The organism is Holtiella tumoricola, from assembly GCF_027857615.1.
Taxonomy (GTDB): Bacteria; Bacillota; Clostridia; order Lachnospirales; family Cellulosilyticaceae; genus Holtiella; species Holtiella tumoricola.
Genome location: NZ_JAQIFT010000061.1, coordinates 57,672 through 173,014, shown reverse-complemented (window position 1 = coordinate 173,014; position 115,343 = coordinate 57,672). Strand labels below are relative to the sequence as shown.

The 115,343-nt window shown below is 33.9% G+C and carries 83 protein-coding genes (2 of these 83 cut by a window edge); 71 read left to right on the top strand and 12 right to left on the bottom strand.

The genetic code is table 11. From position 1 onward, the window contains the following. On the bottom strand, positions 1-856 hold the 5' portion of the coding sequence (locus PBV87_RS17465) for a helix-turn-helix transcriptional regulator (RefSeq protein WP_271013148.1). It extends 602 nt beyond the left edge of the window; only the first 856 of its 1,458 coding nucleotides appear in the window; the start codon lies at positions 854-856; its stop codon lies beyond the left edge, outside the window. 808 nt (positions 857-1,664) lie between these two features. Here PBV87_RS17465 and PBV87_RS17460 point away from each other — a divergent pair. Genes PBV87_RS17460 through PBV87_RS17445 form a run of 4 tightly spaced genes read left to right on the top strand, consistent with a single transcriptional unit; the run spans position 1,665 to position 7,023 of the window. Then, a complete protein-coding gene (locus PBV87_RS17460) occupies positions 1,665-2,627 on the top strand; it encodes an ABC transporter permease (protein ID WP_271013147.1) in 963 nt (320 codons plus the stop codon). Between the two features lie 14 nt (positions 2,628-2,641). Next, positions 2,642-3,505, top strand: coding sequence for a carbohydrate ABC transporter permease (locus tag PBV87_RS17455; protein WP_271013146.1), 864 nt, complete (start codon positions 2,642-2,644; stop codon positions 3,503-3,505). A 14-nt stretch (positions 3,506-3,519) separates the two neighbouring features. Further along, entirely contained in the window at positions 3,520-5,841 is a 2,322-nt protein-coding gene (locus PBV87_RS17450; protein WP_271013145.1) for a polysaccharide lyase 8 family protein, read from the top strand. Between the two features lie 12 nt (positions 5,842-5,853). Further along, complete coding sequence (locus tag PBV87_RS17445; RefSeq protein WP_271013144.1) at positions 5,854-7,023, top strand: glycoside hydrolase family 88 protein; 1,170 nt, start codon at positions 5,854-5,856, stop codon at positions 7,021-7,023. A gap of 145 nt (positions 7,024-7,168) precedes the next feature. Here the strand turns inward: PBV87_RS17445 and PBV87_RS17440 are convergent, their stop codons facing one another. After that, entirely contained in the window at positions 7,169-8,338 is a 1,170-nt protein-coding gene (locus PBV87_RS17440) for an iron-containing alcohol dehydrogenase (RefSeq protein WP_271013143.1), read from the bottom strand. A 240-nt stretch (positions 8,339-8,578) separates the two neighbouring features. Between PBV87_RS17440 and PBV87_RS17435 the strand changes: the two genes are divergently transcribed. The 8 genes from PBV87_RS17435 (at position 8,579) to PBV87_RS17400 (ending at position 19,762) form a co-directional block, all read left to right on the top strand. Further along, on the top strand, positions 8,579-9,448 hold the full coding sequence (locus PBV87_RS17435) for a DUF8171 family membrane protein (RefSeq protein WP_271013142.1): 870 nt from the start codon (positions 8,579-8,581) through the stop codon (positions 9,446-9,448). Further along, entirely contained in the window at positions 9,432-11,141 is a 1,710-nt protein-coding gene (locus PBV87_RS17430; RefSeq protein ID WP_271013141.1) for an ABC transporter ATP-binding protein, read from the top strand. Before PBV87_RS17435 ends, PBV87_RS17430 begins: the two co-directional genes overlap by 17 nt. Beyond that, positions 11,125-11,955: an energy-coupling factor transporter transmembrane component T family protein gene (locus tag PBV87_RS17425; protein WP_271013140.1), complete on the top strand. Its 831-nt coding sequence runs from the start codon at positions 11,125-11,127 to the stop codon at positions 11,953-11,955. Before PBV87_RS17430 ends, PBV87_RS17425 begins: the two co-directional genes overlap by 17 nt. A gap of 3 nt (positions 11,956-11,958) precedes the next feature. Continuing rightward, on the top strand, positions 11,959-12,744 hold the full coding sequence (locus PBV87_RS17420) for a PHP domain-containing protein (RefSeq protein ID WP_271013139.1): 786 nt from the start codon (positions 11,959-11,961) through the stop codon (positions 12,742-12,744). 313 nt (positions 12,745-13,057) lie between these two features. Then, complete coding sequence (locus tag PBV87_RS17415) at positions 13,058-14,770, top strand: methyl-accepting chemotaxis protein (RefSeq protein WP_271013138.1); 1,713 nt, start codon at positions 13,058-13,060, stop codon at positions 14,768-14,770. A 132-nt stretch (positions 14,771-14,902) separates the two neighbouring features. Then, positions 14,903-15,475, top strand: coding sequence for a TetR-like C-terminal domain-containing protein (locus tag PBV87_RS17410; RefSeq protein ID WP_053982926.1), 573 nt, complete (start codon positions 14,903-14,905; stop codon positions 15,473-15,475). A 183-nt stretch (positions 15,476-15,658) separates the two neighbouring features. Continuing rightward, positions 15,659-17,434 (top strand): oleate hydratase, encoded by a 1,776-nt coding sequence (locus tag PBV87_RS17405; protein ID WP_271013137.1) that lies wholly within the window; start codon positions 15,659-15,661, stop codon positions 17,432-17,434. Between the two features lie 447 nt (positions 17,435-17,881). After that, on the top strand, positions 17,882-19,762 hold the full coding sequence (locus PBV87_RS17400; RefSeq protein ID WP_271013136.1) for a DUF4914 family protein: 1,881 nt from the start codon (positions 17,882-17,884) through the stop codon (positions 19,760-19,762). An 84-nt stretch (positions 19,763-19,846) separates the two neighbouring features. Here PBV87_RS17400 and PBV87_RS17395 read toward each other — a convergent pair whose 3' ends face one another. Together PBV87_RS17395 and PBV87_RS17390 are read right to left on the bottom strand one after the other, a co-directional pair. Then, positions 19,847-21,625, bottom strand: a complete 1,779-nt coding sequence (locus tag PBV87_RS17395) for an ABC transporter ATP-binding protein (RefSeq protein ID WP_271013135.1) — start codon at positions 21,623-21,625, stop codon at positions 19,847-19,849. Beyond that, positions 21,626-23,386 (bottom strand): ABC transporter ATP-binding protein, encoded by a 1,761-nt coding sequence (locus PBV87_RS17390; RefSeq protein ID WP_271013134.1) that lies wholly within the window; start codon positions 23,384-23,386, stop codon positions 21,626-21,628. It abuts the gene before it with no gap. Between the two features lie 155 nt (positions 23,387-23,541). Between PBV87_RS17390 and PBV87_RS17385 the strand changes: the two genes are divergently transcribed. The 8 genes from PBV87_RS17385 (at position 23,542) to PBV87_RS17350 (ending at position 34,694) form a co-directional block, all read left to right on the top strand. Further along, complete coding sequence (locus PBV87_RS17385; protein ID WP_271013133.1) at positions 23,542-24,408, top strand: AraC family transcriptional regulator; 867 nt, start codon at positions 23,542-23,544, stop codon at positions 24,406-24,408. Between the two features lie 128 nt (positions 24,409-24,536). Continuing rightward, a complete protein-coding gene (locus tag PBV87_RS17380) occupies positions 24,537-26,087 on the top strand; it encodes an alpha-amylase family glycosyl hydrolase (protein ID WP_271013132.1) in 1,551 nt (516 codons plus the stop codon). Positions 26,088-26,160: 73 nt separating this feature from the next. Further along, on the top strand, positions 26,161-27,447 hold the full coding sequence (locus PBV87_RS17375) for a sugar ABC transporter substrate-binding protein (RefSeq protein WP_053982933.1): 1,287 nt from the start codon (positions 26,161-26,163) through the stop codon (positions 27,445-27,447). Positions 27,448-27,973: 526 nt separating this feature from the next. Beyond that, on the top strand, positions 27,974-28,909 hold the full coding sequence (locus PBV87_RS17370) for a carbohydrate ABC transporter permease (RefSeq protein ID WP_053982934.1): 936 nt from the start codon (positions 27,974-27,976) through the stop codon (positions 28,907-28,909). A 1-nt stretch (position 28,910) separates the two neighbouring features. Next, complete coding sequence (locus PBV87_RS17365; protein WP_271013131.1) at positions 28,911-29,804, top strand: sugar ABC transporter permease; 894 nt, start codon at positions 28,911-28,913, stop codon at positions 29,802-29,804. A gap of 5 nt (positions 29,805-29,809) precedes the next feature. Next, positions 29,810-30,832, top strand: a complete 1,023-nt coding sequence (locus PBV87_RS17360; protein WP_271013130.1) for a LacI family DNA-binding transcriptional regulator — start codon at positions 29,810-29,812, stop codon at positions 30,830-30,832. Between the two features lie 5 nt (positions 30,833-30,837). Further along, complete coding sequence (gene malQ / locus PBV87_RS17355; RefSeq protein WP_271013129.1) at positions 30,838-32,325, top strand: 4-alpha-glucanotransferase; 1,488 nt, start codon at positions 30,838-30,840, stop codon at positions 32,323-32,325. Next, positions 32,322-34,694, top strand: coding sequence for a glycogen/starch/alpha-glucan phosphorylase (locus tag PBV87_RS17350; RefSeq protein ID WP_301335120.1), 2,373 nt, complete (start codon positions 32,322-32,324; stop codon positions 34,692-34,694). Before malQ ends, PBV87_RS17350 begins: the two co-directional genes overlap by 4 nt. A 142-nt stretch (positions 34,695-34,836) precedes the next feature. Here the strand turns inward: PBV87_RS17350 and PBV87_RS17345 are convergent, their stop codons facing one another. After that, the gene (locus PBV87_RS17345; protein ID WP_271013128.1) at positions 34,837-35,913 is read right to left on the bottom strand and encodes a hypothetical protein; all 1,077 of its coding nucleotides are present in this window, start codon (positions 35,911-35,913) and stop codon (positions 34,837-34,839) included. Between the two features lie 138 nt (positions 35,914-36,051). Here PBV87_RS17345 and PBV87_RS17340 point away from each other — a divergent pair, with 138 nt between their 5' ends. Next, a complete protein-coding gene (locus PBV87_RS17340) occupies positions 36,052-37,062 on the top strand; it encodes a lactonase family protein (RefSeq protein WP_271013127.1) in 1,011 nt (336 codons plus the stop codon). A gap of 224 nt (positions 37,063-37,286) precedes the next feature. Then, positions 37,287-41,249, top strand: a complete 3,963-nt coding sequence (locus PBV87_RS17335; RefSeq protein WP_271013126.1) for a glycoside hydrolase family 2 TIM barrel-domain containing protein — start codon at positions 37,287-37,289, stop codon at positions 41,247-41,249. Between the two features lie 90 nt (positions 41,250-41,339). Here PBV87_RS17335 and PBV87_RS17330 read toward each other — a convergent pair whose 3' ends face one another. Then, positions 41,340-43,229 (bottom strand): beta-N-acetylhexosaminidase, encoded by a 1,890-nt coding sequence (locus PBV87_RS17330; RefSeq protein WP_271013125.1) that lies wholly within the window; start codon positions 43,227-43,229, stop codon positions 41,340-41,342. Between the two features lie 153 nt (positions 43,230-43,382). Between PBV87_RS17330 and PBV87_RS17325 the strand changes: the two genes are divergently transcribed. Genes PBV87_RS17325 through PBV87_RS17310 form a run of 4 tightly spaced genes read left to right on the top strand, consistent with a single transcriptional unit; the run spans position 43,383 to position 47,566 of the window. Next, entirely contained in the window at positions 43,383-43,580 is a 198-nt protein-coding gene (locus tag PBV87_RS17325) for a CLC_0170 family protein (RefSeq protein WP_053982944.1), read from the top strand. Positions 43,581-43,621: 41 nt separating this feature from the next. After that, positions 43,622-45,274, top strand: a complete 1,653-nt coding sequence (locus PBV87_RS17320) for a spore germination protein (protein WP_271013124.1) — start codon at positions 43,622-43,624, stop codon at positions 45,272-45,274. Positions 45,275-45,276: 2 nt separating this feature from the next. Then, the gene (locus tag PBV87_RS17315; RefSeq protein ID WP_271013123.1) at positions 45,277-46,380 is read left to right on the top strand and encodes a GerAB/ArcD/ProY family transporter; all 1,104 of its coding nucleotides are present in this window, start codon (positions 45,277-45,279) and stop codon (positions 46,378-46,380) included. Further along, positions 46,373-47,566 (top strand): Ger(x)C family spore germination protein, encoded by a 1,194-nt coding sequence (locus tag PBV87_RS17310; protein ID WP_271013122.1) that lies wholly within the window; start codon positions 46,373-46,375, stop codon positions 47,564-47,566. The genes PBV87_RS17315 and PBV87_RS17310 overlap by 8 nt, the downstream gene beginning before the upstream one ends. Positions 47,567-48,113: 547 nt before the next feature. Here the strand turns inward: PBV87_RS17310 and PBV87_RS17305 are convergent. Continuing rightward, positions 48,114-50,294: a methyl-accepting chemotaxis protein gene (locus tag PBV87_RS17305; RefSeq protein ID WP_271013121.1), complete on the bottom strand. Its 2,181-nt coding sequence runs from the start codon at positions 50,292-50,294 to the stop codon at positions 48,114-48,116. 176 nt (positions 50,295-50,470) lie between these two features. Between PBV87_RS17305 and PBV87_RS17300 the strand changes: the two genes are divergently transcribed. Further along, positions 50,471-51,739, top strand: a complete 1,269-nt coding sequence (locus PBV87_RS17300; RefSeq protein WP_271013120.1) for a glycosyltransferase — start codon at positions 50,471-50,473, stop codon at positions 51,737-51,739. Here PBV87_RS17300 and PBV87_RS17295 read toward each other — a convergent pair. Then, the gene (locus tag PBV87_RS17295; RefSeq protein WP_271013119.1) at positions 51,685-52,188 is read right to left on the bottom strand and encodes a putative ABC transporter permease; all 504 of its coding nucleotides are present in this window, start codon (positions 52,186-52,188) and stop codon (positions 51,685-51,687) included. The two genes, PBV87_RS17300 and PBV87_RS17295, sit on opposite strands and share 55 nt — an antisense overlap. 144 nt (positions 52,189-52,332) lie before the next feature. Here PBV87_RS17295 and spoIIR point away from each other — a divergent pair, with 144 nt between their 5' ends. The 13 genes from spoIIR (at position 52,333) to PBV87_RS17230 (ending at position 71,184) form a co-directional block, all read left to right on the top strand. After that, positions 52,333-52,971 carry a stage II sporulation protein R gene (spoIIR, locus tag PBV87_RS17290; protein ID WP_271013118.1) on the top strand — a complete coding sequence of 213 codons (639 nt, stop codon included), beginning with the start codon at positions 52,333-52,335 and terminating at the stop codon, positions 52,969-52,971. A 159-nt stretch (positions 52,972-53,130) separates the two neighbouring features. After that, a complete protein-coding gene (locus PBV87_RS17285; protein ID WP_271013117.1) occupies positions 53,131-54,180 on the top strand; it encodes a D-alanine--D-alanine ligase family protein in 1,050 nt (349 codons plus the stop codon). 10 nt (positions 54,181-54,190) lie between these two features. Further along, complete coding sequence (gene murI / locus PBV87_RS17280; RefSeq protein WP_271013116.1) at positions 54,191-54,997, top strand: glutamate racemase; 807 nt, start codon at positions 54,191-54,193, stop codon at positions 54,995-54,997. Positions 54,998-55,104: 107 nt separating this feature from the next. After that, on the top strand, positions 55,105-55,839 hold the full coding sequence (locus tag PBV87_RS17275) for a Fic family protein (protein ID WP_271013115.1): 735 nt from the start codon (positions 55,105-55,107) through the stop codon (positions 55,837-55,839). Between the two features lie 30 nt (positions 55,840-55,869). Further along, positions 55,870-56,280 (top strand): YwiB family protein, encoded by a 411-nt coding sequence (locus PBV87_RS17270; RefSeq protein ID WP_053982954.1) that lies wholly within the window; start codon positions 55,870-55,872, stop codon positions 56,278-56,280. Between the two features lie 34 nt (positions 56,281-56,314). Then, complete coding sequence (gene galU, locus PBV87_RS17265; protein WP_271013114.1) at positions 56,315-57,184, top strand: UTP--glucose-1-phosphate uridylyltransferase GalU; 870 nt, start codon at positions 56,315-56,317, stop codon at positions 57,182-57,184. Between the two features lie 21 nt (positions 57,185-57,205). Then, on the top strand, positions 57,206-58,987 hold the full coding sequence (locus tag PBV87_RS17260; protein WP_271013113.1) for a hypothetical protein: 1,782 nt from the start codon (positions 57,206-57,208) through the stop codon (positions 58,985-58,987). Between the two features lie 9 nt (positions 58,988-58,996). Then, positions 58,997-60,490: an S-layer homology domain-containing protein gene (locus PBV87_RS17255; protein ID WP_271013112.1), complete on the top strand. Its 1,494-nt coding sequence runs from the start codon at positions 58,997-58,999 to the stop codon at positions 60,488-60,490. A gap of 543 nt (positions 60,491-61,033) precedes the next feature. After that, positions 61,034-63,217: a copper amine oxidase N-terminal domain-containing protein gene (locus PBV87_RS17250; RefSeq protein ID WP_271013111.1), complete on the top strand. Its 2,184-nt coding sequence runs from the start codon at positions 61,034-61,036 to the stop codon at positions 63,215-63,217. 177 nt (positions 63,218-63,394) lie between these two features. Continuing rightward, positions 63,395-65,524: a copper amine oxidase N-terminal domain-containing protein gene (locus tag PBV87_RS17245; RefSeq protein ID WP_271013110.1), complete on the top strand. Its 2,130-nt coding sequence runs from the start codon at positions 63,395-63,397 to the stop codon at positions 65,522-65,524. A gap of 158 nt (positions 65,525-65,682) precedes the next feature. Continuing rightward, positions 65,683-66,819 carry a stalk domain-containing protein gene (locus PBV87_RS17240; RefSeq protein WP_271013109.1) on the top strand — a complete coding sequence of 379 codons (1,137 nt, stop codon included), beginning with the start codon at positions 65,683-65,685 and terminating at the stop codon, positions 66,817-66,819. 140 nt (positions 66,820-66,959) lie between these two features. Then, entirely contained in the window at positions 66,960-69,161 is a 2,202-nt protein-coding gene (locus PBV87_RS17235) for a stalk domain-containing protein (protein ID WP_271013108.1), read from the top strand. A gap of 127 nt (positions 69,162-69,288) precedes the next feature. Beyond that, positions 69,289-71,184: an O-antigen ligase family protein gene (locus PBV87_RS17230; RefSeq protein ID WP_271013107.1), complete on the top strand. Its 1,896-nt coding sequence runs from the start codon at positions 69,289-69,291 to the stop codon at positions 71,182-71,184. Between the two features lie 44 nt (positions 71,185-71,228). Here the strand turns inward: PBV87_RS17230 and PBV87_RS17225 are convergent, their stop codons facing one another. Then, positions 71,229-72,626: an undecaprenyl-phosphate glucose phosphotransferase gene (locus PBV87_RS17225; protein WP_271013106.1), complete on the bottom strand. Its 1,398-nt coding sequence runs from the start codon at positions 72,624-72,626 to the stop codon at positions 71,229-71,231. Between the two features lie 247 nt (positions 72,627-72,873). On the opposite strand from PBV87_RS17225, the gene rfbA reads away from it, so the two are divergent. The 17 genes from rfbA to PBV87_RS17140 all read left to right on the top strand — a co-directional run bounded on the left by rfbA (position 72,874) and on the right by PBV87_RS17140 (position 93,474). After that, the gene (gene rfbA / locus PBV87_RS17220; RefSeq protein ID WP_271013105.1) at positions 72,874-73,746 is read left to right on the top strand and encodes a glucose-1-phosphate thymidylyltransferase RfbA; all 873 of its coding nucleotides are present in this window, start codon (positions 72,874-72,876) and stop codon (positions 73,744-73,746) included. 34 nt (positions 73,747-73,780) lie between these two features. Continuing rightward, entirely contained in the window at positions 73,781-74,833 is a 1,053-nt protein-coding gene (gene rfbB / locus PBV87_RS17215) for a dTDP-glucose 4,6-dehydratase (RefSeq protein ID WP_271013104.1), read from the top strand. Between the two features lie 55 nt (positions 74,834-74,888). After that, entirely contained in the window at positions 74,889-76,226 is a 1,338-nt protein-coding gene (locus tag PBV87_RS17210; protein WP_271013103.1) for an ABC transporter permease, read from the top strand. Between the two features lie 14 nt (positions 76,227-76,240). Next, positions 76,241-77,512 carry an ABC transporter ATP-binding protein gene (locus tag PBV87_RS17205; protein ID WP_271013102.1) on the top strand — a complete coding sequence of 424 codons (1,272 nt, stop codon included), beginning with the start codon at positions 76,241-76,243 and terminating at the stop codon, positions 77,510-77,512. A 29-nt stretch (positions 77,513-77,541) separates the two neighbouring features. Continuing rightward, positions 77,542-81,453 (top strand): glycosyltransferase, encoded by a 3,912-nt coding sequence (locus tag PBV87_RS17200; RefSeq protein WP_271013101.1) that lies wholly within the window; start codon positions 77,542-77,544, stop codon positions 81,451-81,453. 21 nt (positions 81,454-81,474) lie between these two features. After that, a complete protein-coding gene (locus PBV87_RS17195) occupies positions 81,475-82,560 on the top strand; it encodes a glycosyltransferase (RefSeq protein ID WP_271013100.1) in 1,086 nt (361 codons plus the stop codon). A gap of 11 nt (positions 82,561-82,571) precedes the next feature. After that, on the top strand, positions 82,572-84,725 hold the full coding sequence (locus PBV87_RS17190) for a hypothetical protein (protein WP_271013099.1): 2,154 nt from the start codon (positions 82,572-82,574) through the stop codon (positions 84,723-84,725). 12 nt (positions 84,726-84,737) lie between these two features. Next, positions 84,738-85,682: a glycosyltransferase family 2 protein gene (locus tag PBV87_RS17185; protein ID WP_271013098.1), complete on the top strand. Its 945-nt coding sequence runs from the start codon at positions 84,738-84,740 to the stop codon at positions 85,680-85,682. Between the two features lie 17 nt (positions 85,683-85,699). Then, positions 85,700-86,698, top strand: a complete 999-nt coding sequence (locus PBV87_RS17180; protein WP_271013097.1) for an NAD-dependent epimerase/dehydratase family protein — start codon at positions 85,700-85,702, stop codon at positions 86,696-86,698. A gap of 10 nt (positions 86,699-86,708) precedes the next feature. After that, on the top strand, positions 86,709-87,857 hold the full coding sequence (locus tag PBV87_RS17175; RefSeq protein WP_271013096.1) for an ATP-grasp domain-containing protein: 1,149 nt from the start codon (positions 86,709-86,711) through the stop codon (positions 87,855-87,857). Next, positions 87,847-88,200 (top strand): EamA family transporter, encoded by a 354-nt coding sequence (locus PBV87_RS17170; protein ID WP_271013095.1) that lies wholly within the window; start codon positions 87,847-87,849, stop codon positions 88,198-88,200. Before PBV87_RS17175 ends, PBV87_RS17170 begins: the two co-directional genes overlap by 11 nt. Next, positions 88,193-88,528 carry an EamA family transporter gene (locus PBV87_RS17165; RefSeq protein WP_271013094.1) on the top strand — a complete coding sequence of 112 codons (336 nt, stop codon included), beginning with the start codon at positions 88,193-88,195 and terminating at the stop codon, positions 88,526-88,528. The genes PBV87_RS17170 and PBV87_RS17165 overlap by 8 nt, the downstream gene beginning before the upstream one ends. A gap of 27 nt (positions 88,529-88,555) precedes the next feature. Next, positions 88,556-89,683: a dTDP-4-amino-4,6-dideoxygalactose transaminase gene (gene rffA, locus PBV87_RS17160; RefSeq protein ID WP_271013093.1), complete on the top strand. Its 1,128-nt coding sequence runs from the start codon at positions 88,556-88,558 to the stop codon at positions 89,681-89,683. Between the two features lie 27 nt (positions 89,684-89,710). Continuing rightward, positions 89,711-90,664: a glycosyltransferase family 2 protein gene (locus PBV87_RS17155; protein ID WP_271013092.1), complete on the top strand. Its 954-nt coding sequence runs from the start codon at positions 89,711-89,713 to the stop codon at positions 90,662-90,664. Between the two features lie 11 nt (positions 90,665-90,675). Then, positions 90,676-91,593, top strand: coding sequence for a dTDP-4-dehydrorhamnose reductase (gene rfbD / locus PBV87_RS17150; RefSeq protein ID WP_271013091.1), 918 nt, complete (start codon positions 90,676-90,678; stop codon positions 91,591-91,593). Positions 91,594-91,605: 12 nt separating this feature from the next. Then, complete coding sequence (gene rfbC, locus PBV87_RS17145) at positions 91,606-92,178, top strand: dTDP-4-dehydrorhamnose 3,5-epimerase (RefSeq protein WP_271013090.1); 573 nt, start codon at positions 91,606-91,608, stop codon at positions 92,176-92,178. A gap of 216 nt (positions 92,179-92,394) precedes the next feature. Beyond that, positions 92,395-93,474 carry a glycosyltransferase gene (locus PBV87_RS17140; RefSeq protein WP_271013089.1) on the top strand — a complete coding sequence of 360 codons (1,080 nt, stop codon included), beginning with the start codon at positions 92,395-92,397 and terminating at the stop codon, positions 93,472-93,474. A 95-nt stretch (positions 93,475-93,569) separates the two neighbouring features. Here PBV87_RS17140 and PBV87_RS17135 read toward each other — a convergent pair whose 3' ends face one another. Continuing rightward, the gene (locus tag PBV87_RS17135) at positions 93,570-94,178 is read right to left on the bottom strand and encodes a recombinase family protein (protein ID WP_053982982.1); all 609 of its coding nucleotides are present in this window, start codon (positions 94,176-94,178) and stop codon (positions 93,570-93,572) included. Between the two features lie 325 nt (positions 94,179-94,503). Between PBV87_RS17135 and PBV87_RS17130 the strand changes: the two genes are divergently transcribed. From PBV87_RS17130 to PBV87_RS17100, 7 genes are all read left to right on the top strand, one after another. Next, positions 94,504-95,715 carry an EAL domain-containing protein gene (locus PBV87_RS17130; RefSeq protein WP_271013088.1) on the top strand — a complete coding sequence of 404 codons (1,212 nt, stop codon included), beginning with the start codon at positions 94,504-94,506 and terminating at the stop codon, positions 95,713-95,715. Positions 95,716-95,889: 174 nt separating this feature from the next. Further along, positions 95,890-96,453, top strand: coding sequence for an ECF-type riboflavin transporter substrate-binding protein (locus tag PBV87_RS17125; protein ID WP_053982984.1), 564 nt, complete (start codon positions 95,890-95,892; stop codon positions 96,451-96,453). A gap of 186 nt (positions 96,454-96,639) precedes the next feature. Next, positions 96,640-98,580: an S-layer homology domain-containing protein gene (locus tag PBV87_RS17120; RefSeq protein WP_271013087.1), complete on the top strand. Its 1,941-nt coding sequence runs from the start codon at positions 96,640-96,642 to the stop codon at positions 98,578-98,580. Between the two features lie 165 nt (positions 98,581-98,745). Then, on the top strand, positions 98,746-100,257 hold the full coding sequence (locus PBV87_RS17115) for an S-layer homology domain-containing protein (RefSeq protein ID WP_271013086.1): 1,512 nt from the start codon (positions 98,746-98,748) through the stop codon (positions 100,255-100,257). A gap of 13 nt (positions 100,258-100,270) precedes the next feature. After that, positions 100,271-100,936, top strand: coding sequence for a hypothetical protein (locus PBV87_RS17110; protein ID WP_271013085.1), 666 nt, complete (start codon positions 100,271-100,273; stop codon positions 100,934-100,936). Between the two features lie 40 nt (positions 100,937-100,976). Then, entirely contained in the window at positions 100,977-101,675 is a 699-nt protein-coding gene (locus PBV87_RS17105; protein WP_271013084.1) for a YveK family protein, read from the top strand. Positions 101,676-101,687: 12 nt separating this feature from the next. Then, positions 101,688-102,452 carry a CpsD/CapB family tyrosine-protein kinase gene (locus PBV87_RS17100; protein ID WP_271013083.1) on the top strand — a complete coding sequence of 255 codons (765 nt, stop codon included), beginning with the start codon at positions 101,688-101,690 and terminating at the stop codon, positions 102,450-102,452. A 200-nt stretch (positions 102,453-102,652) separates the two neighbouring features. Here PBV87_RS17100 and PBV87_RS17095 read toward each other — a convergent pair whose 3' ends face one another. After that, positions 102,653-104,554, bottom strand: coding sequence for a polysaccharide biosynthesis protein (locus PBV87_RS17095; RefSeq protein WP_271013082.1), 1,902 nt, complete (start codon positions 104,552-104,554; stop codon positions 102,653-102,655). A 174-nt stretch (positions 104,555-104,728) separates the two neighbouring features. Here PBV87_RS17095 and PBV87_RS17090 point away from each other — a divergent pair, with 174 nt between their 5' ends. From PBV87_RS17090 to PBV87_RS17060, 7 genes are all read left to right on the top strand, one after another. Further along, on the top strand, positions 104,729-105,478 hold the full coding sequence (locus PBV87_RS17090; RefSeq protein ID WP_271013081.1) for a tyrosine-protein phosphatase: 750 nt from the start codon (positions 104,729-104,731) through the stop codon (positions 105,476-105,478). A 51-nt stretch (positions 105,479-105,529) separates the two neighbouring features. Next, positions 105,530-105,796: a type III toxin-antitoxin system ToxN/AbiQ family toxin gene (locus PBV87_RS17085; protein ID WP_271013080.1), complete on the top strand. Its 267-nt coding sequence runs from the start codon at positions 105,530-105,532 to the stop codon at positions 105,794-105,796. 395 nt (positions 105,797-106,191) lie between these two features. Then, complete coding sequence (locus PBV87_RS17080) at positions 106,192-107,886, top strand: ABC transporter ATP-binding protein (protein WP_271013201.1); 1,695 nt, start codon at positions 106,192-106,194, stop codon at positions 107,884-107,886. After that, entirely contained in the window at positions 107,879-108,703 is an 825-nt protein-coding gene (locus tag PBV87_RS17075) for an energy-coupling factor transporter transmembrane component T family protein (protein ID WP_271013079.1), read from the top strand. Before PBV87_RS17080 ends, PBV87_RS17075 begins: the two co-directional genes overlap by 8 nt. A 149-nt stretch (positions 108,704-108,852) precedes the next feature. After that, positions 108,853-110,889 (top strand): methyl-accepting chemotaxis protein, encoded by a 2,037-nt coding sequence (locus tag PBV87_RS17070; protein WP_271013078.1) that lies wholly within the window; start codon positions 108,853-108,855, stop codon positions 110,887-110,889. 427 nt (positions 110,890-111,316) lie between these two features. Further along, on the top strand, positions 111,317-112,024 hold the full coding sequence (locus PBV87_RS17065; protein ID WP_271013077.1) for a LytR/AlgR family response regulator transcription factor: 708 nt from the start codon (positions 111,317-111,319) through the stop codon (positions 112,022-112,024). A 20-nt stretch (positions 112,025-112,044) separates the two neighbouring features. Next, on the top strand, positions 112,045-113,742 hold the full coding sequence (locus tag PBV87_RS17060; RefSeq protein WP_271013076.1) for a cache domain-containing protein: 1,698 nt from the start codon (positions 112,045-112,047) through the stop codon (positions 113,740-113,742). Between the two features lie 84 nt (positions 113,743-113,826). Here the strand turns inward: PBV87_RS17060 and PBV87_RS17055 are convergent, their stop codons facing one another. Next, positions 113,827-115,343 carry the 3' portion of a helix-turn-helix domain-containing protein gene (locus PBV87_RS17055; protein WP_271013075.1) on the bottom strand. It continues 667 nt past the right edge of the window, so only the last 1,517 of its 2,184 coding nucleotides appear in the window; its start codon lies beyond the right edge, outside the window; it ends in the stop codon at positions 113,827-113,829.

Sequence of the window (115,343 nt, the reverse complement as noted above, 5' to 3'; positions counted from 1 at the left end):
TTAAGTGGTAAAGTAGAAGCTTTTGATCTTGTTCAGTAAAAGTATAGGATACAGGCAATTTAATATTAATATTTTCCTCCAATAAAAGATTGGACTGATTTAAAATAGTATTATTTTTTGTTAATTGATTAAGATAATAAAACTTAGAGCTTACTTCATTGAGTTCTAAAACCTTAGTAATAATCAAAAAGTAAGATGCTAGATTTGTTCTAAGAGGTTTAAGTGAACTATAAAGGTCTTCTCGATGAATTGTATTTATAAAAATTACATAAGTAGTTTCAGAAACCATAAGTACTTTGAAAGTTGATGCAGGATAAATAGGACTTAGGAGTTCCTCTAAATACATTTTAGAAATAGGTGAATAATTGTTACAGTTTGGTTTTAGAGTAACTAAAATCATTAAAAAAGAATCATCGAGAATGTGTAAGTTATGCTTATGGAGCATTTCTTTTATATTGTTATTTTTTACACCATAAATAACCTCTTTTAACAATAAGGCTTGTGATTCTAATATTTTGTCCATACGATTTGCTTTAATACGCTGAACCTTTTTATAGAAGAAACGTATAGTTAGAAGTAATGTGATGATAATTGATATAAGTAGTATGAGATTAGTGATCTTGTAAATAGGTCTCTCAAATCTTTTTATATGTGGTGTAGCCTTATAAACAAGAGGTAAGACAGTAGATGTATAAAGTAAATCCTCTTTTTCATAATTAGATACGGATTCTAGATATATTTCAAAGTCAAAAGGTGCATTGTACGGAATAAAGCTATCAATTAAGCAGTTTTTATTAAATAGTACAAAAGATACAGGGTGCTTAAGTAAATTACTATTTTTAGTTAGATACAGCACATAATTCTGAGAAGTACTTTCGATTATGAGGCTTGAGTAACTTTTATCCGTTGAGACATTATGTATAAAGTCATAAATTTCTTGAGTATTAGTGAAATGATAATAATTCAAGAAGAAATCTAAATTTGATGTACCTAAATTAGAAAGCAGTAAATCAATATGGCTATTATAGGTACCAATATATGTATCATAATTTGTGATGACATTATAAGACTTAGAAAAGAGATTATAAGCATCTAAAGTTATAGAAGGACTGAAGGAATCTTGATCTAGAAAATCAAGATTTTCTTTTGAGACACTCAGTTTAGTGAGTATGTCTAGGGTCTTTGAAAGGCTTTGGTCCAGGGAGCGCACCGAGTTTTCTATTTGGTTGAAAGTTGACTTATATACTCTTTGTTCTTGGTGAATGCGTATACCTAAAGTTAAGGTCAAGATAAGTAAGCATAGTAAATAAGGTATAAATGAAAATGTGTGATATAAGGCAGATTTGGAAAATTTAAAAGATAATTTCATAAAGCTAGATCCTCCCCTGTTAAAAATAATAAATAAGCTAAAACATATCACTTATAGAAAATATGCTTATGTTAACATTGCCTTATAATGATATATCTAAAATATATAAAGTTCAATAGTATATACAAAAAAATGAAGTATATATAATAAAATTGATAAATTTTAAATGTAATATTAAAAAATGTAGATATAAAAGTTATGTATAATGTCTTAAAATGAGTTCAAACAAATTGAATATACAACAATTTGTAACAAGACTATGGATGAGAAAATATATTTAGAAGGAGAAGAGTGAATGGAAGCATGTACGGAGAAAACAGTAAAAACTAATATGAAAAACAAGGTGCTAATAAATTTGGGACAATTAAAAGTAAGTGTGGTTAATCATTGGATGTTATATTTATTGATTGTACCCTTTTTAATTTGGTATGCCATTTTTATGTATAAGCCTATGTACGGGTTACAAATTGGATTTAAAGATTATGATATTTTATCAGGCATTACACAAAGTCCATTTGCAGGCTTTGAACATTTCAAAGAATTTTTGACAGATGAGTTTTTTTGGAGAGCATTTAGAAATACCATTATGATTAGTATATATGATTTGGTATTCGGCTTCCCAGCACCTATTATTTTAGCCCTCATGCTTAATGAAATGAAAAGTGTACGATTTAAAAAGGCAATTCAAACAATCACTTATTTACCACATTTCATTTCAATAGTTGTTATTGCAGGGCTAGTAACAAACTTTTTAGCACCATCAGGCTTAATTAATAATATAATTGCAGCACTTGGTGGAGAAAGAACTTATTTCCTAATTCAGCCAGAGAACTTTAGAGGAATCTATACAGGAATGAATGTATGGAAAGGAATAGGATTCAGTGCAGTTGTATATATATCAGCTTTATCTGGAGTTGATTCTCAATTATACGAAGCAGCTAGTATAGATGGTGCGGGAAGATTTAAACAGTTATGTCACGTAACGCTGCCATGTATTAGACCAACAATTATGGTAATGCTTATTCTTAAGATAGGTCAACTTTTATCTGTTTCTTATGAAGCGATTTTACTACTCTATCAACCAAGTACTTATCAAACAGCAGATATTGTTAGTACATATGTTTATAGAACAGGTATGGTAGAAGGAAGATATGACTTTGCAACAGCAGTAGGCCTTACTAATTCTATTATTGCATTTGCACTGGTTTATATAAGTAATAAGATAAGTAAAAAATATTCTGATACAAGTATTTTCTAAGGAGGAGGAACAATATGATAGCAAGTAAAGGTGATAAGATTTATACAGCTATAATAGGTGTGTTTTTAACTGTTATAGCATTACTAACATTATATCCATTTTGGTACGTTTTAATAGCTTCATTAAGTTCTGGTAAAGCAGTAGCAGAAGGGAGTGTTTACCTTTATCCTATTCAAACAACTTTTGGGGCTTACAAAGAACTCATTTTTAAACCGGAAATTTGGAGTGGCTATGCGAATAGTATTTTTATTACTGTAGTAGGTACTGTAATTAGTATGACACTTACAATTTGTGGAGCATATCCGTTATCTAAGACATATTTTAAAGGTGGAAAGACTATTAACTTCTTAGTAGTATTCACTATGTGGTTTCAAGCAGGAATGATTCCTACATATTTAAACTTTATTGAGTTAGGACTTAGAAATACATGGGGAGTTATTATAGGACTAGCTCTTAATACTTTCAATGTTATCTTAATGATCAACTTCTTTAGGGGTGTACCTAAGGCACTTGAAGAAGCAGCAACAATTGATGGAGCAACTGATTTACAAGTATTAACTAAAATTTTCTTACCTCTGTCTAAACCAGCACTGGCGACGATTAGTTTGTTTTATGGAGTATCTAGATGGAATGGTTATTTTTGGTCTATGATTTTAATTCGTGATGAGAATAAATATCCTCTAAATGTTTGGTTAAAGTCTTGGATTGTAGAAAATAATATGGTCAATGAAGTGGGAAGTAAGATGACAGCTACATACTCAGCAGAAACTTTTATCTACGCAACAATTATTATCGCAGTTGTACCTATGATGATTCTTTATCCATTTGTTCAAAAATACTTTGTACAAGGTGTTATGGTTGGAGCTGTTAAAGAGTAAAGGGAGGGAGAAAGTTGCCTGCGTTTAAAACATTAAGAAATAAATGGAAAGAGATATTAATTGGCGAAAGTAGTACAAAGCCTATAACTATTTATGAGAAACGAATTATAGATGATTTAGATAGGCGTGTAGAGTCTATTGTAGCAATGTTATGCCAAGATAAAAATAGAATCTACCTATGGAAAGATGAAGCAGACTTTACAAATTCTCAGTGCCAGACCAACAATTATAGAAGAGTTTTGGAAATGAGTAAGGTCTATAGTATACAAGGCAGCCATTATTATAAAAGTGAAATGCTATTAAAGATTATAGAAGAAGCGTTAAGTTTTCTATATGAGCACAGTTATAATGCAAATCAGGCTTATCACTATGGGAATTGGTGGAATTGGGAAATAGGAACACCTATTACTTTGCTTAATATTATGACTTTGTTAGGAGATGATCTAAGTAAAGATGAACGTCATCAATATTGCGAAGTGATAAACTACTATCAACCAGATCCTAGATATTCTGGTGAACGTTCTTCAAATGAAAGACTTAAAAAAAGGATTTCTGTTGGAGGAAATCGTGTTGATACAGCTAAAATAGCAATTTTACTTGGAATACATACAGAAAATGCTTTATTAATTAAGCAAGGAAGAGATGCTCTAAGTAGTGTTTTTGAAGTTAAAGATTATAGACCAACAGAAAAATTCATAGAAAAAAGAGATGGACTTTATAGAGATGGATCTTTTATTCAACATAGGGATGTAGCTTATACAGGAACATATGGGAATGTTATGCTTGGTGGATTAGGTGAAATGCTTTGTCTATTAAATGATAGTGAATGGCATATTACCGACCCACATATAGAAAATATTTATCAAATGATAGATAACAGTTTTATTCCTATTATTTATAAAGGACATGGAATGGATTGTGTTAATGGAAGAGGAGCATCTAGGCAACAATATCGGGATAATGGAACAGGGCATATGATTATGACATCGATGTTATGGTTTTGCCAAGTTGCACCTCAAAGGTATAGAGATAGATATAAGGAAAGAATCAAGTACTGGTTAAAAACAGATAAAGTGAGCTCTTACATAGAAAAAAGTACAGAGATTGCAAGTGTACGCATGGCACTTGCAATCTTAGAAGATGATAAGATTTCTGCAGCGGCAGAGTTAGAAGGAAATTTTGCGTATAACTATATGGATCGTATGATTCATCATAGAAAGCACTTTGCGTGTGCACTGAGCATGAGTTCTTGGCGTATTAGAACTTATGAAACTATGTTAGGAGAAAACAAAAGAGGATTTTATACCGGAGATGGCATGCTTTATATTTATGATGATCATCAAGAAGCATACAATGGTGATTTTTGGGCCACTGTGGATCCGTATAAATTAGCAGGTATTACAGTGGTAGATAAAGAACTTGAAGATGAGCAAGGGAGTTTTAGAACACCATCAAAATGGGTAAGTGCAATGAGTATAGATGATCTATATGGTATAGCAGGTATGCAGTTAGATAAAAGAGGCATAGATGATGAAACAGGTCAGATAGAAAATTTATTAGGAATCGACTTGAAGGCTAAGAAATCCTATTTTATGTTAGATAATGAAATTGTTGCATTAGGATGTGACATTACTTGTAGTAATCAAGAGCAAGTTGAAACTATTATAGATACACGTAAGATTAATAAGGAAGAAAGAAATAAGATTTATCAAACATCCCGTAGTATTTATATTGAAACAGACAAAGAAAAAACGTCTACAGGATACTACTTTTTGCAAGAACATGACATTGTTATAGAGGAATATACAAGAATAGGAAATTGGTTCACTATTAATGTTAACGGATCTCCAGAAGGTATACGACAAGACTATATGACTCTTGCTATTAATCATGGAAGAATGCCAAAAAACGCAAGTTATGCTTATATTATGATACCGAGTATTACACGGGAGCAGATGGAAAGTTATCAGAAACATGTACCTATTCGTGTTGTTGCCAATGAGGCATCGATGCAGGGCATTCAGTATAAGAATAGAATGATGCTGAATTTCTTTGAAAAGGGTAGTGTACCAGGGATACAAGTAAGTCAGCCTGTTTCCATAGCTTTAAAAGATAATACTCATTATATAGAAGTGACTTTGTGTGACCCAACGAAAGAGTGCGGAGAATCTTTGGATTTAATCCTGGATGGAAACTTTGAGTATGTTGCAGGTGATACAAGTCTAATAGAATTACATCAACAAGAGTCATATATTCATCTAAATATTAGGTGGCAAGAAAAATATGGATTACCTATAACTTTTATTCTTAAAAACAAACTAAATTCAGAGTTGTAGAGGGAGAAAGCGATGAGAAAATTATATGAAACATATGAAGAAGTTACAGCACAAGAAATAGAACAAGCTATTAATAATAGCGTGAAACAAACAAGAAGTGCAATTGAACAATTAGGGAATAAGTTTAAGTCTTGTAATAGCACAGATAATTTTTATGTAGGAACAGATAACTTTGATTGGACAGAGGGATTTTATACAGGAGAAGTATGGATCGCTTATGAATTAACAGGAGATGAATTGTTTAAAAAAGTAGCCTTAGAGCAGGTGGAGAGCTTTCTAGAGAGAATAGAGAAACGTGTGATGGTGAATCATCATGATATGGGATTTTTATACTCTCTTTCATGTGTAGCAGCATATAAACTTGTAGGGTCTGAAAAAGGGAAAAAAGCAGCATTGTTAGCAGCAGATAACCTTATTTCTAGATTCCAAGAAGTTGGAGGCTTTATACAAGCTTGGGGAGAATTAGGAGCAGAGGATAACTATAGACTAATTATAGATTGCTTATTGAATCTTCCTCTTTTATATTGGGCAACAGAGGTAACAGGTGATGAAAAATATGCAAATGTTGCGAAGGCTCATATTACAACTTCACTTAAGGTAATTATGAGGCCAGATTATTCTACTTATCATACACATTTCTTTAATAAAGAAACAGGTGAACCTACATATGGTGTAACATTCCAAGGAAATAGAGATGGATCTGTATGGGCAAGAGGACAAGCTTGGGGGGTATATGGTGTAGCACTAAGTTATAAGTATACACGTAACCCTGAGTATATAGATACCTTTAAAAAGATTACTGATTTCTTTATTAGTAGTTTGCCTAATGATTTAGTACCTTATTGGGATTTTGACTTTACAGATGGTTCAACAGAACCAAGGGATGCTTCATCTGCCGCAATAGCAGTATGTGGAATGCTAGAAATGGCTAAATACTTAGAACAAGAGGATGCAGAGTATTATATAAGCATAGCAAAGAAAATTTTAAAATCTTTAATTAATAACTATTCTGTTCAAGATAGTCATATTTCAAATGGGCAACTTTTACATAGTACATATGCAAGAGACTCTGAATTTAATGGCTGTACCAATAGAGGAGTAGATGAATGCAACACATGGGGAGACTATTTCTATTGTGAAGCACTTATTCGTATGGCAAAGGATTGGGAGCTCTATTGGTAATTTGAATTTTATTGATATATATTATAAGGAAAATTAGTGTACAAAAGTAAAACCAATATATAAAGCTAAAAAAATATATAAGAAACAAAGGCCTAGAATTATAATATAAAAATAATTCTAGGCCTTTGTTTCTTATAAAATAAGTTTATTTATAAGATGCTTGTAAAATAGCTAAAACATCTTTTTTACTAAGTGGGGTAGGGTCAACTGCAAAGAGGCCACCCATCGTATCTACTGCATTGTCTACTAGAGTAGGGAGTTCTTCGTAAGACACATCGTAGTCACTCATTTTAATGTCTGCAACATCGCAAGCAACCTGAAGTGCTTTAAGTGCTTCTACAAAATCCATAGGAGATGTGGCATTTTTGTTACCTAGTGCTCTTGCCATATCAATCATGCGGTCATCACATTTTCCACTTTTAGCAAAGTGTGTATAGTAAGCCACACTGATACTGATAAGTGCAGCACCATGTTCAAAACTTGGATGATAAGCACTAAGGGCATGAGCCATACTGTGCTCAGAAGTACATCCAGATGTAGATTCAACCATACCAGCTAAGGTGTTAGCGAGTGCAACGTTTTCACGTGCTTCTATATTGCTGCCATCTTGTACTGCTGTAGCAAGGCTTTTGCCAATAAGTTCAATAGCTTTTAGAGCGTACATATCACTCATGACATAGCTGGTTGTATTAAGATACCCTTCTGTACTATGGAAGAGGGCGTCAAAACCTTGATAAGCTGTAAGGAATTTAGGAACAGTGAGCATAAGTTCTGGATCTACGATAGATAAAACAGGGAAGGTCTTATCATAACCAAAACCTATTTTTTCGTTAGTTTCAGATTTAGTGGTTACAGTCCAAGGGTCAGCTTCTGTACCTGTACCAGCTGTTGTTGTAATAGCGACAATAGGAAGTGGATCGTTTGGAACAGGGAGTCCTTTACCTGTACCGCCAGATATATAATCCCAGTAGTCACCGTCATTAGTTGCCATAACAGCAATGGCTTTTGCTGCGTCTATACTACTACCCCCACCTAAACCTACAACAAAGTCGATGCTTTCAGCTTTTGCAAGAGCAGCACCTTCCATCACATGCTCCTTGATAGGATTAGGTAGAATTTTATTAAATACAATAGAAGATACGCCAGCTTTTTCTAATTGTTCTTTTACTCTATCCAAATAACCATATTTAATAACGGATGTACCGCTAGAGGTAACAATTAAAGCTCGTTTTCCAGGTAAGCTTTGATTACCTAGTTCGTTTAATTTGCCTTGCCCGAATAAAATTTTAGTTGGAATGTAATAATTAAAACCCATTTTGTATCCTCCATATTTTTGATTTGTATTAAATTTTCAGAGTTAAATATAGTATAAGACTTAGAGTGTACTCTAAGTCAATGAGAGATTTAAAAATTATAAATAAAAAGATTGAAAACTTAAATTTTACATTAAATTTTAAAACTTTACGGCTATTTTACATGAATTTAACTAAACTATTCTGAAATGATGATATGATTTTGCTTGAAGAAAAAAATACATTTGGAGGTTTTAGTATTCATGAAAAATAAAATGAAAACAATTACGCAATCACAGAAAATGATGATATTTGTTCTATCTATGTCTTTATATGGATTGGCAACGTTACTAACAGAGCTTATTCCTAAGTTCCAAGTAGGAATTGTAGAATTCTCAGTAGAATACTTCTTATTTATTCCTTTAGTGTTAGCCATGTTATTTGATCCACTTTCAGCAGCATTAGGTGCAGCCACAGGGGAAATTGTATTTAGTGAAATTATGTTAGGACAATTTGGTGGAGTTGGTGAGTTAGAAAAGTTCTTAACTTTAACCATTGGAATTTATATTGCAGGAAGAATGGTAAAAGACCCTCTTAATAGAAAAATGGTAGGGATCGCAGCATTAACAGGTGTTGTTGTTCAACAAGCTATGGGATGTGCAGTAGATATCTTAAAAGTTCAATTTGCAGTAGAAAGTTTTGAAGCAGTAGCGGGATTACCAGAGAGTGTATTCTTTACAGAAGGATTTGCCTTTTTAAACGATGTGCTATTCTCAGGCATCTTATTCTGTTTACTCCCAACACTTTACTTAGTACCTAGACTTTATAGAAAAATCGAACCACTTTTAGGTATGAAACCTAGAGATAAAAATACTGTTTTAGGTGAAGATAAAGTATTTAGTGCTAAAGTAGTCATTTTAAGTATAGTGGGATTTGTTGGGGCAGTATTATTTGAATTTATGTCAGAAGTGGGTATTAATTTTATTGATTGGGAAGCTGAGTGGGCAGAAAGTATGGGCGCAGTGGGGATAAGTATGCTTGCAGCTCTCGTTATAGCATTACTTATATTTAACTTTATGAAAAAAAGAGCGGCAATGAATCAGACAGAACAAGGAAGTGGACAGATTGATTAAGATTGAAAATTTGACTTTTACTTATCCAGGAGCTGAGGCTCCTATACTTAAGAATATCTCTTTGGAAGTAGAAAAGGGAGATTTCTTAGCTATTATAGGAAGTAATGGATGTGGTAAGTCAACATTATGTAAGACATTCAATGGGGTTATTCCTCATTTTATAGTAGGGGACTTTGAAGGAACTGTAGAAGTAGCAGGATTAAATACTCTCAATGAAGAGATAGGGCAATTATCCCAAAATGTAGGATATGTCTATCAAGATTTTGAAAATCAAATCGTAAGACCAACTGTATTAGATGATGCTTCTTTTGCATGTTTAAACTATGCAATGGAAGACTATGAGTTAAGAGCAAGACGTGCACTTAAATTAATTGGATTAGATGAAAAGGAACAAGATTATGTGTGGCAACTTTCAGGAGGGCAAAAGCATTTACTTGCATTGGCAAGTGTCATGGCACTTCAACCGGAGGTTATTGTATTAGATGAACCTATTGCTCAACTAGATCCTAAGCATGCCCAGCAAACTTATGAAGTGCTTAAGTACCTGAACCAAGTTCATAATAAAACAATTATTGTTATTGAGCATCATACGGAGTTTATTGCTGAGTACTGTCAAAATGTTATGATGATGAATAAGGGAGAGGTTGTTTGGAAGTTACCAACACGAGAAGCTTTAACACGTGTAGAGGAGCTAGAAGCATGTGATATCTTCCCACCTCAAATCACATTAGCAGCTAAAAAGCTTAGGGAAGAAGGCTTAGTGACATCAAGCGGACTTTTGCCAACAACAGTAGAAGAAGGTAATGACTTTTTTGAACAGCTAAAAGGGAAAAGTTTTAGTAATCAAGTAGAAGAGATAAAAGAGGATAAAGGGGAAACCATTATTTCACTTCAAAATGTATCTGTAGATTATAGAGCAATTAAAGGGGAGAAACCTCGTATCTTATCTCAGTTTTCACTGGATATAAAAAGAGGGGAAAAGATTGCTTTAATAGGTTCTAATGGAGCAGGAAAATCTACACTTATGAAACTGATGACAGGATTGTTAAAACCTACGGAAGGGGAGGTGTTTGTATATGGGCAGTCTACTAAAAAGACCACCCCAGAAGCACTATTCCAAAAGGTATCCCTTGTCTATCAAAATCCAGAAGAAATGTTCATCAAAGACTCTATAGAACAAGACATTGCTTATTCTATGAAGGTAAGAAAAATACCGGCCTATGAAGAACGTACTGAAGAGTTAATGCGTTTATTCAATCTCAATGAACTAAGGGAAAGAGATGGGCGTTTGTTATCTGGTGGGCAAATGAGAAGAGCTTCTTTGGCTGTTGGGATTGCACTTAATCCATCTGTACTCTTATTAGATGAACCAACAGCAAATCTAGATATTGCAACACGTAAAGAGATTATGAGAACTTTAGAACGACTAAAAGATGTGGTAGAAACAGCAATCATTGCAACACATGATATGCAGCTTGTATCTGAATGGGCAGATAGAATCATTGTACTTTCAAGAGGGCAAATTATGATGGACGGACCACGCGAAGAAGTATTTGAGAATAGTTACATATGCAATAAGGTAGGGATTGTACCACCAGAAATCTATCGAATGGGTAAGGAACTTGATCCTAAGGCATCTTGTTTCACAGTAGAAGAGTTTGTAAAGGGGGTTAATTATGGCCAAGTTAGCTGAGAGTATTGTAGATAAGGTTTCAATAGATTACTTACGTAATCAAGTATACAAAAATGCTTATGGAAATGATGACACACCTATTGCACTATTAGACCCAAGAACATTACTTGTATGGTACCTTTTCTTTGGGGTGGTACCTTGGTTTATTGATAACGTTTATATGTTACTAGGTTTATTCTTATTTGTAGCTGTTACAACAAAACTTGCGAAGATAGCACCATTGGTACTTTTCCTGTTTTGTGTAGGGATATTTACACAATCAGGTTATTTACTGTTTGTGTCGCTATTCTTTGGAGGTAACATGAGTACAGTTGTTCCGCTTCTTGTACTTACCTTAAAGGTAGCAGTTGTCTCACTGGCATCAATTACGGTATTTTCAGGGTTAGATCCAGATAAATTATCTAATGGGCTTTTATATTTTGGATGCCCAGATCAACTTTCATTTAGTATTTCTTTTGCGTATCGTATATTACCAATTTTAATGGAGCAGTTCCAAAATATCTTATTATCTTGTAGATTAAGAGGAATGTCACCAGATAAAACAGGATTTAAGGGGAAAGTTAAGTACTTGATTTATCAAGTTAAAATTATTATTTTAGCGTTCTATCCACTTATGCTAAATACTGCTAAATGTTCAAGAACAACTGTAGAAGCATTAGAAGTAAAAGGGTATCGCTATGCGACAAGTAATCCAAGAGTTAAAAAAATGAAGCTTTCTGTACTAAAGTTTACACAAAGAGATGTAGCATTTGCAGGGATTTCAATTTTTTATGTAATAAGTATTACTTTTATAGCAATGGGAATAGGAGCATAAGGCATGAGAATAGACTTTCATACACACGTAAAACTAGCTAAAAAGTTACCTTTCGCATCTAAGTATACGGATTGGCTTTTTGGAGAGGCAAAACAAAATGGTTTAGATGCAATCTGTATTACGGAGCACTTCAATACCTTAGGCTTTGAAGAAGTATATAACTATATTCGAGAAAATTATCCGCAAGAGGGAGATACATTTGTTATAAATGGACTTAGGATTTTTCCGGGTATGGAGATAGATATACAAGAAGGTGGCCATATATTAGCTCTAGGGAAAATAGAGGATATTATAGCCTTCAATAGGGCATTAGAGCCTTATAAGTCAAAGGAAAACTTTCTTCCATTTGAAGAATTATTAGAGCAAGCAAAAGGGGTTAATGTGTACTTAGGGGGGGCGCATCCTTATAGAGAAGGAGGAGCCATTCCAACCTTGCCTGAGCATTTATTAAAACAACTTTACTTTTTAGATTTGAATGGTAAAGATTATGCTGGAAAAGGTGAACAGGCAAGACGAGAACTTAGTGAATTAGCAACGAGATTGAATCTTCCAATGGTAGGAGGAAGCGATACCCATCAAGCCTTTCAATATGGATGTATTTATACAGCCTTTGAGGAAATGCCTATAACAGTAGAAGAACTCATTGGACTGGTACAATTACAAAATCATAGCATACATGCACATCAAGAGGCGAGCTTTAAAGTAGAATCAGCAGCTACGTTAAAGAAGGCACTAAAAGAAATTTATGCATTAGGTGGAGATTATGTAAAAGTACTCGTAGGTGAGTAAAAGTGATGGGTTAAATATTTATAAATTTATATCCAAAAATATTAAAATAGATATAATTTGACTTTGAATAATCAAAGTCTTATACTAAGGTAGTTGCTTCATGAGGGAGTAGTTGGCTTATAATATAAGTGGCAAGTTCAACATCATGGCTGTTATGTAGCCTGGCTTGTCTTAAATAACAAGACTCATGTATGGTTTATCCATACATGAGTCTTTTTTAGTCTAGAACGAAGGAGGTATAAAGAGCATCTCTCTAGGAGTATACACAAGAAGTTACTGCAACATATAAACAACTAAAAGAGGAGAAATAATTATGAAAAAGATTAAAGAGATCAAGATAACGTTCCAACTAGTGTTTATTTTTTCTTTAATTATTACTATGATGTTGGCAATATGGTTACTTTCCATGAATAATATGAGAAAGATTAGCGATGCTGCAGGGGAGATGTATTATGATAATACGCAGGGGATTGTACATATTCAAGAATTAGCAAAAATCCAGTTAGAAATGCGTGACCATGTACAAAAGCTTATGCTTACTACAGATAAGCATACTACAGAAAAACTTTTAGATGAAATAGAAAATATAAAAAGAAATAGTGAAATAGCTGTAGAGGGTTATAGACAAGGGGCACATCGTGAAGAAGATAAGGCACAATTTGAAGCTATATTAGAAGAGCTAAATAAATATAGAAATAGTAGAGATGAAGTTATTGAAGCAATAAAACAAGGGGATGAGAAGAAGGTTACAAGTTTGCTTCCTCAATATGAGGCAGCATTAGCAAAAAATATAGCTGAAATTGATAAAATGGTTGAATTAAATGTTCAATGGGCAGCAGAGTCTGTTGCTACTAATCAACAAATTTATCAAAAATCTGTACAGGTAACGATTATGATTTTAGTAGTAGCAATAGCTACATCTATACTATTCTCAGTATTAATGATTATAAGTATAAAAACTTCTCTCCGTAAAATTATGGAGATGTCAGAACGATTAGCAGAATATAATCTTACTCAGACAATAGAGGTGAAAACAAATAATGAATTTGGATTGATAGGCAAATCCTTAAATAATGCCCAAGAAAATATGAAACAATTAATTATGACAGTTAAAAATGGAATGTCTGATATAGGTGCAGGAAGTGAAGAATTGTCTGCAGCAACTGAGGAAATGACAGCTCAGTTCCAAGAAGTTAATAGTTCTACCAACGAAATTAAGGCAATGACAGAAAGAACAAATGATGCTACACAACAAATAGCGCAGTCTATAGAAGAAGTCAATTCAAGTATAGGCATCTTAGCAGACAAAGCTATGGAAGGAAATATAAATTCAGAGCAAATTAAAAATAGAGCAGTACAAATCAAAGAAGATATTAAAGCAGTAACTGAACGTACGATCAGTCTGTATGATAATGTAGAAAAAGAAATACTAGAAGCTGCCCAAAAAGGTAAGGTGGTAAGTGAAATAGTAAATATGGCTGAAACAATAGAAAATATTGCAGCTCAAACGAATCTTCTTGCTTTAAATGCAGCAATTGAAGCGGCAAGAGCAGGAGAACACGGAAGAGGATTTGCTGTTGTTGCAGAAGAAGTAAGAACACTCGCAGAGGCATCTAAAGAAGCTGTACAGAAGGTTAAAGTAACTATAGAGGAAGTACAGGGTGCATTTGGTCTTATGGAAGAGAGTAGTAGTAACTTACTTAAGTTTATGAATGATGAAATAAAAGAAGAATTCTATAACTTTGTTAAAATAGGTAATCAATATGAACAAGATGGTGTGTTTATGAATGCCATGAGTGAAGATGTAGCGGCAATGAGTCAAGAGATTACAGCAATCGTATCACAAGTGAGCGAAGGTATACAAAATGTTGCTAATATGGCTCAAACATCTTCAGAAGGCATAACAACTGTTAGAGATAATAGCAATGAAGCAGTACAAGTTATAGAACAAATTGCCCAGACAGCACAAGAACAAGCTGGATTAGTACAAGAAGTACAAGGTATTATATCAAGATTTCAAGTTTAGAGAACAATGAGAAAGCAGCTACCTTTATGAGGTAGTTGCTTTTTTAAATAGCAGCTACATAAATTTTTCAAGAATACCATATAGAATGATAGAATAAAGAAAGATCGTAATGAAAATATAGGAGGTAGGTACATGGCACAGCAATATACTAGAAAAGTAATACGTGATGCATTTGTTCAGATGCTGAATGAACGTCCTTTAAATAAGATTACAGTAAAGGATATTGTTACAGTATGTGAAATCAACCGAAATACCTTTTATTACTATTATCCAGATCTATATGCTTTATTAGAAGAGTTGTTTCAGACAGAGTTTCAAAAGGTGAGGGAAGAATATAATGCTTCTCTATCCTGGGAAGAGAGCTTCCTCGTTGCAACCCATTTTGCGCTTCAAAATAAAAAAGCTATTTATCATGTCTATAATTCCCTTCAAAAAGAAGAACTAGAAAAGTACTTATATAATGTAGCAGAAAATGTCATGAGTCGTTATGTAGAAGAGATGAGTCGCGATATACCAGCAGCGGATAGTGACAAGCGTCTGATTGTAACCTTTTATCAAAGCGCGCTAACAGAAATGTTACTCCACTGGATTGGATCAGGGATGAAAGAGGACCCAGAAAAGGTGATTCATAGAATTGGTTTACTCTTTGATGGCAATATTGCTTTATCTCTTCAAAGAAGTGCAAGCTTAAAAGATAAGTGGTAGAAAAAGATACAGACAAAAGTTATCAAATGCCTAAAATTTCATCAAATTAAAAGCGGTGTTCGAAGTTTGAACATCGCTCTTTTGTTGTCTGTTGTGACCGAATACATAAATTGATAAAGTTAATTTATAAGCGAAATAGATGAATTAACAAATAATAGATAAGAAGTTTAGGGAGGAATGTTTATGTATTATGGTAGTGGTAATTATGAAGCTTTTGCACGTCCTTTAAAACCAGAGGGTGTTGATAACAAGTCAGCCTATCTTATTGGGTCAGGTCTTGCTGCACTAGCAGCAGCTTGTTACTTAGTACGTGATGGTCAAATGAAAGGTGAACGTATTCATATCTTAGAAAAAGACCCTATTCCAGGTGGTGCATGCGATGGCTATGAATATCAAAATCTAGGTTATGTTATGCGTGGTGGACGTGAAATGGATAACCACTTTGAATGTATGTGGGATTTAATGCGTTCTATCCCATCTATTGAAACAGAAGGTGTTAGTGTTTTAGATGAATACTACTGGCTTAACAAAAAGGATCCTAACTACTCATTAATGCGTGCAACCATTAATTGTGGCGAAGATGCACATACAGATGGTAAATTTGGTTTATCAGATAAAGGTGCTATGGAGATTATGAAATTATTCTTTACACCAGATGAAGCCCTTTACAACAGACGTATTGATGAATTATTTAGCGAAGAGGTACTCAACTCTAACTTCTGGTTATATTGGCGTACAATGTTTGCTTTTGAAAACTGGCATAGTGCATTAGAAATGAAACTTTATATTAAACGTTTCATTCACCACATTGGTGGATTACCAGACTTTAAGGCACTTAGATTTACAAAATACAATCAATATGAATCAATGATTTTACCAATGGTAAAATACCTTGAATCACACAATGTTCAATTCCATTATGAAACAGAAGTGATCAATGTAGAATTTGATATCAGGCCAAGCAAAAAAGTAGCTAAACGTATTATCTTCGTACATGATGGTGCAGAAGATGCCATTGATTTAAGCGAAGATGACTTAGCCTTTATTACAAATGGTAGTTGTACAGAGTGTTCAACACTTGGAGACCACTATACTCCAGCACCATTTAACTATGAAATCAAACCAGGTAAATGTTGGGATATGTGGCGCAAGATAGCAGCCCAAGACCCTTCATTTGGCCATCCAGATAAATTCTGTACAACACCAGATTTAACAAACTGGATGTCAGCTACAGTGACAACATTGGATGATAAGATTCCTCCATACGTTCAAAAGATTTGTCAACGTGATCCATTTAGCGGCAAAGTCGTTACAGGAGGTATTGTTACAGCTAAAGACTCTAACTGGTTACTTAGCTGGACATTTAACCGTCAACCACAATTCCGTACACAACCAAAAGGTCAGTTAGTAGGCTGGATCTATGGATTATTCAGTGATAAACCAGGTAACTTTGTAAAGAAAACGATGAAAGAATGTACAGGTAAAGAAATCTGTATGGAATGGTTATACCACATGGGTGTACCAGTAGATCAAATTGAAGATTTAGCAGAAAATAGCTCAAATTGTATTCCTTGTATGATGCCTTACATCACATCATTCTTTATGCCACGTGAAGCAGGAGACAGACCAGATGTAGTACCACAAGGTGCTGTAAACTTTGCTTTCCTTGGACAATTTGCAGAAACAGAACGTGATACAATCTTTACAACAGAATACTCTATGCGTACAGGTATGGAAGCAGTATACACATTACTCAATGTAGATCGTGCTGTTCCAGAGGTATGGGGAAGTGTGTATGATGTACGTGCACTTTTAAATTCAACAGTACAGTTAAGAGATGGTAAGAAAGTAACTGAAATGAACTTAGGCCTTAAAGAAAAAATGGTTATGAAAGATGTGCTTAAGAAAATTCATGGTTCAGATATTGAAAAATTACTCAAAGAATATAATCTAATCTAGAACGAGAAGGGCAAGGTGAAAAATACACCTTGCTCTTTTTAGAGTGTAAGAAGGTTACCTTTTTGAAAATGTGAAAAGTAAAGTTTAGGTAGTGTATCTCTTGAAAGCATTGGAATGAGTGGTTTTTTTGAGAAAGTGAGATGATGAGGAAGTGTATTTGTTATAAGTAAGATGAATAGATATAAGGTGAAATAAATAAAAATATAAATTCTTTAAAAAGAATATTCAGAATTAAAAGATGTAAACTAATAACAATAGATATATAGATAAAGACATATAAAAGCTTAAAATTAATGATTTTATAATAAATGTATTTACATGTGTTGAAAAAATAGTTATGATTAACAAGAAAGATAATGAAGTTTAAAGGGTTAAATAAATCATTTGGGTTAAAAATTAAGAAATTTAATAGCTTAGAATCTACTATTAATGACTGGAGATGATAACATGAATAATGTGTTAAACAAGATGGTATTACCAATAGAGGTATTAGAATTATTAAGTGAACAGTCAAATCTTATTGTACCTAGAAATAGAGAACACTTACTAAAACTAGCATTAGGGGAAAAAGATAATAAAATATTTGAAGTCGCATACCATGTTCCAGAGATGGGCCAAGTTGTAGAAGCGGAAGTTGTAAAATGTAAAAATGGTGTGGCAGTTAACTATAAAGAAATGTATATGAGACGACGTGACCCTCACTGTATGGTCATAGCAGACCATAAACCAACAGATAAACCACGCTATAAAGAAAAATATGGGGAAGAATTTGATAGAACAAGGGAACTTACCTTTGAATGGTTAGGTAGCCAAGAATTAATGGTTGTACCATTTATGGCAGGGGGCCATGAACGAGGTTATGAAGCAATACTCATTGCACCTAAAAATGCAGGATTCTTTGCCGCAGCTTTAGGAGACCTTCAAGGATTAGTACCTGCAGATGAGGTAAGAGATGGGTTTAAACCAAGATCTATTGTATACTTAGCACCTCCTTTTAGACATACACACTTTGATGGGAAACAAGTTGTTGTACATAATCGATTAGAGGGTGTACATGAAGTATTCTCCTATAACTTATATCCAGGTCCAAGTGCTAAAAAGGGAATGTATAGTGTATTACTAGATATTGGTGAAGAAGAGTCATGGGTAACCTTACATGCTTCAACTGTTAAAGTGATTACACCATATGAAAATGTATTAACCATCATGCATGAAGGTGCAAGTGGTGGTGGTAAAAGTGAAATGGCAGAATACATTCACAAAGATGCAGAAGGACATATTTTACTTGCTCGTAACACTGTAACTAGAGATAAGACTTATATTGATCTTAATGCAAATTGTGAACTTCAACCTGTAACAGATGATATGGCAATGTGCCATCCAAGTGTGCAAGGGGATAGTAAGAAGCTTGTGGTAACAGATGGTGAAGAAGGCTGGTTCCTTCGTATGAATCATATTACAGAATATGGTACAGATCCACATTATGAGAAAATGTGTATTCATCCAAAACAACCACTTATTTTCTTAAATATGCATGCAACGCCAGATTCAACATGCTTAATCTGGGAACATACTCTAGACGAAGAAACGGGTAAACCTTGTCCGAACCCACGTGTAATTATGCCTAGAAGCTATGTGCCAAATATTATTAATGAACCTGTAGAAGTAGATATTAGAAGCTTTGGGGTAAGAGCGCCTATTTGTACAAAAGAAGAGCCAAGCTATGGTATCATGGGGATGTTCCATATACTTCCTCCAGCACTTGCATGGTTATGGAGATTAGTTGCACCAAGGGGACATGCTAATCCAAGTATCCTAGATAGTGAAGGAATGGTAAGTGAAGGCGTAGGATCTTACTGGCCATTTGCTACAGGTAAAAAAGTAGACCAAGCAAACTTATTATTAGAACAAATTATGAGAACACCAAGTACAAGATACATCCTTATACCAAATCAAAATATTGGGGCTTATGAAGTAGGGTTCATGTCTCAATGGATTGCTAGAGAATACTTAGCAAGAAGGGGGAGTGTGAAGTTTAGAACAGAACAATTAGAAGCATCTAGATGTCCACTACTAGGTTACTCTTTAGCAAATCTTAAAGTTGATGGTATGGATTTACCAAAAGTACTACTTAGAACACATTTACAACCTGAAGTAGGAACTGAAGGTTATGACAAAGGGGCGACTATCCTAAATGATTTCTTCAAAGAAGAACTCAAGAAGTACTTATCTCCAGAACTTCATCCATTAGGTAGACAAATTATAGAGTGCTGTTTAAATGACGGAACGTTAGATGATTATATTGAGTTAATGCCAATCAGATTATAATAGAGTATATGATTAATAAATATTAAAGAAATTACAATGTAAAAGCCTCCTAGATTAATTCTAGGAGGCTTTTTTATTTATTATTTAAGCTTTTAATAATTCATATTGTGTTGTGTAAAGGTGACAGTAGCCACCACCTTCTGCGATAAGCTCATCATGTGTACCCATTTCAAGGATCTTACCATCTTGAATGTAGATAATTTTATCTGAGTTCTTGATAGTAGAAAGTCTATGAGCGATAACAAATGAAGTTCTACCTTTAAGGAGCTCATCAAGCCCTTGTTGAAGAAGTACTTCAGTCTGGCTATCAATACTTGAAGTCGCTTCATCTAAGATAAGAATCTTAGGATTTGCAAGAAGTGCACGTGCGAATGAGATAAGCTGTCTTTGACCTACAGAAAGTCTATCACCACGTTCATTAACTACTGTTTCATAACCTTGTTCAAAACTCATAATGAAGTCATGGGCTTTAACAACTTTTGCTGCAGCGATAACTTCTTCATCTGTTGCATCTAAGTTACCGTAGCGGATGTTATCCATGATGGTACCTGAGAAGATGAATGAGTCTTGCATCATGATCCCCATTTGCCCACGAAGTGACTTAAGGGTTACTTGACTGATATCATGACCATCGATAAGGATACGACCGTCATTAATATTGTAGAAGCGGCTAATAAGGTTGATGATGGTTGTTTTACCTGAACCAGTTGGTCCAACAATGGCAACACGTTCACCAGGTTTAGCTGTGAAGCTTACACCTTTAAGAATCATTTCATCATCTTCATAAGCAAATTTAACATCTTCGAATTCTACAAGGCCGTTAATTTGAGGAAGCTCAGTTGCACCAGGTGCATCTTGGACAGTTGGTTCTTCATCCATAAGTTCGAAGATACGCTCAAGGTTTGCCATAGCATTGATGATTGTGTTATAGAAGTTACCAAGGTTTGTGATAGGACCCCAGAAACGCCAAACATAAGCAACAAAGGCAACAAGTAAACCAACAGTGATATTATCTACAAAGATGAATACCGCACTACCATATACAAGGGCAACAGTTAAAGTTGCTACGTTATCCATAATAGGCCATACAAGGAAGTTAAGTTTAACAGCACCAAGCCAAGCGTTGCTGTATTCTTCACATACGTGCTCATTAACACGCATACTTTCTTCTTCGTGAGCAAAGGCTTGAGTAACGCGCATACCATTAATACTTTCGCTTACATAAGCGTTCATATTAGATTGCTTTGTACTAAGCTTTTGATGTGCTTTTCTTTGAAGGGCTTTAAGTGGATACATGAAAGCCATAAGAATAGGAACACCGATTAAACTTACCCAAGCAAGTCTAGCATCTAATACAAACATAAAGACCATAGTAAGAATAATACTAAAGATATCTGCTACTAAATTGACAAAACCATTACTTAATAAATCACTTAAAGAGTTAATGTAGTTTACAACTCTTACTAAAATTTTGCCGTGAGGTCTAGTATCATAATATGTAAAAGGAAGTCTTTGTAAGTTCACAAAGAGGTCATGACGCATATCGATAAGAATGTCTTGCCCTACGCGTCCCATTGTTTTGATACGATTTTGCATAATCCAACTGATACCAATCAGTGAAAGAATGAAAAGTACAGTTGCACCTGTAAGACCTGCAATATTCTTATTTGGAATATAGTCATCTAGTGCTACTTTAATAATATAAGGACCAAGTAGGCCTAGTATACTTGAAATAACCATGAGGAACATACAGAAGAAGATTGGTTTGTTGTATGGTCTCATATAGTCATAAAGGCGTTTTACATGGTACATGCTAAACCCTTGTTCTAATGTTTCGTCTTGATCGAAGGTATTACGTGCCATTTAGTTCGCCTCCTTTTGTGTAAAATCAGCAAGTTCTTGATCAAAGTCACCAAATTGTGTTTCAAATACTTTGTAATAGTGGCCTTTAAGTGCCATAAGTTCATCATGTGTGCCTTGCTCAATAACACGGCCACGTCTAAGAACTAAAATAAGATCAGCAGCTTTAACTGAAGAAATACGGTGAGCAATAATGAACGTTGTACGTTTACGTGTTGTTTCATTAAGCTTTTGTTGAATACGCATCTCTGTTTCCATGTCTAGAGCTGAAGTTGTATCATCTAAGATTAAAACTGAAGGATCTTTGATGAGTGCACGAGCAAGCGCAATACGTTGTCTTTGACCACCAGAAAGGCCTACACCACGTTCACCAACAACAGTGTCATATCCTTCTGGCATACTACGGATAAAGCTATCTGCTTCTGCCATAGCAGCAAATTGTTGAATTTGGTTAGATGAAGCTCTTGGTACACCATAACGAATGTTGGCTTCAATTGTATCAGAGAAGAGGAATACCTCTTGCATAGCCATGGCGATACTTTCACGAAGTTTTTTTAGACTATAGCTACGAATATCTTTTCCATCGATTAATACTTGACCGCTTACAGGTTCGTAGAAACGACAGATTAAGTTGATTAAAGTAGATTTACCAGCACCAGTATGGCCGATAATACCTATTGTTTGACCAGGTTTTGCTTTAAAGGAAACTTTTCTAAGTGCATCTGTATCTTCAAAGCTGAAAGATACATTTTTGAACTCTATTTCTCCTTTAATACGCTCAGGTTCTTGTGCATCTTCTTGGTTTTGAATCTTAGATTCTGTAGCAAGAAGCTCACGGATTTTTTTAGAACTTGCAATGAAACGTTGTGTATCATTGATAAGGTATCCTGCAGAACGCATTGGGTTATTAAGTGCCCAAAGAAGTCCATTGAATGCCATTAAGTCACCAATAGTCATTTGATCTTGAATAACTAAGATTCCCCCAATAAAGATCATAACAACTGTTAGGAAGCTTGCTAAGAATTCCAAAATAGGAATATAGTGTTGAGTGACCTCAATGGTGTCCATATTTGCTTCCTTATAAAAGGCATTTTGTCTATTAAATTTTTCAATTTCATAGTCTTCTTTAGAGAAGGCTTTAACAATACGATTTCCACTAATGTTTTCTTGAACAACTGAGTTTAATCTTGAATAAGCTTCACGTGCTTTGTGGAAAGTAGGTCCGATACGTCTACTCATCTTTTCTGTAAAGAATGCAATAAATGGGCATACAATGAGCATAGCGATTGTTAAAGTTGGATTAATAAACCACATGCAAAGTAAGCCGAATACAAATACACTTACGTTATTTAAAATATTATAGATAACCCATGCAATAAAGTGTCTGAGGAGATCTGTATCCCCAGTAATACGTGCCATAAGGTCACCTGTTTTCATCTGTTTGTAAAAGTCTACGTCTAGAGTAAGAAGCTTATCGAATAAGTCTTTTCTAATACGTATTAAGATGTTTTGAGAAATACGCTCAAAACTCATCTGATAAGTATATGCTACGATGTTTTTAACAAGAGCAGTAACAACGGTGATGAGCAAGATAGGTATAAGGATATTGGTTTCTCCACCCTCTAATACCCTATCTACAATAATCCCACCGAGAATAGGATTGATCATACTGATTAAAGCTGCTACAAGTACAAGTACTAAGCAAAAGCCATATTTGAACTTATAGTCTTTAAGGTATCCCCATATCCACTTAAATGTCTCCATAATGTCCCTCCTAATAGGTGATTTCAAACTAACACTCTTCATTATATAAAGATTAAAGAAAATAAAAATGTATTATATTAACCTATTGATGGATTTTCTTATAATGGTATACAATAGAAGTAACGATATTTAAAAGAGAGTAGAAGAGGTTTGCTATGTTAATTCCTATACAGTGTATTGATTCGTTCAACCCACATGTTCTATTTATTATAAATGCAGTAACCAATAAAGATAATTTATATCCTACAACTTACCATGATCATGATTTTGTAGAATTATCAATTGTAACATCAGGACAAGTGAACTATTTAATAGAGGACAAAAAATACGTACTTAAAAAGGATGATGTAATGGTATTTAACCCAGGCGTACATCATCAAGCATTATTAGATGCAAATACAACATGTACAGAGCTACATATAGGTATAGGGAACTTACACATAGATTGTACATCCCCTAACTATATGAAATCTTTGAACTGGCCGCCTATTGTATCTATACAAAAATATAAAAATGAATTTATGGAGTGTTGTAATGAAATTGAACAAGAGCAACGCTTAAGACCTTTAGGACATAGCTTTGTCTTAAAGGCATTAGTGATGAAGCTTATCCTTATTATCTATAGGGAAATGGATGAATGCAGTTCACCAACATCATTACAAGCTTCTCAATTTGCAAACCGTGATAAGAAGGTAATTGTTCAAAGCTTGATTGATTACATGCGTTCTTATTACATGGAAGACATTTCTCTTGATAATATTTCTAAAAACATGTATTTAAGTCCAGTTTATATTTCTAAAATTTTTAAAGAAGAAACGGGAACTTCACCTATTAATTATCTGATTCAAATTAGGTTAGAGAAAGCAAAAGAAATATTAGAAAAACATGATATGCCCATTAATTTAGTAGCAAAATCTGTAGGTTATGACGATGCTTACTACTTCAGTAAGCTATTTAAAAAGTACTATGGAAGCGCTCCTTCTGCATATATTAAACAAAAGAGAAATCAAATCAGAGAATAAATTGTTTAAAATAACATAATATTTATTGTAAAAATTAGAAAAATATATTGAAATGGTACGAATATCCATATATAATAATAGTAACGATACCGGAACTGATTCCAGTGTCTATTCCAGGAGGTGAGGCATTGCCTAAAAAGAAACTCATTTTTCTAGGAAGTACTGTTATTGTAGCAATATTAGTTGGTGCATTTATATGGAAGGTGATGACGCCTAAAAAAGTAGAAACAGCTTACAAGAACTATGAAGGTCGTGTGTTTTATGAGATTTTTGTAAGGGCATTTAACGATTCTAACAATGATGGAATTGGAGATTTAAAAGGCATAACAGCTAAGCTAGACTATTTGGAGGATTTAGGTATAAGAGGACTTTGGCTTATGCCAATTACAAAGGCAACAAGTTACCATGGATATGATACGGAAGATTATTATCAGATTGATGAAGACTATGGAACACTAGAGGATTTGAAAGAGTTAATTAAAGAAGCACATAAACGTGATATTAAAGTTGTAATGGATCTAGTCATTAATCATACATCTAGCCAACATCCTTATTTTAAAGAGGCAAGTAAAGATGAAAAGAGTGCTTACAGAGATTACTACATATGGACCACAGATATGAGTAAGGAGTTTGAAAGATCCCCAATGGCAACAATGGCATGGGCAAGAAATGGAACAAAGCAAGAACTGTACTATGCAATGTTTGATAAGGGTATGCCAGAGCTCAATTACGATAATCCTAAGGTTGAAGAAGAGATGAAGCAAGTGGCTAAATACTATCTAGATATGGATATTGATGGATTCAGGTTGGATGCAGCGAAGTGGATCTATAACGAGAAGGAAAAAAATATCGATTTTTGGAACCGATTTCAAGAGTATGTCCATGAACAAAATCCAGAAGCAATCTTAATAGGAGAAGTATGGGATGCGCCTTACAACATCTGTGAATATGCAGGTGTATTAGATTCTTTCTTTGATTTTAATGTAGGTGAAAGTATTTTAAATGGTATTAATAATGGAAGTCTATCCAATGTAGTCTATAACTACAAAATGATAGAAGAGATGTATAAGGAGGAAAAGGCAAGTTTTGTCCTTGCACCGTTCCTTACCAATCATGATCAAAATAGAGTAATGAATATATTAAGAGAAGACACAGACAAAATGAAAGTAGCAGCTGCTATTTATCTGACTCTACCAGGTACACCTTTTGTATATTATGGTGAGGAGATCGGCATGACAGGTGCTAAGCCAGATGAGCATATAAGAGAGCCATTTATATGGAGTGGAACAGATAGGGAACAAAATACGACTTGGATAGATTCTACTAATGATGTAGCAAAAGTGGCTTTAGATACTCAAAAAGAAGATAGTGGGTCGCTTTATCATTTATATAGGGAAATTATTCATTTACGAAATACTTATAAAGCATTAAGCATTGGGGATATAGAAGAGGTAAAGACACCTAATGGTAAAGTATTTGCAATGAAAAGGGCTTATGAGAATGAAGTAATTTACATAGTAGCAAACTTGAATAATGAACAGCAGGATATAATACTTGATGAAGGTACTTATAAGACTTTATTTTCAAGTTTAAATGACCAAGGGCAATTAGACACTCAATATAACAACCAAGTGACATTAAAGACAGGCGAGATATTAATAGTATTAAAGCAAAATTAAGCAATCTATTTATCTGCTGTAGAAGCCTTCAAGGCTTTTATATAATAAAAACGAATACTAGGGGGTTATTTTAATGAGTAAAAGAATAAAGTTCGCAGCTGCAATGACAGCTATGATTTTAACAACAGGTACAATGTTTGGATGTAGTAGTGCACCAGCAACGACAGATACACCAACAACTGAGCCAACTAAAACTGAAGAAACAGCTAAGACAGAAGAACCAGCTAAAACTGAAGAGTCAACTGAAAAACAAACACTTACAGTATGGTCTCATCTTACTTCACCAGAAGTAACAGCTATTGGTGAACTTGCTAATAAGTGGGGAGAAGAAAATAATGTAGAAGTTAAAGTATTAGAAGATCAATCTGATATGCAAGGTTTCTTACAAGCTGCAAATAGTAAAAATGGTCCAGACGTGATGTTTGGTTTACCACATGATAACTTAGGTACATTCCAAAAAGCTGGTTTACTTGCAGAAGTACCAGCAGGTAAGTTTGATAATAGTGCTTATGCATCACAAGCGATTGTTGATGCAGTTACAATCAATGGTACACAATATGCAGTACCTCTTGCTCAAGAAACAATCGGTCTTTTCTATAACAAAGACTTATGCAGTGAAGCACCAGAAACTTGGGATGATCTCATTGCAGTAGCTCAGGAAAAAGGCTTTATGTACAACGTAAATGACTTCTATCTTTCATATGGTATCGTAGCTGCAAACGGAGGTTATGTATTTAAAAATAATGCAGGAACACTTGATCCAACAGATATTGGTTTAGGAAATGATGGTGCGATTAAATCTTATCAATTCCTTCAAGATCTTATTACAAAATATAACTTTATGCCAGCAGACATCAATGATGATATTGCAAAAGGTGAATTCCTTTCAGGCAATACAGCATTCTATATTTCTGGTCCTTGGAATGTAGGAGCTGCAAAAGATGCAGGAATGAACTTTGGTATTGCACCACTTCCAAAGATGGGAACAAACCCAACACCTTCTTTCTTAGGCGTTCAAACAGCCTTTGTAAGTGCTAAATCAGAAAAGCAAGACCTTGCATTTGAACTTGTTAAATATTTAAGTGAAAACTCAGGGGAAACACTTTATGATATGGGCAATAGAATTCCTGTTTTAACAAGTGTACTTAATAGTGATAAAGTATCTGCAGACGCATATACACAAGGTTTTGCAGCTCAAGCTGTTAATGCTAATCCAATGCCAAACATTCCAGAAGTTGCTGCTATGTGGGCACCAGCTGCTGATAACATTAAACTTTTAACAGCTGGTCAAATTGATGCTGCAACATGTGGTAAAACAATTGCAGATCAAATTGCAGTAGGTATTGCACAACAAAAATAAATAGGAAGATAAGAGGGGTTATTACACTAAGTGCTCTCCTCATAAGTAGATGGATGTAGTTAGTTGTGTGTGGAACTCCAACAGCTTCTTCTTCAATAGTACTAAGAATGTGTAAATTCGGTATGCTCAAGAACGCCACAAACTCGCATGCGCTCAGACATGTGGCTAAAACCCTTGATCATCCACTCATTAACGCATTCTAAGTACTACCTCAAGGAAGCTTAAGGAGCATCCACCCCCACCTACCTACATGATAAACGTACGAAGGAGAGCAGGATAAAGGTGTGATAACCCCTTTATTAGAAGAAAGGAAAAGGGTGAATAAGAAGTGCAATAGCCCTTTATTACTCTCATAAGTAGATGAGTGTAGATAGTTGTGTGTGGGCATCCACCCCCACCTACCTACATGATAAACGTACTAAGTAGAGGAGGATAAAGGTGTGATAACCCCTTTATTAAAAGAAAGGAAAAGGGAAAAAGAGTACAAGGTAAAAGAATGAAAAGGAAGAGTGTGGAGGGGGATTTTATGCGTAGACAAGGGCGAGCGCTTACGTTTAGGAAGAGTATGACAGGGTATAAATATTTAGCACCTGCTTTAATATCTATTTTTATTTTAACTTTTTTGCCAATAGTATATACTATTTATATCGCATTTACTGATTACACAATATATTCTCAAGGGGAATATAACTTTGTAGGGTTCCAGAACTTTGTTGATGCAATCAATGGGCCGTTTAAGGATGTTTTCTTCCCTGTATTTGGATGGACAATTGTGTTTGCAGTCGTTTCAACAGCGGGATGTTTTATTATTGGTCTTATTTTAGCCTTATTATTAAGCAACAAAAATATAAAGGAAGCAGGGTTTTATAAGGGGATATTAATCTTACCTTGGGCACTTCCAGTTACTGTTGCCATTCTTTCATGGCAAGGATTATTTAACTCTAATTATGGCGCAATCAATTCAATGTTAATGACATTAAATATTATACAAGAACCTATTCAATGGCTGATTAGTCCGATGTGGGCGAGAATAGGTATTCTCATTGCAAATATTTGGCTAGGCTTCCCTTACATGATGAATGTATGTATGGGTGCTATTAGTGCTATTCCGGATGATTACTACGAAGCGGCACAAGTAGATGGAGCGAGCAAGTTGATGCAATTTGTTAAGATTACGTTACCTTCTATTGCACAGACAGCTTATCCACTTCTTATCTCATCTTTCGCATTCAACTTCAACAACTTCGGATCTGCATACCTTATTACAAAGGGTGGACCAGCAAGACTGGGAAGCCAATTTGCAGGGCATACAGATATTTTAGCTTCAACAGTTTATAAACTATCAACTACCTTTGGTCGTTATGATATGGCGGCTACACTGAGCATTATTACATTCTTAGTAATAGGAACCATATCCTTTATTCAAATGAGGGCATCTGGCCAGTTTAAGGAGGTAGATTAACATGGAAGAAAGAATGAATGTAAAAACAGTGAACGCTGTTCAAGGACAGACAAAGTTCAAAAGTGAAATTTCAAAAAGAGATAGAATGGGTGCTTGGGCAAGCAGAATTATTATATGGGCTGTTATCTTGATTACACTATTTCCTGTTATAGCAGTTGTATCTGCATCTATGGCAGGAGGAGAAGTATTTGTGCAAAAGACAATCTTCCCAAAGGTATGGACGTTATCAAACTATAAAGAAGTTATTCAAGATACCAACTTCTTACAGTGGATGAAGAACTCACTTATAGTATGTACGACAGTAGCAGTTATCCAACTTTGTTTGGCAGTACCAGCTGCCTATGCTTTTTCAAAATTAAAATTCTTAGGACGTAGAAATGGTCTTATGACCTTAATGCTTCTTCAAATTTTTCCAACAACGATGGCTTTACCAGCTATATTAGGTATCGTTTATCGTTTTGGAGGAATGGATAAATTATGGGTACTTATCTTAATTATAAGTGGTGGAAACGCTTATAATATTTGGTTACTTAAAGGTTATATGGATGGTATTCCAAAAGAACTGAGTGAGGCTGCTTTAGTAGATGGTGCTTCTACATGGCAAGTGTTTACAAGGATCATCTTGCCACTTACAAGGAATATGCTTATTGTTATTTTCTTATTCTCATTTATTGCACCATACAGTGAATTTATTTACTCAGCAGCATTAATCAAAGACCCGTCCAACTTAACCTTACCATTAGGTATGGAACAATTTATTAAAGACAAGTTTGCAACAAACTGGTCTCAATATTCAGCCGCAGCTATTATGTCTTCTCTTCCAATTGTTGTGCTCTTTATGGCATCACAAAAATATATTGCAAAAGGTATAACAGCGGGCTCTGTAAAAGGGTGATAGATGTGAACATTAAAGATATAGCAAAATTATCAGGAGTGGGCGTGAGTACTGTTTCTAGGGTACTCAACAACCACCCAGATGTAAAAAAAGAAACAAGAGATAAAGTGTTAGAAGTGATTAAAGAATGTAACTATGTACCTAATAATAGTGCAAGAATCTTAAAGAGTAATAATATGAAGCATATTGGCGTGCTTGTAAAAGGTATCTTTAACCCATTTTTCTCTGAAATGTTAAAGATCATAGAAACTGGAATTAATGATATAGGTTACACCATGATTTTGCATCATTATGATACCAATAGTTTAGGAGGGAATGAGGGAGAAGTACTTATTTCTTTTATCAAGGAAAAGCGTCTACAAGGTGTCATTTGCCTAGGAGGTAACTTTTCAAAGATAGAGGAAGAGCGTTTTGAAGAGATAGAGATTCCTATTGTTTTGACTTCTGTAGATAGTCACATGAAGATTAATACAAAGCTCTTTTCTAGAGTATGTATAGATAATAAGAAAGCGGCTTATGAAGCCACAAAGTACCTCATTGAAAAAGGACATGAACATATTGCAATTATGCTAGGGGATGAATTTGATGCAGGTGTCAGTAACCGACGTGTAATGGGCTATATGGAGGCATTAGATGAATATCATATACCTATCAATAAAGATTATATTGTAATGGGAGGGTATGATTTTGAACCAGCCTATGAAAGTGCAAAGAAATTATTAACGGCATCGCCAGAGATTACGGTACTATTTGCTATCTCAGATATTATGGCAATAGGTGCAGGGAAAGCAATGAGCGACTTAGGATTCACAGTAGGTAAGGAAATTTCATTATTAGGATTCGATGGTTTAAACATAGGCAAATATTATACCCCAGCGCTTACAACAATTGAGCAACCTGGAAAGCAAATGGCAGAAGATTGCATTGATCTATTAGTACAACTAATAGAAGAAAAAGAGGCTAATCAAAATATTATTTTGGAAACAAGATTAATTGAAAGAAAGTCTGTATGTAATTTTAAGGGGTGATAGGTATGGATAGAGGAAGTGGCATATTAATGCACATTTCATCTTTGCCGGAGTTATATGGAATAGGAACACTAGGAAAGTCAGCATACCTTTTTGCTGACTTTTTGAGACAAAGCGGACAAAAATACTGGCAGATACTCCCATTAGGGCATACAGGATATGGGGATTCTCCTTATCAATCCTTTTCAGCCTACGCTGGTAATCCTTATTTCATAGATTTAGCAACCTTATATCAAGATGGGCTTTTAACTAAAGAAGAATTAGAAGCACTAGATCCCGAAGAAAATAGTGAAAAAGTAGACTATGGAAAGCTTTTTAATACACGCTATCCAGTCTTAAAAAAGGCATACAAACGAGCTAAAGTAACATTACATGAAGAAATTGAAGGGTTTATAAGTAGGAATAAAGCTTGGCTAGACGAATATACTCTTTATATGGCTGTGAAAGAAGAAATGGGAAATAAGAGTTGGTTGGAGTGGGATGAACCGATTAGGTTACGACAACCTGAAGCGATCAAGTATTACAAAGAAAAACTAAAAGAACAAATAGAATTTTGGGCATTTATTCAATATGAATTTTACAAACAATGGAATAAATTAAAGGCGTATGTTAATACTCTAGATATACAAATTATAGGGGATCTACCTATATATGTGGCAGTAGATAGTAGTGATGTGTGGGCACATCCAGAAGTTTTTAGATTAGACAAAGATCATAAACCTATAGTAGTAGCTGGTTGTCCTCCAGACGCTTTTACAGAGGATGGACAGTTATGGGGCAATCCTATATATGATTGGGATTACTTAGAGCGCACTGGATATGCTTGGTGGATTAATAGAATGCAAGAGGCCAGTAAGCTTTATGATGTGATTCGTATTGATCATTTTAGAGGGTTTGAATCCTATTGGGCAGTGCCTTATGGTGATCAAACAGCTAAAGGTGGCAAATGGGTAAAGGGGCCAGGTATTAAGCTATTTAATGCAATAGAGAAGGCTTTGGGTAAGCTTAATATTATAGCTGAAGATTTAGGGTTTATGACAGCTGAAGTCCTGAAGTTTAGGGAAGAAACAGGGTATCCAGGTATGAAAGTTCTCCAGTTTGGATTCGATATAGATAGTAAGAGTGATTATATTCCACATAATTGTGGCAAGAATTCAATTATGTACACAGGCACACATGATAACAACACAATAAGAGGATGGTTAGCATCTGCTGAAAATAAAGCACAAGCAGAATATGCTAAGAAGTATTTGAAACTAGACGAAAAAGAAACATATCACCTAGGATTTATAAGAGGAGCGTGGGCAAGTACATGTGTATTAGCTCTTACTCAAATGCAGGATGTATTAGGACTTGATGACAACGCACGTATGAATACACCGGGCACAATGGGCGGCAACTGGATATGGCGTATGAAAAAAGATGTGCTTACTGACGAGTTATCTATGCATATAAATGAAATAACAAAGCTTTACGGAAGGAGCTTAACATGATCGAAAAACAATCTATTAAAGAATATATGGAAATGTATTGTAAAATGACCTATGGAAAAACTGTAAAACATGCGACAACAGCTGAAGTTTGGAGTGCATTAAGTACAGCTATTATGAGTCAGATTGTAGATAGATGGTATGTTACGAATAAAGCCTATAAGTCACAAAAAATGGCTTTTTATATTTCAGCGGAATACTTAATGGGAAGAGCACTGGGCAATAACTTAATTAACTTACAAGAATACGATCAAGTTAAAGACTTACTTAAAGAACTCAACATCAATTTGAATGAAGTAGAAGAGATGGAGGAAGATGCAGCACTAGGAAATGGAGGCCTTGGAAGGCTTGCTGCTTGCTTTATGGACTCTAGTGCTACCATGCATCTACCTGTGCAAGGTTATGGGCTTAGATATCGTAATGGACTATTTAAACAATGCTTCAAAAATGGGGAGCAAGTAGAAGAGGCTGATGAATGGCTTAAATACGGTGACCCTTGGAGTATAAGAAAAGAAGCAGATATGGTTTATATAAACTTTTCAGACATGAAGGTTAAAGCTATTCCTTATGATGTACCGATTATTGGATTTGGTGGGGCGACTATCAATACATTAAGGCTGTGGCAGGCAGAGCCTTTATGCGAATTTGATTTTAACCTTTACAACAACCAACAGTATGATAAAGCTTTAGAGCAAAAGAATCGTACGGAGGATATTACAAGAGTACTTTACCCAAATGACTCTACAGAACAAGGGAAGTTATTAAGACTTAGACAGCAGTACTTTTTAGTGAGTGCATCTGTTCAAGATATGGTACGTGACTTTAAAAGACGTCATGGAAATGTTTTTGATGATTTTGCAAAATGGCATGCAGTTCAACTAAATGATACACACCCTGTACTTGCAATTCCAGAGTTTATACGTATCTTAGTAGATGAAGAAGGTGAAAGCTTTGAAAAGGCACTAGGGACAGCAAGAAAGGTATTTGCTTATACGAACCATACGATTTTACAAGAAGCCTTAGAAAAATGGGATGCTTACTTGATGCAAAAGCTTTTTCCGCGTATTTATCAAATTATAGAACAAATCGATGCTGCACTTGTACAAGAACTTAGAGAAAAGGGATACAGTGATGACCGCATCAATATGTATCACATTATCAAAGAGGGTAAAGTGCACATGGCACATATGGCAATCTACGTTGGTTTTGCAATCAATGGTGTTGCTAAGCTGCATACAGAAATCTTAAAGAATACAGAGCTTCATCATTGGTATGAGCTCTATCCTTATAAGTTCCAAAATAAGACCAATGGTATTACACCAAGAAGATGGCTAGTACTTGCAAATCAAGAGCTTTCAAGTCTGATCACAGAAAAGCTTGGAAGTAATGAGTGGATGATGGATTTATCTTTACTCAAACAACTTACAAAGTTTGTTGAAGATGATGAAGTATTAGAACGCTTACAAAGTATTAAGTACACAAAAAAATGTCAGCTTGCAGAGTGTATTAAAGCAAGAGAAGGGATAGAAATAGATCCAAACTCTCTTTTTGATGTTCAAGTTAAACGTCTACATGAGTATAAGAGACAGCTCCTTAATGCCATGTATATTTTAGACTTATACTTTAGACTTAAGGAAAATCCAAACTTAGATATTCCAAAGGTAACCTTTATCTTTGGTGCTAAAGCCTTCCCAGGTTACTATAGAGCGAAGAGTGTTATTAAGCTTATCTTAGCTATAGGAGATTTGATTAATAGAACGCCAGAGGTTAAAGATAAGATTCAGGTAGTATTTGTAACCAACTACAGCGTATCTTATGCTGAGCGTATTATCCCAGCAGCAGACTTATCTAAGCAGATCTCAACAGCAGGTAAGGAAGCATCTGGTACAGGAAATATGAAGCTTATGCTTAATGGTGCCCCTACATTTGGGACTTATGATGGTGCAAATGTTGAGATTGTAGCAGAAAGTGGTGAGGAGAATAACTTCATCTTTGGCCTAAGAGTAGAAGATATTAATAACCTTAGAAATAACTACAATCCAAAAGAATACTATGACAAGAGTCCTGATTTAAAACGTGTACTAGATGCCTTTATAGATGGTACATTAGATCCAGCGAATACAGGATGCTTTAGAGACTTATACGAAGCACTATTAGTAGGTAAGAACTGGGAAAGACCAGATCAATACTATCTATTAGCTGATTTCAAAGCCTTCAAAGCAATGCAAGATAAAGTGTTTGAGTGTTATAAGGATAGAAGGAAATGGGCTCAAATGAGCTTGATGAATATTGCCAATAGCGGAGCATTTTCAAGTGATCGTACCATTATGCAATATGCAAGTGAAATCTGGGGTATTAGTCCTATAAGTTAAGAATAGGTATTCCTTTAGAACAAATTAAAAGTTTACGAAAGCAAGCATTAGTCAAGAATTGTTAACTTATTATATTGTAGTTAAAAAAGTGTAGATACTCCATGCATAGGATGTATCTACACTTTTTATTTGAAAGATTATGTTAATTATTGATTTTATGATAGACGTGACTGATGAGTTCAATTTGTTTTCTTTGATTACACTCTACATCGTTAAGCCATTCGAGTGTAGCCCCTATAACAAAGCCAAGGAACATGTTAAGGATACCAAGACCAACTAAACCAACACAAATGATAAGGCTTAACATATTTTGGCCCGCATAAAGTGTAAGGCCTCCACCGGCAAATAGGGCAAGTCCAAAGAGTACACCAAGAATCTTACTAATCACTTTAAGTCTAGCTAAAGAGCCATATTTAGGTGTAATACGTACAGGTGTGCCAGGTCTTGGTGGAGAAGTTGTAAGTGATGGGACAGGTGTTGTAGGAAGTGGTACACCTGTTGCAGCAACTTCTTGGTTAGCAAGTGTTGCATCTTTAGAAGAAGCTTGTCCATGATTTGTATTTGTAGTTGATACTATAGCATCATCAAATGAACTAGGCTCATCTGATTGGGTAGGTTTGCGGATAAAGTCTGTGATGTTTGTATTTGAATCAAATACAGGATTTGGTTGAGGTATAAGTTCATCACTTTCTATTTTTGCTTTTAAAATATGAAATTCACCTTTTTCAGTTGAAGTAGCATCTTTAGAGACATTTTTATTTGTAGATATTTTATTATCATTGGTTATTTCTCTATTTATGGATGGACTATCATCTTTGGTAGTTTCTTTACTTGTAGATGAATTATCATCTTTGATTGCTTCTTTGTTTGTAGGTACTTTATCATTTTTTGCTATTTCTTTATCTGTAGACGCTTTATCACTTTTAGTTATTTCACTAGTAGTCGATTCCTTGGAGCGTGTAGCTTGTTTTTTGACCTTTGTCTTCTGAGTAGCTTTGCTAGTAGGTGTACTTGGAGTAGCCTCTTCGGTCGTAGTTGTATCAGATAGCTTGTCTACATTCTCAGTAGTAGTATTTGACTCTGTAGATTGGTTTGCCTCTTTAGTCTCTATGGCAGGATTGGTTTGGTGTGATGAATCAGTAGGTAATAAAGAACCGCATTTAAAGCAGTTACGATCACTATCTATATTTGGAAAGTTACAATTTGGACATCGTTTCATTTTTATTCCCCCTCCTAAAAAATTACATATCTACCTTTATTATAACTTTAAATTCTAATTATTCCAATAAAAATTAAATAGAATTGCTTTTGTATGAAAATTAGGGTATAACAAGAGGAAAGGAATGGAGGAGCTAGCATGTATACATTATTAATTTCAGGATATGGCACAGTACCAGAAAAAACACTTAAAGTGTATCAGTTTAATGAGGAAACAAAAAGTATTACAGAAGTATTTGGAGAAAGTTTAGCTAACCCATCTTATGCAGTTATTGAAGGTGCTCTTATCTATACAATGAGTGAAGTAGAAGATGAAGTACCATTAATGAGTTATAAGCTTGATAATCAAGGATTTATGAGACTTGCACAGCAAAAGTTTGAAGGTGGAGGTATAGCTCATATAAGTTATTCATCTACTCATAAGGCCTTATTTGGTGCATGTTATCAAACAGGGGATGTACTTAGTATTGGTGTAGAGAAAGGGCAATTTCATGGAGTCAAGAGTTTTATTTCTTTACCTAAAGGTGAAGGGGACATTTCAAGAGCACACTGTGTTCAGCTAGATGCAAAAGAAGAATACCTTTATGTGACCAATATTCATACAGATAAAATTTATTGTTTTAAAGTAGATCAAGGAACACTACACTCTAACGAGGCTTTTGAAGCTTTACAGCTAACAAAAGGGATAGGACCAAGAGATATTGTCTTTCATCCTAGTAAGTCGGTAGCTTATATTACTGGAGAGTATAGTAATCAAGTAACTGTAGTAAGTCAAGATTCAGTAACGGGAAGACTTGAGGTTATCCAACAACTAAGTGCACTAGCAGAGGAGTATACAGGGGAGAGCTATTGTGCTAATGCATTTGTCACACCAAATGGAAAGTATCTATTTGTAGCGAATAGAGGGGCGAATAATGTGGCAGGATTTGAGATACAAGAAGATGGCACATTAAAGGTACAGAACTTTAACTCTGTAGAGGGTGATTGGCCAAGACTTATCACTTGTACACTAGATGGTAAGTATGTACTTATCTGCAATCAACGTTCAAATGAAGTGGTTATTAAGTCACTTGATCAAGAAGTAGGTGAGATAGGGGAAGTCGTTGCAACGATTCCATTTAAGGAAGCAGCTTTCGTTAAGGCGATTTAATATTTATACTTACTAAATTAGAAATTAAGAGAAATGAATGGTAGTGTAAAAATAGTAAAAAAGAATAACCTATTGAATAAAAAATAATACCTTAAGAAGTATTTCTTCTTGAGGTATTATTTTTTATCTAACAAATTAGTTATAAAAATCATAAAATAATGAATTTAAATTATGTAAAATAACAGGTAGAATAATAGAAACTAAATACCGAAGGGAGATAGAAAATGAAGCTGGGGAATAAAGCGAGGAAGATTTTAGGGGCTGTATTAACAGGAAGTATGATCATGTCAACAGTAGTATACGGGGCAAATGATGGTTCAGGGAATATTACAGGGAGTGATAAACCAGTAGGACCAGATATTAGAGGTGAGGTATTTAAAGGTGAAGAGTGGTATGACCAACGAGCAACTTATGAAGTAAATAGAGAAGGTGAACATACAAGTTTCCTTTCATTTAATACAGTAGAGGAGGCCAGAGTCAGGGAAAAAGTAACTTCTACTTCGACTAAATACCTTAATGGAGATTGGAAGTTTGAACTAGTAGAAAATCCTCATAAACGTAACCAAGACTTTTTTAAGACAGATTATGATGTAAATGGATGGGATACAATCAAAGTACCATCAAACTGGCAAACACAAGGATATGACTCTCCTAAATATACAGACACAAGGCTGCCTTGGGAAGGTGTAGAAATACCACCTCTTGGAGTTGCACCAACACTTTATAATCCAGTAGCTTCTTACAAGCGTGAATTTACAGTGCCTAAAGAATGGGATGAAAAAGAAATCTTTGTTTCTTTCCAAGGCGTAGAATCAGCTATGTATTTATGGATTAATGGACAATATGTAGGTTATAGCGAGGATAGTTATACAGCAGCAGAATTTAATATTACCCCATACTTAAATACAGATGGCACACCTAATCAGATTGCAGTTCAAGTATACCGTTGGTCAGATGGGAGTTATTTAGAAGACCAAGACTTTATTCGCTTAAGTGGTATTTTTAGAGATGTATTCTTATATAGCAAAAATAAAGAAGCTTCTATTTTTGATTTTAACTATACTACAGATTTAGACGAAAAATTTGAAGACGCTACTCTTAATGTAGAGGCAACTTTCCGTAAATACATAGATGAAGTGACAAGGGGTTATAAAGTACAAGCTACCTTATTTGATGTTAATGGAAAAACTGTACTTACAGAAACATTACCTATTGAATTTAATGGTAAAGAAGCACATGTTGCTAAAGGTATAAAGGTTGATAATCCAGTAAAATGGTCAGCAGAAAACCCTAATCTTTATCAATTAGTCCTTGCATTAGAAGATGAAAAGGGAGAGGTTATTGAAACAGCAGGATGTAATGTTGGTTTTAGAGAAATTTCAATAATCAATAATGGAACCAACCAAGCACAAATTACAATCAATGGGCAGCCTATCATGTTCTATGGCGTTAATCGCCATGAGACAATACCGGAAGGTGGAAGAAGTATTACAGAAGAAAGTATGATTGAAGATATTAAACTTATGAAACAGTATAATATCAATGCTGTAAGAAATTCTCATTATCCCAATCAAGCAAGATGGTATGAGCTTTGTGATATTTATGGCCTTTATGTAATTGATGAAGCAAATATTGAGTCTCATGGTGTGAATGATTACATTCCACAAAGTGATCCAGGTTGGATTGAGGCTTGTAAAGATCGTATGCAAGCAACGATTGAAAGAAGCAAGATACACCCATCTATTATTATGTGGTCATTGGGGAATGAGTCTTACAATGGTGATGTATGGGGCATCTTAGGTAAACTTTGTAAGGAGTTAGATCCTACTCGTTTAACCCATTATGAAGGACATCGTGAGATTCCAGAGATTGATGTATGGTCTAGAATGTATCGTCGCGTAAATAACTTAGAAGAAATCGATAAAATTAAAAATCCATTGGTATGGTGGGGAATGTATGGTAATAAGCCAGCCCTTCAATGTGAGTATGCACATGCTATGGGGAATGGTATAGGAAACTTGAAGGAGTACTGGGATGTTTATGATGCCTATCCAATTCTACAAGGTGGTTTTATTTGGGATTGGGTAGATCAAACAATACAAATAGATACTCCAATAGATCAAGTATTGACTAATGAAGGTATGGAGATATCTGTTACTTTAAAAGGTGAACTTACCAATGGGAAGAACGGTAAAGGAATGGATGGCTATGGCATTTGTTATAATGACAAGGCATTGGCATTTACAAACCAACAACCATTTACATTAGAAGCTTGGGTGAAACCAGACGATGTAGATCAAACGAGTCCTATTATTACAAAAGGAAATGATGAATGGAAAAATACAGAGTCTTATGGTCTGAAGAGAACGGTAGGTTTTGATGATGATGGCAATAAGACACATGACTTATTAGAGTTTTACATCTATAATCAGCAATGGAATTCAGATGAAGGTGTTTATAAAAAGGTTTCAGCATTTATAGAGACACCAAAAAATTGGGCCAATGAGTGGCACCATGTTGCAGGTGTTTTTGATGGCACAAATCTAACGCTCTATTTAGATGGTGAGGCAGTAGCTACAAATATGGATATAGTTGGTATTGCAGGTGGTGGTAATGCAGTAGGAATTGGTGCGGATATTACATATGATGCACAAAATCCAAATGTACCAGCGCATTTTGAAGGTACTATAGATGAAGTGCGTGTTTACAATAAAGCACTTACACAAAAAGAAATCAAAGATGAAAAACGTCAACCAGATAAAAATACAGTAGTATGGCTAGATTTTGAAGAAACAACAAAGAAAGCTTATAATCAAGATACTTACTTTAGCTTTGGTGGGGATTGGCAAGACATCCCAGAGGGTAATCCTAATAATAAAAACTTCTGTGCAAATGGACTTGTATCAGCAGACCGTACAGTGCAACCAGAATTAATGGAGGTGAAGAAGTTATATCAAGGCATTAAGATGGAAGATGAAGCAATCCTAGAAGGAAAGATCAAGTTAACTAATAAGTTCTTATTTACCAACTTAAATGAATACGTAGCTAAGTGGGAACTCCTTGAGAATGGATACATTATTCAAACAGGTGAAATTGCTAAAGAACAACTCAATATAAGCCCATTAAGTGAAGGTAGTATTCATATTCCATTTGAAAAGCCTGTACTAAAAGAAGGTGGAGAGTATTTCTTAAATCTATCTTTTGAATTAAAAGAAGATACTTCTTGGACAGAAAAAGGGCATGTTATTGCAACAGAACAATTTAAGGTACCCTATGATGTACCGGCTAAAAAAGTAGCAGAAAAAAATATGTCATCACTTAAAGTAGAGGATACTACAGATAAAACAATACTTGCAGGAGAAGACTTTGAAATTGTATTTGATAAGACAAAGGGAACAATTAGTGAAATGTCTTATCAAGGCACAAAGGTTATTGCGCAAGGACCAAAACCAAACTTCTGGCGTGCACCAACAGATAGTGATTTAGGCTACTATTCACCACTTGAGTTAGCAACATGGCGTTATGCAGGTGAAGATCGTAAAGTGAAAAATATTACTGTAGAGACAGCAGAAAATAATAAAAAGGTAACTTTCTATATAAGTTCTACCTTACCAACTACCGTAGAATCACAATATGAACAAAGTATTACAGTGTACGGCACAGGTCAAGTTGAAATAACAAGTACATTAAAACCAGGAAATGATACATTACCGATGATCCCAGAAGTAGGGAACATGATGACTTTACCAAAAGAATTCAATCAAGTAAAATGGTATGGTAGAGGGCCAGAAGAAAACTACATCGACCGTAAGACAGGTTATAATATAGGTATTTATGAAAGTACTGTAGAAGACTTCTTTGTAGATTACATTAAGCCACAAGAGACTGGCAATCGTACAGATACACGTTGGGTAGCTCTAACCAATGAAGATGGAATCGGACTTATGGTAGAAGCAAAAGATATCATAGAGTTCAATGCATTAGAGTATACTCCAGAACAATTAAGTAACTACTTACATTCATATATGCTTCCTCAATCAGATACAGTGACACTACGTATTAATCAAAAACAAATGGGATTAGGTGGAGACAATTCATGGGGAGCAAAACCACTTCAACAATATCAAATCCCAGCAAATCAAGAATACACATATACTTATACAATGCAGTTAGGTGAATTTAAATAGGCGTAAAAGGGAAAATTAGAAAATAAAAAGGATATCAAGAAACCATAGAGGGGTTCTTGATATCCTTTTTTGTTATTAGATAAAATCTATTTATAATCCGTGTGAAACTACGTTTTGTGATGCCATAGTAGCATATTGATCATGGTTCAGCATACCTTCTTCTGTATGCCAGCCTAGGTGGAAAGGAAGACGATCGCCGTCTAATTCTTCAATATGGTCAACCTCACCATTTAAGTAGCTATTTACACGGTAGATAGCTGTTTTGGCACGTCCAATAATACCGTTTAGACGTACATCTAGAATTTCAAATCCGTTGCCTTTGCAGTCTGTATACCATACAGTACGTAAGGCTTCTATGAAGTCTTCTACATCACTGATAAGCATAGGAAGGACTTCTTCAGCAAGCATAGCAAGGGTGTCGTGGTCTTCTTCAAGGTAAGCTTGACGAAGTTCAACACCAATGGTTGCTTTAGTAGCAAGTACAGTACTTAAGGCTGCATACATTTTAAACATGGATCTATAAGCACAGCTTTTGTATGAGATTGCCTCATATTTATCAGCTAAGTTAGAGTAGAATGTTGTAAGGTCAAGATCCTCAGCATAGATATCAAAAGCACCAAGTAAGATGTCTTGGTATAAGAAATACTTTGAAGGATTGTAAGAGTTAACATTTGGTCTGTCTACACCTTCTACTAAGTTCAGTTCTTCAGGACTTCTAAGGTCTTCTAAGCTAAGACCAGTTAAGTATTTACAACGTCTATCAATCCAAGCATCATCTACATCTTGAAGGTAGCTATGTTCTGCAAAGAAGATAAGACCTAAAAGGGATGTATCGATAGGTGCTTCATCCCCATCATCTCCCCACATTGTAGCAAGGACTTCTTGAATGCCTTGTTTCTTACAAATGTTAAGTGCTGCCTTGGTTGTAAGGAAAGTACGTTCATAGTTTGGTGCATAACCTACCCATTTCCATACCCCACCTGCAAAGATAAGTGGTTTATTGAATTTTTTCTTTAAGTTAATAGAAGCATCGTAGAAATCTTCTTCTAAGTGGTAGTAATCCCAATAAACAAGGCTCATTTTATCTGGAATGCTCTCAATAACACTTTGATCAAGTTCAATGTTTAAGTCGTAGTGGTCTCCAGAAGGTGTAGCAGCACGCATAAACATATCATCCCACATCATTGGTTCAAAGTTGTATTTATCCAGTAGCTTACAAACCTCTTTAAGGTGCATCGCCATAAGTTCTTGATGATGTTTGTAGCCGTTTACTTCAATAGAGCGGCCAAGGCCTAAGTCCCAAGCTTCGTCCATACCAATATGGATACGGTTTGTTCTAAATGTAGCACGAAGGGATTTGAACATATTATCTAAGAACTCGTAAGTTTCTGGTGCACCCACTAAGAGTACATCTGATGTATCTCTGAATTTAAGGGCATAGTTCCATTTAAGTGTTTGCTTAAGGTGAGCAAGTGCTTGGATACAAGGAATAAGTTCAATGCCTAATTTATAAGCATATTCATCTAATTCTTTGATTTCCTCTTGTGTATAACGACCACGCATGTAACCAAAGTAAGGATACTCTGGAATGGTATATGTATCTTCGCTATAAAGCATACATGTTGAGTGACCCATCATAGCAAGATGAACAAGGAGTTGTTTAACCTTGTCTACTTTATACACACTATTACGTGAGACATCAAACATTGCACCTGATACTGGAATAAAAGCTTTTTCTTCATAAGTAAAAGTAGCTTGTCCTTCTTCTACAAATTGCATATAAAGGCTTAACCCCCTAAAGAAGTGGTGCTTCTTTTTGTATGCAATGCTATTTTCTTCCCCACGAATAATACGTAGGCATATTTCATCGTTTTCATCTAATTGAACAACGTTAATATTATCTTCTAAAGCAAGATTAAAGTAATTTCTAATCTCATTTAAGCCAAATTCTAAATCTAGTACTTCCCCAGAAAAATTCATAGTGTTCCTCCTTAGTATGAGCTGAGTTATTCATTTAATAAAACAGTATATAAGAAGTATTTTAATATACTTTTTTTGGAGAGTATAGTGTATATTTTTGAAAATTATTTCAAACAATGGAGTATAAGAAAAAAATAATCAGCGAGGTGTGCTATGGCTAAATTACAAGAGATGATGAGCATCTATATTGTGCTTGTCATGCTAGGAGTAGGGCTGAACATGGCGTTCTTGAGGTATAAGACCTTTAAGCAAGTCAATCACTTAGAAAGAGAAGCACAATTTTCTAGAGTAGTAGGCTATATTTATATTGCTTTAGGCATATGTAGTGCGATTTTTTTAATAATAAATTAGACAACTAGAATGAGACCAATGACAAGAGAGGGTGACCTAAAGTGGATAATGTAAAGCAAGTTAATGAACCTAGTCGTGAAGATGCCTTTCATGATCAGGACAATAAACTCATCATTCCATTCGAAGAATCATTAGATAAGAATATAGATAACATTACTTATTTATTTAAAAATTGTACAGATGTGGTCAAGCGAGAAGTGAATATAGGAACGCTAACACCTATTCGTATATATGGTGTTTACATCGATGGGATGGTTAATCGTGATGTCTTAGAAAATTTCTTCTTAAGTCGTATCATTGATTACAAGAATTTAAATGGTGAACGCATTCCGATGACAGGTCCTAAGACACAGATTATTATGGATCATTTTTCTGCGACTTTTGATATTAGAGAAGCCGAGAACATGGATCAAATGGTAAGTGGAATCCTTTCTGGTGATGCAGCCATTTTTATAGATGGTGAAAAGAAAGGGCTTATTATTGCTTGCCGTAGCTGGCCAGTACGTGGAGTAGGTGCACCGGAGACAGAAGCTGTTGTAAGAGGACCAAGAGATGGTTTTGTAGAAACTATTCGTTTTAATACAGCTCTTATTAGACGTCGTATTCGTGATACCAAGTTAAAGGTAGAGATGACTTCTGTAGGGACAAGAAGCCGTACAGATATTGCTATTATGTATATGGAAGACATCGTAAGACCAGAGCTTGTAGAAGAAGTTAAAACACGTCTTGAAAAATATAAAATAGATGGTGTCTTTGATAGTGGCTATATTGAACAACTGATAGAAGATAGTTGGAAGAGTCCTTTCCCACAAACCCAATCAACAGAAAGACCAGATAAAGTAGCTTCTAGCTTAATGGAGGGGAAAGTTGCTATTGTAGTGGATACCTCACCGTTTGTTATTGTTGTACCGACGACACTCAATACCTTCTATCAAGCATCTGAAGACTACTATCAACGCTGGCAGATTATGAGTTTTACAAGAATTTTAAGATACATTGTATCCTTCTTATCTTTCTCATTGCCAGGTTTATATATTGCAACCATCAACTTCCATCCAGCTATGCTGCCCACATCCATTGCTGTGTCCTTAGCCGCCTCCCGGGAGGGGATTGTCCTGGCAAGTGTGATGGAAATGTTGGTCATGGAGATGGCATTCGAGCTGTTGCGGGAAGCTGGTATTAGGCTTCCAGGTCCAGTAGGACATGCTCTAGGTGTAGTAGGTGGTATCGTTATTGGGCAAGCTGCAGTAGATGCTAAGCTTATAAGCCCGATGATTGTTATTATTGTAGCCATTACAGCGGTAGCAACCTTTGCCATACCAGATTATGGTTTAACAGCAGCTTATAGATTGTTGCGCTATATTTTCTTATTTATTTGTGCCTTATTTGGGTTATATGGGTATTTAATTGCCTTTATTTTATTGCTTGCCCATTTATCTTCATTAGAAAGTTTTGGAACACCATTCTTAGCACCCTATACAGCAGGTGACCAAAATGATTATCGGGACTTTAGGGATACCCTTATTCGCTTCCCTATCTTCTTGCAAAATCGTAGACCACGTTATGCAAGAGAACATCAAAAAACACGTATTCGCTTAAGTGATGCAGATAGTGTAACAGAAACACCACCAGGACCTGATAGTGCACAAACAGCTACAGATATCCAAGGTGAACCAAGGGAAGGAGATGAATAAATATGTATACACATAATGCTAATGTATCTGTAAGACAAATGAAGATTTTATTCATCCTCCAGATGTTTAATATGTCTATGGTGATTTTGCCACGTATAGCAGGTAAAATGGCAGGGCATGATGGTTATTTGCTCCCTATATTAGGTTTTGCCTTTGGAGCAATCTATGTATGGAGTATTGTATCTTTATTAGAACGTTTTCCAGGTGAAGGCTTAGATACAATCGCACCTAAACTGATTACAAAAGGGTTAGGGTGGATTTTAATTGGATTATATGTCATTAAAGTGCTTATAGGAGCAGGGTTAGAAGTACGTATGTTTGCAGAAATGGTGTCACAGGTGTTATTACCTAAGACACCTTTACCAATCATTATTTTAATTTTACTTTTTGCTGTTCATTATTTAATTAAGTCAGGATTAGAAGCAAGTGGACGTATGGCAGAAATTGTAGCTTACTTTGTGTTTGTTCCATTAGCCTTTGTCCTTTCAGTAGTAGCCATCAAAACAGATTACAAGCAACTTATGCCTTTTATGACAGCTAGGCCAGATGGATTTATTAAAGGTGCTTACTTTGTAAGTATGACTTTTATGCCTTTGGAATTTCTACTGATTATAGGTAACCTTGTAAGTAAGCCTCATAAGCTTAAACATATAGGGCTTTGGTCAATAGGTATCATAAGTGTACTAGAAATTATTTTAATTGGTTTAACCTTTACAGGTGTAGGTATGGTGACTTCAACGAAACAAATTTGGCCAATGCTTACTTTAATGGAAAGTATACAGCTACCAGGTTCATTCTTTGAAAATCAAGAAATTTTCATGATGTCTTGGTGGATCCTAAGTGTATATATGTATATCTGTGGCTCTATGTATGTAGCAAGCCTAACCATTAGTAGATTGGCTCACTTTAATAGACAAAATGTTACTATTCTACCACTTATACCAATCGTATTCTTGATTAGTATGTATCCAGGAAGTTTAACAGAAGCGTATAGATACTTATTACATTTCAATGGGAAATTTGGTCTTCTTTTCTTATTCGTTGTACCCATTGTACTTATTGTAATAGCTAAGTTAAGGAAAAAGGGGGGTGAAGGTAATGCCTAAAAAGATTGTAAAATTAATGCTTTTGATAGGCTTATCATGTTTGACCCTTACAGGATGCTGGGATAGTACTGAAGTAAATAATAGATCTATTATCTTAGAGTTAGCAGTAGATAAGAATACGGACTATGCGTATGATACGACCAAGCTTATAGATGATCAACCAATCTATGACATCTACTATGCTATTCCTGATTATGGTAAGCTATCAGGAACCAATACTTTAGCAACCAATGTAGAAACCAATGTTGAGGTTCAAGCACCTACAATAGGAGCAAGTATTGATGATTTAGAAACCAAAAATAAAAATTCAGTAAGCTTTAGTCATGTCAAAGCACTCTTGCTAGGAGAAGAACTACTTAAAGATCCTGAGCTCTTTAAGCGTGCAATGGATTCTGTATCTCGTGATATGCTTATCGCAAGGAATGTGCCTCTACTCGCAGTGAATGGTGATGCTAAGCTAATTACTAAGGTAGAAAGTGAAGAGCAACCTATATTAGGGTTATATATTATGGATTACTTTAATAATGGCGAGCGTGCTTCTAGCTTTTTCAAAAAACAGTTAGTAGGTAATTACATTAGAGAAATGGATGACACAGGTGTATCAACCTTGCCACTATTCCATACAGAAAAAATAGATACCACTGACCCAGAAAGTAAAAGTACAGAGATTGATATAAGTGGTGCAGCAGTGATTCATGATTATGAATTAGTAGGTTATTTAACTAAAGAAGAAGTACGAAGTCAACTTTATATAGAGGGGCAAATCAAAAATACACCTGTTGTGATCTCTGATGAGGGTAGCCTGCTTAGCTATACTGTAAAAAGGCAGCAAAGTAAGCTTAAATTTGGAGAAACACAAACAGGCCCATGGTGCTTAATAGAAATAGAAGTAGAAGGTAATATCTCAGAATACCTTAGTGAAGAAGAATCCAAACTTATAAGTCCCCAAGGATTAGAAGAAGTTAAGCAAGCTATAGCAAATGAGATTATTAAACAAATCAATGTAGGTATTAACAAATCAAAAGAAATGAATATGGACTTCTTAGGAATAGGTGAAGCCTTCTATAGACAGCACCCTAAAATGTGGATGAAGTATCAACCAACTTGGCTTTCTACAAGCTATAGGAATCTACCTATTAGTATAGGCGTTGATGTATCTATACAAAGTACAGGTATTTCTGAATAAAGAAAGGGCATGAAAACTTATAGTAAAAGAGAAGGTCCGGGCAGCGCTATGCATGTGTCCTCTCTTTCGCTTTTGCTCAAATGGACTAAGAAGCTGTAAACTCATACTCAGGTAGAAAGCGCGAAAACTCGGCTACGCCTCAAACACTCGCGCAACCCCCTACCTTCATATTCGTTAACACCTTCTAAGACCACTCTTGAAAAAAGCTACAGTGAGGTCACCAGCATATCTTATGCCCTATTCTACTTTTAAGATGAAGTTTTCACTGTGTAGAACACACCGGTAGAAAGGGCAGACCTTCCTGTAACTTTTTTTGAGAACAAGCTTAGAAGGTGTTGATGAGTGCATGAATAGCCAGTTTTGAGTGTTTCTATGAATACCGAATGTAGATCTTCTTAGCTTGTTTGAGCAAAAGTGAAAGAGGATTGTACACACAGTGGAGCCTTTCCGCACAATATAAACAGTATTTACTTCTCAAGGCAAAAGAGCACCTCAGTTTATGAGGTGCTCTTTCTATGTCCAGGGTATTAAGATTGCTTACAAAAAACTAAAGTTTGAAGTGATCATACATCTCTTGTAATTCTTTAATGGTTTCATTAAGTGTTGTAGAGCGGTCACTGATTTGATATGCATAACTTGTTTGTTGTGAACTTTCTGCATTTACTTCTTCAGTTACGCTTGTAGAATTTTGGATAACTTTTGAGATATCTTCTAAGTTACCATATACAGAATTTTTATCTTCTTGAACTTGTTGAAGAAGGTGATTTACTTTTTGAATCTGCATGTCTACGTTGTGCATTTGATCTTGGATGTTAAGGAAAGTTTGAACTGTTTCATTAACAACAGGAATTTGGTTATCGAAAACTTTCATTGCTTTTGTTACTTCTGTTAAAGCAATTTCTTTTTTCTCTATAATGCATGCAACAGTAGATTCAATAGTTTTAATGGCATTACTTGTTTGTTCAGAGAGGTTACGAATCTCTCCAGCTACGACAGCAAAGCCGCGTCCAGCCTCTCCAGCACGAGCAGCTTCAATTGAAGCATTAAGGGCAAGTAAGTGAGTTTGTTTATTAATATTTGTGATTAAAGTCATGATTTGATAAATATTGCTTGCTTCTTCACCCAGTGATTTAACTTGATCAAAGATGTGCTGACTCATTCCAAGACTATTTTGAGTTTGAGTAGTAAGTGTATCAAGATGTGTTTTAGTATCTGCGCTCATCGTCATTGTATCATGAGAAGCAGATTGAACAGTTACAAGCATTTCATTGACATCATCAATGTTGGTTGAGAGTGTATCCATAAAGGTGAGAGAATGCTCAATACTTGCAGCTTGTTCACTAGCACCGATAGCAATACTGTCAATAGCATCTTGAACTTGAGCAGCAGAAGATGCTGTACTTGTTGAAAGTGTTTCTAGAATATTAGAGTTTTCTTGTACTCTAGTAGTTACATGTTTAGCTTGAGAAATAATAGCTTTTAAAGTGTGTAACATATCTAAGAATCCATCTAATAACAGTTTTGTTTCGTGATTCCCCAATTTAACCTTAGAAGTAATTTCATCTTCTAAATTTAGATCTCCTTGTTTAATACGTCCCATGTAGGATGAAATTTGGTTAAGTGCTCTTGTGATTTCTTTACTAATTAAGATACTAAGTGCAACTACAATCAGAAGCATTACTGCTACAATGACACCAATTTTAATGTAACCGCCATAAACATCTTTTAATAAAAGTTTAAGTGGTGCATCAATGATAATGTTCCAACCGTTTGAACATTGGGTAGTGCTGAGTAAAGTATTATGATTAGTTAAGCCAGTAGATTTCTCCTGTGCTATAAAATCATTTACAGAATCAATGATTTTATCATCTACAGATGTACCAATAAGTTCAGCTTGACTAGAAAGCATAATGTTGAAGTTATTATCTGTAATCATAAAAGGAATTTCATCATCAATATTAGCCACACGTAGAAGGTCTTGATAGAAGGTTGTATCAAGGCTGAATATTGCTATACGGTCAGACTTATCTGTATGTCCAGGGACTGTTTTTGCAATAAAAATATTAGATATTTTATAATCGGGTTCATTCACCCAAAACCAAGTGATTTTGTTTGAGTCGACTATCTTTTTATAGTGTTCTGAGTTTTTAAAGTCTGAAGATGTAAAGTACTTTGAAGCAACGAGTAACTTTTGAAAACTGCTTGTATCATGAATATAAGGTGTTTCATCTCCTGCTAAGATCATCAGGCCTTCTAGGTATTGATCAGTTGTTAAGAGGCTATTCATCTCAGGTTTAAGATTAATAGCAAGCCAAGTACGGTCAGCATCAGATAGGTTATCATATTGACTTGCATATGTACTAAAGTTGGTGTTAGATAAAATGCTTCCCATTTTTAATTGAACGGAGTTAATAGAGTAGTTAACATTATACGTAAGCTGATCAACTATTTTTTGTGAGTACATACTGAGTGAGTTTTGCATAGATTGCATAACTGTTGAATTTGAAAGATTAATAAGGATTAAGCAAGGTGTAATGGTTAAAATTAAAAAGAAAGCAATAAGCTGATGAGACAGCTTGAATTTAACAGAAATGTTTCTGAAGTGCTTAGACACATTGCTTGTTTTTGAATTATTAGATTTATTACTTTTGCTAAATTTGGAAAAAATATTAGTCTTTTCTCTTCTAAACTGAAAAAGATTTGGTTTGATATTAAATTTAGTTTTCATCAAAACTCTCCTAAATAATATAATTAAATAATATAATAATTGTACTACTTGTTTAAAAATAATTCAACAAAAGTATAAAAATGATTGAAAAGGTAACTAAATGATGCAAAATTAATATAATCTACATTAAAGTGGTATAATCTAATTTATGAGATTAATAAAAGGAAGTGAAATAAATGAGTTTGGTAAGTATTATTATTCCTATATATAACGTTCAAAAATATTTATCAAGATGTTTGGACTCCCTTTTAGCACAGACGCTAAAAGATATAGAAATTATACTTATTAATGATGGTTCTAGAGATAATAGCCTTGCAATATGTGAAGCTTATGCAAAGAAAGATAAAAGAATTATTGTTATTGATCAAATTAATCAAGGTGTATCCGTAGCTAGAAATACAGGAATAGCAAAAGCTACAGGTGAATATATAGGATTTGTAGATCCAGATGATTGGCTAGAGCCTAATATGTATGAGTTAATGGTAAATAAAATCAAAGAATCAGATTGTCCAATCTGCTTTTGTAATTATTATAAAGATGAAAAAAACAATAGTGTGCCAAAGGATTTTAAAATTGAGAAGGATCTTTTAGATAAGGAAGAAATAACAGACGTAATCATAAGTAATATGGTGGGAGCAGATGATATTATGCCACACTATAACTTTGTTATGGGATGTGTTTGGAGAGGTCTCTATAAAAAAAGCTTTATGGATCAATATGGACTAGACTTTGAGCCAGGGGTCAATATTATGGAAGACTTAGTGTTCAATATTAGAGCATTGCTGAAGGCAGATAAGCTTTGCATTGTACCAGATCACCTTTATCATTATGTACAAAATCCAACATCTATTTTACACAGCTATAAAAAGAATATGTGGGAAGATCAAATGAGAGTGCATGAACTCTTAGAACAATACATTATAGAAGCAGGTCTAGAGGAGAGAATGAGAAATCGCCTAGACATGCGTTATGTAGGTATGGCCTTTAGTGCTATCTATAATGAAGTACAGGCTAAAAATAAAGAAGATATGCGTAACAAGATGATTAAAGTCAAAGAAATCTGTGCAGATGAAAAGTTTAAAGTAAGTTTAGAACGCATACGCCCTATTAGAGGTAGTGAAGCCTCTGGTAAGCAAGAAGAAATCAGTGAAAAGAAAGTAGTTAACAAGCGTAACAGTAAAAAGGGCATTAATAAAAAGGAAATAATTAAAAGGGAAGTAATTAAAAAAGAAACGTCCAAAAGAGAAATAACTAAAAAAGAAGTTAAGAAGAAAGAAAGTAATAAAGAAGAAACGACTAAAAAAGAAGTAAGCAAAGAAACTCAGCGCCGATTTATACAGATTATTAATAGAAAAATAGATAAAGAAGAAAATAAAAAAGAGCTGGCAGCTCAAGATACAACTGCCAGACGTCTTAGTGTAAAAAAGAAATCAGTAATAAAATAAATTATAATAGCCCATGACAAGAGCTGCCAGAGCAGGAAGGTAGAGATAAAGAAAGTATTAATAAGAGGTTGTAGCGCATACACACCTACAAGGCATAAGCTCATCCATGCAATAGAGAAAGGCAGGCAAATGAGACCTTGAAAGTTGGGGCGCACATTGGAGTAATCCCAGTACAAGATCCCCCAGAAAGATTTGATTAAAAAACCGCTCATATACTCTACTGCAGTAGGTACAATCAAAGCTAGTACAAGCATAATAAAAAAGTTAGAACCAAGTACATCTTTAAAAAACACTAATAGGGTCATAGCAAAGCCATACATTGGTTTAAAAGGTCCGTATAAGAAGCCTTCGCTTTTGAAGTGCTTACGTGTAAATAAGGCATAAAACTGTTCAATCACATAACCTAAAAAAGAGTATAGTAAGAAATTGAACAATAAATAACTCCACATCATGAATACCCCTTTTCCCATAAAATAGATAATTTTAATATCTACTAAAAAAGGGAAAAATATGCATTAATTATTTTTGATAGGTGTATAAAATAAGTTTAGAAGGCAATACTCCTCATAGATAGATTTGAGGAGGATAAGGCCATGACAAAATGGGTTAATAAATATTGGTTAGAAGTTATTTACATATCAAGTGTTTTATGTTTTGTAGGAGTATTTGCACTACTCTCTATGTCGGAGTATGCAACGACCATGTCGCAAGGACTTAGTGAGAGCGTTATTCGCTTCCACGTACTTGCAAATAGTGATACCAAAGAAGATCAGTTACTTAAGGAAAACGTAAGAGATGCAGTCCTTCTTTATATGGAACCTATTCTTAAAGATTCTCCAAGTATTGATGAGACACGTAAACGCATCAATACACATTTAGAAGAGATTACACAAGTAGCTGAACAAGTGATTGCAAACTGGGGTAAGGACTACAGCGTTTATGTAGAACTTAAACATGAGGACTTCCCAACAAAAACCTATGGAGATATTATTTTTCCAGCAGGTAACTACGAAGCATGCCGCATTGTAATAGGAGAAGGTGCAGGACAAAATTGGTGGTGTGTTATGTTCCCACCATTATGCTACGTAGATGCAGCGACAGGCGTTGTACCATTAGAAGGTAAGGAAGAACTTAAAGAAAACTTAACAGATGAACAATATGAGATTGTAGCATTTCAAGCGGACAAACCTTATGATGTAAGATTTAAAATCGTAGAATGGTTTAATAAATAAAGGTCGTTATCAAACGACCTTTTTTTATTTCAAATATTTATTGGAATCACTTAAAGTTTTTACAAAGGCCAAGTTTCGCAAATAGGCAAGTCTTGAATATTTATAATAAAAGTAATACAATTAACTTTAACTGTAGGAATGAAGGGAGAAAGAGGTATCATGAAAGAGAGTATATTAGTGTTATTTGGAGGGCAGTCTTCAGAGCATGAAGTTTCTTTAAAGTCAGCAACTACGATTATTAATCATATGGATACAGATAAATTTGAGATTTACCCAGTAGGGATTACAAAAGAAGGTAAATGGTTACTCTATACAGGTAATAACCTAGACTTTACAGCAAATAGATGGCAAGAAGTAGGTATTCCTGCTGTTCTAAGCCCAGATGCGACAACAAAAAGTTTAGTGGTATTAAAAGAAGAAGAGCCACCAGTGTATATCAGAATCGACAAAGTATTCCCAGTGCTTCATGGTAGAAATGGAGAAGATGGAACAGTACAAGGTCTTTGCAAATTAGCAGAAATTCCATTTGTAGGTTGTGGTGTACTTGCTTCAGCTGTATCTATGGATAAAGCTTTCACTAAGATTGTAGTGAAAGAAAAAGGTGTACCACAAGCTGATTTCGTGCTTGTGTATGAAAGAGAAATGAAAAATGCAGATCAAGTGGTAGCAAAAGTAGAAGGTGCTTTTGGTTACCCATACTTTATTAAACCAGCCAATGCAGGTTCATCTGTAGGGATTTCAAAAGCGCATAATAAAGAAGAACTCATTGCAGGTATCTTAGAAGCGCTTAAACATGATACAAAAGTACTTATTGAAGAGACAATCATTGGACGTGAAGTAGAAACAGCTGTACTTGGAAACGGCGATGTACAAGTTTCAGGTGTAGGTGAAATTCTTGCTGCAGCAGAATTCTATGATTTTGATGCCAAATACAATAATGCAGAATCTAAAACAGTTGTAGATGCCAATTTAGATCCAGTAATTAAAGAACAAATTAGAGCATACGCAAGAGATGTATTTGAAGCAGTAGAAGGCAAAGGTATTTCTCGTATCGACTTCTTCGTAAAAGAAGATGGTAGCATCATCTTTAACGAAATCAATACATTACCAGGATTCACTTCTATCAGTATGTACCCAATGCTCTTTAACGCAGCGGGTATCGAAACACGTGAGCTTGTAACTAAATTACTAGATTTTGCAAGCCTTTAAGGAGAACATTATGGACAATAGACCTATAGGCATATTTGACTCGGGCGTAGGGGGACTTACAGTAGTAAAAGCAGTGATGGAACGTCTAAAACATGAGTCCATTGTGTATTTTGGAGATACCGCAAGAGTACCTTATGGGAGTAAATCCAAAGAAACTGTGACTAAGTTTTCAGCACAAATTATTCGTTTCTTAGAAACACATGATGTAAAAGCCATTGTTATTGCATGTAATACAGTCAATGCAAACTGTATAGAAGAGTTACGTGCTATGTTCCCACACCTTCCAATTGAAGGTGTGGTAGAACCTGGCGTACGTATGGCACTTAAGGAGACACGCAATAATCGTATAGGCATTATTGGAACAGAAGCAACCATTGCAAGTGGTAAATACCCTTACTTATTAAAACAACAAAATCCCAACCTTGAAGTATTCGGTAAGGCTTGTCCACTCTTTGTCCCTCTTGTAGAAGAAGGATGGGCAAACCATAGCATTACCAAAGAAGTTGTACAAGAGTACTTATTACCACTAGCAGAAAAGAATATTGATACTCTTATATTAGGGTGTACCCATTATCCAATGCTTACTCAGACTATAGGAGAAGTATTAGGAGATGGAATTACACTCATTAACCCAGCTACAGAGGCAGCCTTTAGCCTCAAACGTCTACTCAAAAGCCAAGATATGCAAACAGAGCATACAGAGGCGACGTACAAGTTTTATGTAAGTGACCACACATGTCGTATGCAAAAAATGGCGCAAGTCTTTTTAGACTATCCAGTAGAGTATGTAGAAAAGGTAGATATTGAAGCATATTAGATAGACATCCAACAAAACTCCCAAGTTATTGAACCTCAATGGCATGGGAGTTTTATTTCAAGGATATACTATAGGTAAGAATAAATGCTTAGAAGGGAGAAGAAAACATGTTTCAAGAGATTGAAAAAAAGAAAACTCTTTTAGATAGCAAACGTCCATTAAGACCGGAGGTATTAAATAACCTCAAACAATACTTTGATGTAGAGCTTACATACAACTCAAATGCTATAGAAGGTAATACATTAACCATTACAGAAACCAAGGTAATACTAGAAGAAGGATTAACCATTGGTGGAGGAAAAAGCTTAAGAGAGCATCTAGAAGTTATTAATCATCAAGAAGCGATTAATTATATAGAAGATATCGTTAACAAAAACCTAGATATTACTGAGAGAGTCGTTAAAGATTTGCATGCTATTATTTTAAAGAGTATAGATAATAAGAATGCAGGCATTTATCGAAAAAATAATGTTCTCATAAGTGGTAGCAAGCATAGGCCAGTAGAATATATGTTGGTAGAGGAAAAAATGGATGAACTTTTAAGTTGGTATAATGCTTCTAAAGAGCAACTCCAACCTATAGAGCTCGCGGCACTTTTCCACTTCAAATATGTCTATATTCATCCTTTTATTGATGGGAATGGGCGAACTGCAAGATTGCTAATGAATTTAATTTTGCTACGCAATGGTTATCCAATGGCTATCATTAAGAATGAAGATAGAAGTGAATATATGAAGGCATTAGAAATGGCAAGTGTTAATGGGCAAACGGAGGCATTTGTAAGCATTATAACAAGGGCGGTAGACAGTAGTTTGGATACTTATTTATATATGTTACAATAATTTTATTAAAGTGATTGAAGGAGACATAAGATGGAAACTAGAAAATTTAAATTAGTAACAACGCAAAAGTATGAGTCACATGATAATGTAGATGAAATGATCGTAGAGGGTGTAGTTGCTGAACGTAATGGTAGCCAGTACATTAAATTTGACCAAAAAGATGCAACCCATAATATAACAGTGAATAACCTGATTAAACTTAAAGATGGTGTTGTAACCATTAAGCGCTCAGGTGCATTATCTTCAAATATGGTTTTTGATACAGCTAAGCCTTATTCAACAAGTTATGAAACAGAATATGGACAACTTGATTTATTAGTGACGACTCATGAGATTAAAAGTCAATTTGGTGAGGATGTAAGCCTTATGATTCAGTATGAAATGATGATGCAAGGAAGAAAAATAAGTGATAATATATATTTTATAGAGAGTACAAAATAATATTTGCACTTTAAAAGTCGAAAGGGGTTTGGATATGAAGATTAAAAAAGCTATTATACCTGCAGCAGGTCTTGGGACAAGATTCTTGCCTGCAACAAAAGCACAACCTAAGGAGATGCTACCAATAGTAGATAAACCAACGATTCAATATATCGTAGAAGAAGCTGTAGCTTCTGGTATTGAAGATATTGTTATCGTAACAGGTCGTACGAAAAAAGCTATTGAGGACCATTTTGATAAGTCTGTAGAACTAGAAATGGAACTTGAGAAGCATGGAAAAGATGAGTTACTTGAGATTGCAAGAAATGTATCTCAAATTGCAAACATCTATTATATCCGTCAAAAAGAGCCTAAAGGGCTTGGACATGCAGTCCTTACAGCAAAGAACTTCATTGGGGATGAACCTTTTGCTGTCCTTTTAGGAGATGACGTCATTACATCCGAGACACCTTGTCTGAAACAAATGATGGACATGTATGAAAAATATGATTCAACCATTTTAGGTGTACAGACAGTAGCAGATGACCAAGTTAATAAATATGGTATTGTGCAAGGCGATAAAATTGCCGATAGAATGTATACAGTGGAAAATATGGTGGAGAAACCAAGTATTGGTGAAGCACCTTCAAATGTAGCTGTACTTGGTCGTTATATCATCACTCCAGCGATCTTCCCTCTTCTTGAAAAACAAGAAGCAGGAGCAGGTGGAGAAATTCAACTTACTGATGCCCTTTGTAAATTAGCACAGCAAGAGAAGATGTATGCATATGACTTTGTAGGTAGACGCTATGATGTAGGAAGCAAACAAGGATTCTTGGAAGCTACTGTAGATTTTGCATTAGATCGAGCAGACTTACGTGATGAATTCATGGCTTATTTACAAGAAGTTGTGAAGAGAGGGTAAGTGCTAAAGGGAGGCAGCGCATTGAAAAGAGCAATACGCGTGGCAGTTGCAAGTTGGCTTATATTAGGGTCAGCTTGCACAACTTTTGCCATAGATCATAACTATCTTACACAAGAGGAATACGAAAGCTTAGAAAGTTCAATTGTCTATTCAGATAAAGGCATCGTTGTAGAAAATGAGCCAGGACTGGGGTATCTTGTATATAGAGATGCAGCAGGAACAGAAAAAGTAGCTAAATATTATAGTGGTGAGATAAAAGTAGAGAAACAACCTTATTATGATGAGGAAGATAGAATCGGTTATATTGACCAACTCTTCCCTACTTTTAATTTTGATAATCGTGATACAACGATAGGTAATATAAAACCAGGCGACAATATTTATATCCAGTTTGATGATGAAGGTTACATACAATACATAAGCGCATACAATGACTACATTGTACGTTACGGAAAAGTACATACATTTAATATGGGTGCGGGTAGTATGAGAAGTTTAGTACTAGAAGATAGTACAGGTAGACTTTATCACTATAGTATTGGCCAAGATACACCGATTAGCAAAGCCAGTGTACCTTACTCTTTAGGGAAACTTAAAGAAGGAGAATGGGTAAGATTACTTGTTAATCAACGTATACTCGGTGCAGGTCAAATCGAAGAAACCGTAGAAGAGATTGTTGTAGATCCAGATAGTAAGGTCATATCTGGGATTTATAGAGGTGAATTGGTGAGTGTGAATCCTTATCAAAATACTATTGGCATTAAGAATAACCAAGTTCTACAAAAAAATGGTTGGGGGAGGTATGAATCTATCAATCAGCTTCGTGTAGATCCAAAGACTGTAGGTACCTATTACCTGGGAAATGCAGTATCTTTTGACTATATCAAAAATAGAATTAAAAGCTTAGATGGCTATGTGTATGCAGCAGTAGAATCTTTTAGAGGTAAAGACGAAGCGGTTAAGCTCAACTTCCAAACCAAGAAACAAACCACTTTAGAGCCTACAACAGTAACCTATGCTTCACCAGGGGTGGTTAAGCTCTTAACAGGAGAACAAATCTATCTTGCAGATGATGCCATCATTGTAAGAGAAAATCGTCTAGTAGGTCCAGCAAGTATTATGGTAGGGGATCGCATTCAAGCAACTATTACAGGTGAGAATAAACTTGCCGCTGCAAATATCCTACAAGGGGTAGCAGAAGGTAGTTTAGAAGTTTATAGAGGACGTATTAAACGTATTGATAATTACCAAACCTTTGAAGTAGAGACCTTCTCCCTTTTAGAAGATGGTATATGGTATTACCATCCAACACCACAAACCTTTAGTATTCAAGCAAATACCAAGTTCTTAACAGAAAAAGGCATTCAGATGAATGGTATAGATGAGTTCTTAACTTATGGGGATAACTCCAAAGAAAGTGAAGTCTATACAATCATTGCAAAAGGTGGAGAAGCTGTAGCGATTAGTAGTATGCCATATAGTAAAGAAGCTATAAGAGGAGAGGCGTACCTTAGTGAGTCAGGAGATATTCGCCTTAAAGACACTTATTACTACGATCGTACGAAGAAGCGTTGGGCACTTTTAAGTCGTAAAAATGCAACTGTGAACGTAGAAGTTTCACCAAATACAGTGATTGTAAAAGAAGGACAACTGGTATCAGCAAAAGCTATAAAACCAGGAGATAGTTTAATGGTGATGATGGAAAAAAGTATCCAAGATCAAAATAAACAAGATAATAATACAGGCAATGAAAACAGTGTAACAAGTTATACAGCCAAGTCTTATATTGTTATCGTAGAGTAAGGAGACAAGATGAGAAAATTTGCAGCATTTATATTGACATGGATTATCGCAACCACACCTCTTCTTGCCTATGAAGGAGAGATGGGGTACTTTGGAGGCACAGTGCCTGGACAGAAGCTACTTACAACGACTGAAGCAGCAAATACCAAACGTAGTACTTCAAAAATTACTTTACCTTATAAAGAAACCATTTATTTAACAGGGGAACCAGTAGTGGTAACAGGTACCATTCAGTTTAAACCGAATGAAATAGATAAAGAAAAAGGCTCTGGAAACTATACAGAAAGCTATGTCATCAAAGCAGAAGATGCCAGTGGAGAAAGTAAGATTACACGTACCATTTCATTAGAAACCAATTACCTATATGATCCTGTAGCAAGACAGACGACTAAAACAACCGAGATGAAAAAATGGACAGAGTTAGCTGTAGTAAATGGCAATACCTATCAGTTAGATGGCAAGCTCTCTTCTTTTTCAAAAAGTATAATAGAAGACTATACCCCAGGTGCAACTTACTATAGAGGTGATGTGAGTTATGAAGCTGTCTATAAAGATGTAACAGGGGGTGCAAACAATGTAACAGTTACTGTAAATGGACCAATCTATGGCTATGAACATAACTTTGCGAAGACAGAAACACAAAAAAGAAGTATTACCATTGAAAATGGTAAACAAGGCTATTACATAGAAGAAATGCCAACCTATACGGTTCATAAAGAACTTCAATATGGAGCCAATGAGCCAGATGCCATCAGCTTTGCAGGGAACTACAAAGAGATTATTAGAGGGGAAGGTTCTAATACTTACAATATTATTGCAGGTAGTCCAAACCTTTATGATAATGAATCAGTAGGTAGCTACAATGTATTAGACACACCAAAGATTGAACAACTTTCTGCCGTAAATCTTTCGAAATTCAAAGGGCACCCAGCAGAATCAGACATTAGAAAAATGTATAGTCTTAAGATCTTCACAGAAGATATCAGTAGTTTCTCACCGGATAAAGTTGTTACAAGAGGTGAATATATTAAGATGCTTGTAAATGCACTAGGTATAGAAGTACTAGATACCGAGGAGAAGAAGTCGAATAAGAAGAAAGATGAAGAAGAGGTTGTAATCTTTACAGATATCTCTAAGACAAGTCCATATTATCCATATGCAATGGCGGCCTACAATGCAGGCCTTATAAGTGGAGGGACATTCTCCGGCAGTATGCCTCTTACAAGAGAAGCGATGATTCAACTTAATGTAAAGGCAGTAGGACTAGAACGATTAGGTACAGGTGCAACTCAAACTTCTTATATAGATGATGATAAAATTGCTGTATGGGCCAAACCAGCAGTCTACGCTGCAGCGCAGCTAGGCATCGCACCAGATAGTAATGATTACTTCTTACCTAAGAAGCAAGTCACTTATAGCGAAGCAGCAGCTATGATGAATCAATATTTAGACTACCTACGCTATGAACTACAAAAAGATTATAATGATAAAATGATGCCATAAGACATAATTGCTTATAAGGGAGTAACACAGAGAAGAGACTGTGTTACTCCCTTTTGCTATTAGAAAAGAGATGTTTTAAATGTAAAAGAGTAGGTGTAGATCATAAGGGATTGATTAAGGTGGTAAAACGGCTGTAAGTTGATGAAAACATAGTCAGTATAAGGGGTGCAGCAATAAAGGTATAATATGGATAAATATAGATTAGTTTAATATTTTAACTAAATATTAATAAATATTAACTGAAATGAGAGTACAGAAAAAATTTCCATATTGTTCAAGGGTAGGGTACAAGCCTTGGGAATACAAGAAAGAACCATATTTGTATATTTCTGTAAGATTACACTAACATTACAAACGGATAAAAACACTTGATAACACAAGGAAATGTCTTGTATAATCATCATGTAAACAAAAACGAAGAGCAACGACGGTAGGCGTAACCACTTATTAAAAGTATATTAAAAAATATTAAATAAGTATTACAAAACATTACATACACATCAGCCGAGTCGCTGGCTTAAGACAACTTAGGGAGGCTTTATTATGAAATTACGTCAAAAATTAGCTGTAGTTTTAGCTTCAGCAATGATCATTACAGCAGTACCAGTAGTAACTAGCGCTGCATCAACAAACGGGTTCAACAAAACTTTATCAATCGTAGCTGATAAAGAAATCACAACAGCACAAGGGTTAAACCTTACAGTAAAATACGATGATAGTGCAGTAAAAACAATTGCGAATGGTACAAAAGATACTTTCTTCGTAAATGCAACAGATTTCAAATTCTTAAATGACACAAACGTATACACAGGTGTTGAAAAAGACGGTGTTACAATTACACGTTTATCTGACACTCAATTAAAAGTTGAAGTTAAAGCAGGTACAAACCTTACAGGAAAAGAATTAGAAATCGCTATTGCAGGTACACCATCAAAAGGTACACCAGCAATTATCGTAGATGCAGAAGATTCATTAGCTACATCTGGTAAATATGCACTTTCAACTTCAGAAATTGTAACAGATAAAGTATTAACTGCTACAGCTGGTGATGTTAAAAACATTTCTATCGATGGATATGGTTCAATTGCTGATATCACAATCGAAGAAAAAGCTGCAGATACATTATTAGAAAAAGGTGAAGTAACTATTACATTACCAAACAGCTCAGAATTAAACTTCAATAGCACATATAAAACAGCTCAAGAGATTGAGATTGCTGCAAACAGAGGTCTTTCATCAGCATCTATTAAAGCAACAGCTAAATACTTCGAAGATGCAAATGGAAAACAAGATAGCAAAAAACTTGTAATCACTCTTACAGGAAACAAAACAGCAAGTAGAGGTTCTGTAGTAATTAAAGGAATCAAAGTTGAAGCTGAAGACAAAAAAGCTGATGTAGCTACAGGAGAAGTTAAAGTAACTGTTAAAGCTAATGGTATGGAAGATACTAAATTAGTAGTTGCAAACGTAGCAGATTTTGGTGTTAAACTTAATGTAAAAGAAGAAGTAGAAGTAGTAGCAGGTAAAGATGGCAAAACAGTAAAAGTAACATTAGAAGAAAGTGCGATCGACAGCTTAAACAAAAAACAAAACGTTTACTTCACAGTAGATGGCGCTAAAATTGATGCATCATCTCTTAAAATTGTAGAAGGTGCAAAAGACATCATTACAGCTGCAAAAGCTGATGATGAAGTAGAACTTACTTTAGATGCATCAAAACTTACAGCAGATGCAATTAACAAAGTTGTATTTGAATTTGCTGTAGAAGGTAAAGCTGCTAACACAGGAGATATCGTTTTAAAAGCAGAAAGTAGAGCACTTGAAAATGATATTGAAGTTAAACTTGGTACAGTTAAAGAAGCTGTTAAAGTAGAAGCTCAACCAATGACAGTTAAAGTTGGTCTTAAAGGTCAAAAAGGTGGTCAAGTTGTTATCACAGAAACAGATGCTGAAATGTTACCACGTGGAGAACAAATCATCGTTGAAGTTGCTAAAGATAGCACAAAAGGTATCAATGTAACAGATGCTACAGTAGAAGCTAAAGATGTAGAAATCAAAGATGTTAAAGTAGAAGATGGTAAAATCTTCTTCACAATCGCTAGAACATCTGAAGAAGCTGGTACAATCACAATCAAAGATATTACAGTAGATACAGATAGAACAGTTCCAGAAGGTTCATTCGATTTAGTAATCGGTGGTAAAGCGATTTCTAAAGATAACACAAATAAAGTTTCAGATTCAAAAGATGCTAAATACTTCGAAGATGCAATCACAGTAGCTGATTTCTTCGTAGTAGGTACACCTAACACAGAAGACAATGCTGCAAACGGTCTTAAAAAAGGTACAGGTATCTTTAAAGTTGGAGAAAAATCATACACAGTAAATGGTGAAGCAAAAGAAATGGACGCAGCTCCATACATTGCAAAATCAAACCGTGTAATGGTACCAGTAAGATACGTATCAGATGTATTCGGTATCAATGGTAACGATGTACTCTTCTCTAACGAAAATGGTGGAACAATCACTATCTTTGCTGGTAATAAAGTACTTCAAGTAGTTAACGGAAGCAATATTGCACTTGTAAACGGTGTTAGAGTTCCTATGGACGAAAAAGTATCAATTGTTGATGGTAGAACATACGTACCAGTTGGTGAAATGGGTAGATTATTAGGTGTTGATGTTGAGTGGTCAAACGAAACAAAAACAGCTACATTCTCAAATAAATAATTCAAGATAATAAATTCATCTATTAACATTCCCCTAAAAAGGTGGCATAGTATACAGACTATGTCACCTTTTTTACGTTATGATTACGAATAACACTAAAGGATTGTATTTAAAAAACAAAGGTCTATACTAAAAATGTATACATATATCAAAATATAATCTAAAGGAGAATATAAGATGAAAAAAAGAAATAGAAAAATACTATCCTTTATCCTATTAAGTTGCATGACATTAGTGAGTATGCCAGTTGGTTTAAGTGCTAAATCAACCAACAATTATAATAAAGAGATTTCAGTTGTTCAGGGAACAGAAGTAGATATACAAAAAGGTCTTGTATTTAATATGACTTTTAAGGCAGGAGAATTACAAAGAGGAGCTACATTTGAGATTCAAGCAAAAGATTTTGACTTAAATCGTAGTAATTATAATGGTATTAAGGTCCAAGGCGCAACAGTTATCTATCAGTCAGGTAACAAATTAAAAGTAGTGGTAGATAAAACATCAAAAGAGACAACAATTAGTATTCCTGTTTATGGGACTGTACTCAAAGGTAATCCAAGACTCATTGTAGAAGAGGATTCAGTAGCTACATCAGGTGAATATATAATTGGTGTAAAAGGACAAGTAGACCGCTATGGTTTAACTATATCAACAGGACAAGTACCTAATATATCAGATACAGCAAATGGACAGTTAGCAGATATCATTATAGAAGAGAATGCAGCTGGTACATTAGTATCTGGTACTAAAGTTAGATTAAAGTTACCAAGTGCAACAAATCTAAAATTCCGATTACCTGACACAGATGCTAAAGGGTATGCAACATCTGTAAAGATAGAAGGGATAAGAGGTTTAAATGGTGAAAATATTAGAGTTAAAGCAGAGTATATAGATAATAATAGCAATGAATTATTACTCACGTTAGTAGGTATACAACCATCTTCAGCTAGAGGTGGCATTCAGATCAAGGGTTTAGAATGCCAAGTTGATAATAAAAATAGTCAAGTAGCTTATGGTCCGGTACAGGCCACCATTAGACTAGATGATGCAGATACAACAACACTTACTGTTGCGAATGTTAGTGGAGAGGGTATTAACCTAAAGGTTAAACAGCCTATTAAGCTGACTGCAGGCAAAGGAAGCCAGACTGTAGAAGTGACGATGAGTGAAAATGTTGCAGGAAGTTTGAGTAGACGTAATGATGTGTACTTTGAAGTAAAAGGTGCTAAGATTGTGCCAGGAAGTCTCAAAATGATAGGAAGTGCAGCAGTTACAATTAAAGAGGAAATAGGTGTAAAAGGAAAAGAAGTTACTGGTTTTACTGTAGATACTAGAAAAATAGATCCTACACGTATTAACACTGTAACATTCTCCTTTGATGTACAAGGTGAGGCAGGAACAGAAGGTCCGATAGAGTTAATAGCAGATTCTATGAAATTAGAAGAAAAAGTTACAATTGGTCAAGTAGGATCAGCTCTTGCAGTGACAATGAATACCATCAATCTTAAACCAGCGCTTAAAGATCAAGTTGGTGGTAGTATTACAATAAAGGAAATGAGCTCAGGCATATTCGAGCGTGGCAGTCAACTTGTTGTCTCTATAGGTAGAGGTGCAAGAGGCATTAGCTTTACAGATGCTAAAGTAGAAGTCAAAGATATGAAATTAGGTAATATGAAAGTAGAAAACGGAAGTATTATACTGGATATTGATAGGGGCTCAGATGAAGGTGCTACCATTAGATTAACAGACCTTGAAATGTATGTTGATGCATTAGTAGAAGAAGGAACCTATGACATTGTTCTGAGTGGTAGTGCAGTTTCTGATAATGAAAAAGATAGAATCGTTCTTAAGGATAAGATTAAGGTAGCTAAACAAGCAAGTTCTAATAATCAACAAGAATCAAATGGCCTAGCTAAAGGCACTGCGTCCTTTAAGATAGGCGAAAGAAACTACATTGTGAATGATAAAGTGAAAGAAATGGATGCAGCACCTTATTTATCATCTTCAAGTCGTGTGATGGTACCAGTTAAGTATGTATCTGATGCTTTTGGTATTACAGAGGATAAGATGCATTTTGATAAGGAAGATGGAAAAAGTGTTGTTATTATAGAAGCAGGTCAACGTACACTTAAACTTATAGATGGTAGTAATTTAGCAGAAGTGAATAATGTAGTGAAACCAATGGATGATAAAGTAACCATCTTAAATGGTAGAACTTATGTACCTGTAGGAGAGATGGCTAGGATGTTAGATATAGATGTAGAGTGGTCTAATGAGACAAAAACAGCTATTTTTACCAATAAATAAGAAGATACAAAGGTGTTATTAAATGGTAAATTTTATGTTACTGTAATATTACTTTAAGATTAAGAAATGAATACAGGTGTTGAAAGTTAATTTGAAGAGTCATATACTTAAATAAATAGAGAAATTAAACTTAGTTTTACATAAGGGAGGATATAGTGATGAAATTAAGAAGTAAGAAAATTTTAGCTGTACTCTTAGCAGGGAGTATCGGTACAGGTGCATTTGCAGTAGGTGCTGCAAACTTAACAAAAAATGTACAACTTAGATATAACAACATTGCAGTTAAAGTAGATGGGCAAGTTAAACAACCAAATATGGAACCATTCTTCATTGGAGACTCTGTTTATGTATCACTTCGTGATGCAGGTCAATTAGTAGGGAATCAAGTTAATTGGAATGGCACAACACAAACAGTAGAAATCAATACAAATACAATATCTAACTCAATTATTGAGCAAGATCTTGCAAATAAAAATCATCAATTAGCAGTTGCTAACTCAAAAATTAAAGATATGGAAGCTAAAATTGCTAAATATGAAAAACAACTTGGTATAACAGATGACAAAGAAGATAGCAAAGATGATGATAAAGATACAAGTACATCTAAAGAATTAGATCTTAAAGCAACACTTAAAAATCTTGAAAAATACTATAGTGATAAATATGATGTAGAGTGGACATTCCGTCTTAAAGGTGATGAAAGTAAATTAACCTTTGAAATAAGATATGATAGTAAGAAAGATGGTAAATACTTCAAAGAAATCTCTAAATCTACACTTGAAAAGTTCACAAAAGATATGGTGAAAGATATCCAAACAGAATGTGGGTCAATCAAAGTGGTTGGTGAAGTCTATGACACTTATGATGAAGTAACAGTAGCAACATTTGAAATGTCCACAAAAGGATCATTCGATTTTGAATACAAACGTAATAGCAATTACAAACAATCTGACTTAGATGATTTTGCAAAAATCTTAAAAAATAAATTTGGCACTTTCCCAAGACTTGACTTAGGAAGCATGTTTGATGGAAGTTCTATTCGTGTTAGAGATGTAAAACTTGAAGCGAATAATGATGTGATTGAATTCTCAATCTATACAGATTATGCAGATATGACAGTAGCAGATAGTGCTTGGTATGAAATGAATAGTACACAAAAAGATAAATTAGAAACTTATTTAAATGATATGCAGGATTATATTGAAGATGAATTTGATACAAAAGCAAAAGGTTATGTATATAACGAAAGTAAAGAAATCATTGCAAAATATGATGGTAGTTTAAAACTTAACTAAATAGAATAAGAGAATTTGTTACAGGAAAATTACAAATCTATTTAGAAAGTTGACTTTGAATATATACCATTATATAATTTAACATGAAATGGAAAGTTATATATTAAATTAAATTATAATTATGAAGGGGGACGTTAATAATGAAATTACGTCAAAAATTAGCAGTAGTTTTAGCTTCAGCTATGGTTATCACAGCTGTTCCTGTAACTACAATGGCTGCTTCAACAAACAGCTTCAACAAAACTTTATCAATCGTTGCTGATAAAGAAATCACAACAGATCAAGAGTTATTTTTACAAGTAAAATACTCAGATAATGACAAAACAAACAAAGATGCAGATGTATTCTTCATCAACGCAACAGATTTCGAATTCAAAGAATCATCATACAAAGAACATGCTTCAACTGTAGCAACAACAGCAAAAGTTGAATGGTTATCAAAATCTCAATTAAAAGTAACTGTAACAGATAAAACACAAACAGCTTTAATTCCAGTTGCAGGTACACCTAAAAAAGGTAACCCAGCTATCACTGTAGATGGTGAAGATTCACTTGTAACTTCAGGTAAATACTCACTTACAGGTGCAGAAGTTGTAACAGATAAATTATTAGCAGCTACAGCTGGTGATGCTAAAAACATTTCTGTAGATGGATACGGTTCAATTGCTGATATCACAATCGAAGAAAAAGTTGCTGATTCTTTAAGCAACAAAGAAGTTACAATTACATTACCAAATAGCTCAGATTTAATCTTTAACTCAAAATATGCAAAAGGTGCAGATTTAACAGTTGAAGGTAAAAGAGGTCTTGCTGGTAAAGTAACAACATTAACAGCAAAATACTACCAAGATGAAAAAGGTAATGTAGACAATAAAAAACTTGTTGTTACATTCCCAAAAATGACAGCAGGAACAAGAGGTTCTGTAGTACTTAAAGGTATCGAAGTTCAATCTGAAGATAAAAAAGGTAACGTAGGTACTGGTGAAGTTAAAGTAACAGTTAAAGCTGAAAAAATGGAAGATACAAAATTAGTTGTTGCTAACGTAACAGAATACGGTGTATCATTCAAAGTTGACGAAGTAGAAAAATTAGTTTCAGGTAAAGGTTCAAAAGAAATCGAACTTGCAATTAAAGAAAATGCTGTTGACAGCTTAGATTCTAAAAAAGATATCTACTTCACAATTGAAGAAGGTTACTTCGATGTTGAAAGCCAAGTTAAATTCAACGAAGCTAATGCAGAAAAAGGTCTTTCAATCAATAAAGATTTAGATGAAATCACACTTGACTTAGGTCATAAAAACACAAAAGATGGTAAAACTACACCAATCTTTACAGCAGATAAAATCAATGAATTCAAATTCAAAGTAAATGTTGCTACAAAAGCTGAACAAAAAGGCCCAGTAGTAGTTGTTGCATCAAGCAAAAACTTTGAAGAAGATATGAAAGTAGAAGTTGCTACTGTAACTCCAGCTGTTAAAGTTGAAACAGAAGCTATCACAGTAAAAGCTGGTCTTAAAGATCAAGTTGGTGGTAAAATTGTAATCAAAGAAACAGAATCAGAATCACTTGAAAAAAATAAAGAAATCCGTATCAACTGTGCAGAAGCTAAATACGGTTTCGATGTTAAAGATGCAAAAGTTAAAGTAACAGGTGGAGATATCCAAATTGACTCTGAAGTTAAAAATGGCGAAATCATCATCAAAGTTACAAGAACATCTGATGAAGCTTCAACAATCACAATCAGTGATCTTGAAATCACAACAGATAGAACTGTTCCAGAAGGTACATTCGACTTCCAAGTTGGTGGTACAGCTATCTCTACATTAAACAACAAAAAAACAGGCGAAGTTAAAGATAGTAAAGATGTATACACAAGCCAATACAAAGATGCTATTAAATTAGCTGATTTCGTTAAAGTTGGTACAAAAAATACAGAAGATCTTCCAAACGCTGCTGTAGCAAAAGAAATCGTTTTAACAGCTGGTAGCATGGCTTATACAGTAAATGGTGAAGCTAAAACAGCTGATGCTGCAGTAACAATTAAAGATGCAAGAACTATGGTACCAGTTCGTTTAGTAGCAGATGAATTTGGTAAAGTTGATTTCGGTACAATCAATGGTGTTGGTACAGTAACAGTATTCAAAGATGGTAATGTACTTCAATTCCAAAATGGTTCAAACATCATGAACAAAAATGGTATTGCTATTCCTATGGATGCTAAATGTGAAATCGTAAATGGTAGAACATTTATTCCAGTTAAATATGTTGCTGATGGTCTTGGAATCAGCTACACATGGGATGCTGCAACAAAATCAGTTACATTCACAAACTACGCTAAATAATTTGTGTTTATGAAAAAAAGCAACTCCTTCCCAGGAGTTGCTTTTTTTGTTGTTTATTAATATATATTTCACAGTAGATATGCTATAATACAAGACAAGAAGTCATATCAGAAATAAGAGGTGAAATATGATTGAAAAGGAAAAAGAAGTTCAGGGTAAATATACCTTCAATTTTAAATGGGTAGTGTTTATTCCTATAATGTTATTATTAGGTGTAGTGCCGCTTATGGTCAGACTTGTAAAAACAGATATCCCAGCTGAATATATACTTTATATAACAGGAAACAACATTGATTTCTTTACTCAATTTAAAGCGCAAGCTATTGTAGCACTAGTAATTGTTATGGGAGTCATTTTATTCTTAACATGGAAGAAAGAATATGTAAAAAAAGATAAAATATCTTATATTTACTATGGAATGTCAGCTTTATTTATAATGATGACATTATTATCAGGATTTTTATCTTCTTATAGAGAAGTAACAACATGGGGGCTTCCAAATCATGCAGAGGGTATGGTAATTTTAGTATGTTATATTGTTATGATGCTTTATACATACTATTGTGTGAAAGAAAAAAAAGATTATAAATTTATCCTTATACCTTTAGCGTTTTTAGTAGTGTGTACAACAGTACTAGGGTTTTTCCAATATATTGGTAAAGATTTATTTATGACAGAATTAGGGAATAAGATTATTATCCCTGAACATTATGCAGAGGATAGAGGAATATTAACAGGCCTATATGAAAGTAAGCGTATATATGGGACCATGTTCCATTACAATTATGTAGGTAGTTTTGCTGCAATGATGGTTCCACTATTCTTAACTTTGACTTGCTTAATGAAAGGGTATAAGAGTAAATTAGCTTTTGGATTTTTAAGCCTATGTAGCTTATTCTTACTTTTTGGTAGTACATCTAGAGCAGGTCTTATAGGTTTTGCTTGTAGTATTGTTGTATTTATTATTTTGTTTGGAAGAAGTTTTATGAAGCATTGGAAGGGACTAGTAATAGCAGTTGTTATAGGAATGATAAGTGTTATAGGATTGGATATGGTTACTCATGGAAGTATCTTTTCTAGGGTTCCAGCCTTAGTTGCAGATATAAAAGAGATGTTCCAATCAGCACCACAAGATTTCGGTTATAAATCTAATTTACCTATTCAAGATATTATTCAAAAAGATGGTAGAATTACATTCAAACTCAAAGATAAGTCACTAACAGTGAGTATGACAGAAGACGGGCCTAAATTTGAAGATGAAGTTGGTAATGAAATTGTATATATTTATATGGATTTAGGCCAAGGCGCTAGATACTTTACTCAAGAACAAAAGTTTGAAGATATGATCTTCCATGTAAGACAAGTTCAAGATCAATATTACTTAATTTTAGCGTACCAAAATACAAAAGTATTAACCTTAGGAATGAGTGATGAGGGGATTCAAATAGTAGATGATTACACTTATGAACCTAAAGAGCTTGTTGAACCACCTGCTATTGGATTTAAAGGTAAAGAAAGGATGGGGTCTGCAAGGGGATACATTTGGTCTAGAAGTTTACCACTTTTAAAAGATACCTTATTCCTGGGATTTGGCCCGGATACTTATGCATTTGAATTCCCACAGGATGATATATTAGGGAAATGGTATGCTTATGATACACCTAATATGGTAGTAGATAAACCTCATAATTTATATTTACAGATTGCTATCAATGAAGGTGTAATAGCATTAATAGCGTTTTTAGTATTAGTTGGTACTTATATTGTACATGCTATTCAACTATATGGATTTAAAAAAGGTTATAGCGTCATAGAAATACTAGGGAGTGCAGTGCTTCTTGCTATTATAGGTTACTTAGGTGCTGGTATGTTCAATGACTCTGTTGTACCCGTTGCACCTATATTCTGGATCCTTTTAGGGACAGGTATGGCAACTAACTTTATAGTAGCTAAAGAGCAAAAAGGAGCACGTGCAAAAATGTCACATGCAACGATTAATATGAAGACAAGAAAACATGTATAATTAAAATAAGGGTGACCTCATATGATAATGAGGTCACCCTTATTTTAATAGGCATTTTTGTTAACAAATCCTTTGAATATAGTTAATAGTATGATCTTTAAATCAAAGCTAAAGGTCCAATTTTCAATATAGTATAAATCATGCTCAATACGACCTTCTATAGAAGTATCACCACGATAGCCATTAATCTGGGCCCAACCTGTAATGCCTGGGCGTACTTGATGTTTGATCATATAACGAGGTATGGTTTCCTTAAATTGATCTACGAAGAAAGGTCTTTCAGGACGAGGTCCTACTACAGACATATCACCCTTGAGTACATTGAAAAACTGAGGAAGCTCATCAATACTTGTCTTACGCATAAAGCTACCCCATTTAGTTTTGCGGGGATCATTAGGTGTAGTCCATTTAGCTTTTTCTTCTTCTTTAGTTTGGACACGCATGGAACGGAACTTATACATATTAAAGTTTTTACGATTAAGGCCAACACGCTCCTGTTTATAAATAATAGGGCCAGGAGAAGTAAGCTTGGTCATAAATGCTGCAAAAAGTAAAAGTGGGCTTGTAAGAGTAATGGCAACTAGAGCAAAAACAATATCAAAACTACGCTTTATAAAGTTTTTAAATACATTATCAAGAGGAACATGACGGATATCAATAACAGGTAGTCCATCTAAGTCATCCATATAAGGTTTAGCAGGTATATATTTATGATAGTAAGGGATGATCTGAGTTTTAACTCCAGATTTTTCGCAGATTTGAAGAATATAGCTAAGCTCTATAAGATCTGATCCAGACACTCCTATAATCACAATATCAATAGTAGATTTAGAAAGGAGAGTTTCTAGGTCCTCTACTTTTCCAGCCACGTCATATCCTTTAAAACTTGTAAGGGGATGTGTATTAGAAGTAACAATACCGGCAATGTTATATCCCCAATGGGCATTCTTGGCGGCTTTATCTAGAAAAAGTGCACTACTATCGGTGGTTCCTACAACTAAGCAATGTTTGAGATTATAGCCGAGTCGGCGGTATTTTTTGAGAATGAGACGAATACCTATGCGACAACCTATAGTAAGACAAGTATTAATGAAGAAGAATAAAATAATTGTCAAACGGGAGAAGTCAATGACTTTAAAAGTAAAGAGGCCTACCATAAGAATAATACCAGCCAAAATATTTGTTTTTATAATGGCGGAAACTTCAGTATGAAAAGGCTTAGTACGCCTAGTACTATAAATATCAAATATATTATAAAGGATAAAGTACACAGGTAGACACAAGATGATTGGTTTGAGAGATGTACTCAAAGTAAGTGAAATCGTTCCACTATCTAGTAGGTAAAAGCGTGTACTATAGGCAAGTATGTATGACAAAACGATCAGTAATAAGTCTAAGAAAATTTGTAGACGATTTAAGTAACGTTGATTTTCTCTAATCATATATAAAACTCCTTTTAAAGCTTAAAGATATATTTATTATACTATATTAAAAGTAAAATCACAAAAGGTCACAGGTGTAATAGGCTATGTAAGGGGGATGTAATATATACCAGCTATAAATCAACAAAAAGCATTAAATAGTGAGTGTGTCTATGATATAATAAAAGTAATGTAGAGTATAAAAATAAAAGAATTATAGAAAAAAATAGAAATAAAAATAGAAGTCAAAATAGAAAAGGAGAATAACATGAAAGGAATTATTTTAGCAGGGGGATCAGGGACAAGACTTTATCCTATTACAAAAGCAGTATCTAAACAGATTTTACCTATATACGATAAACCAATGATTTATTATCCATTATCTACACTGATGTTAGCAGGGATCAGTGAGATACTTATTATTTCTACACCTAGGGATTTGCCAGTATATGAAGAACTGTTAGGGGATGGTACAGAACTAGGAATGCAAATTAGTTATGCAGTACAAGAAGAGCCTAAAGGTCTTGCACAAGCCTTTACTATAGGTGAAACATTTATAGGGCAAGATAAAGTAGCATTAGTATTGGGAGATAATATCTTCTATGGCAAAGGATTTACAGGGGCCCTTAGAAGTGCAGCGGATTTAGAAGAAGGTGCTGTTATTTTTGGATATTACGTAAATGATTCAACAGCTTATGGTGTAGTAGAGTTTGATAGAGAAGGCACAGTTGTATCATTGGAAGAAAAACCAAAACAACCAAAATCTAATTATGCTATACCGGGACTTTATTTCTATGATAATGATGTAGTTGAAATTGCTAAAAGTATCCAACCTTCGGCAAGAGGTGAATTAGAAATTACTTCTGTTAATGAAGAGTACCTTAATAGAGGTAAATTAAAGGTAGAACTCTTTGGGCGAGGCATGGCGTGGCTAGATACAGGTACGTGTGAAGGATTAACAGAAGCAAGTAGTTTTGTTCAAGCGGTTCAAAAGAGACAAGGTCTTTATGTGGCATGTATAGAGGAAATTGCATATAGACAAGGGTGGATTAACAAAGAACAATTACTTAGGCTAGCAGAACCAATGGCAAAGACAGAATATGGTCAATATATGATTCAAATAGCAAATGTAGAGAGATAGATCTAAGAATTTAAATAGAGAAGGAGTAATGAATATGAAAAATATATTAGTAACAGGTGGTGCAGGTTTTATTGGAGCAAACTTTGTAAAGCATATGCTTAGTACATATGACTATCATATTATTAATTTAGATGCCCTTACTTATGCAGGAAACTTAGAAAATTTGAAAGAAGTGATGGAGCACCCAAACCATACTTTCGTCAAAGGGGATATTAGAGATAGAGAATTAGTAGATAAACTTTTTGAAGAGCATACAATTGATACAGTAGTTAACTTCGCAGCAGAGTCACATGTAGATAGAAGTATTGAAGATCCAGAAATCTTCCTTTCAACCAACGTGTTTGGGACACAAGTGCTCCTCGACACAGCTAAGAAATACTGGAAGGTTAATCCACAAGATAAATACTGTCGTGAATTTAAAGAAGGCGTGAAATATTTACAGGTTTCTACGGATGAGGTATATGGTACTCTTGGTAAGACTGGTATGTTTACAGAAACAACACCATTAGCACCTAATAGCCCATATTCTGCATCTAAAACAAGTGCAGATCTTTTTGTAAGAGCATATAACGAGACGTTTGGTATGCCTATCAATATTACAAGATGTTCAAATAATTATGGACCACTTCAATTCCCAGAGAAGCTTATCCCACTTATGATCAATAACTGTAAGAGGGACAAGCAGCTTCCAGTGTATGGAGATGGTATGCAAATTCGTGACTGGCTACATGTAAAAGACCACTGTACAGGTATTGATACCGTACTCCACAAGGGTAGAATTGGAGAAGTATACAATATTGGTGGAAACAATGAAAAAGCTAATATTGAAATTGTTAAGCTTATTATTGAGAACTTAGGAAAAACAGAAGATATGATTAAATATGTTCAAGATAGACCGGGACACGATAGAAGATATGCGATTGATAATACCAAGATTACTACAGAGCTAGGATGGAGTCCAAGCTATACCTTTGAACAAGGTATTAAAGAAACAATAGATTGGTATCTTGCAAATCAAGAATGGATGGACAAAATTGTATCGGGCGAGTATATGAATTATTATACTAATATGTATAAATCTATATAGGAAGTGAAGAATTGAGATTATGAAAAAGAGTCCTTTTAAAATACTATTTTTTGCTATGATAGTATTTTTTAATATTTGCATTCTCTTATTTGCGAATATAGATAAGGAAAGACAATTAACAATTGGGTATGAAGTAGCTTCAGATACACAAGGGATTTATGAATTATTATATAGTGAAGAGGCATTTGAAGAAGGAAATATTAATGTTGCTAGTGAGAAATATAAGGATATTAGTATTGAACAAATAATAAGTTATAAAATTCCTACTGCAACAAGGTATATAAGATTAGATTTAGGAAATAGTCCAGCAAAAATCAATATTAAAAATGTCAAAATGAAATATTTTTGGTACACAGAGAATTTGACAGAAAAAATATTTATTAATAACCTAGAGATAAAAGATATTGATAGTATAAATTTAGAGGATAATGATATTAGTATTTTATCTATAGGTTCAGATCCTTATATTTTATATAAAATAGATGAGGCTAGTATTTTAGAAATTAATAAAGTCGATGATAGTATAAGTTATATGTTTAAGATACTTATATGTATACTTATAACTAGCTTAGGAATTGTATTCTATAAAACAATTCCTTCTATTAAAAGTTTAAGTATAGAACTAATGAATAATAAAAAGCTGATATGGACTTTAGCGAGAAATGATTTTAAAACAAAATATGCAGGCTCATATTTAGGAATCATATGGGCATTTATTCAACCAATAGTAACAGTATTAGTATACTGGTTTGTATTCCAAGTAGGATTTAAGGCTGCACCAGTAGAAGAATTTCCTTTTGTATTGTGGCTTATAGCAGGTATGGTACCATGGTTTTTCTTTAATGATGCAATTATGAATGCTACAAATAGTTTGATTGAGTATAATTATTTAGTAAAAAAAGTAGTTTTTAAAATTAGTGTATTACCAATAGTTAAAATTATTTCGGCTCTTTTTGTCCATTTATTCTTTATATGTTTCTTAATGATTATGTTTATAGGATATGGGTATATGCCTAATATATATTTTGTACAAACTTTATATTATTCATTATGTATATTTGCTTTAGTATTAGGAATTTCATATATGACATCAGCTATAATTATATTTCTAAAAGATTTAGGACAAATAATAACGATATTTTTACAAGTAGGAATGTGGATGACACCAATCTTATGGGATTTTTCTATTATTCCTGAGACCTATCAATGGATATTTAAATTAAATCCTATGTACTATATAGTTGAAGGATATAGGGACTCATTAATTAATCAAGTTTGGTTCTGGGAAAGATACAATCAGACAATTTATTTTTGGGGCGTTACAATTAGCTTATTTATTGTAGGTACAGTGATGTTTAAAAGATTAAAACCACATTTTGCAGATGTATTGTAGAAAGAGGTACATTAATGACTAATATAATGATTAAAGTTGAGAATTTGAATAAAGTATATAAATTATATGAAAATCCAATAGACCGATTAAAAGAATCATTAAACCTTGCTAAAAAGCTTTATCATAAGGAGCATTTCGCTTTAAAAAATATAGAGTTTAGAGTTAATAAGGGAGAAACAGTAGGAATAATAGGTACAAATGGTTCGGGTAAATCTACATTATTAAAAATCATTACAGGTGTATTAAATCCTACACAAGGAAGTGTAGAGGTAAATGGAAAAATCTCAGCTTTATTAGAATTAGGAGCAGGCTTTAATCCAGAATATACAGGAATAGAAAATATTTATTTGAATGGTACTATGATGGGTTATACAAAAGGTGCTATGGATAAAAAAATAGCAGATATAGTTGATTTTGCAGATATTGGAGACTTCATTAATCAACCTGTAAAAACGTATTCAAGTGGAATGTTTGTTAGACTTGCTTTTGCAGTGGCAATAAATGTTGAGCCAGAAGTTTTAATAGTTGATGAGGCCTTATCAGTGGGAGATTATCGATTCCAAGCAAAGTGCTATGCTAAAATTGAAGATATGAAAAAAACAGGGGCAACCATTTTACTTGTAACACATGATGTAGATTCAGTAAGAAAGTTTTGTGATAGATGTATATGGATTGAGAAAGGGGTTATCCAAGAGATTGGAGACGTAAAGCCTGTTACTTCTCATTACTTAGCATTTACTAATAGTAGTCATAATGAAAATAATACTAATATAGTAAATGAGGAAATAGAAGTAACAGAAGCAACAGGTATAGAACTTTACCCAGAATTAAAACCTATAAATAGATGGGGAGAATATCCTAATATCATAAAACATGTAATGATATACAATACATCACAAGAAATTGTGGAACACATAGAATTAAAAGAAGAATTTTGTATAAAGGTAATTTGTGAAGTAAGACAGGAAGAAATCCAAAAACATGAACTAGGCATTGCAGTAGCAATTAAAAATAATAAAGGTCAGGATTTAATAGTAATTGATACTTTTAGAGATAAAATTAAGTTAAATCGTGCAGGAAGGTATTGTATAGTATTTAAACTTAAAAACTATTTTATTCAAGGTGAATATTATATTGTTGCCAGTTGCGAGAGCAGGGAGCAAGCTATTCCGACTTATTTAGATCATGTTGATGGTGCATATCATTTTAAAGTAATAGGAGATAAATGTTTATATGGTATGCTTAATGTACCGTTTAATGTACAGGTAGAAAAAAGACCTAATTAATTTGAGGGAATATCAAGAAAGGAAGACTTATGAATGAAATAAATAGTTTAGGATGGTGGAATGAATATTTTCAAGAGCAGTGGGAAGAAAATAGCGGAAAAGAACAGACTACCTTTTTTGTTAATATAGCATTGGAACACATCTCTACATTTATAAAGAAGGACATTATAGAAAACAAATACAGTATTTGTGATTTTGGATGTGCCTTAGGACAAGGAACAAATATACTAAAACAAGCATTTACAGAATCAAGGATCACAGGTATTGATTATTCAAGTGAAGCTATAAAAAAAGCAAAAAGCATTTATAAGGAACTAGAATTTTTAGAAGGAAGTATTAATGATATAGATTCATTTGATATTATATTTACATCTAATACTCTAGAACATTTTGAAAATCCAATAAGTATGATAGAGGGAATATTAGCAAAATGTAAAAGATATTTTATATGTATGGTGCCATTTGAAGAATATACAAGATGTGAGAGTCACTTATTTACTTTTGAAAAAGAGAGTTTTCCAAAAAAAATAGGTGATTTTGATCTTGTAGCAAGTGAGATTATTGATTGTAGACAATATGCTTCTAGATATTGGGAAGGAAAACAAATACTTGTGATTTATAAGAATAAGGAAAAGGAGTCATTGAATACGGTTATGAAGGATAAAACAAATAATGATAAAGTTAGAATTTGGGACCGTGTTGCTGAAGGCTATATTACAGAGATTACAAATTCAGATATTGAAATTGCTAATAAAATGACTGATGTTTTAGATAAATTAGGTATCGATAGTGGAAGTAAGCTTCTTGAATTAGGATGTGGTAGTGGACATATTTCCGCTATGCTAGGTGAAAAAGGATATAATATTTCTTTATTAGATTTTAGTCCGGTAGCAATAGAAAAATCTAAACAAGTATGTGAAAAATATAATATTGAAGCGACTTATTACGAGCAAGATTTCTTTAAATTAAAAGATATAGAAACGCAAGATGTAATATGGAATAGCGGAGTATTGGAACATTTTGATGAGAAAGAACTCAAGGTATTATTAAAACAGATTAAAACAATAGGTGCAAAATATTTTATATTTTTAGTACCTAATGTTCAATCATTACCATATTTGTTATTTAGATATCATAAAATGGCTCATGAGGAATGGGAATATGATTATGAGTATCTAAGAGATAATTATGAATGTATTATAAATAGTGTAGGTATGAAAGTTATACATACACAATATTTGGCAAAAGAGCTAACAAATTATCTATTTTCGGTAGGAAATAAAAGTAAAGAATATATACAATATTTAAATGAGATGAATAAAAATGGATTATTGCCTACTGAGCAACTCTACTTAAAAATGTATGTAGTTGATATGGAAGGATCAGAACAATCTCTTGAAATTGATACAGGAAATGTAGATGAAATCAAATACAAAACTGATAAATTTGATTTAATAAGTAAAGTAAATGGATATAAACATGAGATAAAAGAGCTTAATGAATATATGGACAAGCAATTAAAGCAAAAAGAACTAGAGGTATTAGAAAAAGATAATGAATTAAAAAGAATATTAGAGCAGTTGGCAGAAGCAGATGAAGTACGATTACAGCAAAAAAAGGAACAAGAAAATCAATTAGATTATTTACAAAAAGAAATAGAGCAATTAAAAGAAGTAAATAATCATAACATTAATCAACTTAGTCTGAAAAATGATGAGATACAAAAGCTAGTTGTAAGTTGTCAAGATAAAGAAGAAAAAATTAATTTTACTAAAGCTCAAATAAAGAATTATGAAGAAACCTTAAAAGAAATTTATGATTCACACTTATGGAGAGTAGGTTTAAAATATTATCGAATTAGAGATAAATTTCCACTAACTAAATGGATACATGGAGTAGCTAAAAAGAAAAGATTACAAAAAAACTTAGAAATGGTTACTAATGAGCAGGCTAATTCAATAGATAATAAAGTAGTAGAGTGTAAAAATATTATAGAAGATATAAATGAACAAGTGGTACAGCCTTCATGTATTACTATGTGTGAAGAGCAAGTAGTAAATCAATCATATACTAAGCAAGATATCATCTTGCTGTCAGTTATCGATTGGGATTTTAGATTCCAAAGACCGCAGCATTTAGCTAAAAATTTAGCGAAGCTAGGCCATCGTGTATTTTATTTTAATGCAAATTATATATCTCCAGATGTAAAGGTTAAAAACATTGATAGCAATTTATTTGAAGTTACATTAGGAAATTCGTATGGAGAAAGAATATACGATATAGAATTTGAGCAATTGACTAATGAGAGCTATAAAAAAGAAATTAGATATATAATGGACCGATATAATATTAGAGAAGCCAATATTATTGTAGAGTATCCAACTTGGGAACCTGTAGCTAGATATATGAAAGAAATATATGGATTTAAAATAGCATTTGATTATATAGATGATTATACAGGATTTGAAGAAACAAATAATAGTGCACTTTTAGTTCATACAAAAAGATTACTTAAAATAAGTGATTTAACTATTGCTACTTCATTATTTCTTCAAGAAAAAGCTTCTCAATATAGCAATAATGTAACCATTATTAGAAACGGTACTGAATTTGAATTCTTTAATAAGGCTTATAGAAAAAATAGAGCGACTGATAATAGGCCTAAGATAGGATATTATGGTGCAATTGCGGAATGGTTTGATGTTGAAAAAATAGCTTATATTGCAAAAAATAAACCTGATTATGATATAGAATTAATAGGACATGTAAGTAGTAATGAAGCTGAAATTCTGAAGCAGTACAAAAATGTTAAATTTTTAGGAGAAAAAGATTATAAATCATTACCTAAATATCTAAAGGAATATGATGTATGCTTAATTCCTTTCCAATCAGATATAGATTTAATTAAAGCAACTAATCCTGTTAAGTTTTATGAATATCTAAGTGCAGGAAAGAAAATTGTAGCTACAGAGATTCCTGAACTTGAACCATTCAAAGATGAATATGTATACTTAGCGAATGAAAATGAAACATTTTTAAGATATGTTGAAATGTGTGTAGAAGAACGCGATACATTAAAATCGCCAGAAGAACTAAGAGAGTTTGCAAAAACACATGATTGGCAAGCACGTTGTGAAGTTTTAGAGGATGAGTTAAAACAAATACATCCACTAGTTAGCATTATATTAGTTACTTATAATAATTTACATTATACAAAACAATGTATGGAAAGTTTATTAAATAAAACAGCTTATCCGAATTATGAGGTTATTATTGTAGATAATGACTCAAAAGATGATACGCCAAACTATTTAAAACAATTAGAAAGAGAACAAGAAGTTGTAAAAGTAATATTAAATGATAATAATTCAGGATTTGCAGGCGGAAATAATATAGGAATTAGAGCAAGTCATGGAGATTATATCATTTTATTAAATAATGATACACTTGTGACTAGAGGATGGGTTACAAGCTTAATTAAACATTTAGATAAAGAGAAAATAGGAATGGTAGGACCTGTAACTAATAGTATCGGTAATGAATCACAAATCAACATAGGATATAAAACTACAGAAACGATGGATAAGTTTGCAATTCAATATACTACCCAACATCAAAATGAAATCTATCAAGATATAAAGGTATTAGCTATGTTTTGTGTGGCAATAAAACGTGATTTGATGGAAGAAGTAGGGCTATTAGATGAAAATTATAAAGTAGGCATGTTTGAAGATGATGATTATTCTATGGCTATCACTCAAAAAGGATATGAGGTAGTTTGTGTAGAAGATACTTTTATTCATCATTTTGGAAATGCATCTTTTAAGAAGCTAGAAGATAAAAGATATCAAGAAATTTTCAATCATAATAAGAATTATTTTGAAGGAAAATGGAATGTTGTATGGACACCGCATAAATATCGAGAAGGTGTAAATATATAGAATGAATAGGAGTTAAGGGATATGAAAATTTTATATTTTTCAACTGTGAATTGGAAATGGATTAAGCAAAGGCCACATTTTATAGCAGAAGGCCTAGCAGATGAAGGTATAGAAGTAGAGTATATTTCTTTAACTCCTTTCTTTAAGCAAAAAATTGATAAATTTCCTGAAGCTAATAAAAACGTATTTGTTAATGATAAATATGTAATTCCTCTAGCATCTAAGATATCATTAATTGAAACTATTAATAGATGCTATATACAGAATATTATTGATAAGCCTTATGATGTTATTATTATTACTCATCCAATTCAATATCAATATTTAAAAAAAACATTAGAATATAATCCTAGAATCATATATGATTGCATGGATAATATTCCTTATTTCTATGAAAAAGAATATAGAAATAAGATAATAGAATTAGAAAATGAGATATGTAAAAAAGTAGACAATATTATAGTAAGCTCTTTCTACTTAAAAGATAAAATGATAAATCAATACGGTATAGAGGAAAATAAAATAACAGTTATTTGCAATGCAGTAGCAAGAGATTTAGTGGAAAGAAAGTATAAAGTAATACCTGAAGAATGGATACTAAAGAAAAAAAATATAGTTTATATTGGTACAATAGGTAAATGGTTAGATATAGATCTATTAATCAAATATGCTATTGCTAATAAAGATGAGAATATATATTTGATTGGACCTAAAGAAAATGAGCTAAAAGTATTACCATCTAATATTTATCTATTACCACCAATTGAACATAAATACATAGTTAGTATTATTGAACAAGCGGAAATTTTAATAATTCCTTTTAAGAGTGGGGAGTTAATAGATGCAGTAGACCCTGTGAAAATTTATGAATATAAATCTTTAAATAAATATGTGCTATGTAGTAGATGGAAAGAAATGATTAAACATGAAGATGATGAAACTATTTACTTTTATGAAGATTTAAAAGAATTTGAAGCACAAATGCATGATATACGAACAAAAAATATTCAAAATATAACTTCCTTAAATAAATGCTATATAGAACAAAATAATTGGGATAAAAGAGTTGAAAAATATTTGGAAGTAGTATTTAAATTATGTAATTAAAAGGAGTACTTATGGAGTGTTCTAGTAAAGCGAATAAATTAAAATATGCTATTATCACTATATTATTGTTACCATTTATTTTATTTCCTATAAAAAATATACTTTTAGGAGTATATAGATGGCATATACAACAACCAGAATCATGGCAAGGTTTGATTGAAGTATGTATCATTATAGGTTTATTAACAATAATATTAAAATTTATACAAAGAAAGTATAAAGTAGTGCTATTTTGGATAACCATAGCTATTTATTTAATGTTAAATGGGGTTATTATACCGGTTATTATAACTTATCTATATTTAGAAGGAGTTAAGCATATTGGACATATTACAAAAGATAAATTAAAAATAAATGCCCCATTAAATAATCATATTTTAGATTTTATAATAGGTATTATTACAGTAAGTCTTTGCATGATTATAATGTCATTATTAGGTATAGGAACAATATCTGATTTAGCAGTATTAGTGTTAGTTTTAACAGGAATAGCTCTAGTTATAAATCATAATATACAATTAATTATTATTGATATTAATAACTATATCAAAGATGAAAAAGAACTAATTATTAATATATTATTTAGTTTTATAGTTGGATTAATATTAGTACAATTTGCGAAATCAAATAGGGGTATAGATTATGATTCAATATGGTATGGATTAAGACCTAGCCATGTATTATTTGGAGATAATTCTTTTTATGATAATTTAGGTTTAGTAAGCTTTGTTTATTATTATCCTAAGCTAATGGAGCTATTTTATGCTCCTATTAGTGGATTTTCAGATTATAGTTTTATATATAGTTTTAATATTTTTGTTTTAGGAATGCTAATCCTTTTGACATATAGTTTTATGAGAAGCTTAGGAATGGAGAAAAAAATAACATTAATTGCATTAGCAAGTATTTTTTCTATACCAGCTATTATTGGAATGGGACCTACAGCTAAAACAGATATTTTTACATGCTTTTTGATTTTATCAGCACATAATCTTTTATATGAATACCTAAAAAATAAAGATTTAAGAACTATGATACTTGCAATTGGAATAGCGGGATTATCATATGGAGGTAAACCAACAAGTCTATTATATACTACAATATTAGTATTTACTTTTATAATAATTGTATTAGTAATGTACATGAAGAAAAAAATTATATTAAATAAAGTAAATGTCAATAAGGGATTAGTTATACTATTTACGATGATTGTACTAGTAGTGTTAGGTGTTATTTATAGAACATATTTATTGACAGGATACCCTACGTATAAAACTGGAGCTAATATCTGGGAGATTATTGGATTTAGTGGTAATTACCCGTTTTATGGAAGTGATGAGATGGGACTAATTGGAGTAAAAACGATTACTTTAGCCCAAATCTTTGATAGAATTTATCAAGCTCTTTTTAATCCAAAAGATTTAGGGCATGTTATTATGACATGGATTGGAAATGGATATGTTTTCTACCTAATTATATTAGTATTATTTAGGAAAAACTTTAACGTGGATAGTACAGTGAAACGTATTTTAGCTCTTAATAGTATGCTATTTGTAAGTGGATTATACTATCTTATTACTATGCCTATACCTGATGGAAACTATTTTATTATTCAACTGGTTAACCTAATCATAATAATATTCTATATATTTAATTCAGCGAATGTAAAAGGTATTAAATATATTATTAAAGGAAGCGCATTTTTATTTATACTATTGCAGTTTGGGATTATGTTTGTAAGCCATTGGTCTTGGCAGTGGGGGACTAGAAAATTCGATTTTAATTTATTTAAAAATAATTTTGAATCTATCCAGATGAATGAGTCTCTTTTTACAAGTAAAGGAATAAATGAGATTAATGAATATTTAAAGGACAAGAATATTAGAGTTGTAGCTAATGGGGATGAAAATATTTTGCATAGGCTAGATAGTAGAGTAGAAGTATTAAATAATTTAGCATCAGGTCATATAGGAAATCCAAATGTATTAAATACTTATGAGGACTTTATTACATTCATTGAGTGGGGGGATATAACAGGATTTATTATAGATAAAGAAGATACTAAGTACCCACAATATGTAGAGTATGTTAGACATATTCAAGAAGAATATCAAACAACAGAGATTGATGACATAAATTATACTTTGGTAGTAATAACTCAATAAAGGAGGGTAGTTATGGAAGATACAAGAAAAATTATATCAGTAGTTATTCCCGTTTACGGATGTAAAGAAGCTATAGTACCATTAACTCAGGAATTAGTTGAAACATTTACAAATAGCATGGATATAGATTATGAAATTATATTAGTAAATGATAAATGTCCACAGAACTCTTGGGAAGTAATAACACAAATAGCCACTCAAAATACTAAAATTAAAGGAATTAATTTAGCTAGAAATTACGGCCAAATGGCCGCAATTCTAGCAGGGCTAGAACAGAGCACAGGTGACTATATAGTCGTAATGGATTGTGATTTACAAGATAGGCCACAAGATATAGTGACGATGTATAATCATCTAATAGCAAATAATTATGACGTCGTTTTTGGAAGACGTATTAATCGACAAGATTATAAGATGAAGAAATTGTTATCAAAAACATTTTATAAAATTTATGATTACTTCGCAGATAGCCAATCAGATTCTACTATTTCTAATTTTAGCGTAAGTAAAAGAATTGTAATCGATAATTATTTAAGGTTAAGAGAGCATAGTAGGGCATATACCATGTATATTAAGTGGATGGGATTTGATATAGGGTATGTAGATATTACACATCAAGAACGTTATGCAGGAGAATCAGGGTATAGCCTTAAAAAACGTATTAAGTTAGCCGTAAGTCATATTACTTCACAGTCCATTAAGCCACTTAAAATTTCTATTGGAGCAGGCATTATATCTTCTGCTTATGCTGTAATCTATGCTTTTATATTAATCGTAAGAAAACTATTTTTCCATATAGATGTAGCAGGATGGACAAGCTTGATGGTATCTCTATATTTGATAGGAGGCTTAATATTGATTAGTATAGGAATATTAGGAATTTATATAGGGAATATATTTGAAGAAGTTAAAAATAGACCAATATATATTATAAAAGAAACTCTAAATAGAGATTAGATGAGAGGAGAAAAGAAATGATTATTGTAATAGGTGGATCTGGTTTTATTGGAAGTTATTTAATAGAAAAACTATTAGAAGAACATGAAGAAGTTATTCTGACAGGAAGAAATCCTAAGGTTATGGAATATTATAAGGGGAGAAATGTTCAATTTATTGAGCTAAGTATGGAGAATGCTGAGGATTTTCTAAAATTACCAACAGAAAATGTATCAGGAGTAGTATTATTAGCAGGGTTATTACCAGCAAATGTTAAGGATTATAACATTTATCAATATATAGATGTAAATATTAAAGGTACGATTAATACATTAGAATATTGTAGAAAAAATAATATTAAAAAGCTAATTTCTACGACTACATATGCAGATGTGCAGAATTTATGGTCAAAAGATAGAGCTATTATAGAAGAGGATAAAAGAGACTTTAATTATACGGGTGATCATGCAGTATATGTTATATCTAAAAATGCAGCAGGAGATATCATAGAACATTATAATCAAGAGTACGATATGCAAGGTTGTATATTTAGGTTACCTATGGTATATGGAGTAGGACCACATGGAAGTATTTATGTTGATGGAGTTCTTAAAAAATCAGGTATTCAAACGTTTATTGATAAAGCAATTAATGGAGAAGATATTGAGATATGGGGAGATGCTTACTTAGAAAGAGATATTGTATATGTTAAAGATGTTGTACAAGCTATCTACAAAGCATTAAAAACATCTAATGCTAAGGGCCTTTATAATATGACATCAGGACAAACAGTAACTTTAGAAGAGCAAGTAAAAGTTATTATAGACTTATTTACACAGGATAAAAAATCTAAAATTGTGTATAGACCAGAAATGAAAAATACAGGAACATCATTCCTATTTAGTATTGAAAAAGCACATAAAGATTTTGGATATACTCCAGAATATAAAGACTACAGAATTATGATGGAAGACTATAAGAAAGAACTTAGTAAGCATAGTTATGATTTCTTAATACAGAGTAGAGTGAAAAACTAGGGGGCTTATAATGAAAAAGATTGTTGTAATTGGGGCTAATGAATTTCAATTACCCTTAGTAGAAAAGATTAATGAATTAGGATATGAAAGTCATGTAATAGCATGGGCAGAAGGTGCTGTTGCAAAAGAAATAGCATATGAATTTTATCCTATTAGTATAACAGAAAAAGAAAAGATTTTAGAAATTTGTAAAGAAATTAATGCAGATGCAGTATTAACAGCCGGTTCAGATCTAGCTGTTAATACTGTTAATTATGTTGCTAATAGAATGGATTTAATAGGAAATAGCGAAGAATGTACCTTGGTATCAACTAATAAATACAGAATGAGAAAAAAATTTGAGGAATGTAATGTACCTTCACCAAAATTTATTAAGTTATCAGAACATGAAAAATTAGCATATGACTTTAAGCCACCCATTATTATAAAGCCCACAGATCGCTCAGGGAGTAGAGGCATTACAAAGGTAGAGCAGATAGAGAAGCTTGATAGTGCTATAAAAAGAGCGAGAGAAGAATCATTTGATAAAGAAATACTTATTGAGGAATATATTGATGGTAATGAGTATAGCATTGAAACAATTTCATTCCAAGGCGAGCATCAATTACTTAATATAACTCAAAAGTTTACAACAGGAAGCCCACATTTTATTGAAACAATGCATTTACAACCAGCTATTAATCAAGAGGTTGATAAAGAAGAGATAAAAAGAATTACATTTAAAGCTTTAGATGCACTAGATATTAAATTTGGTGCAGCACATACGGAATTAAAAATTAACAAAGAGGGCGCAATTAAAGTAATAGAAATAGGTTCTAGAATGGGTGGAGATTATATAGGCTCACATCTCGTTCAACTTTCAACCGGATATGATTTTTTAAAGGCTATTATAGATGTATCTTTAGGTAATGAGCCAGAAAAATTAAATACGCAAAAAAATAATTTTGCGCTTGTAAAATTTATTTTTTCAGACTTAGATAAAAAGCAATTAAATAAAATCCAGGAAGAATATAAAGAATGTATCTATGAAATTGGTAAAATTGAAATTACTAATCAAGCTATTAAGAGTAGTACAGATCGATATGGGCACTATCTATTACAGATTAATAATGAAATTTTATTAAATGAAGTGTTGAAGGTATTGATAAATGAAAATTAGTAAAGAAAAGATAGGGATTTTTATAGTATTAAATTTAGCTTTTTTGATATATAGTTCAAGTAGTGTAGTAGCTAAAATAAATGCATTAACAAATAATCCTCTAAGCATAAGATTTTTTCTCTTTTTTGGAGTACAATTATTTGCAATGGTAGTATATACAGTTTTATGGCAGATTTCGATTAAAAAGTTAGATTTAAATATAGCTTTTTCGTTAAAAGCTATTACTATTATATGGTCTTTGATATTTGCAAAGTATATTTTTAATGAGGCAATTACATTTAATAATATATTAGGAGTACTCATTATTATAGTAGGGATTGTGGTGGTGGTAAGACATGAATAAATATATTATTTTAATTTTAATTATGGTATTTATTTCTGCCATATCTCAGATTATGTTAAAAATAAGTACTAATAAAATCCATAAATCTAAAATTAGAGAAATTATAAATCCTTTAGTTATAGGAGCATATGGGATATTTTTTGCAGTCATGATTATTAATACCATTTTATTAAAACATGTAGATTTAAAATTTATTCCTGTTGTAGAAAGTACAGGATATATCTATATATTAGTTTTATCAGCTCTTATTTTAAAAGAAAAAATAACAAAAAGGCAAATAGTTGGAAACATTATTATTATTATTGGTATTATAATATTTAATTTATAAATTTATATGAATGATGGGAGTAATAACATGATTAACTTTAACTTACCTCCTTTTACTGGAAATGAAGTAGAATACATTAGACAAGCTATTAAAAATAATAAAATTTGTGGTGATGGAGAGTTTACTAAGGGTTGTAATAAATGGATAGAAGAAAGATTTGATATACAAAAAGCATTACTTACGACTTCATGTACACATGCTTTAGAAATGACAGCCTTATTAGCAGATATTCAACCTGGGGATGAAGTGATTATGCCTTCATTTACATTTGTGTCTACAGCGGATGCTTTTGTAATGAGAGGAGCAAAAATTGTATTTATAGATATTAGACCAGATACAATGAATATAAATGAAGAATTAATAGAGGCAGCAATTACTAATAAAACTAAAGCTATAGTACCTGTGCATTATGCTGGAGTAGCATGTAATATGGATAAGATTATGGAAATTGCCCAAAAGTATAACTTGTTTGTTATTGAAGATGCAGCTCAAGGTGTAATGTCTACTTATAAAGGGCAAGCTTTAGGAACTATAGGACATTTTGGATGCTATAGTTTTCATGAAACTAAAAATTATAGTATGGGAGAAGGTGGAGCACTCCTGATTAAAGACTATAAGTATATTGAAAAAGCTGAGATTATAAGAGAAAAAGGTACAGATAGAAGCAAATTCTTTAGAGGACAAGTAGATAAATATACATGGGTAGATTATGGATCTTCTTACTTACCAAGTGAACTCAATGCAGCATATTTATATGCTCAATTAGAAGAAGCAGACAAAATTAATGAAGCTAGATTAAATATATGGAATACTTATAATAAAGAGCTTAAAGAATTAGAAATGTCTGGGATGATTCAACTTCCATATATTCCAGAGGACTGTGTACATAACGCTCATATGTACTATATAAAATTAAAGGATATAAAGCAAAGACAAGAGTTTATTGCATATATGAAAGAAAATGATGTACAAACAGTATTTCATTATATTCCTCTTCATAGTGCTCCAGCAGGGAAAAAGTATGGTGTATTTCATGGAGAAGATGAATATACCACTAAAGAGAGTGAACGTTTAGTAAGATTACCATTATATTATGGTTTACAACAAGAAGAAGTGGAACATATTGTTAGAATGATTAAAGAATTTTTCAGATAAAACCTAAGGAGTAGATAGGTGGTATAGATGATCTCAATAATAATACCTAATTATAATGGAATAAAATATTTAGCTGAGTGTGTAGAAGCAATTAAAGGACAATTAGAAATTATTATTGTAGACAATGCATCTACGGACAGTGACTATAATGATATAAAAAAGCGATATCCTGAAATTATATTTAAGCAACTTGATAAAAATTATGGATTTAGCAGAGCAGTTAATGAAGGTATCAAAATGGCCAAAGGTGAATATATTTTACTATTAAATAATGACACTAAAATATATGACGGATTTATAGAAGCTCTTTTGAAATGTATGGAAAGTGATCCAAAAACTTTTGCTGTTTGTAGTCAAATGATACAATATCATGAACCATCATTAATTGATGATGCAGGAGACGAGTATAATTTACTCGGATGGGCATATAAGAGAGGTGATGGTAAGAAGGTAGATACCTATAAAGCATCAGAACAAGTATTTAGTGCTTGTGCTGGCGCTGCTCTTTATCGGAAATCTATTTTTGAAAAAATAGGATATTTTGATGAGCAATTCTTTGCATATATGGAAGATGTAGATATTAGTTATCGTGCACGTATTTATGGATATAAAAATATGTATTGCCCAGAAGCGAAAGTTTTACATATTGGGAGTGCGACATCAGGAAGTAAATATAATGCCTTTAAAGTAAAGTTAGCTGCAAGGAATAATATTTATGTACCTTATAAAAATATGCCTTTATTACAGTTGCTTATTAATATGCCTTTTTTATGCATAGGATACTTAATTAAATATATTTTCTTTATTAAAAAGGGCTTTGGAAAAGAGTATGCAGAAGGTTTTAGAGAAGGATTGAAGACTTTAAGGCAAGTGAAAAAGGTACCTTATAGACAAGAACATATTAGGAATTATATTAAAATTGAAAGTTTACTGGTAAAGAATACATTTAAATATATGTACGCTAAGTTGATGGAAAAATAAAGGAGGTCACTATGAGGATATTACTTACAGGTAGTAATGGGCAACTGGGCTTGGCCTTAAAAGAAGAATTTAAAAAACTAGGCAATGTCTTTGAAGTCATTAGTACAGACTATGATACTTTAGATATTACAAATTTAGAGCAAGTCGAAGAGAAGTTAACACATGAGCAGGTTGAGGTAGTGATCAACTGTGCAGCACATACAGCTGTTGATAAATGTGAAGAAGACATAGAAAATGCTTATAAAATTAATGCTATAGGAGCTCGTAACTTAGCAGTAGTATGTGAGAAGCTAGGTGCAAAATTAGTACAAGTATCTACAGATTATGTATTTAGTGGAGAGTTCAATAATGTAATGGTAGAAGATATAGCATATGAAGATGTATTAAGTGAGCGTATTGAAAGAGCTAAATTAAGCCGACCTTGGAGAGAAGATGATGGGGTAGCCCCTCAGAGTATTTATGGGACAAGCAAGCTTATGGGTGAAGAACTTGTACGTTCTCTTTGTCATAAATATTTTATTGTGCGTACAGCATGGCTCTATGGTGAAGGCAACAATTTTGTACGTACAATGCTTAAACTTGCAGAAACAAATACAGAACTTAGTATTGTTGGAGATCAATTTGGTAATCCAACTTATGCAAAGGACTTAGCTATAGCGATTGTTAACCTTATTCAAACAGAATACTATGGTACTTATCATGGTACATGTGAAGGAACTTGTTCTTGGTATGATTTTGCTAAGAAGATCTTTGAAATTAAAGAAATTGAGATTAAATTAAATAAGGTAACGAGTGAACAGTTTGTAAGGCCAGCTAAAAGACCTTTTTATTCTTCACTAGATAACTTTATGCTTAAGTTAAATGGCTTAAATACATTTAGGACATGGGAAGAAGCATTAGAAGATTATTTAGATAGTGAAGATAGATAAGGGGGAAGTACAATGGGTAAAATTAAAGTTATTCCAACAACAATCAAAGACCTTTATATCATTGAACCACAAGTGTTTGGTGATGCGAGAGGTTATTTCATAGAGAGCTACTCTGAAGCAGATTTTGTAGAAGCAGGGCTTACAATGAAGTTTGTACAAGATAATGAGTCACGCTCAAAGCGTGGGGTACTCCGAGGCCTTCACTTCCAAACACAACATACACAAGGGAAGCTTGTACGTGTTGTAGAGGGGGAAGTCTATGATGTAGCTGTGGACCTAAGAGAAGGTTCACCTACATTTGGTAAGTGGGAAGGTGTATTGCTTACAGCTGAGAACAAACGTCAATTCTATGTACCAGAAGGCTTTGCACATGGTTTCTTAGTACTATCAGAATACGCAACCTTCCAATATAAGTGTACAGACTACTATGCACCTGAGTATGATGGGGGCATTAGATGGAATGATCCGGATATAGGTGTGGAGTGGCCACTTGAGGGAATTGAAGAAGTACTTTTATCAGATAAAGATCAAAAACAACCTATGTTTGCTGAATTTGTAGCAAAAGAAAACCCATTTAAATACTAAGAATTTAAATAAAATAGAACACAAAATACAATGAAGTATAGAAAGCTAGTATTACTTAAAATGGCGATGATTAGGAGGCCAAATTAAGTAATACTAGCTTTTTTGTTAATCAATAAGTTAAAATAAGAAATAATTGCTAGGTGTAGGTCCTATAGGTATGTGACTTAAAAGATGATATAATAATCTTAAGATACATTAACGGATAAGGTGAAAACTATGAAACTATCGATTATTATCGTCAATTATAATACCTATAGATTAACTAAGCAGACTATTGATTCTGTATTAGAAAAAAAGCTTCCATTTGAATATGAAATCATGCTTGTAGATAACAAGTCTATGGATGACAGTATGGAGAGGTTACAGCAAGACTACAAGGATGAGATTGCTAAAGGAATTGTGAATATCACTTTAAATGAGGCAAATTTAGGATTTTCAAAAGCGAATAACATTGGGATAAGAAAATCTAAGGGGGAGTATGTATTACTTCTTAACTCAGATACTTATGTGGTAGAGGATTGTTTAGAACAGAGTATCCATTATATAGAAACATATAATAAGGTAGCTGATAATCAAGGCGAAGCATATAATGAGTGTGCCACAACAAGTATAGAGGGACAGTCAATGCAAAGAACCAGTGAATCAGCATCATCTCAAGTTGCCCATACACAGGAAGATGTATTAGTAAGTAGGGCGGGGGATATGAGACAAATAGGTGCATTAGGCTGTAAAGTAGTTCTTCCAGACGGTACCCTTGACCATGCATGTAAGCGAGGCTTTCCTACACCTAAGGCATCTTTTTATTACTTTATGAAATGGCATAAAAAGGATCCGGTTAAGTATGGGCTTTATGATGCATTACATCTAGGTGAAGATGAAGTGGGAGAGGTAGACTGTCTTATGGGTGCCTTTATGCTCATGCCACGAGAAGCACTAGATAAAGTAGGAATATTAGATGAAGATTTCTTTATGTATGGTGAGGACATTGACCTGTGCTATCGTATTAAACAAGGTGGTTATAAGATTATATATTACCCAGAGGCGCAGATTATCCACTATAAAGGGGGAAGTTCAAAGAAGCGACGTAATAAAGTTATCTACGACTTCCACAATGCAATGTGGATATTTTATAAGAAACATTATGTGAAAGAATACAGCATGTGGATAAATAGTTTAGTACGACTAGGTATTTTAGCAAAATGTGGTTTAGAGCTTACTAAGAATGCTATGAAACCTCTTAGAAAATTAGATAAAGCTCTTGAAAGCAGAGAAAGTAGTTCAACATTATCTGAATAAGATTATTTTATAAGGTATTAATGAAGCAGTAAATACTATAAAAAGGATGGTAAATGCTAAGCCTGTATTTTTAGCATTTACCATCTTTTTTATAGCTATAGATTACTGTTGTTTTTATATTTTTTTATCATTGTACGGAATTGACTTACTGTAACGCCTAATTCTTTACTGGCTGTTTCTAAGGTATAAATACGTTGCTGCCACTTTTCATAAATAGGGTAAAATTCATCGGGGATTGGAGTAGGGAAACGCCCTAAATGTTTTCCTTGTGCTTTAGCAAGGGCGATACCTTCGGCTTGACGTTGCTTAATATTTTCACGTTCAGACTGGGCGACATAGGAGAGAAGCTGTAGAACAATATCGGAGATTAATGTACCAATTAAATCTTTATTTGTTCTTGTATCTAAAATAGGCATGTCTAGGATAACAATATCAGCCTTTTTATTTTTAACAATTTCTCGCCACTCCTCTTGAATATCATCATAGTTCCTTCCTAAACGATCAATACTTTTTATGACAATAACATCTCCTTCTTTCAACTTTCGCTTTAACTTTTGGTATTGAGGCCTATTAAAATCCTTTCCTGATAACTTATCACAGAAAATATTTTTTTCAGCAATCCCCCAGCGTAAAAGTTCAACTTTTTGTCTTTGAATATTTTGTTCAAGAGTAGAGACTCTCATATATCCATAGTAAGTTTTCATAAAAAAGTCCTCCTATCATTAATATTATGATAAAAGGAGATGTTATTTATACTCAAGTTTATTATGCTAATAAGGTACACCTTTGTAGCAAAGTATATTTCTGAAATTATTATATATTTTTTTGGATAATACTACAATGTTTTTAAATAAAAAATAGTAATTATTAATAAAAATTTTTTTGTTTTTGCTAATTAAACTAAGAGTAGAGCAACGTTACAAAGGTGTACCTTTATAAATAATAAGAGAGGACTTAGTAAATTTATGAATTAAGAGACATTTATGGACTGGTTATTTTTACAAACATGTAAAAGGAGGAAATAATATAATGAAATCCTATATAAATGTTAGTAATATACTTGAATATAAAAATAATAAGAGTTTTTATTTATATGATAAGATTTGTATGCTTAAAATACAAAATGCAAATTTATTACTTATGTATTTAGGAGAAGATTATTATTATGAATATTTGGAACAAGTAATTTCAGAGATATATATTTATCTACAAAAAGATAATATCAATCATAGCCTTTATCCTTATATTCTTGATAATAGTACTTTAATAGTAGCTGGAAAAATGGAAATGGAAGAAGAAAAGTTTTTGGAAATAACAAGAAGGCTCTACAAAAAGTTTTATTACATTAAATTAAATAGGCCTAATCTACCTATGCTAATGAGATTTGCAGTGGTTATTAGACAGGGAGATATGATGAAGTGCGCTATTGAAGCCTTATATGCAGAAAGGAATCTACAAAGGAACTATATCGTTTATGAAGAGGATATAAGTAAAGATGCAGATATAAGACAAGAGTTGAATGTTATTAATACCATTTATTGGGCTATTGAAAATGATGGGGTTATACCCTATTATCAAGGTATTTATAATAATAAAAAAAGATGTATTGATAAATACGAGGCATTGATGAGAATTAGGGATAGAGATGGAAATATTTATGCACCCGTTTATTTCATGGAAGTTGCTAAAAAGTACAATGTTTATACAAAGTTAAGTAAAATAATGATTAAGAAGATTTTTCAAGAAGTAGAAAATAGAAATATGAACGTTTCAGTTAATCTTTCTATCTATGATATTAGTTCCAGTGAGTTTAAAAAAGTTTTGTTTAAACTCCTAGAGAGCAGACAATCAGATGCTCTAATTATTTTTGAGATTATAGAAGATGAAGTTTTTAAGGATATTTTCTTATTAAAGCAATTTATAAAGGAAGTTAAAAAGTATGATATAAAAATAGCAATAGATGATTTTGGGGCGGGCTATTCTAACCTAGCTAAAACGACAGAGATCTGTCCGGACTATATTAAGGTTGATGGGAGTATTACTAAGAATATTCATAAATGTAAAAAGAATAGGCATATTTTAAAGTCAATCATTGAACTTGCTAAAAATATGAATGCCTATACCGTTGTAGAATACGTAGATAACCCAGAAATTCAAGGCTATCTAGAAGAGTATAAGGTTGACTTTTCACAAGGTTATTATTTTTCAAGACCCCTTCCTATTGAGCAATTAGAACTATAAAAAGAGATAGAGACAATATATCAAACTATTCAGGAAAGATTTATTTTATATATTTATTAAGAAGATAATAAAACTAGCATTATAAGCAAGTTTTGAGTATAATTAGACAGGTGTATAGTTAGACTATATATTAAGAAAAAATTGTAAGTTACAATTGAACGGGAGGAATAGTAAATGGAGAAAAAATCAATCTTTAAGCTAAGCACAAAGCAAGTTGTTGCCATTGGTATTGGTGCAGCGCTTTATGCAGCAGCTTCTATGATTTCAATTAACGTAGCGCCAAACACATCTTTAAGACTTGCGGTAGCACTTTTATGTATTTTTGGTGCCATCTTTGGACCAGTAGTAGGGTTCTTAGTAGGATTCATCGGACATGCCTTAAATGATGCCATCTCTTATGGTAGCGTATGGTGGAGTTGGGTATTTATGTCTGCTTCAATTGGTCTTTGTACAGGTTTTATTGTTTTAAAAGCAGATTTTGATTTACTTAAAGGTAAGATTAAAGGTGTACACATTGGGCTTTTATATGCTTATGCAGTGCTTGGGGCACTTCTTGGTAGTATACTTTCTTATGTAGGGGATGTATTCTTCTATGGTGAGCCAGCAGAGAAAGTATGGCTTCAAATTATTGTAGCCAATATCCTTAACCTTATCGTAGTAGGTGCTATTGGTATACCAGTTGTTATTGCTATTGGTAAACTTAAAGGCAAATCTACAGACTTAGAAGAATTAGAATAATTCACAACCAAATATAAATTAGAGACCATATTTAAATGCATAAAATAGATGCAAAAATGTGGTCTTTTTTGTTGCAAAATAAAGAATTATAAAGTTAAAAAATAGTAAAATATTGATTTTATGTATTACGTATTATAAAATGATATACGTACAAAAATATTTTTTAGTTTATTAAGGAGGAGTATAATGCGTTTAAATCTTAGATTAAAAAAAGCATTAGCAATGGTCGCAGTGTCGGCAGTAGCAGTAACAACAGTTCCAGCAACTGTATTTGCAGCTGATTATGATACACACTGGGCTAAAGAAATGATCGAAAAATGGTCTGAAAAAGAAGTTTTAAAAGGGTACGAAGATGGTACATTCAGACCAAACGGGGCAGTTACTCGTGGGGAACTTGCAGCAATGATTGTAAGAGTATTTGGTCTTACAGATACATCATCAGCAGCAAAATATACAGATGTTGAAAATACAAAATGGTATGCAGCGGACATCCAAAAGGTATCTTCAGCAGGTATTATGAATGACTACGCAGATGGTACATTCAAACCAGAAGCACAAGCTACAAGAGAAGAAGCAGCTTACGCTATTGCAAAAGCTTACCAAGTTGCAACAAATGATGAAACAAGCAGTTTCACAGACCAAGCTCAAATTGCTGATTGGGCAGAAGCAGAAATCGCAGCTTTAGTAGCTGGTGGCTTCTTAAATGGTAATCCAGATGGTAGCTTCAGACCACAAGCAACTTTAACACGTGCAGAAGCTGTAACAATGGTACATAAAATCACTGCTGATCTTGTAAACGTAGCAGGTGTATATTCACAAGATACAGAAGGTAACCTTGTTGTAAATACAACAGGCGTTGAACTTAGCGATATGACAATCACAGGTAACTTATATCTTGCAGAGGGTATTGGTGAAGGTGAAGTGAAACTTAACAACGTAACAGTACTTGGCGATATCATCGTTGAAGGTGGTAGCGTAAATACTATTAAAGTTGAAGGTCAATCAAAAGTAAATAACATTATTGTTGATAAAGCTGGTAAAAACCCAGTTAGAGTATTATTCGGTAACTTAGTAGAAGCTAAAGGTACAGTTACTCTTAAATCAAATGCAACAATCGAAGGTAATGTGCTTGCACTTACTAAAGTTGTAGTAGATGGTGCAAAAGAAGTTCAACTTGTTGGTGGAATGAAAATTGAAGAAATCGTAGTTAACCAAACAACAGAGCTTGCATTAGTTGACGGTGTAACTGTTCAAACAGCTACAATCAATGAAAAAGCTGAAGGTACACTTTTACGCGGTAGAGGTGCTGCTAGTAGCGTCAAATACATCAACGTTAATGCAAATGGTTTAGAACTTAAAAAAGGCTTTAAATATAATAAAGATAATGTAAAAGTTGCAGCAACAGTTACAACAACACCTAAGTTCCCAGAGTCTGGCGGCGGCGGTGGCGGTGGCGGTAGCTCAAGTGGCGGTGGCACTGTTACAGAAAAAGCAATCACTATTGAAAGCTTTATCGTAAACGTTAATGGAACTTATAAAGAAATCAAAAATACAAACAACACATTTAATGTAGTAGTAAATGCAAAAGCAAATACTGTTACAGTAAATGGTACAGAGTTTAAAGGGACAGACAAAATTGCATCTATCTCTGCTAAAGAAGCAAATGGTCTTAAAACAGTTAAAGTTTATGCTACAGATAAGTTAGCTCAAAATATTGAAATGGGTACTGCATATACAGTTAAAAATTTAGCTGATATGGTAAATGCTAAACAAGCAGATCTTTTCAACATTCTTTCAACTGTTGAAGGTCAACTTGGTGAAGATTACTATGCTAAAGCTGTAGCATTATTAACTAATGCTATCGGTGATTTAAATGACTACGCAAATGCAAACAAAGAAGTATCTGTAGACTATATGATGGGTCGTGCAGAACGTGTACGTGCTAAATTAGCTCAAAATAATGCAGCAGATCTTTATGCAAAAGTTGAAGGTGCTCTTAAAACATATGGTGTAGAATTATTTGGTTTAGAGACAGAAACACCATCATTAACAGCTAAAGTATTTGTTACAGGTGTAGAATCAGGTTACGAAGTAGATACATTTACAGTAAACTTAGAATACAAATAAGTAACTATTTAAGAGGATATATCTACCAAGATATATCCTCTTATAAATATAAAAATCTAATAGGTTTTAAAAGATTATATTTTATGCTAAAATGAAATATGAATGAAAAAATTTGCATACTTATGAAGTAAAACGTAATATAAAGTCTAATTATAGGGGGCAATAATGGAATTATTAAAGAGAAATACGAGTAAATGGGTCGCGCTATCACTAATGGGAGCTATGTTGATGGCACAACCAGTATGGGCAAAAGACTATGAGGGACATTGGGCAGAAGTAGCTATTGATAAATGGTCTGGCTACGGTGTAGTAAAGGGGATGGAAAATGGAGATTTCCAACCAAGTTCACCTGTAACACGTGCAGAACTTGCAACATTCCTTAATCGTACATTCCAATACACATCAAGTGATGCAGTAAGAAAGTACGAAGATATTGAAGCAGGTAAATGGTATTCAGAAGCTATTGCAGCAGTAACAAATAGAGGACTTATGTACACACCAGGTACTAAGTTTGAACCAAGCAAACCTGCTACAAGAGAAGAAGTAGCTTATGCTATTGCAAAAGCATATAATCTTCAACCAGATACAACAGCACCAACAGAGTTTACAGATGGAAAAGACATCTCTGTATGGGCAAAAGATGCTGTACAAGCTTTAGCTGGTCAAGGGTATATCAAGGGTAACCCAGATGGCAGCTTCAAACCACAAGCAAATATCACACGTGCAGAAGTGGTAACAATCCTAGAAAATATTACACCACATATGATTACAAAAGCAGATACATATGCAACACAACTTGATGGCAACGTAGTGGTACAAGCCTCAGATGTGATCTTCAAAGATATGACCATCAATGGAGATGTGTACTTAACAGAAGCCATTGGTGAAGGTAAAGTACGTTTTGATAATGTAACAGTGAACGGAGACATCTATGTAGATGGCGGACAAGTGACTTTAAGTGGTACTTTCAATACAGTAAATTTAGCAAGTACAGGAGCTTTTGATTTTACAAAAGGAACAATGAAAAAGCTTGTTGTAACGGCAGAAAATGAAAGCATTAGACTTAGAGAAAAAACAGTTACAGATTATCTCCTTATTGTAGCAGATGCGAAGTTCAACATTGAAGGTGTGGTTAAAGAGACATCTAACCAAAGTGCAGACAAGCTTGTAGTAGAAGAAGCAGGTGTATTCGTTGGTGGCAATTTTGTACCAGTAGAAGTGGTAGGCAATGAGGTAGTTATTAATTTGAAAGATTTATCAGCACGTACACCAGGCTTTGATGGTATGGAGAGCTTAATGATTGTAACAAATAAAGAAGGTGCTTATATTCAAGGCACTTTTGGTGGAACAATGAAAACAAATGTACCTTATACTTTTAGAATGGCTGATTCAGCACTAGGTATTTTTGAGGAAATGGTAGATCAAGTAACAGCAAATAACTCACAACTAAAAAATATTGCAGATGCAGTAGGAATTTCATCAGATACAGTTTACGCAATGCTTGCAGAAAATGGAACTATTTCAATTAGACACATGTTAGATCAATTCTATAATGTAAACTTAATGGTACGTCAATATACAGGTGCAAGCCTACCAAAAGAATATACTTTCAAACGTCAACTTCGTTTTGAAAACGAACCACCAGTAGTACTTACCATTCGTCTTGAAGTAGAATAAGTAGGTAAACACAATGAAGAAGAAAATAGCCATTATCGTAAGCTGTTGTTTACTTACTATCCTTGTAATAGGAGGAATCGCAGCTTACACCATTTATGATAAAGCAGGGGACTATGTATTACAAAAGACCTTTGATAGTCAAGTTCAAAAGGACTTTTTAGAGCAAACGGGCATTGACTTAACAGAATCAGGTCGTGTACTTACTGAGGAGGAGCTTGAAGTTGTTCAAGCTCTTTTCCTAGGAAATGGTGGAGAGGGCCAGAAGGGGGTAGTTGGTGTACAACAACAACCTTCACAAGAGCAAAAGGTACCACAAAGTGAAAGTAGCTCTAAAGAGCAAGGTACAGGAACAAATAACAAGGGACAGGAAACACAAAGCAATAAGCCTACCCTGGACTTTAGCAAGCCAATTACAACAGATGATGTACGAGTGGCGTTAGAAGACCGTGTAGGGCATATTTTAAGTGTTGTACCTACAAAGGATAAGAATGCCATGATGAATCTCGTATTAGGGAATATCCCTATGTCTGATATTAATTACTTGGCAGGTCTTGCAGCAGATGGCATATCTAGTGGTGATATCCAAGAGGCCAAGCGGATTGCTATAGAACGTTTTGACACAGAGGAATTAGAGACAGCAAAAACATATTATTATAAATACAAGCATCTTTTGTATTAGGGAAGAGTGAATTAAAGTAGAGGCATAGTAGGAGGCAAACATGGAAGAAACAAATGAAATATCGTTGCAAGAGATCTTTATGATCTTGTGGAGTAAAGTACTTGTTATTATACTTTGTACTATTGTAGGGGGAGTAGCGGCTTTTGGTATTAGTACATTTGTTATTGATCCAACTTATACTTCACGTATCAGTATGTATGTTAACAATAATGCGAACGCAGACTCAACAGTAGCAAATATCAATGATATCAATGCATCTCAAAAACTTGTAAGTACTTACATTGAAATCTTAAAAAGTGATAACGTACTTCAAAAGGTGGCTGAGGAGACAGAGTTACCGTATACACCAGGAGAAATGCGTAAGATGATGAGTGCAAGCTCAGTTAACGGTACAGAAATCTTTGAAGTCAAAGTAACAACTAAAGACCCAGATGAAGCAGCACTTATTGCAAATACCATCGCAGAGCTTGCACCAGAAGAAATCATTCGTGTTGTTAAAGCTGGTTCTGTAGAGCTTATTGACCAAGCTATACCAGCTAAGTTACCTTCATCTCCAAATGTGATCTTAAACACAATCATCGGCCTTATGCTTGGTGGTGTCTTATCAGTACTTGGTGTACTTGTAGCAGCAATGCTTGATAATCGTGTTAAAGATGAAGATGATCTTAAAAAACATTATGACATTCCAGTTTTAGGAGCTATTCCTGATCTAGAAGCAGCCAAGCATCGTATTAAGTAGGGGGAAACATCTATGAGAACATTTTTTAGCAGAAAGAAAAAAAGTGAGACAGCTGTTTCACCTGAACAAGAAAAAGAACTTATTTTAAATGATACAGCAAGCTTCCATGTTAAGGAGGCTTACAAAGCAACACGTACCAATACTATGTTTTCTATTGCAGATAAAGGGTGTAAGAAAATCGTTGTAACAAGCTCGTTCCCAGGAGAGGGCAAGAGTACAACATGTCTTAATCTAGCGATTACTTTTGCACAAACAGGTTCAAAAGTATTAGTAGTGGATGCGGACCTTAGAAAACCTACAGTACATAGAAAGTTAGATGTGCAAAATACAAAAGGTCTTGCCCATTTACTTGGTCACTTCAATGAAATAGATGAAGTGATTGTACCTAGTAAATTCGAGAACCTTGATGTGATTACATCAGGACATATTCCACCTAACCCAGCAGAGCTTCTAGCATCTGACACAATGGGGACAATCTTAGATAAACTTGGTGAGAAATATGACTATATCTTTATTGATACACCACCTCTTAATGTGGTAACAGATGCAACAGTCCTTTCAAAGGCCGTATCTGGTACAGTACTTGTAGTAAGACAGGGTGTTACTCATCACAGAGATATGCAAGATGCATTAGGCAAGTTAGAGTTTGCTAATGCTAAAGTACTTGGGATGATTCTACATGGTGTTAAAGAGAATCAAAAAGGTTACTACGGTAAATATGGTAAATATAGTCGCTATGGCTATAGCCAAGATGCTTACGCAACTTATGAGCAGTAGAAGCTAACCCAATATAAACAGATTTCCTAGAGAGAAATTATAATCTAACTAAGAAAAGGGATAGACTACATAAAGTAGGCTATCCCTTTTCTTAGTTACAATAAAGATATTTTTAAGTGTAATTAGAGCATTTATTCATAAACTACAAAGGTGAGATTATACCACTTAATGGGTATAATCTCACCTTTTATTACTAAGTATTAGCCAGCTTGTGCTGTATCTTTCTCACCTAATGGCGTATCACAACCATTGGGTGAAATGCGATAAGTTGGTACCACATGATGAAGTGCTTCACGTAAGTCGAAGCCGCTTTCAATGGCATTATGTAAGTATTTCAGGTGTTCCGTAAGTTCTACGAAGGTCATGGAGCTTGGATGGCCAATGAAAATCTTCTTATTAGGTGTCTTGGCAATCCCTTCTTCATCCATAAGGAGTTCTTCGTAGAGTTTTTCACCTGGGCGTAGACCTGTGAAGACAATGTCTACATCTTTGTATGGCTCAAGGCCAGAAAGACGAATAAAGTTTTCTGCTAAATCTAAGATTTTAACAGGTTGTCCCATATCTAGGACAAAGATTTCACCGCCTTCTGCAAAGGACATAGCTTGCAGAATGAGACGAACAGCTTCAGGTATAGTCATAAAGTAGCGAATGATATCTGGGTGAGTAACAGTAAGTGGACCACCATCCTCTAGTTGACGTCTAAAGAGTGGAATGACACTACCATTACTACCGAGTACGTTACCAAATCGCACAGCTACAAAGTCTGTATGAGTTGTTGTGCGGTTGATAGATTGTACAATCAATTCGCAAATACGTTTAGTGGTTCCCATGACATTAGTTGGATTAACTGCTTTGTCTGTAGAGATAAGAACAAATTTTCTGCTTCTATACTCTCTTGCACAAAGTGCCACATTGAGTGTACCAAATACGTTGTTTTTGATGGCTTCACTTGGACTATCTTCCATAAGTGGTACATGCTTATGTGCAGCAGCATGGAAGACAATATCAGGTTTGTATAAGCTAAAGATCTCCTCTAATTTACCTTTATCTCGGACAGAACCAATAAGAACAGTAAGTGAAGACTTAGGAAAACCATTACGTAAAAGTTCGTTTTGTAAATCATAAGCATTGTTTTCGTAAATATCAAAGATAACCAGTCTATCTGGTTTGAAAGCGCTAATTTGTCTACATAGCTCAGAACCGATAGAGCCTCCACCACCTGTAACAAGGATGGTACGACCTACAATATTTTCTTTGACTGGTGTAGAGTCAAGAACAATCTCTTCGCGTCCAAGTAAGTCTTCAATCTTTACATTACGAAGGTGAGCAGATGGTGCATCATCTGAAATTGCACTTGAAATACCAGAGAAAATCTTTAGGCGACAGTCGGTTTTGTTACAAAGTGCAAGGACTTCTGCAATTCTTACAACGCCTGCAGAAGGTATGGCTACAATGATCGTATCAATATTGTAGTTCTCCACGTACTTTTCGATATTCTCGATAGCACCTAAAATAGGTACACCATTTAGAGATGAGCGATGTTTGACCTTGTCATCATCTAAGGCAGCAATAATTTTAGTGTGTTGTTTAAGTGATTTTTTTGATTCTCTCACAATAATAGCACCAGCATCGCCAGCACCTATTAAAAGTGCACGGTGTTTTGCGACGCCATTAAAATGGTCTTTGAAAAGGATATAGCTCTTAGAAAACTTGCTTAAAATACGATTTACAAATTTGTAACTAAAACGAGAAAGGATCATCATCAATAATAAGATGATAGTGTAAAAGATATAAACTGTACCAGGGAATGCAGTCCCTCTAAGATGCCCGTAACTTGCAAATAATAAACAAGAAAGCAATGTAGCCCCTCCAATGTACAAGAGCTCTCTTGTTGTAATATATTTAAGTAGACATTTGTACAGCCTGAAGCTGATATTCACCACTAAGTGAATAAGAGTTAAAACGATAAATTGGTCCATATACATTTCGAAATAAGCAGATGGAATACTTAAGTCAAAACGTAAAATGAGCGCGACCAATAAAGCCATGTTAACAAGTAAGATATCACTCACAAGTAAAATGGATTTGTAAAAAATATACATTTCTAGCCCCCCAAAAATATAAAATAGATAACATATTTAGTTTAACACACAAATTTTGACATATCAATTTACACTGTGTAAAAAAATGATGTAATATGTAAATATATAAGAAAAAATTAAATTGACATAAATTTATTAAGTAAATATATACCTAAATGAGAAGGAGATTAGAAAATGATTGATTTTCACACCCATGTTTTGCCAGAAATAGATGATGGTAGTAGAAGTAGTGAAGAATCTTATGCAATATTAAAACAACAAAAAGCAGCAGGTACGAAGACTATAGTTGCCTCATCACATTTCTATCCAGACAAAGACCTGGAGACATTTGTACAACAAAGAAGTGAGGCACTTAGCAAGATTCAAGAATATGGTCAAGAGTTAGGTATAGAGATAAGAACAGCAGCAGAAGTTCTTTTATCTGTGGATACATGGAAATTGGAAGGATTAGAACAATTAGCTATAGAAGGTACACACTATATCTTATTAGAGATGCCTTATAGCCATTGGTCTGAGTGGGTATATACAAGTGTAGCCAAGATTAAAGAAAGTACAGGACTGATACCCATCATTGCCCATGTGGAACGCTATGATACAGTCATGGAGAATCCCAACTGTTTACAACCCTTCTTAGATATGGGGTGTATCATCCAAGTGAATACGGTTTCACTACATAAGCAATCTACAAGGAGAAAGCTGACTTGTAAGTTAGTGAAGCACGGATTTGCTCATGTACTAGGTTCAGACGTACATAGAGCTAAAGTATTTAACTCTGTAGCAGGTGGCTATGAGACACTTGAGCAACAAGTAGGCAAAGAAGAAGTAAGTAAAATGCAAGCAATTGGTGAAAGCATCTTAGCAGATCAAATGGTAAGTCTACCAAAGCCAAAACCTTTCAAGAAAATACTAGGCCGCTGGTATTAAATCTTTTAAAAAAGTTAAAACTGTAACATAAGATTGATTTTTTGAAGGTAAATGCATATAATTCCAATCCCAAAGGGATTAGCTACAGAATTAGTTATTAAAAATGAAAGTAATTCTGATAGAAGAAGTTTATTGAATAAAGAATGGAAATTTTGCATAGAGAATGAAGTAAAGATTAGAAATAAAGCAAGACAAACATATTCTAAGGTAATTAATAGAGTTAATGAGAGTGTAGTTAAAAATAGTTGTGATTTTAGGCTATTAGAACAAGCATGCCAGACATACATAAATAAACAAATAGATATAACAAAAGAGTAGAATCTGTTAAAATTCTACTCTTTTTACTTTACAACAGTCTAGTATATGTAACAATATGGAACAATTATACAGCTGTATACGAAGGTCATAAAATCAAGTAATAAAGTATATGAATAAGTGGTTTAAATGATATAAGGTACACTTAGGGGAAACTTTTATAAAAGAATAAATTAGGGTATACTTAAGAAAAAGAGGGATTATTAAAAAGAGCCTTCAAAGGAAGAACTCCTAGAGTTTGTAGAACAACATGAGGAAGATTTTAGAAACACACTAGAAGCTGTAAAAAAATGTTTGAAGTCTGCGTAAAATTGACAAAGATACCCCCTCATTCTATAATAAAGCGTTAGGATTAATCATGAACGACAAAAAATGACAACCAAGGAGGGATAGTGGCAATGGGTATTTGCTTTAAGGACTTTACCTTTCAATATGAGAACCTCAAAAATCCAACTTTAAAAAATATAAATTTAGACATCCAAACAGGTGAGAAAGTATTGATTGCAGGCCCGAGTGGAAGTGGTAAGTCTACCCTTGCCCACTGTCTAAACGGATTAATTCCTCATGCCTATAAGGGAAAACATGAAGGAGAGCTTCTACTAAATGGAGAGAAGCTCTACGGTAGAAGCTTAGAAGAAGTGAGTAAAAGCATCGGAACCATTTTGCAAGATGCAGATGGACAGTTTATTGCCCTAAGTGTAGGAGAAGATGTGGCTTTTGCCTTTGAGAATGATGGAATGGCAGTGCCGCAGATGCATGAGAAGGTAGGCAAGATTCTTGCTAACTTTAATATGGAAGCTTTTGAAGAGAGAAGCCCACAGAACTTAAGTGGTGGACAAAAGCAAAAGGTAGCTATGGCAGGGGTTATGGCTATGAATACTCAAATTCTACTCTTTGATGAGCCTCTTGCTAACTTAGACCCAATCAGTGGCCAGTTAGCCATGGATACTATTAATAGGCTCCATGAGGAGACAAAGAAGACTGTGATTGTAGTTGAGCACCGTATCGAAGAAGTACTAGCTCACGGCTTTGACCGTCTTGTAGTGATGCACAAAGGTGAGATTCTCTTTAATGGCACACCAGATGAAGCCCTTAGATGTGGCGTACTTTTAGAGAATGGTCTAAGAGAACCTCTTTATATTGAGACTCTTAGAAATTGTGGCATTGATTTATCAAAAGAACACCATCTCACACAGATTGAGAGCTTACTTTCTCATAAGGGAGAAGTACTTCATCAACTAGCAGGTGTAGTGCATACAAAAGAAGTACCACAACAAAGTCCACTTGTAGAATGTAAGGACTTAAACTTTAGCTACGCCAAAGAGAACGGACAAATCTTAAAAGGGATTTCCTTCAACCTTTATGAGGGAGAATTCTTAGCTATCCTTGGAAACAATGGGGCAGGGAAGTCTACCCTTCTCAAGTCGCTTACAGGCTTCTGTAAGCTAGACGGTGGCAAGATTCTCTATAAAGGAGAAGACATGACCAAGTGGTCTATTAGAAAACGTGCAGACGTTATTGGCTATGTGATGCAAAATCCAAACCATATGATTACCCAATATATGATCTATGATGAGATCGCCTTTGGCCTACGTAACTTTGGCTATGATGAAGCCGCAGTAGCGGCACGTGTAGAAGAAGCCTTAGAAAAGTGTGGGCTGATGGCGTACAAGAAGTGGCCAATCTCATCTCTTAGCTTTGGGCAAAAGAAGCGTGTCACCATTGCTTCTATCTTAGCTATGAAGCCTAAGATTATCGTACTAGATGAGCCAACAGCAGGACAAGACCATAAGAACTATACAGAGTTTATGAACTTCTTAATGACACTGAAAAGAGAAGGGATCACTGTAGTCATGATTACTCATGATATTCAACTTGCGCTTGAGTATGCAGACCGTGCTATCGTCCTTTCTGGTGGAGAAATCTTGCAAGATGGGACGATTTACGATGTCCTTGCCAATCAAGAAGTCTTAGCAAAAGCTAACTTAAAAGAGACGTCTATTAGTGCTTTAGGCGAACTCTATAACATACAGCAGAAAAATATATTCTTAAAACAAGTCATAGAACAAGGGAGACAGCAAGTAAATGAATAATACAGGCTCATTATATATTGATAAGCCGTCTTTCTTGCATAAGTTAGATGGAGGGGTAAAGCTTATATGGGTACTCATATGGAGTATCTTTACATTCCTTTTTATGGATCTTCGTATCTTCTTAGGGCTCATTATAATAGGAAGTGTTTTACTCTACTTATCCAAGATAGAATGGCGTAGCATACGTACTTTAGTAGGATTTATACTGGCATTTACAGTGTTTAACTCCATCCTACTACTGGTTCTTACACCTAACCATGGGGCAGAACTGGCGGGTTCTACAACACCGTTATTTAAGATAGGTTTCTACACTTTAACACTAGAAAACTTATTCTATGTACTTACCATTTCATGTAAGTATATAGCGTTACTACCGATTACACTCATCTTCTTATTTACAACCCATCCAAGTAAATTTGCAAGTAGTTTAAATCGTATCGGTGTACCTTACAAGGTAGCCTACACTGTAAGTATTGCCCTTAGATATGTACCAGATATCCAAAGAGAAGTGAAGCATATCATTATGGCACAAGAAGCAAGAGGAGTAGCCTTCAAAAAGGGCGATGCACCTCTTGGCAAGATTCTTAAGAACTATGTAACCGTACTGATTCCACTGGTACTTGGTTCATTAGATCGTATTGAAGTGGTTTCTAATGCCATGGATTTACGTGGATTTGGTAAGGCGAAGACACGTACATGGTACGTAAGAGAACCTATTACAACCAATGATAAAATCGCCTTAGTGGTAGGTATTTTATTCCTAGTAGGAGGACTTATCCTAAAAGGACAAATTGCATACTTCTGGTATCCATTCTAAACAGAACATAAAAAGAGTTGCTAATGAAATATATTAGCAACTCTTTTTGTTTACATATAAAAATATACTTAAATAAAATTTTATGTAAATTAATAATGAATTGAACCGATATATAAATGGAAGTATACATAAAAAAGGAGGAACTTTATATGCGTAAAATTAAATCATTAGGCGTACGTATTAGTATATACATTATACTTATCACATCTGTACTTATGCTCATCTTTGGTGTATCTATCGGATCATACTTTAAAAAGCAGGTCATCGCTCTAAAGACGGATAAGCTTCAAACCATAGCAGAGGATGTAACAGTTGAAGTAAATGATTATTTTCAAGATTATCTACAGCTTTTAACACCATTTACTTATAATCCAATGTTCTCTGAAATGTTAAGTGAGAGCTCTAGTCATGAGGCGTTGTCTAATCATCCAAACTATGAAGCAATTATTGGGACAATGAATGAACTACAAAAGAATGAAGATGTAGTCATGGCAGCATGGTTTTATGATATAGATGCAGATATTTTGCTTAATCATCAGGGACAGGCACCTGCTAAAGGCTATAAAGCCAGTGAAAGATTATGGTATGGGCCTATTATGAAAGAGGGAAAAGACGTTGCACTTACACCACCTTACGTCGATACATTTACTGGTGAATATATCGTAAGTTTAGCAAAGCCTATTAAAGTAAATAATCAAATTGTTGGTATCACTGGAATGAATATAAAGATAGATACTATTATAGATATAGCAAAATCTATTCAAGTAGGTGAAACAGGTTATTTAACAATCTTAACAGCAGATGATACCGTATTCTATCATGAGAATGCAGAATATATTTTACAGCCAATTAGTGAAATAGGTGTAGATGCTAACCTACTCAATCTTGTACAATCCAATATAAAAGGAATAACTGAATATACCAATAGTAGTGATGTACTATATGGTGCACTTGACATTTGTGAGCTCAACGGATGGAAGGTCATAGCTTCGTTGCCAAGCAGTGAATTTTTAAGAGAAGTAAACTTAATGATTAATGTAATTATAGTAGGTTTAGTAACTATACTTGTTGTAACTGGTATTGCTATTTTCCTATGTGTGCAAAAACAAATGCAAGCTTTAAAATTACTAGGAACATACTGCATGCAGTTGGCTAAAGGTGATTTTACTTTTACCATTGCAGACCAATTATGTGTAAGAGTAGATGAATTAGGTATGCTTGCCAACAACTTCATGACTATGAAATCCAATGTTTCTACACTCATTAATCAAGTGAATGAATCAGGCGTTGAAGTCAATCAATCTTCACAAGAACTTTTAGAAAACCTTACTCAAATGGCTCGTGTAGCAGAAGACTTAGCAGGTGGTGTAGCCAATATTGCTGAAGGTGCTACTACACAAGCTCATCAAATCCAATCTGGTTTAGAAAAAACAAACTTACTTGCTGATAACATACAGCATAACATTGCCAACATTAATTCTCTAGACGAGTCAACTCAGGCAGTTGATACCGCTGTAACAGATGGACAACATATACTCAATGAGTTGATACAAAATACAGGATTTATCCAAGAAGCTACCTCACAAGTACAAAGCTCTATTGAATCCATTAATACATATAGTCATAAAATAGAAGAAATGAATGAGACAATAGGTACCATTGCTCATCAAACGAATTTATTAGCTTTAAATGCAGCTATAGAAGCAGCAAGAGCAGGAGAAGCAGGTTCAGGCTTTGCTGTTGTGGCTAGCCAAATTAAAAAATTAGCGGAGCAAAGTGCAGCTTCTTCTCAAGAAATTAACCAAGTTGTTTCAGACATTCAGTCCTTGATTGTTTCAGCTGTAGAGCAAGTACAAACCTGTTCTAATACAGTAATGGATCAAGTGAAACATGTTGATCATACAAGAGGACAATACAATACAATTAAGAGTTCTGTACTGACCACACAAAATAACTTAGGAGATTTAGAACAAACTGCAAAAGTAATGAATGAAAATAAAGATGAAATGCTTAGACTACTTACTGCACTATCACAAATTGCTGAAGAGTATGCAGCAAGTACTGAGGAGTCCTCTGCAAATGTAGAAGAGCAAAGTGCGACCATCGAGAATTTAACAGAAGAATGTCGTAAGCTAGCAACCCTTTCAGATGAACTCTTAGCAAGTCTCACTCAGTTTAAACTATAAAATAAGAAGACCACTCTAGGGGATAGAGTGGTCTTCTTGTTCTGTCATACAAGTTTTATACATCATCATACAAAGTCCGTCTTGGGGAATTAGGGTTTGCTATTTAGTCATGTCGTAAGGGGAGACATATCTAACTTATATATAACAGGCATTAAGGGTAAGGGGAGTATAATACCTGCTTTTCGTCCATATAAGTGTTGAGTAAAGATGTTGTATGTATAAAACTTGTTATTCGGTTAAGTGTATATGATTGATGCTCTAGGGGAGTAGAGCATTAGATAGAGTGCTTAGCTCTATGTGATTATCTTAATATAAAAAATACGGCATATCAACAAAATATGACAAAGTGGGAAAAAAATATGAAAAAGTGGTATTTTTGTAGTATATTAGTAGTATAGAAAATGATTTTAGGGGTGAGGAAATAGGAATGTACAAAATAGCAATTTGTGAGGATGAAGTACTTCAAAAAACTTACATGGGTAACTTATTAAAGAAGATTGCCAAAGAGAATAACGTAGACTTTGACATCAGGTTGTTTGCAGCAGGGGAACAGCTACTAGAAGCTGGATATGATGAGTATGACATGATTATATTAGACATCGAAATGGGGCAGATTAATGGCATAGAAGTGGCCAAACGTATTAGACAAACGAACAAAGAAGTGAAGATTATTTTTGTAACAGGCGTGGAGAAGCTCTGGCCAGAAGGTTACAATGTCAATGCGTATCGCTATATTGTTAAACCTGTAGATGAACAAAGTTTTTCACAAGCCATTGTAGAGTTACTTGAAATGATAGGTAAGTCACAACAGTATATTATCTTGAAAAGTGAAGGTACACTAGAACGTATAGCTATTCCTGATATTAAGTATTTAGCCATACAAGATCGCAAGGTAGAGCTGTATATAACAGGCAGAAGTATCACAACCAATATCCCTATGCAAGAATGGGAAGAAATGTTAACAGGCCATGGCTTTGCAAGTCCGCATAAAAGTTACCTTGTTAACCTACAATATGTAAGTCGCTTAAACAAAGAAAGTCTACAACTTACTACAGGTGAAGAAGTCTATGTGTCAAAACGTAAGTATAAGACCTTTAAAGAAGAATTTATGATGTATGTGGAGAAGATGAACTAAGAAGGGGGTAGAAAATATCGATGACAGATGTGAAGGGGAAGCCCAGACAAGATAAGTTACGGCTCTATATAGGTGCAAGTGTTATACTGATTTTAATAAGCATTAGCCTCTTTGCAACCTACGTTTTTGGAACGAAGAAAATGTATGATGAGAGTGTAAATAATGTGTATACAACGATTCTAGAATTCCAAGAGGGGAGCCTTAAAGAGACCGTCGAACGTACCATTAAGGATGTTGAATTAGAACGTAGCCGAGTGATGAATGAGCTGGAAAGTTTTTATAAATCTATAGGCACTTTTAGTGAAGAAAAGTTAGAAAATGATAGAATAGAAAATTTATTAAAAGCTTTCAAAGACATACATATCGTGAATGAGTATAGTGTAAAGACACATTGGATGATTTGGGACCATACCCAGGGGGCACTCAAGTATACAAATGATGAAGTAGCACAAGATATTGATACACAAGGAGCCTTTGAAGCACATATTATTAAGCATTATAAATATAAAATGATCTTTAAAACACTATCAGACGAATATACGATTGTAATGGGAACAAAAGAAGCAGATATCGATGAAGCCGTAAAGGCTGTATCCGCCAATAAGATCCGTGAATTAGCCTTAGATGATGGGGGCTATGTATGGGTCGATGAGATTGTTAACTATGGTGAAGCAGATGAGTATGCCATTCGTTTGGTACAGCCTAACTTAAGTGACACAGAGGGGATGCTCCTATCCATGGAGGAGAAAGATGCAGATATTAACTTTCCATTCTTAAATGAGTTAGAAGACATTAAAAAGTATGGTGAGTCTACCAATAAATATTATTATAAGAAGAAAGACAGTAGTGAATTTGGACTAAAGCTTGGGTATACCAAACTTTATCCAAGATACAACTGGATGATAGGGACAGGTATCTACCTAGAAGAATTAGAGCAATATCACATTCAAAATATTAAGCGGTTTGAAGAAGAACTAAAAAAGCAAATCTGCATAACCCTTGTTAATTTTGTGTTGCTATTATTTATTGTCTTGATTACGGGTGGCTTGCTCTCTCGTTATTATAGCTTCAAAAAGCAAGAGCTTCTAGAGGAAAGAAACAAGATCTTGGAAGGACATTATCAGATCTTAGGTAAGAAGTATGATAAGACCCATGAAGTACTCCATGATGTCAAAAACCATCTTGCCAGCATCTATTGCCTAGCTATGGAGACACAAAGCCAGCAATTGGTTAACTATATCAAAAGTATGAACAATGACCTGAGCAAGCTATCTCATACTGTGCTCACAGGTAATAAGATGCTAGATATTATTCTGAATGACAAAATGGAAACCATGCAAAAGGAAGACATTCAGTTTGACTATAATATACAAGATGTGCAACTAGGATTTATAGAAGATAAAGACCTCGTAAGCTTACTAGCAAATGCCTTTAACAATGCCATTGAGGGAGCTAAAAGAAGTGAAGCTAAGACCATCCACTTCAACTTGTACGCTTATAACCAAGCCTTTATTACCTTCAAGTTGGTCAATAGTTGTGACACCCTACCAAAGACTAAGGGTAATCAACTCATCACCACCAAGGAGGACAAGGACTTCCACGGCTATGGTATGAAAAGTATGTATAAGACAGCCGAAAAGTATGAAGGCAGATTGGGATGGGAATACAGCAAGGAAGCCAAGGAATTCACTTTATCCATTACCCTTCCTAAAGCCTAACAAAGTGATAAATAATAGATCTAAAAAGAGTCTTATGGCTAGAGTGCCATAAGACTCTTTTTTTACCTACATCTAGGCAATAACTTATTTTGCTTGTGCTCTAAATTCACCAGGTGTCATATTGGTAAATTGTTTGAAACGCCTTATAAAGCTAGAAGGCTGTGTATAACCAATAGAAGTAGCAATATCTGTAATGGTCATAGAGGTTGTGCAAAGGAGCTGCTTAGCCTTTTCAATACGAAGTGCATTAATATAGGAAGAAACATTAACGCTAGTCGTTGCTTTAAACTGATGGCTCAAGTTAGAAATAGACAGATTAAAATGATCAGCTAAGAAGGACACAGATAAATCATACTCACAATAATGTTGATTAATATAATCAATAATCACTTGGATTGATGAGGAGGCACAAGGTTCGGTGTGAAGTTGTATAATACCTATTACTTCTTTAGAGAGTGTAAGGATGTACTCTGTAAACAAAGCTTTAGAAAAAGGCGTATTCGTCTTGGAAAGATTGTCAAAGTTTGTTACAGAAGTAATATTTAATATTTTAGCTGCCTTCTTAAAAACATGTGAAATAGTATAGGCTAAAGGTAGGAGAAGTGGATTACACTCATCCAAACTATTAATATAATCTACAAGTATATTTACAAAAAGCTCTATTTTTTCAATGTTACGACTGGTGATGGCATCCTGTAAGCCGGAGAGTTCAGCTTCTGGATAGGAGAATTCTACAGGTTTTTGTAGATTCACTTCTTCATAAAACAATAGAGTCTTATGAAGTGTACAGTCTGTATGCTGTGAGAGCTTAGAGCACTCTAGAAGGGCATAAGGCATACCACTTAATTCTGTATATTGATGACTGATACATAACCTTAGAGGGACAGACAAGGTAGCCTTAAGTGCACCATCTAAATTAAGTAATGCTTCTTTTAATAAGGTATCCATACCTGTTTGATAAAAGGCAATCCAGATAGACATGTTAGATTCAGTATAATCTACCTGATAAAGGTCTACACCCTCCAGTGGAGCCAGCTTAGCTTGTCTTAATAGCTGTTTATCTTCATTGCTTAACGTATAAGAAGGGGCAGGGCAGAGTGTAATAATTTTATACGTTTCATACTTGAGTAAAATATCCTTGTGGGCAGGGTTCATATTAAAACTTGAGATAGTTTTATACGTACCACTAAGTAATTTTAAAAGACTCTTTTCATAGTTGAGACGCCTATTGTCTCTATCTAATAGATCAAGTCCTACAGCAACCTGGTCTAAAGCATCTAGGTTTTTTGGAAGATTAAAGTTAAAGTCATGGAGAGAGGCAAGTAAGCGCCTAATAGGCTCGTAGTATTTATTGGTTAAAACAAAGATAATGATAAAGCCCAGCAACAAGATCAAAAGATTGAGCAAGATAAACTTATTGGACAAGGTGCGTACTTTGGCTAATAAGAGCGCCTCGTTGACAATACTCATGTAAGTTAGATTACTAGTAGGAGAGGAGGTACTACTTATATAATAATGATCTTTGTATGTGGTTTGGATATTAGAAGGTTCCGTACCTGGCAAGTTATCTAGAGATAAGGAGAAATCAGGAGGTGCATTTT

Coding starts and splice junctions, on each gene's coding strand:
- PBV87_RS17460 (WP_271013147.1), top strand. CDS start 1,665: ATGGAAGCATGTACGGAGAAAACAGTAAAAACTAATATGAAAAACAAG.
- PBV87_RS17455 (WP_271013146.1), top strand. CDS start 2,642: ATGATAGCAAGTAAAGGTGATAAGATTTATACAGCTATAATAGGTGTG.
- PBV87_RS17445 (WP_271013144.1), top strand. CDS start 5,854: ATGAGAAAATTATATGAAACATATGAAGAAGTTACAGCACAAGAAATA.
- PBV87_RS17440 (WP_271013143.1), bottom strand. CDS start 8,338: ATGGGTTTTAATTATTACATTCCAACTAAAATTTTATTCGGGCAAGGC.
- PBV87_RS17435 (WP_271013142.1), top strand. CDS start 8,579: ATGAAAAATAAAATGAAAACAATTACGCAATCACAGAAAATGATGATA.
- PBV87_RS17425 (WP_271013140.1), top strand. CDS start 11,125: ATGGCCAAGTTAGCTGAGAGTATTGTAGATAAGGTTTCAATAGATTAC.
- PBV87_RS17420 (WP_271013139.1), top strand. CDS start 11,959: ATGAGAATAGACTTTCATACACACGTAAAACTAGCTAAAAAGTTACCT.
- PBV87_RS17415 (WP_271013138.1), top strand. CDS start 13,058: ATGAAAAAGATTAAAGAGATCAAGATAACGTTCCAACTAGTGTTTATT.
- PBV87_RS17410 (WP_053982926.1), top strand. CDS start 14,903: ATGGCACAGCAATATACTAGAAAAGTAATACGTGATGCATTTGTTCAG.
- PBV87_RS17405 (WP_271013137.1), top strand. CDS start 15,659: ATGTATTATGGTAGTGGTAATTATGAAGCTTTTGCACGTCCTTTAAAA.
- PBV87_RS17400 (WP_271013136.1), top strand. CDS start 17,882: ATGAATAATGTGTTAAACAAGATGGTATTACCAATAGAGGTATTAGAA.
- PBV87_RS17395 (WP_271013135.1), bottom strand. CDS start 21,625: ATGGCACGTAATACCTTCGATCAAGACGAAACATTAGAACAAGGGTTT.
- PBV87_RS17390 (WP_271013134.1), bottom strand. CDS start 23,386: ATGGAGACATTTAAGTGGATATGGGGATACCTTAAAGACTATAAGTTC.
- PBV87_RS17385 (WP_271013133.1), top strand. CDS start 23,542: ATGTTAATTCCTATACAGTGTATTGATTCGTTCAACCCACATGTTCTA.
- PBV87_RS17375 (WP_053982933.1), top strand. CDS start 26,161: ATGAGTAAAAGAATAAAGTTCGCAGCTGCAATGACAGCTATGATTTTA.
- PBV87_RS17370 (WP_053982934.1), top strand. CDS start 27,974: ATGCGTAGACAAGGGCGAGCGCTTACGTTTAGGAAGAGTATGACAGGG.
- PBV87_RS17365 (WP_271013131.1), top strand. CDS start 28,911: ATGGAAGAAAGAATGAATGTAAAAACAGTGAACGCTGTTCAAGGACAG.
- malQ (WP_271013129.1), top strand. CDS start 30,838: ATGGATAGAGGAAGTGGCATATTAATGCACATTTCATCTTTGCCGGAG.
- PBV87_RS17350 (WP_301335120.1), top strand. CDS start 32,322: ATGATCGAAAAACAATCTATTAAAGAATATATGGAAATGTATTGTAAA.
- PBV87_RS17345 (WP_271013128.1), bottom strand. CDS start 35,913: ATGAAACGATGTCCAAATTGTAACTTTCCAAATATAGATAGTGATCGT.
- PBV87_RS17340 (WP_271013127.1), top strand. CDS start 36,052: ATGTATACATTATTAATTTCAGGATATGGCACAGTACCAGAAAAAACA.
- PBV87_RS17335 (WP_271013126.1), top strand. CDS start 37,287: ATGAAGCTGGGGAATAAAGCGAGGAAGATTTTAGGGGCTGTATTAACA.
- PBV87_RS17330 (WP_271013125.1), bottom strand. CDS start 43,229: ATGAATTTTTCTGGGGAAGTACTAGATTTAGAATTTGGCTTAAATGAG.
- PBV87_RS17325 (WP_053982944.1), top strand. CDS start 43,383: ATGGCTAAATTACAAGAGATGATGAGCATCTATATTGTGCTTGTCATG.
- PBV87_RS17315 (WP_271013123.1), top strand. CDS start 45,277: ATGTATACACATAATGCTAATGTATCTGTAAGACAAATGAAGATTTTA.
- PBV87_RS17310 (WP_271013122.1), top strand. CDS start 46,373: ATGCCTAAAAAGATTGTAAAATTAATGCTTTTGATAGGCTTATCATGT.
- PBV87_RS17305 (WP_271013121.1), bottom strand. CDS start 50,294: ATGAAAACTAAATTTAATATCAAACCAAATCTTTTTCAGTTTAGAAGA.
- PBV87_RS17300 (WP_271013120.1), top strand. CDS start 50,471: ATGAGTTTGGTAAGTATTATTATTCCTATATATAACGTTCAAAAATAT.
- PBV87_RS17295 (WP_271013119.1), bottom strand. CDS start 52,188: ATGTGGAGTTATTTATTGTTCAATTTCTTACTATACTCTTTTTTAGGT.
- spoIIR (WP_271013118.1), top strand. CDS start 52,333: ATGACAAAATGGGTTAATAAATATTGGTTAGAAGTTATTTACATATCA.
- PBV87_RS17285 (WP_271013117.1), top strand. CDS start 53,131: ATGAAAGAGAGTATATTAGTGTTATTTGGAGGGCAGTCTTCAGAGCAT.
- murI (WP_271013116.1), top strand. CDS start 54,191: ATGGACAATAGACCTATAGGCATATTTGACTCGGGCGTAGGGGGACTT.
- PBV87_RS17275 (WP_271013115.1), top strand. CDS start 55,105: ATGTTTCAAGAGATTGAAAAAAAGAAAACTCTTTTAGATAGCAAACGT.
- PBV87_RS17270 (WP_053982954.1), top strand. CDS start 55,870: ATGGAAACTAGAAAATTTAAATTAGTAACAACGCAAAAGTATGAGTCA.
- galU (WP_271013114.1), top strand. CDS start 56,315: ATGAAGATTAAAAAAGCTATTATACCTGCAGCAGGTCTTGGGACAAGA.
- PBV87_RS17255 (WP_271013112.1), top strand. CDS start 58,997: ATGAGAAAATTTGCAGCATTTATATTGACATGGATTATCGCAACCACA.
- PBV87_RS17250 (WP_271013111.1), top strand. CDS start 61,034: ATGAAATTACGTCAAAAATTAGCTGTAGTTTTAGCTTCAGCAATGATC.
- PBV87_RS17245 (WP_271013110.1), top strand. CDS start 63,395: ATGAAAAAAAGAAATAGAAAAATACTATCCTTTATCCTATTAAGTTGC.
- PBV87_RS17240 (WP_271013109.1), top strand. CDS start 65,683: ATGAAATTAAGAAGTAAGAAAATTTTAGCTGTACTCTTAGCAGGGAGT.
- PBV87_RS17235 (WP_271013108.1), top strand. CDS start 66,960: ATGAAATTACGTCAAAAATTAGCAGTAGTTTTAGCTTCAGCTATGGTT.
- PBV87_RS17230 (WP_271013107.1), top strand. CDS start 69,289: ATGATTGAAAAGGAAAAAGAAGTTCAGGGTAAATATACCTTCAATTTT.
- PBV87_RS17225 (WP_271013106.1), bottom strand. CDS start 72,626: ATGATTAGAGAAAATCAACGTTACTTAAATCGTCTACAAATTTTCTTA.
- rfbA (WP_271013105.1), top strand. CDS start 72,874: ATGAAAGGAATTATTTTAGCAGGGGGATCAGGGACAAGACTTTATCCT.
- rfbB (WP_271013104.1), top strand. CDS start 73,781: ATGAAAAATATATTAGTAACAGGTGGTGCAGGTTTTATTGGAGCAAAC.
- PBV87_RS17210 (WP_271013103.1), top strand. CDS start 74,889: ATGATAGTATTTTTTAATATTTGCATTCTCTTATTTGCGAATATAGAT.
- PBV87_RS17205 (WP_271013102.1), top strand. CDS start 76,241: ATGACTAATATAATGATTAAAGTTGAGAATTTGAATAAAGTATATAAA.
- PBV87_RS17200 (WP_271013101.1), top strand. CDS start 77,542: ATGAATGAAATAAATAGTTTAGGATGGTGGAATGAATATTTTCAAGAG.
- PBV87_RS17195 (WP_271013100.1), top strand. CDS start 81,475: ATGAAAATTTTATATTTTTCAACTGTGAATTGGAAATGGATTAAGCAA.
- PBV87_RS17190 (WP_271013099.1), top strand. CDS start 82,572: ATGGAGTGTTCTAGTAAAGCGAATAAATTAAAATATGCTATTATCACT.
- PBV87_RS17185 (WP_271013098.1), top strand. CDS start 84,738: ATGGAAGATACAAGAAAAATTATATCAGTAGTTATTCCCGTTTACGGA.
- PBV87_RS17180 (WP_271013097.1), top strand. CDS start 85,700: ATGATTATTGTAATAGGTGGATCTGGTTTTATTGGAAGTTATTTAATA.
- PBV87_RS17175 (WP_271013096.1), top strand. CDS start 86,709: ATGAAAAAGATTGTTGTAATTGGGGCTAATGAATTTCAATTACCCTTA.
- PBV87_RS17170 (WP_271013095.1), top strand. CDS start 87,847: ATGAAAATTAGTAAAGAAAAGATAGGGATTTTTATAGTATTAAATTTA.
- PBV87_RS17165 (WP_271013094.1), top strand. CDS start 88,193: ATGAATAAATATATTATTTTAATTTTAATTATGGTATTTATTTCTGCC.
- rffA (WP_271013093.1), top strand. CDS start 88,556: ATGATTAACTTTAACTTACCTCCTTTTACTGGAAATGAAGTAGAATAC.
- PBV87_RS17155 (WP_271013092.1), top strand. CDS start 89,711: ATGATCTCAATAATAATACCTAATTATAATGGAATAAAATATTTAGCT.
- rfbD (WP_271013091.1), top strand. CDS start 90,676: ATGAGGATATTACTTACAGGTAGTAATGGGCAACTGGGCTTGGCCTTA.
- rfbC (WP_271013090.1), top strand. CDS start 91,606: ATGGGTAAAATTAAAGTTATTCCAACAACAATCAAAGACCTTTATATC.
- PBV87_RS17140 (WP_271013089.1), top strand. CDS start 92,395: ATGAAACTATCGATTATTATCGTCAATTATAATACCTATAGATTAACT.
- PBV87_RS17135 (WP_053982982.1), bottom strand. CDS start 94,178: ATGAAAACTTACTATGGATATATGAGAGTCTCTACTCTTGAACAAAAT.
- PBV87_RS17130 (WP_271013088.1), top strand. CDS start 94,504: ATGAAATCCTATATAAATGTTAGTAATATACTTGAATATAAAAATAAT.
- PBV87_RS17125 (WP_053982984.1), top strand. CDS start 95,890: ATGGAGAAAAAATCAATCTTTAAGCTAAGCACAAAGCAAGTTGTTGCC.
- PBV87_RS17120 (WP_271013087.1), top strand. CDS start 96,640: ATGCGTTTAAATCTTAGATTAAAAAAAGCATTAGCAATGGTCGCAGTG.
- PBV87_RS17115 (WP_271013086.1), top strand. CDS start 98,746: ATGGAATTATTAAAGAGAAATACGAGTAAATGGGTCGCGCTATCACTA.
- PBV87_RS17110 (WP_271013085.1), top strand. CDS start 100,271: ATGAAGAAGAAAATAGCCATTATCGTAAGCTGTTGTTTACTTACTATC.
- PBV87_RS17105 (WP_271013084.1), top strand. CDS start 100,977: ATGGAAGAAACAAATGAAATATCGTTGCAAGAGATCTTTATGATCTTG.
- PBV87_RS17100 (WP_271013083.1), top strand. CDS start 101,688: ATGAGAACATTTTTTAGCAGAAAGAAAAAAAGTGAGACAGCTGTTTCA.
- PBV87_RS17095 (WP_271013082.1), bottom strand. CDS start 104,554: ATGTATATTTTTTACAAATCCATTTTACTTGTGAGTGATATCTTACTT.
- PBV87_RS17090 (WP_271013081.1), top strand. CDS start 104,729: ATGATTGATTTTCACACCCATGTTTTGCCAGAAATAGATGATGGTAGT.
- PBV87_RS17085 (WP_271013080.1), top strand. CDS start 105,530: ATGCATATAATTCCAATCCCAAAGGGATTAGCTACAGAATTAGTTATT.
- PBV87_RS17080 (WP_271013201.1), top strand. CDS start 106,192: ATGGGTATTTGCTTTAAGGACTTTACCTTTCAATATGAGAACCTCAAA.
- PBV87_RS17075 (WP_271013079.1), top strand. CDS start 107,879: ATGAATAATACAGGCTCATTATATATTGATAAGCCGTCTTTCTTGCAT.
- PBV87_RS17070 (WP_271013078.1), top strand. CDS start 108,853: ATGCGTAAAATTAAATCATTAGGCGTACGTATTAGTATATACATTATA.
- PBV87_RS17065 (WP_271013077.1), top strand. CDS start 111,317: ATGTACAAAATAGCAATTTGTGAGGATGAAGTACTTCAAAAAACTTAC.
- PBV87_RS17060 (WP_271013076.1), top strand. CDS start 112,045: ATGACAGATGTGAAGGGGAAGCCCAGACAAGATAAGTTACGGCTCTAT.